The organism is Streptomyces sp. NPDC020299, from assembly GCF_044387825.1.
GTDB lineage: Bacteria > Actinomycetota > Actinomycetes > Streptomycetales > Streptomycetaceae > Streptomyces.
Window position 1 is genome coordinate 101,644 of the sequence record NZ_JBIRWL010000011.1, and the last position, 113,201, is coordinate 214,844.

At 72.4% G+C, this 113,201-nt stretch carries 103 protein-coding genes, 1 tRNA gene, 2 pseudogenes and 1 riboswitch (2 of these 107 only partly in view); of the genes and pseudogenes, 66 read left to right on the forward strand and 40 right to left on the reverse strand.

Annotated elements, in window-relative coordinates; all coding sequences use genetic code 11:
* The 4 genes from ACH45E_RS27020 to ACH45E_RS27035 all read left to right on the forward strand — a co-directional run.
* A protein-coding gene (locus ACH45E_RS27020) for an AAA family ATPase (protein WP_361446536.1) crosses the window boundary here: on the forward strand, positions 1-653 show its 3' portion. The gene continues 367 nt to the left of window position 1, outside the view; 653 of the gene's 1,020 nt are visible here — the last part of the coding sequence; its start codon lies beyond the left edge, outside the window; its stop codon occupies positions 651-653.
* Positions 646-2,847: an SAV_2336 N-terminal domain-related protein gene (locus ACH45E_RS27025; protein WP_361446538.1), complete on the forward strand. Its 2,202-nt coding sequence runs from the start codon at positions 646-648 to the stop codon at positions 2,845-2,847. The genes ACH45E_RS27020 and ACH45E_RS27025 overlap by 8 nt, the downstream gene beginning before the upstream one ends.
* Positions 2,848-3,078: 231 nt before the next feature.
* Complete coding sequence (locus ACH45E_RS27030) at positions 3,079-5,130, forward strand: phosphocholine-specific phospholipase C (RefSeq protein WP_361446540.1); 2,052 nt, start codon at positions 3,079-3,081, stop codon at positions 5,128-5,130.
* 66 nt (positions 5,131-5,196) lie between these two features.
* Positions 5,197-6,039: a phospholipid scramblase-related protein gene (locus tag ACH45E_RS27035; RefSeq protein WP_361446542.1), complete on the forward strand. Its 843-nt coding sequence runs from the start codon at positions 5,197-5,199 to the stop codon at positions 6,037-6,039.
* A 145-nt stretch (positions 6,040-6,184) separates the two neighbouring features.
* Here the strand turns inward: ACH45E_RS27035 and ACH45E_RS27040 are convergent, their stop codons facing one another.
* Both ACH45E_RS27040 and ACH45E_RS27045 read right to left on the reverse strand, forming a co-directional pair.
* Positions 6,185-7,153, reverse strand: coding sequence for a hypothetical protein (locus tag ACH45E_RS27040; RefSeq protein ID WP_361446544.1), 969 nt, complete (start codon positions 7,151-7,153; stop codon positions 6,185-6,187).
* Positions 7,150-7,992, reverse strand: coding sequence for a phosphatase PAP2 family protein (locus ACH45E_RS27045; protein ID WP_361446546.1), 843 nt, complete (start codon positions 7,990-7,992; stop codon positions 7,150-7,152). The genes ACH45E_RS27040 and ACH45E_RS27045 overlap by 4 nt, the downstream gene beginning before the upstream one ends.
* Positions 7,993-8,224: 232 nt before the next feature.
* Between ACH45E_RS27045 and ACH45E_RS27050 the strand changes: the two genes are divergently transcribed.
* On the forward strand, positions 8,225-8,839 hold the full coding sequence (locus ACH45E_RS27050) for a TetR/AcrR family transcriptional regulator C-terminal ligand-binding domain-containing protein (RefSeq protein WP_361446548.1): 615 nt from the start codon (positions 8,225-8,227) through the stop codon (positions 8,837-8,839).
* Between the two features lie 154 nt (positions 8,840-8,993).
* Here ACH45E_RS27050 and ACH45E_RS27055 read toward each other — a convergent pair whose 3' ends face one another.
* On the reverse strand, positions 8,994-10,025 hold the full coding sequence (locus ACH45E_RS27055; RefSeq protein WP_361446550.1) for a DUF2510 domain-containing protein: 1,032 nt from the start codon (positions 10,023-10,025) through the stop codon (positions 8,994-8,996).
* Between the two features lie 282 nt (positions 10,026-10,307).
* Here ACH45E_RS27055 and ACH45E_RS27060 point away from each other — a divergent pair, with 282 nt between their 5' ends.
* Positions 10,308-12,992: an AAA family ATPase gene (locus ACH45E_RS27060; protein ID WP_361446552.1), complete on the forward strand. Its 2,685-nt coding sequence runs from the start codon at positions 10,308-10,310 to the stop codon at positions 12,990-12,992.
* A 53-nt stretch (positions 12,993-13,045) separates the two neighbouring features.
* On the opposite strand, the gene pcaD is transcribed toward ACH45E_RS27060, so the two are convergent.
* Genes pcaD through ACH45E_RS27095 form a run of 7 tightly spaced genes read right to left on the reverse strand, consistent with a single transcriptional unit; the run spans position 13,046 to position 19,516 of the window.
* On the reverse strand, positions 13,046-14,197 hold the full coding sequence (gene pcaD, locus ACH45E_RS27065) for a 3-oxoadipate enol-lactonase (protein WP_361446554.1): 1,152 nt from the start codon (positions 14,195-14,197) through the stop codon (positions 13,046-13,048).
* The gene (gene pcaB, locus ACH45E_RS27070) at positions 14,194-15,525 is read right to left on the reverse strand and encodes a 3-carboxy-cis,cis-muconate cycloisomerase (RefSeq protein WP_361446556.1); all 1,332 of its coding nucleotides are present in this window, start codon (positions 15,523-15,525) and stop codon (positions 14,194-14,196) included. The genes pcaD and pcaB overlap by 4 nt, the downstream gene beginning before the upstream one ends.
* On the reverse strand, positions 15,522-16,127 hold the full coding sequence (gene pcaG, locus ACH45E_RS27075) for a protocatechuate 3,4-dioxygenase subunit alpha (protein ID WP_361446558.1): 606 nt from the start codon (positions 16,125-16,127) through the stop codon (positions 15,522-15,524). Before pcaG ends, pcaB begins: the two co-directional genes overlap by 4 nt.
* 5 nt (positions 16,128-16,132) lie before the next feature.
* On the reverse strand, positions 16,133-16,906 hold the full coding sequence (gene pcaH, locus ACH45E_RS27080) for a protocatechuate 3,4-dioxygenase subunit beta (RefSeq protein WP_361446560.1): 774 nt from the start codon (positions 16,904-16,906) through the stop codon (positions 16,133-16,135).
* Between the two features lie 8 nt (positions 16,907-16,914).
* Complete coding sequence (locus ACH45E_RS27085; RefSeq protein WP_361446562.1) at positions 16,915-18,117, reverse strand: thiolase family protein; 1,203 nt, start codon at positions 18,115-18,117, stop codon at positions 16,915-16,917.
* The gene (locus tag ACH45E_RS27090; RefSeq protein WP_361446564.1) at positions 18,114-18,761 is read right to left on the reverse strand and encodes a CoA transferase subunit B; all 648 of its coding nucleotides are present in this window, start codon (positions 18,759-18,761) and stop codon (positions 18,114-18,116) included. The genes ACH45E_RS27085 and ACH45E_RS27090 overlap by 4 nt, the downstream gene beginning before the upstream one ends.
* The gene (locus ACH45E_RS27095) at positions 18,761-19,516 is read right to left on the reverse strand and encodes a CoA transferase subunit A (protein WP_361446566.1); all 756 of its coding nucleotides are present in this window, start codon (positions 19,514-19,516) and stop codon (positions 18,761-18,763) included. The genes ACH45E_RS27090 and ACH45E_RS27095 overlap by 1 nt, the downstream gene beginning before the upstream one ends.
* Before the next feature lie 198 nt (positions 19,517-19,714).
* Here ACH45E_RS27095 and ACH45E_RS27100 point away from each other — a divergent pair, with 198 nt between their 5' ends.
* Complete coding sequence (locus ACH45E_RS27100) at positions 19,715-20,203, forward strand: MarR family transcriptional regulator (RefSeq protein ID WP_361446568.1); 489 nt, start codon at positions 19,715-19,717, stop codon at positions 20,201-20,203.
* A gap of 134 nt (positions 20,204-20,337) precedes the next feature.
* Entirely contained in the window at positions 20,338-21,528 is a 1,191-nt protein-coding gene (locus ACH45E_RS27105) for a zinc-dependent alcohol dehydrogenase (protein WP_361446570.1), read from the forward strand.
* Positions 21,529-21,565: 37 nt separating this feature from the next.
* Here ACH45E_RS27105 and ACH45E_RS27110 read toward each other — a convergent pair whose 3' ends face one another.
* Complete coding sequence (locus ACH45E_RS27110; RefSeq protein WP_361446572.1) at positions 21,566-22,630, reverse strand: ATP-dependent DNA ligase; 1,065 nt, start codon at positions 22,628-22,630, stop codon at positions 21,566-21,568.
* A gap of 92 nt (positions 22,631-22,722) precedes the next feature.
* Between ACH45E_RS27110 and ligD the strand changes: the two genes are divergently transcribed.
* Entirely contained in the window at positions 22,723-23,742 is a 1,020-nt protein-coding gene (gene ligD, locus ACH45E_RS27115; RefSeq protein ID WP_361446574.1) for a non-homologous end-joining DNA ligase, read from the forward strand.
* On the opposite strand, the gene ACH45E_RS27120 is transcribed toward ligD, so the two are convergent.
* Together ACH45E_RS27120 and ACH45E_RS27125 are read right to left on the reverse strand one after the other, a co-directional pair.
* The gene (locus ACH45E_RS27120; protein ID WP_361446576.1) at positions 23,739-25,934 is read right to left on the reverse strand and encodes a HEAT repeat domain-containing protein; all 2,196 of its coding nucleotides are present in this window, start codon (positions 25,932-25,934) and stop codon (positions 23,739-23,741) included. The genes ligD and ACH45E_RS27120 overlap by 4 nt on opposite strands.
* Positions 25,935-26,031: 97 nt before the next feature.
* On the reverse strand, positions 26,032-26,904 hold the full coding sequence (locus tag ACH45E_RS27125; RefSeq protein WP_361446578.1) for a hypothetical protein: 873 nt from the start codon (positions 26,902-26,904) through the stop codon (positions 26,032-26,034).
* A gap of 141 nt (positions 26,905-27,045) precedes the next feature.
* Between ACH45E_RS27125 and ACH45E_RS27130 the strand changes: the two genes are divergently transcribed.
* A complete protein-coding gene (locus ACH45E_RS27130) occupies positions 27,046-28,098 on the forward strand; it encodes a LacI family DNA-binding transcriptional regulator (protein ID WP_361446580.1) in 1,053 nt (350 codons plus the stop codon).
* A gap of 16 nt (positions 28,099-28,114) precedes the next feature.
* Here the strand turns inward: ACH45E_RS27130 and ACH45E_RS27135 are convergent, their stop codons facing one another.
* Positions 28,115-28,906 (reverse strand): VOC family protein, encoded by a 792-nt coding sequence (locus tag ACH45E_RS27135; RefSeq protein WP_361446582.1) that lies wholly within the window; start codon positions 28,904-28,906, stop codon positions 28,115-28,117.
* A 279-nt stretch (positions 28,907-29,185) separates the two neighbouring features.
* Here ACH45E_RS27135 and ACH45E_RS27140 point away from each other — a divergent pair, with 279 nt between their 5' ends.
* Positions 29,186-29,431 carry a WhiB family transcriptional regulator gene (locus tag ACH45E_RS27140; RefSeq protein ID WP_361446932.1) on the forward strand — a complete coding sequence of 82 codons (246 nt, stop codon included), beginning with the start codon at positions 29,186-29,188 and terminating at the stop codon, positions 29,429-29,431.
* A gap of 89 nt (positions 29,432-29,520) precedes the next feature.
* Here the strand turns inward: ACH45E_RS27140 and ACH45E_RS27145 are convergent, their stop codons facing one another.
* From ACH45E_RS27145 to ACH45E_RS27155, 3 genes are all read right to left on the reverse strand, one after another.
* Positions 29,521-30,495 (reverse strand): acyl-ACP desaturase, encoded by a 975-nt coding sequence (locus ACH45E_RS27145; protein ID WP_361446584.1) that lies wholly within the window; start codon positions 30,493-30,495, stop codon positions 29,521-29,523.
* Between the two features lie 240 nt (positions 30,496-30,735).
* A complete protein-coding gene (gene ddaH / locus ACH45E_RS27150; protein ID WP_361446586.1) occupies positions 30,736-31,512 on the reverse strand; it encodes a dimethylargininase in 777 nt (258 codons plus the stop codon).
* A 135-nt stretch (positions 31,513-31,647) separates the two neighbouring features.
* Positions 31,648-33,273 carry an ATP-binding cassette domain-containing protein gene (locus tag ACH45E_RS27155; RefSeq protein WP_361446588.1) on the reverse strand — a complete coding sequence of 542 codons (1,626 nt, stop codon included), beginning with the start codon at positions 33,271-33,273 and terminating at the stop codon, positions 31,648-31,650.
* Positions 33,274-33,594: 321 nt separating this feature from the next.
* Between ACH45E_RS27155 and ACH45E_RS27160 the strand changes: the two genes are divergently transcribed.
* Positions 33,595-34,440 (forward strand): isocitrate lyase/phosphoenolpyruvate mutase family protein, encoded by an 846-nt coding sequence (locus ACH45E_RS27160; RefSeq protein WP_361446590.1) that lies wholly within the window; start codon positions 33,595-33,597, stop codon positions 34,438-34,440.
* 30 nt (positions 34,441-34,470) lie between these two features.
* On the opposite strand, the gene ACH45E_RS27165 is transcribed toward ACH45E_RS27160, so the two are convergent.
* A complete protein-coding gene (locus ACH45E_RS27165; RefSeq protein WP_361446592.1) occupies positions 34,471-34,887 on the reverse strand; it encodes an SsgA family sporulation/cell division regulator in 417 nt (138 codons plus the stop codon).
* Positions 34,888-35,073: 186 nt separating this feature from the next.
* On the opposite strand from ACH45E_RS27165, the gene ACH45E_RS27170 reads away from it, so the two are divergent.
* Positions 35,074-36,186 (forward strand): oxidoreductase, encoded by a 1,113-nt coding sequence (locus ACH45E_RS27170; protein WP_361446594.1) that lies wholly within the window; start codon positions 35,074-35,076, stop codon positions 36,184-36,186.
* A gap of 71 nt (positions 36,187-36,257) precedes the next feature.
* The gene (locus ACH45E_RS27175; RefSeq protein WP_361446596.1) at positions 36,258-36,596 is read left to right on the forward strand and encodes a plasmid stabilization protein; all 339 of its coding nucleotides are present in this window, start codon (positions 36,258-36,260) and stop codon (positions 36,594-36,596) included.
* A gap of 10 nt (positions 36,597-36,606) precedes the next feature.
* Here ACH45E_RS27175 and ACH45E_RS27180 read toward each other — a convergent pair whose 3' ends face one another.
* A complete protein-coding gene (locus ACH45E_RS27180; protein WP_361446598.1) occupies positions 36,607-36,903 on the reverse strand; it encodes a YciI family protein in 297 nt (98 codons plus the stop codon).
* A gap of 63 nt (positions 36,904-36,966) precedes the next feature.
* Between ACH45E_RS27180 and ACH45E_RS27185 the strand changes: the two genes are divergently transcribed.
* Together ACH45E_RS27185 and mmpA are read left to right on the forward strand one after the other, a co-directional pair.
* Complete coding sequence (locus ACH45E_RS27185) at positions 36,967-37,665, forward strand: endonuclease V (RefSeq protein WP_361446600.1); 699 nt, start codon at positions 36,967-36,969, stop codon at positions 37,663-37,665.
* 106 nt (positions 37,666-37,771) lie between these two features.
* A complete protein-coding gene (gene mmpA / locus ACH45E_RS27190; protein ID WP_361446602.1) occupies positions 37,772-37,918 on the forward strand; it encodes a morphogenic membrane protein MmpA in 147 nt (48 codons plus the stop codon).
* Positions 37,919-37,922: 4 nt separating this feature from the next.
* Here the strand turns inward: mmpA and ACH45E_RS27195 are convergent, their stop codons facing one another.
* Positions 37,923-39,101 carry a saccharopine dehydrogenase NADP-binding domain-containing protein gene (locus ACH45E_RS27195; RefSeq protein WP_361446604.1) on the reverse strand — a complete coding sequence of 393 codons (1,179 nt, stop codon included), beginning with the start codon at positions 39,099-39,101 and terminating at the stop codon, positions 37,923-37,925.
* Between the two features lie 219 nt (positions 39,102-39,320).
* Here ACH45E_RS27195 and ACH45E_RS27200 point away from each other — a divergent pair, with 219 nt between their 5' ends.
* Genes ACH45E_RS27200 through ACH45E_RS27210 form a run of 3 tightly spaced genes read left to right on the forward strand, consistent with a single transcriptional unit; the run spans position 39,321 to position 43,959 of the window.
* A complete protein-coding gene (locus tag ACH45E_RS27200) occupies positions 39,321-40,478 on the forward strand; it encodes a CaiB/BaiF CoA-transferase family protein (protein ID WP_361446606.1) in 1,158 nt (385 codons plus the stop codon).
* A gap of 41 nt (positions 40,479-40,519) precedes the next feature.
* Positions 40,520-41,734 (forward strand): acetyl-CoA C-acetyltransferase, encoded by a 1,215-nt coding sequence (locus ACH45E_RS27205; protein WP_361446607.1) that lies wholly within the window; start codon positions 40,520-40,522, stop codon positions 41,732-41,734.
* A gap of 41 nt (positions 41,735-41,775) precedes the next feature.
* Positions 41,776-43,959 carry a 3-hydroxyacyl-CoA dehydrogenase NAD-binding domain-containing protein gene (locus ACH45E_RS27210; protein ID WP_361446609.1) on the forward strand — a complete coding sequence of 728 codons (2,184 nt, stop codon included), beginning with the start codon at positions 41,776-41,778 and terminating at the stop codon, positions 43,957-43,959.
* Here ACH45E_RS27210 and ACH45E_RS27215 read toward each other — a convergent pair.
* The gene (locus ACH45E_RS27215) at positions 43,945-44,679 is read right to left on the reverse strand and encodes a MerR family transcriptional regulator (protein ID WP_361446611.1); all 735 of its coding nucleotides are present in this window, start codon (positions 44,677-44,679) and stop codon (positions 43,945-43,947) included. The two genes, ACH45E_RS27210 and ACH45E_RS27215, sit on opposite strands and share 15 nt — an antisense overlap.
* A 212-nt stretch (positions 44,680-44,891) precedes the next feature.
* Between ACH45E_RS27215 and ACH45E_RS27220 the strand changes: the two genes are divergently transcribed.
* Together ACH45E_RS27220 and ACH45E_RS27225 are read left to right on the forward strand one after the other, a co-directional pair.
* Entirely contained in the window at positions 44,892-46,358 is a 1,467-nt protein-coding gene (locus ACH45E_RS27220; protein ID WP_361446612.1) for an amino acid permease, read from the forward strand.
* Between the two features lie 59 nt (positions 46,359-46,417).
* Positions 46,418-46,906 (forward strand): macro domain-containing protein, encoded by a 489-nt coding sequence (locus ACH45E_RS27225; RefSeq protein WP_361446614.1) that lies wholly within the window; start codon positions 46,418-46,420, stop codon positions 46,904-46,906.
* Positions 46,907-47,128: 222 nt separating this feature from the next.
* Here the strand turns inward: ACH45E_RS27225 and ACH45E_RS27230 are convergent, their stop codons facing one another.
* Positions 47,129-48,622: a M1 family metallopeptidase gene (locus tag ACH45E_RS27230; protein ID WP_361446616.1), complete on the reverse strand. Its 1,494-nt coding sequence runs from the start codon at positions 48,620-48,622 to the stop codon at positions 47,129-47,131.
* Positions 48,623-48,794: 172 nt separating this feature from the next.
* On the opposite strand from ACH45E_RS27230, the gene ACH45E_RS27235 reads away from it, so the two are divergent.
* The 3 genes from ACH45E_RS27235 (at position 48,795) to ACH45E_RS27245 (ending at position 53,574) form a co-directional block, all read left to right on the forward strand.
* Positions 48,795-50,750, forward strand: coding sequence for a Xaa-Pro dipeptidyl-peptidase (locus ACH45E_RS27235; RefSeq protein ID WP_361446618.1), 1,956 nt, complete (start codon positions 48,795-48,797; stop codon positions 50,748-50,750).
* A gap of 111 nt (positions 50,751-50,861) precedes the next feature.
* Positions 50,862-51,920 (forward strand): oxidoreductase, encoded by a 1,059-nt coding sequence (locus ACH45E_RS27240; RefSeq protein ID WP_361446620.1) that lies wholly within the window; start codon positions 50,862-50,864, stop codon positions 51,918-51,920.
* Positions 51,921-51,933: 13 nt separating this feature from the next.
* A complete protein-coding gene (locus tag ACH45E_RS27245; RefSeq protein WP_361446621.1) occupies positions 51,934-53,574 on the forward strand; it encodes an ABC-F family ATP-binding cassette domain-containing protein in 1,641 nt (546 codons plus the stop codon).
* 256 nt (positions 53,575-53,830) lie between these two features.
* Here the strand turns inward: ACH45E_RS27245 and ACH45E_RS27250 are convergent, their stop codons facing one another.
* From ACH45E_RS27250 to ACH45E_RS27265, 4 genes are all read right to left on the reverse strand, one after another.
* Positions 53,831-54,424 (reverse strand): DinB family protein, encoded by a 594-nt coding sequence (locus ACH45E_RS27250; RefSeq protein ID WP_361446623.1) that lies wholly within the window; start codon positions 54,422-54,424, stop codon positions 53,831-53,833.
* 89 nt (positions 54,425-54,513) lie between these two features.
* Positions 54,514-56,916 carry a Tex family protein gene (locus ACH45E_RS27255; RefSeq protein ID WP_361446625.1) on the reverse strand — a complete coding sequence of 801 codons (2,403 nt, stop codon included), beginning with the start codon at positions 56,914-56,916 and terminating at the stop codon, positions 54,514-54,516.
* A 102-nt stretch (positions 56,917-57,018) separates the two neighbouring features.
* Positions 57,019-57,150, reverse strand: coding sequence for an LPFR motif small protein (locus ACH45E_RS27260; RefSeq protein WP_361446627.1), 132 nt, complete (start codon positions 57,148-57,150; stop codon positions 57,019-57,021).
* A 95-nt stretch (positions 57,151-57,245) separates the two neighbouring features.
* Positions 57,246-58,115 carry a hypothetical protein gene (locus ACH45E_RS27265; protein ID WP_361446629.1) on the reverse strand — a complete coding sequence of 290 codons (870 nt, stop codon included), beginning with the start codon at positions 58,113-58,115 and terminating at the stop codon, positions 57,246-57,248.
* A gap of 136 nt (positions 58,116-58,251) precedes the next feature.
* Between ACH45E_RS27265 and ACH45E_RS27270 the strand changes: the two genes are divergently transcribed.
* Together ACH45E_RS27270 and ACH45E_RS27275 are read left to right on the forward strand one after the other, a co-directional pair.
* Positions 58,252-59,211, forward strand: a complete 960-nt coding sequence (locus tag ACH45E_RS27270; protein WP_361446631.1) for a GlxA family transcriptional regulator — start codon at positions 58,252-58,254, stop codon at positions 59,209-59,211.
* 33 nt (positions 59,212-59,244) lie between these two features.
* The gene (locus ACH45E_RS27275) at positions 59,245-59,880 is read left to right on the forward strand and encodes a DJ-1/PfpI family protein (protein ID WP_361446633.1); all 636 of its coding nucleotides are present in this window, start codon (positions 59,245-59,247) and stop codon (positions 59,878-59,880) included.
* On the opposite strand, the gene ACH45E_RS27280 is transcribed toward ACH45E_RS27275, so the two are convergent.
* A complete protein-coding gene (locus tag ACH45E_RS27280) occupies positions 59,867-60,622 on the reverse strand; it encodes an enoyl-CoA hydratase/isomerase family protein (RefSeq protein ID WP_361446635.1) in 756 nt (251 codons plus the stop codon). The two genes, ACH45E_RS27275 and ACH45E_RS27280, sit on opposite strands and share 14 nt — an antisense overlap.
* Positions 60,623-60,822: 200 nt before the next feature.
* Here ACH45E_RS27280 and ACH45E_RS27285 point away from each other — a divergent pair, with 200 nt between their 5' ends.
* The gene (locus ACH45E_RS27285; RefSeq protein WP_361446934.1) at positions 60,823-61,341 is read left to right on the forward strand and encodes an ATP-binding protein; all 519 of its coding nucleotides are present in this window, start codon (positions 60,823-60,825) and stop codon (positions 61,339-61,341) included.
* 6 nt (positions 61,342-61,347) lie between these two features.
* On the opposite strand, the gene idi is transcribed toward ACH45E_RS27285, so the two are convergent.
* The 3 genes from idi to galE all read right to left on the reverse strand — a co-directional run bounded on the left by idi (position 61,348) and on the right by galE (position 64,301).
* Positions 61,348-61,941: an isopentenyl-diphosphate Delta-isomerase gene (idi, locus tag ACH45E_RS27290; protein WP_361446637.1), complete on the reverse strand. Its 594-nt coding sequence runs from the start codon at positions 61,939-61,941 to the stop codon at positions 61,348-61,350.
* Between the two features lie 299 nt (positions 61,942-62,240).
* A complete protein-coding gene (locus ACH45E_RS27295; protein WP_361446639.1) occupies positions 62,241-63,182 on the reverse strand; it encodes a cation diffusion facilitator family transporter in 942 nt (313 codons plus the stop codon).
* A 129-nt stretch (positions 63,183-63,311) separates the two neighbouring features.
* Entirely contained in the window at positions 63,312-64,301 is a 990-nt protein-coding gene (gene galE, locus ACH45E_RS27300) for a UDP-glucose 4-epimerase GalE (protein WP_361446641.1), read from the reverse strand.
* A gap of 301 nt (positions 64,302-64,602) precedes the next feature.
* Between galE and ACH45E_RS27305 the strand changes: the two genes are divergently transcribed.
* From ACH45E_RS27305 to ACH45E_RS27390, 18 genes are all read left to right on the forward strand, one after another.
* Positions 64,603-66,399: a DUF5941 domain-containing protein gene (locus ACH45E_RS27305; protein WP_361446643.1), complete on the forward strand. Its 1,797-nt coding sequence runs from the start codon at positions 64,603-64,605 to the stop codon at positions 66,397-66,399.
* Positions 66,396-67,148, forward strand: coding sequence for a phosphocholine cytidylyltransferase family protein (locus ACH45E_RS27310; protein WP_361446645.1), 753 nt, complete (start codon positions 66,396-66,398; stop codon positions 67,146-67,148). The genes ACH45E_RS27305 and ACH45E_RS27310 overlap by 4 nt, the downstream gene beginning before the upstream one ends.
* Entirely contained in the window at positions 67,136-68,197 is a 1,062-nt protein-coding gene (locus tag ACH45E_RS27315) for an iron-containing alcohol dehydrogenase family protein (RefSeq protein ID WP_361446647.1), read from the forward strand. The genes ACH45E_RS27310 and ACH45E_RS27315 overlap by 13 nt, the downstream gene beginning before the upstream one ends.
* The gene (locus tag ACH45E_RS27320; protein WP_361446649.1) at positions 68,175-68,954 is read left to right on the forward strand and encodes a CDP-alcohol phosphatidyltransferase family protein; all 780 of its coding nucleotides are present in this window, start codon (positions 68,175-68,177) and stop codon (positions 68,952-68,954) included. Before ACH45E_RS27315 ends, ACH45E_RS27320 begins: the two co-directional genes overlap by 23 nt.
* Positions 68,951-69,835 carry a glycosyltransferase gene (locus tag ACH45E_RS27325; RefSeq protein ID WP_361446651.1) on the forward strand — a complete coding sequence of 295 codons (885 nt, stop codon included), beginning with the start codon at positions 68,951-68,953 and terminating at the stop codon, positions 69,833-69,835. Before ACH45E_RS27320 ends, ACH45E_RS27325 begins: the two co-directional genes overlap by 4 nt.
* A gap of 79 nt (positions 69,836-69,914) precedes the next feature.
* The gene (locus ACH45E_RS27330) at positions 69,915-70,844 is read left to right on the forward strand and encodes an ABC transporter permease (protein WP_361446653.1); all 930 of its coding nucleotides are present in this window, start codon (positions 69,915-69,917) and stop codon (positions 70,842-70,844) included.
* Entirely contained in the window at positions 70,837-71,616 is a 780-nt protein-coding gene (locus tag ACH45E_RS27335) for an ABC transporter ATP-binding protein (RefSeq protein WP_361446655.1), read from the forward strand. Before ACH45E_RS27330 ends, ACH45E_RS27335 begins: the two co-directional genes overlap by 8 nt.
* A 360-nt stretch (positions 71,617-71,976) precedes the next feature.
* On the forward strand, positions 71,977-72,873 hold the full coding sequence (hpnC, locus tag ACH45E_RS27340; protein WP_361446657.1) for a squalene synthase HpnC: 897 nt from the start codon (positions 71,977-71,979) through the stop codon (positions 72,871-72,873).
* Entirely contained in the window at positions 72,870-73,832 is a 963-nt protein-coding gene (hpnD, locus tag ACH45E_RS27345; protein ID WP_361446659.1) for a presqualene diphosphate synthase HpnD, read from the forward strand. The genes hpnC and hpnD overlap by 4 nt, the downstream gene beginning before the upstream one ends.
* A gap of 35 nt (positions 73,833-73,867) precedes the next feature.
* Positions 73,868-73,972: a DUF6380 family protein gene (locus tag ACH45E_RS27350; RefSeq protein WP_361446936.1), complete on the forward strand. Its 105-nt coding sequence runs from the start codon at positions 73,868-73,870 to the stop codon at positions 73,970-73,972.
* A complete protein-coding gene (hpnE, locus tag ACH45E_RS27355) occupies positions 73,969-75,405 on the forward strand; it encodes a hydroxysqualene dehydroxylase HpnE (protein ID WP_361446661.1) in 1,437 nt (478 codons plus the stop codon). Before ACH45E_RS27350 ends, hpnE begins: the two co-directional genes overlap by 4 nt.
* A gap of 68 nt (positions 75,406-75,473) precedes the next feature.
* On the forward strand, positions 75,474-76,538 hold the full coding sequence (locus ACH45E_RS27360; protein WP_361446938.1) for a polyprenyl synthetase family protein: 1,065 nt from the start codon (positions 75,474-75,476) through the stop codon (positions 76,536-76,538).
* A 129-nt stretch (positions 76,539-76,667) separates the two neighbouring features.
* Positions 76,668-78,737: a squalene--hopene cyclase gene (gene shc, locus ACH45E_RS27365; RefSeq protein WP_361446663.1), complete on the forward strand. Its 2,070-nt coding sequence runs from the start codon at positions 76,668-76,670 to the stop codon at positions 78,735-78,737.
* Positions 78,737-79,372 (forward strand): 1-hydroxy-2-methyl-2-butenyl 4-diphosphate reductase, encoded by a 636-nt coding sequence (locus ACH45E_RS27370; RefSeq protein WP_361446665.1) that lies wholly within the window; start codon positions 78,737-78,739, stop codon positions 79,370-79,372. Before shc ends, ACH45E_RS27370 begins: the two co-directional genes overlap by 1 nt.
* A gap of 5 nt (positions 79,373-79,377) precedes the next feature.
* Positions 79,378-80,400: an adenosyl-hopene transferase HpnH gene (hpnH, locus tag ACH45E_RS27375; RefSeq protein WP_361446667.1), complete on the forward strand. Its 1,023-nt coding sequence runs from the start codon at positions 79,378-79,380 to the stop codon at positions 80,398-80,400.
* Between the two features lie 4 nt (positions 80,401-80,404).
* Positions 80,405-81,520, forward strand: a complete 1,116-nt coding sequence (gene ispG, locus ACH45E_RS27380) for a flavodoxin-dependent (E)-4-hydroxy-3-methylbut-2-enyl-diphosphate synthase (RefSeq protein WP_361446669.1) — start codon at positions 80,405-80,407, stop codon at positions 81,518-81,520.
* A 36-nt stretch (positions 81,521-81,556) separates the two neighbouring features.
* Positions 81,557-83,476 (forward strand): 1-deoxy-D-xylulose-5-phosphate synthase, encoded by a 1,920-nt coding sequence (gene dxs / locus ACH45E_RS27385; RefSeq protein ID WP_361446671.1) that lies wholly within the window; start codon positions 81,557-81,559, stop codon positions 83,474-83,476.
* Complete coding sequence (locus tag ACH45E_RS27390; RefSeq protein ID WP_361446673.1) at positions 83,473-84,858, forward strand: aspartate aminotransferase family protein; 1,386 nt, start codon at positions 83,473-83,475, stop codon at positions 84,856-84,858. Before dxs ends, ACH45E_RS27390 begins: the two co-directional genes overlap by 4 nt.
* A gap of 5 nt (positions 84,859-84,863) precedes the next feature.
* Here ACH45E_RS27390 and ACH45E_RS27395 read toward each other — a convergent pair whose 3' ends face one another.
* Positions 84,864-85,037, reverse strand: coding sequence for a hypothetical protein (locus ACH45E_RS27395; RefSeq protein ID WP_361446674.1), 174 nt, complete (start codon positions 85,035-85,037; stop codon positions 84,864-84,866).
* 145 nt (positions 85,038-85,182) lie between these two features.
* Between ACH45E_RS27395 and ACH45E_RS27400 the strand changes: the two genes are divergently transcribed.
* Together ACH45E_RS27400 and ACH45E_RS27405 are read left to right on the forward strand one after the other, a co-directional pair.
* Complete coding sequence (locus ACH45E_RS27400) at positions 85,183-85,806, forward strand: XRE family transcriptional regulator (RefSeq protein WP_361446676.1); 624 nt, start codon at positions 85,183-85,185, stop codon at positions 85,804-85,806.
* Complete coding sequence (locus tag ACH45E_RS27405) at positions 85,803-85,925, forward strand: DUF6126 family protein (RefSeq protein WP_361446678.1); 123 nt, start codon at positions 85,803-85,805, stop codon at positions 85,923-85,925. Before ACH45E_RS27400 ends, ACH45E_RS27405 begins: the two co-directional genes overlap by 4 nt.
* Positions 85,926-85,961: 36 nt before the next feature.
* Here ACH45E_RS27405 and ACH45E_RS27410 read toward each other — a convergent pair whose 3' ends face one another.
* On the reverse strand, positions 85,962-86,759 hold the full coding sequence (locus tag ACH45E_RS27410) for a tyrosine-protein phosphatase (RefSeq protein ID WP_361446680.1): 798 nt from the start codon (positions 86,757-86,759) through the stop codon (positions 85,962-85,964).
* 170 nt (positions 86,760-86,929) lie between these two features.
* On the opposite strand from ACH45E_RS27410, the gene ACH45E_RS27415 reads away from it, so the two are divergent.
* From ACH45E_RS27415 to ACH45E_RS27425, 3 genes are all read left to right on the forward strand, one after another.
* On the forward strand, positions 86,930-89,002 hold the full coding sequence (locus ACH45E_RS27415; RefSeq protein ID WP_361446940.1) for an alpha-galactosidase: 2,073 nt from the start codon (positions 86,930-86,932) through the stop codon (positions 89,000-89,002).
* Positions 89,003-89,308: 306 nt separating this feature from the next.
* Positions 89,309-89,468: riboswitch (cyclic di-AMP (ydaO/yuaA leader) on the forward strand.
* Positions 89,469-89,472: 4 nt separating this feature from the next.
* Positions 89,473-90,396, forward strand: a complete 924-nt coding sequence (locus ACH45E_RS27420; RefSeq protein WP_361446682.1) for a LysM peptidoglycan-binding domain-containing M23 family metallopeptidase — start codon at positions 89,473-89,475, stop codon at positions 90,394-90,396.
* A gap of 200 nt (positions 90,397-90,596) precedes the next feature.
* Complete coding sequence (locus ACH45E_RS27425; protein ID WP_361446942.1) at positions 90,597-91,382, forward strand: SGNH/GDSL hydrolase family protein; 786 nt, start codon at positions 90,597-90,599, stop codon at positions 91,380-91,382.
* Between the two features lie 252 nt (positions 91,383-91,634).
* Here the strand turns inward: ACH45E_RS27425 and ACH45E_RS27430 are convergent, their stop codons facing one another.
* Together ACH45E_RS27430 and ACH45E_RS27435 are read right to left on the reverse strand one after the other, a co-directional pair.
* A complete protein-coding gene (locus tag ACH45E_RS27430; protein ID WP_361446683.1) occupies positions 91,635-92,249 on the reverse strand; it encodes a TetR/AcrR family transcriptional regulator in 615 nt (204 codons plus the stop codon).
* A 55-nt stretch (positions 92,250-92,304) separates the two neighbouring features.
* Positions 92,305-93,483, reverse strand: a complete 1,179-nt coding sequence (locus tag ACH45E_RS27435; protein WP_361446684.1) for a Glu/Leu/Phe/Val dehydrogenase dimerization domain-containing protein — start codon at positions 93,481-93,483, stop codon at positions 92,305-92,307.
* Positions 93,484-93,664: 181 nt separating this feature from the next.
* Here ACH45E_RS27435 and ACH45E_RS27440 point away from each other — a divergent pair, with 181 nt between their 5' ends.
* From ACH45E_RS27440 to ACH45E_RS27510, 15 genes are all read left to right on the forward strand, one after another.
* A complete protein-coding gene (locus ACH45E_RS27440; RefSeq protein WP_399041634.1) occupies positions 93,665-94,957 on the forward strand; it encodes an MBL fold metallo-hydrolase in 1,293 nt (430 codons plus the stop codon).
* A 278-nt stretch (positions 94,958-95,235) separates the two neighbouring features.
* Positions 95,236-97,110, forward strand: coding sequence for an ATP-binding protein (locus ACH45E_RS27445; RefSeq protein WP_361446688.1), 1,875 nt, complete (start codon positions 95,236-95,238; stop codon positions 97,108-97,110).
* Positions 97,111-97,172: 62 nt separating this feature from the next.
* Positions 97,173-97,607, forward strand: a complete 435-nt coding sequence (locus ACH45E_RS27450) for a roadblock/LC7 domain-containing protein (RefSeq protein ID WP_361446690.1) — start codon at positions 97,173-97,175, stop codon at positions 97,605-97,607.
* A 2-nt stretch (positions 97,608-97,609) separates the two neighbouring features.
* Positions 97,610-97,981 carry a DUF742 domain-containing protein gene (locus ACH45E_RS27455; RefSeq protein WP_361446692.1) on the forward strand — a complete coding sequence of 124 codons (372 nt, stop codon included), beginning with the start codon at positions 97,610-97,612 and terminating at the stop codon, positions 97,979-97,981.
* Positions 97,959-98,558 (forward strand): ATP/GTP-binding protein, encoded by a 600-nt coding sequence (locus tag ACH45E_RS27460; RefSeq protein ID WP_361446694.1) that lies wholly within the window; start codon positions 97,959-97,961, stop codon positions 98,556-98,558. The genes ACH45E_RS27455 and ACH45E_RS27460 overlap by 23 nt, the downstream gene beginning before the upstream one ends.
* A complete protein-coding gene (locus ACH45E_RS27465; protein WP_361446696.1) occupies positions 98,555-99,130 on the forward strand; it encodes a GAF domain-containing protein in 576 nt (191 codons plus the stop codon). The genes ACH45E_RS27460 and ACH45E_RS27465 overlap by 4 nt, the downstream gene beginning before the upstream one ends.
* Positions 99,131-99,330: 200 nt before the next feature.
* A complete protein-coding gene (tdh, locus tag ACH45E_RS27470) occupies positions 99,331-100,359 on the forward strand; it encodes an L-threonine 3-dehydrogenase (RefSeq protein ID WP_361446698.1) in 1,029 nt (342 codons plus the stop codon).
* A 56-nt stretch (positions 100,360-100,415) separates the two neighbouring features.
* Positions 100,416-101,609, forward strand: a complete 1,194-nt coding sequence (locus ACH45E_RS27475) for a glycine C-acetyltransferase (RefSeq protein WP_361446700.1) — start codon at positions 100,416-100,418, stop codon at positions 101,607-101,609.
* A 31-nt stretch (positions 101,610-101,640) separates the two neighbouring features.
* Positions 101,641-102,543 carry a LysR family transcriptional regulator gene (locus ACH45E_RS27480; protein WP_361446702.1) on the forward strand — a complete coding sequence of 301 codons (903 nt, stop codon included), beginning with the start codon at positions 101,641-101,643 and terminating at the stop codon, positions 102,541-102,543.
* Between the two features lie 46 nt (positions 102,544-102,589).
* Positions 102,590-103,180 (forward strand): XRE family transcriptional regulator, encoded by a 591-nt coding sequence (locus ACH45E_RS27485; protein ID WP_361446704.1) that lies wholly within the window; start codon positions 102,590-102,592, stop codon positions 103,178-103,180.
* A complete protein-coding gene (locus tag ACH45E_RS27490; RefSeq protein WP_361446706.1) occupies positions 103,177-103,704 on the forward strand; it encodes a GNAT family N-acetyltransferase in 528 nt (175 codons plus the stop codon). Before ACH45E_RS27485 ends, ACH45E_RS27490 begins: the two co-directional genes overlap by 4 nt.
* 42 nt (positions 103,705-103,746) lie before the next feature.
* Entirely contained in the window at positions 103,747-104,106 is a 360-nt protein-coding gene (locus tag ACH45E_RS27495) for an MmcQ/YjbR family DNA-binding protein (protein WP_361446708.1), read from the forward strand.
* A 97-nt stretch (positions 104,107-104,203) separates the two neighbouring features.
* Positions 104,204-104,277 (forward strand) — tRNA-Pro (locus tag ACH45E_RS27500).
* A 177-nt stretch (positions 104,278-104,454) separates the two neighbouring features.
* Positions 104,455-106,236: an ABC transporter ATP-binding protein gene (locus ACH45E_RS27505; protein ID WP_399041641.1), complete on the forward strand. Its 1,782-nt coding sequence runs from the start codon at positions 104,455-104,457 to the stop codon at positions 106,234-106,236.
* 164 nt (positions 106,237-106,400) lie between these two features.
* The gene (locus ACH45E_RS27510) at positions 106,401-107,489 is read left to right on the forward strand and encodes a hypothetical protein (protein ID WP_361446712.1); all 1,089 of its coding nucleotides are present in this window, start codon (positions 106,401-106,403) and stop codon (positions 107,487-107,489) included.
* A gap of 16 nt (positions 107,490-107,505) precedes the next feature.
* Here ACH45E_RS27510 and ACH45E_RS27515 read toward each other — a convergent pair whose 3' ends face one another.
* The 3 genes from ACH45E_RS27515 to ACH45E_RS27525 all read right to left on the reverse strand — a co-directional run bounded on the left by ACH45E_RS27515 (position 107,506) and on the right by ACH45E_RS27525 (position 109,934).
* The gene (locus ACH45E_RS27515) at positions 107,506-108,033 is read right to left on the reverse strand and encodes an NUDIX hydrolase family protein (RefSeq protein WP_361446944.1); all 528 of its coding nucleotides are present in this window, start codon (positions 108,031-108,033) and stop codon (positions 107,506-107,508) included.
* A gap of 139 nt (positions 108,034-108,172) precedes the next feature.
* The gene (locus ACH45E_RS27520) at positions 108,173-109,576 is read right to left on the reverse strand and encodes a glutamine synthetase family protein (RefSeq protein ID WP_361446714.1); all 1,404 of its coding nucleotides are present in this window, start codon (positions 109,574-109,576) and stop codon (positions 108,173-108,175) included.
* A gap of 49 nt (positions 109,577-109,625) precedes the next feature.
* Positions 109,626-109,934 carry an SAM-dependent methyltransferase gene (locus ACH45E_RS27525; RefSeq protein WP_399041689.1) on the reverse strand — a complete coding sequence of 103 codons (309 nt, stop codon included), beginning with the start codon at positions 109,932-109,934 and terminating at the stop codon, positions 109,626-109,628.
* 65 nt (positions 109,935-109,999) lie between these two features.
* Between ACH45E_RS27525 and ACH45E_RS27530 the strand changes: the two genes are divergently transcribed.
* Complete coding sequence (locus tag ACH45E_RS27530; RefSeq protein WP_361446716.1) at positions 110,000-110,863, forward strand: Cof-type HAD-IIB family hydrolase; 864 nt, start codon at positions 110,000-110,002, stop codon at positions 110,861-110,863.
* 6 nt (positions 110,864-110,869) lie between these two features.
* Here ACH45E_RS27530 and ACH45E_RS27535 read toward each other — a convergent pair.
* The 3 genes and pseudogenes from ACH45E_RS27535 to ACH45E_RS27545 all read right to left on the reverse strand — a co-directional run.
* Positions 110,870-111,432 (reverse strand): annotated as a pseudogene (locus ACH45E_RS27535) (response regulator); the annotation flags it as partial.
* Positions 111,433-111,833: 401 nt separating this feature from the next.
* A pseudogene (locus ACH45E_RS27540) lies at positions 111,834-112,641 on the reverse strand (SAM-dependent methyltransferase).
* Between the two features lie 65 nt (positions 112,642-112,706).
* Positions 112,707-113,201: the 3' portion of an endonuclease gene (locus tag ACH45E_RS27545; RefSeq protein ID WP_361446718.1), read on the reverse strand. It continues 180 nt past the right edge of the window; only the last 495 of its 675 coding nucleotides appear in the window; the start codon falls outside the window, past its right edge — the gene reads right to left on this strand; it ends in the stop codon at positions 112,707-112,709.

Below are 113,201 nucleotides of genomic sequence, written 5' to 3' on the forward strand. Positions count from 1 at the left end.
GTGGCGAGAACGGCGAGAGCGAGAACGGGGAGAGCGCGGAGGTCGTGGAGGACGACATCGCCCAGTTCCTCCAGATCGGCCCGCTGGGCACCGCTCTGCTGCCGGGCTACGACCGCCCCAGGGCACTGCTGATCGACGAGATCGACAAGAGCGATCTCGATCTGCCCAGCGACCTGCTGGACGTGCTGGAGCGAGGAGAGTACGAGATCCCCGAACTCGTCCGCCACGCACGCGAAGAGGTGGGGATCAGGCGGTGGCGCGGGGACGGCGAAGACCTCACCGAAGGCGATCTGGATCCGTACGTCGTCGTCAACGGGCGGGTCAGCTGTGACCGCTTTCCCTTCATCGTGATGACCAGCAACGGTGAACGGGAGTTCCCCGCGCCCTTCCTGCGCAGGTGCATCCGCTACGACATGCCCGACATGACGCCGGAACTGCTGCGGGACGCGGTGGAAGCCCACCTGGGGCAGGCCGTGACGCAGGAGGCCGGCGACCTCATCGACGAGTTCGTCAAGCGGGTCGCACTGGGGCAAGCCCTGGCCGTGGACCAGCTGCTGAACGCCGTCAAGCTCATCACGGACAGCAACGCACCCGTCGAGCCCCAGCGTGAGAGGCTGCTCCGCTGCCTCCTGCGCGATCTGTCCGGTGCCTGAGCAGCTCGGACGCGTCCTCGGCGCTCTCATCGACTGCCTGGACGGTGAGGTCGACGCGCTCGCCCTGGCGGACGCCCTGTGGCTGGCCGCGGCGTCACCGGCACCGGGCGACACCGTGACGCCGGCCGACAGGCCGACGGCCGCGGCGGAGGCCGGCGCGGGCGAGTCCGGCGACCCGCCCCGGGCCGAACGCCGACCCCGGCAGTCCACCGTGCCGCCCCGCCCGGTCGGCGTGCCCGCCACCCCGCGCCCCGACTGCTACCCGCTGTACGAGGAGTTCGGTGACTCCTCGGCCTCGCTGTCAGGTCCGTCCGTCTCGGTCGCCGCGGGCAGATCGCTGTCGCAGACCGTGGAACTCGGACGCTCCCTGCGCCCTTTCATGCGCCGCTATCCGCGCGGCAGGAAAACCGGTCTGGACATGCAGGCCACCATCGACTCCTACGCGCGTGGTGGCGAACTCGTCCCGGTCCTGGCCCCGTTGCCCGAGCCGTGGTTCGACGTGGTCGTCGTGGTCGACACCCACCTGACGACCGAGGTGTGGCGTGGCGCCATCGAGGAATTCGTCGCCCTGCTGGAGAACGCCGGTGCTTTCCGCAGCGTGCGCCGATGGCACCTGTCCACCGACGGGCACGACCCCTACGTGACCGACGCCCGCGGGCACTTCGTCCATGTCACCGGCGCCGTGGGGACGGAGAACCGGCGCCTCTTCCTGGTGCTGTCCGACTGCACGGCACCGGCGTGGTACGAGGCCAAGGTGTGGCAGCTGCTGCGGCAGTGGGCGATGCGCGCGCCGCTGTCCGTCGCGAACCCGCTGCCCTCCAGGCTCTGGCACCGTACGGCACTCGACCTCCCGGCCGTCCACGTCCGCAACCGTGTCCCCGGCAGCAACTCCACGCTGCGGGTGACACCTCCGCCGCACCTCAAGGGCATCGTCAAGCAGAGCGAGCTCTACCTGGCGATTCCCACCCTCAGCCTGACCGCCCACTCCCTGCAGCGCTGGGCGCGCGGTTTCGTGCGCGGCGCACCCGAGGGCTACGACGCCGTCCTGGTGGGCCCGTCCGGAAACGCGCCCTCGCCCTTCCTGGCCTACAGCCGGCCCCCGACCGAGGAGGAGCGCGCGGAATCCGCCGGGAACGCGGCCCACGCGTTCCTGCACATGGCCTCACCAGCGGCGGTACGCCTGGCGGCACTGTGCTGCTCGTTCGGCCGCCTCAGTCTCCCGCTGCTGCAGCTCATCCGCCAGGAAGTCGTCCGGGACGCCGACAACGCGGACGTGGCCGAGCTGCTCACCAGCAGCCTGCTGCACATCGACACCGACCGTGCGGGCCCGCCGTTGATCACGTTCACCGATCAGGCCCGTGAACAGCTGACCGCGGTCGTCAGCCGGCACGACGCGTGGTGGACCTATGAGGCGCTCAGCCGTTACATCGCCGAGCGGACACGGTTGCCCGCGCAGAGCCTCGACGCGGTGGCGGCACTTCCCGCGGACCGGCTGCCGGAGGACCTGCAGCCGTTCGCGCACGCCTCCCAGGAACTCCTCAAGGCACTGCGCAAGGGCTCTGCCGGCCTGCGCGCGTCCCAGGGCGGCAGCGGTACGGCGGACCTCTACGCGCAGCGGGCCCACGAGGATCCGGTACCCGGGCGGAGCACCGCCTCCGATGCCCGGTTCCAGGATGATCCGCAGGTGGAGCAGGAGCTCGGCCGGCTGCGGAGCGAACTGTGGGACGGCATCCCGTCCGACCGCTTCACGGATCGGTACCGTCAGGCCGCCGATCAGGTACTCAAAGCCTTCGTCTACTTCCTGGCGCAGTACCTCGCCGGCCAGGCGGACTGGGTCCCCTTCGCCGAACTGGACACCTTGACCGCGGAGCTGGCCCGATCCGCCTCGCTCCACGGTGTCCACGTCGACGTGGGCGCCGATCCCTCGTTCACGCTCCGGGCGCGCGTTCCGGGCATCGACGACAGCGTCGTCGTGCTCGGCGAGGTGTTCGCCCTCACCAGTCCGATTCTCCGCTCGCAGTGGCCGTCGGCCACCGCGCGGCGGGACGGGCCGGAGCTGCGGATCGCCCCCTTCACGATCCTGATCACCCTCATCGCGGATGGCCGGACCGGCCCGGAACTCCTCAGCGGGAAAAGCGTCTCCGTCACGGGCGGCCCCGGTTCCCGGGTGGTCGTCCTGCGGTTCCCCCTCTAGGGGGCGTCGCACGGGCAGGGGGACCGTGGCCGCTTCGCAGTTTGTATACGCGCACGGTATGCGATGTACGGCGGGGACTTCTTGGTGAGGTTTTGGCCTCACGTACCCGCACCCGTCACATCGTGGCCACCGGGCCCTTCCCTGACGTTCGGTGCTCTTGGAACACTCGCAGCGCGCATCATCCCGTCACGTTCCGGCATCCCGTACGCCAGGATGAGAGGTCCCTCAGCCATGCCCGAAGCCAACCGGCGTCGATTCCTCCAACTCGCGGGCGCCACAACGGCGTTCACCGCGCTGTCCAACAGCATCCAGCGCGCCGCCGCGCTGCCCGCCAACCATCGCACGGGGTCGATCGAGGACGTCGAGCACATCGTCGTCCTTATGCAGGAGAACCGTTCCTTCGACCACTACTTCGGCTCACTCAGAGGCGTCCGCGGCTTCGGCGACCCGCGTCCGATGACCCGCCCCGACGGCAAGCCGGTGTGGTATCAGTCGGACGGCACGAAGGACCTGCTGCCGTTCCACCCCGACGCCGACGACCTGGGCCTCGCGTTCATCCAGGACCTCCCGCACGGCTGGAACGACGGACACGCCGCCTTCGACCAGGGCAAGTACGACAAGTGGGTGCCTTCCAAGGGCTCCACGACCATGGCGTACCTGACGCGTGAGGACATCCCCTTCCACTACGCGCTCGCCGACTCCTTCACCATCTGCGACGCGTACCACTGTTCGTTCATCGGTTCCACCGACCCCAACCGCTATTACATGTGGACGGGTTACACCGGCAACGACGGCAAGGGCGGCGGCCCGGTCCTCGGCAACGACGAGGCCGGCTACAGCTGGACCACCTACCCCGAGCGTCTGGAGAAGGCCGGGGTGTCGTGGAAGATCTACCAGGACGTGGGCGACGGACTCGACGCGAGCGGCTCCTGGGGCTGGATCCAGGACGCCTACCGCGGCAACTACGGCGACAACTCCCTGCTCTACTTCAAGCAGTACCAGGACGCGAAGCCCGGCGACCCGCTGTACGACAAGGCCCGCACCGGCACCGACGCCCGCAAGGGCGACGGCTTCTTCGACCAGTTGAAGGCAGACGTCAAGGACGGCAAGCTGCCGCAGATCTCCTGGATCGTCGCCCCCGAGGCCTTCACCGAGCACCCCAACTGGCCCGCCAACTACGGCGCCTGGTACGTCGCCCAGGTCCTGGACGCCCTCACGGCCGACCCGAAGGTGTGGGCGAAGACGGCCCTGTTCATCACCTACGACGAGAACGACGGCTTCTTCGACCACATGATCCCGCCCTTCCCGCCGTCCTCCGCCGCGCAGGGCATTTCGACGGTCGACGCCGGGCCCGACCTGTTCAAGGGCGACAGCGGACATGCCGCCGGTCCCTACGGACTGGGGCAGCGCGTGCCGATGCTCGTCGTCTCCCCGTGGAGCAAGGGCGGTTACGTCTGCTCGGAGACGATGGACCACACTTCGGTCATCCGGTTCATGGAGCGTCGCTTCGGCGTCCACGAGCCGAACATCTCGCCCTGGCGGCGTGCCGTCTGCGGCGACCTGACCTCGGCATTCGACTTCTCCCGCACGGACACCCGGCCGGTCGCCCTGCCGGACACCGACGGCTACCGGCCCCCGGACCACGACCGCCACCCCGACTACAAGCCGACCCCGCCCGCCAACCCGGCCCTGCCCAAGCAGGAGCGCGGGCACCGGCTCACCCGGCCGCTCAAGTACGCGCCTCTCGTGGACGCTTCGGCGGACGCGGCGACCGGCAAGCTCACGCTCACCTTCGCCTCGGGTGCCCACGCGGGCGCCGCCTTTCTCGTCACTTCCGGCAACCGCACCGACGGCCCCTGGAGTTACACCACCGAGTCCGGCAAGTCGGTGTCCGACACCTGGAACTCGGCGTACTCCGGCGGCTCCCACGACCTGACCGTGCACGGCCCGAACGGCTTCCTGCGCGTCTTCAAGGGCTCCGGGAAGATCGCGGGAGCAGAGGCCACCGCCCGGCACACGGGCGACGGCGTCGAGCTCACCTTCACCAACCAGGGTTCCGGCACGGCCCGGTTGAAGGTGGCGAACGGCTACGGCGGACGGCCTCGGACGCTCACCGTACGGCCGGGGGCGCATGTCCGGCTCACCGTGGACCTCACGGCGAGCCGCCGCTGGTACGACCTCACCGTCACGTCCGACACCGACCCGGCGTTTCTGCGCCGGTTCGCCGGACATGTCGAGAATGGGTGCGCAGGTGTCAGCGACCCGGCGATCGCCGCGGAGTAAACGGACGATGAATACCGCAACGTGGGGACTGGTCAGGTACCGGTCAGCTCAGGGTAGTGTGCCCCGGTGACCACGCAATCGAACACTCCTGCAGGCTGGTACCCCGATCCGCACGGTGCGCCCCAGACGCTCCGTTACTGGGACGGCGCGCAGTGGACCGACCACACCAGCCCGGACCAGCAGGGCGCCCAGCCGGGCACCCCGCAGGCCGCCCCACACGCGGCCGTTCCGCAGCAGGCCACCGGTGACGCCCGCGTGCAGCGTCAGGTGCAGCAGCAGGCCGGAGTCGCCGGCGGCGGCCCCGGCGGCGGCACCCTGTTCACCGAGCCGGTCCTGGTGGTGAACCAGAAGGCCAAGCTGATCGAGGTGACCAACGAGTACAAGGTCATGGATCAGAACGGCCGGGAGATCGGCTCGGTCGTCCAGGTCGGCCAGAGTGTCATCAAGAAGATCATTCGCTTTGTCTCCAGCCTCGACCAGTTCATGACGCACAAGCTGGAGATCCGCGACGCCTACGGCCAGCCGCAGTTGCTGCTGACCCGGCCGGGCAAGATCTTCAAGTCGAAGGTGATCGTGCAGCGCCCGGACGGCTCGCCGGTGGGTGAGATCGTCCAGCAGAACATGATCGGCAAGATCAACTTCGCGATGAACGCCGACGGCCAGAAGGTCGGCGCCATCAAGGCGGAGAACTGGCGGGCGTGGAACTTCGCCATCGTCGACCACGCGGACAACGAGGTCGCCCGGATCACCAAGACCTGGGAAGGCCTCGCCAAGACGCTGTTCACGACCGCGGACAACTACGTTCTGCAGATCCACTACCAGCTGCCCGAGCCGCTGCTGAGCCTCGTGGTGGCGACGGCGCTGACCGTCGACACCGCGCTGAAGCAGGACTCGCGGGGGCTGGGCTGATTTTCGCCTACTGTATGCAGGCTTTGTGTACAGGCTTTGTATGCAGATTTTGTATGCAACGGCAGGCGGCGGCGGCCGGTGTACGCGGGCTTCCGCACGCACCGGCCGCCGCCTTTGCTGGCTGCCTTCGTGGCTGCATGCATGGCTACAGCGGACTGAGCCGTCCCGACTCCGACTGCCGTGGCACCAAAGCCGGTTCGAGTGACGCCGTGCCCGGCTCCAGCGCCAGCACCGCCGCCACGGGGTGTTCCGCATCGTCGTCGACGCCGGGCCCGGCCACGGGTGTCGCCCGGGTCAGCAGCAGCACGCCGCAGGCGGCCAGCCCTGCCCCGGCCAGCGCCAGCAGGACCCCGGCCGCGCCGCCCTGGAGGCCCTGGCCGAGCAGGGTGAGCCCGATCACCGCGGCCGCGACGGGGTTGGCCAGGGTCACCATCGCCAGCGGGGCGCCGAGACCGCCCCGGTAGGCCGTCTGCGACAGCAGTAGCCCGCCCGTGGCGAACGCGGCGACGAGCAGTGCCACCCCGACGACCGCGCCGACCCCGCCGATCCCGCCGCCGAGCCCGGCCCCGGCGCCGCCGGTCGCCGCCACCGTCACCGTCTGGGTGAGCGCCGACGCCACACCCGAGGCGAAGCCGGACGCCGTCGCGTGCCGCAGGCCCGGCCGTGCACCGGGCCGCGCCAGCACGCCGATCAGCGCCGCCGTCGTACCGGCGACCGCCAGCGCCTGAGTCAGGCTCAGTACCCGCTCGGGCGCCGGGCCCGAGGCGGTGACCAGCACAGCGGCCAGCCCCAGCAGCGTGAACGCGGTGCCCCGCCACTCGACCGGGCTGACCCGCCGCCCGGCGGCCCGCGCGCCCATCGGCACGGCCGCGACCAGAGTGAGCGCGCCCAGTGGCTGGACCACCGTCAGCGGACCGTACTTGAGGGCCACCACGTGCAGCAGCGCGGCGCCCGCGTTCAGTCCGACCGCCGACCACCACGCGCCGGTGCCCAGCAGTCGCAGCAGGCCGGCGCCGGAACCGCGTGAGGCGAGGCGCTCCTGGGCGACGGCGGCCGCGGCGTAGGCGACGGCCGAGACCAGGGACAGGGCGACGGCGATCAGGTCGGCGCTCATCGGCCGGCTCCGGCCAGGACGGGCGTCTCGGGGGCCACCGGCATCCGCCGGCCGCTTCCCCGGCCACTTCGCCGTGTACGTGTGGCACTTGTCCCGTCCGTACTCGCTCCGTCCGCCGTGCGGTGCGGTGGGTGGATCAGGGCGAGCGCCACGCCGAGCATGGCCGCCGCGGCGATCGCGTCGAGCCAGTAGTGGTTCGCCGTGCCCACGATCACCAGCAGGGTCACCAGCGGGTGCAGCAGCCACAGCAGGCGCAGGCGCGACCGGGTCGCCACGATCAGGCCGATGGCCACCATCAGAGCCCAGCCGAAGTGCAGCGACGGCATCGCGGCGTACTGGTTGGAGAGATGATCGGTCTGCGGTGGACCGTATGCAGAAGGTCCATACAATCGCGCGGTGTCGACCAGCCCGGTGGCGGCCAGCATGCGCGGCGGGGCCAGCGGGAACGTGAAGGGCAGCACCAGGGCGGCGGCCGTGACCGCGGCGAGGACCCGGCGGGCCCAGACGTAGTGCGCGGGCCGTCGCAGATACAGCCAGACCAGGAAGGCGGCGGTGGCCGGGAAGTGGACGGTCGCGTAGTAGGTGTTCGCCAGGCGGACCAGGGTGTCGCCGTGCAGCAGCGCGGACTGCACCGTGCCCTCGCCCGGCAGGTGCACGGCCCGTTCCAGGTCCCACACGCGGCGGGCGTTGTGCAGCGCTTGACCGGTGTGGCCGGTGGCCAGTTGCCGGCCCAGCTTGTAGACGAGGAAGAGCCCCGCTACGAGCAGGAGCTCACGGACGAGCGGCGGTCGCGCTGTCGCGTCGGCCTCCGCTTCTGCAGGCGCGGTTCGGGCATTCATTCCCCCGGCCCCTTCACTGACGGTGTGCTGGCTCATCGATACGTCACCGTACCGATACGTCAGTGTACCGATACGTTCGGGTACCGGTACACTGGCGTATCGATTGACGTAGGCCACACTGGATACGGGTTTCGGGGACCGTCGGCAGAAGCCGTACGGGAGCCGTACGAGAGCCGTGCAGGAAGTGGCCGCGTCACACGAGTGACCGCGCTACGAGTGAGGAGAAGAGCACATGACGTCGCAGGCCGCGGACGGACCGGAGGCGGTCGCCGCCTCGCGCCGCTCCAAGATCACGGCCGAGCGTGAGCGGGAGTTCTTCGACGCCGTGCTCGAGCAGATCCGTGAGTGCGGCTACGACTCGGTCACCATGGAAGGGGTCGCCGCCAGCACGCGGTGCAGCAAGTCCACGCTGTACCGGCAGTGGAAGACCAAGCCCCAGTTCGTGGCGGCGGCGCTGCGCGCCAACCGGGAGGTGCGCTTCGCCGGTATCGACAGCGGTTCGCTCGCCGAGGACCTGCGCCGGGCCGCGCGGGCCGCGGGGGACTGGTCCGGCAAGGACACCCGGCTGCTGCAGGCCCTCGGGCACGCGGTCACCCAGGACCCCGAACTGCAGCAGGCGCTGCGCGAAACGCTCGTAGACCCCGAGATCGCCGCGCTCCAGGAGATCCTCCGGCGCGGTGTCGAACGGGGCGAGGTACGGGCCGATCATCCGGCGCTGGAGTACGTGCCCGCGATGATGTTCGGCGTGCTGCGCGTGCGGCCCGTGCTGAGCGGCCAGTACGCCGACTCCGACTATCTGCTGCGGTTCGTGGAGGCCGCCGTGCTGCCCGCACTCGGGCTGACCTGAGACCCAGGCCGCCGTCCACGGGATGACTGGACGGTGACCTGCCTGCGCCGCACCGTGGGGACGGGGGCGGCGCACACCCCCGGCCGGGTGGGGTTCCTCTGGAGCGGAGGGGCGCCCCACCCGGCCGACTCATGTGCCGGGGCAGGCCGCGGGGTCAGACGTTCTGCCCGTTGCCGCCGCCCGACGACACCTTGATGCCCTTGGTGATGTCGTCGATGACCGACACCTTCTGCCCGACGTCGACGCCGAAGCGCACCACGACCATCTGCCGCGGGTTCGCGGGCGAGGGGAAGGCGAGCGACTCGACGTAACCGTCGGCGCCCTTGCTGGTGACCGCCTGCCAGCGGACCAGATAGCCCTTCTGCCCGGCCACGGTGACCGCTTTGGACGCCAGCACCTTGTGGGAGGTGATGCTGCCGTAGGTGATGCCGCCGTAGGACTGCTTGGCGTTCGCCGCGATGTCCGCCTTGGCGACCTCCTCGGCCGTGTCGCCCTTGGTGCCCAGGGCCAGCGCCGGCGCCGAGTAGGCGCCGCCCGCGGTGCAGGTCTTCGTGGTGTCGCCCGGGCACTTGTAGGAGTCGGCCGAGGTCACCTGCACGCCCGCGGTGATCGTCTCCCCGGTCCAGTTGTCCGGTACCTGCATGCTGATCCCGTTGACCGGATCGCTGATCGTGCCGCCGCCCTTGACCTTGGGGGCCTCGGACCCGCCGGGCGAGGGCGACTGACCGCCCGGCCCGCCGCCCGAGCCGCCGTTGCCCGAGCCCCCGCCCGGGCCGCCGAACGGTCCGCCCTGGCCCTCGGAGCCGCCCTGGCCACCGGGACCGCCCCGGCCGCCCTGCCCGCCGGAACTCTGCTGCGACCCGGCACGGTCGCCGCCGCCACCGCCCTTGCCGGAGAGGGCGTACACGCCGACCCCGATGCTCACGAGGACGGCGGCCGCCACCGCGACCGCTATGCCCATGCGCAGCCCGCGCCGGGGAGCGGCGGGCGGATGGGCGGGATATGCCGGATAAGCCGGATACGCCCCAGCGGCCGGTGTCTGCGCCGAGGGACCCCATACGGCGGCCGACCCGGCGGGACGGGTCTGTTCCGTCCATGCCTTGCCGTCCCACCAGCGTTCGGTGGCGGGACCGTCACTTGTCTGCCCGGGGTCCGGGTACCACCCGGGAGGAGTCACCTGCGTCATGCCCCCACCGTATGAGGCGTCGGTGAAAGACGGATGAGAGGCCCCCGTATCTGCGGGCCCCGCAAGGCGGTCCGCAAGGGCGCCGTCCCGAACCGATGTCATTTTACAGCCCGTTGACCGACCGCCGGCTCCACAGGCACTGGTCGGAGCCGGTGGGCGTCGCCCCGCCGCACCGCCGTTCACTCGTCACGGCAACAGCTGCGCCGACCGGCCTCCAACCAGCCGACAGGACGGCTACGCTCAAGGTCGGTACGTCGTTCGGGCGACTTGGGGAGGTACGGGATGACGGAGGCACGGCCCCCGGTGGCCGCCTCGGCTTCCCTGTGGGAGCGCGACGCGGAGATCGCCACCGTCACGCGGGCGCTCGACGTCCTGTGCGCGGACCGCTCGTCCGCCGGCAACCTGCTCGTGATCCGGGGCGAGGCGGGCCTCGGCAAGACGGCGCTGCTGGCCGAGATACGCCGTATCGCCGAACGCCGTGGCTGCACCGTGTGGTCCACCCGCGGCGGCGAGACGCTGAGGTCCGTCCCCTTCAACGTGGTACGGCAACTGCTCCAGCCCGCGCTGGTCTCCCTGCTGCCCGAGGAGGCCCGCGAATACCTCGGCGACTGGTACGACATCGCCGGCCCCGCCCTCGGCATAGCGGAACCCGGAGAGGGCCACGCCGACCCGCAGGGCGTGTGCGACGGACTCGTCGCCGCCGTCCGCAGGCTGGCCAAACGGTGCTGGCCCCTCGTGTTACTGATCGACGACGCGCACTGGGCCGACCAGGAGACCCTGCGCTGGCTCGCCGCGTTCGCCGAACGCCTTGACGACCTGTCCGTACTGGTCGTCGTCGCCCGCAGACCCGGCGAGGTCAGCGCCGACGGCGCCCGCCACCTCGACGCGGTGGCCGCCGCCGCGGGCGCCCCCGTCGACAACCTCAGCGCCCTCACCCCCGACGCCACCGCCGGCCTCACCCGCGCCACCCTCGGGCGGCACGCCGACGCCCCGTTCTGCCGCGAGGTGTGGGCCGTCACCGGCGGAAACCCCTACGAGACCGTCGAACTCCTCGCCAAAGTGCAGGAGAGCGAGTTCGAACCGGTCGAGACCCACGCCGGTGAACTGCGCGCCCTGAACCGCTCCGCCCGCGGCGGCGGACTCGTCGCCCGCCTGGAGGGCCTCGGCATCGACGCGATGAAGTTCGCCTGGGCGGCGGCCATCCTCGGCACCGGCATCACCGTCGACCTGGTCGCCCAGCTCGCCACCATGCGCGAGGACGACGCCCGGCGCTGCGCCGAACAACTGGTGGGCGCCCGCATCCTCACCGAACCCGACCCCACCGCCGCCCGCGTCGAGAACGACGACCTGGAGTTCGTCCACCCCCTCATCGCCACCGCCGTCTACAACTCCATACCGCCCGCGATGCGCACCGCCATGCACGGCATCGCCGCCCAGGTCGTCACCGAATCCGGCCGCGGTGCCGCCGCGGCCTCCCGGCACCTCCTCGAAGTGCACCCGGACGAGGACGAGGAACTCGTCGAGCAGCTGCGCGAGGCCGCCGGTGAACACCTCGCCGTCGGCGCGCCCGACGCGGCCCGCCGCTGCCTGGAACGCGCCCTGGTCGAACCGCCCCTGCCCGAGGTGCACGCGCACGTACTGTACGAACTGGGCTGCGCCACCCTGCTGACCGCGCCCGCGACCACCATCGACCACCTGCAGACAGCCCTGGCCTTGCCCGGCCTCGTGGGCGACAAACGCATCGACGCCATCGTCCGCCTCTCCCAGGCCCTGCTCCACAACGACCAGTTGGAGGAGGCCGTCCGCACCGTCGAGGCGGAGGCCGCCCGGCAGAAGCCGGGGCCCGCCAAACTCCGCCTGCAGGCCGTGCACTTCATGTGGGAGGGCATCCACGCCGGAGAGACGACCACACCCGGCCGCTCCGAGAACCTCGCCGAGCTCGCCCGCACCTGCACCGGCCGGGACAACTCCGAGCGTGCCCTGCTGATCCTGCGCGGCTTCGACGCCCTCACCCACGGCGAGAACGCCGAGGAGGTCGCCGAACTGTGCGACCGGGCCCTCGTCAACGGCCGACTCGCCCCCGGACTCGGCTGGACCGACACCGAGTGGGGCATCGAACTGCTGCTGATGCTGGCCAACGCCTACGTCTACACCGACCGCCTCGACCGCGCCGAAGCCCTCTACACAGAGGCCCTGCGCGCCTACGAGACCGCCGGCTGGAGCGGCGGCCACCTCGCCCTGGCCCACGCCTACCTCGGCCTGGGACATCGAAGGCGGGGCCGGCTCCGGGAGGCGGAGGCATCCCTGCGGGAATCGCTGCGCCTCGCCGAACGCGTCGGCCGCGGCCTGCCCTTGTACTGGTCGGCCACGTGCAACCTGGTCGACACGCTGCTCGCCCGCGGGCACGCCGAGGAGGCCTGGGAGATCGCCGAACAGTACGGGTTCGCGCCGCCGTACCCGTCCACCATCGTGCTGCCAGACCCGCGCTCCGTACGCGGCCGGCTGCTGCTCGCCGTCGGCCGCACGAAGGAAGGCATCAACGAACTGGAGGCCGCGGAGAAGGCGGCGGCCGCGCGCGGCCACCACAACCCGGTGATGGTCCCGTGGGCCGTCGACCTCGCCCGGGCCCTCGCCACCGAGGACCCGGCCCGTGCCGCCCGGCTCGCCGCCGACGCCCGCCGGCAGGCCGAGCGGTTCGGCACGGACACCGCCATCGGCGAGGCCCTGCGCTGCGCCGCCGCCCTGGAGACCGGCCAGCGCGCGGTCCGCCTCGCCGCCCAGGCCGTCGCCTACCTGGAGGCCTCACCCTGCCAGTACGAACACGCGGTCGCCCGCGTCGAGTACGGCATCGCCGCCCGCTCGGTCGCCGAGCTCAACCGGGGCCTGGCGCTGGCGCGGTCGTGCGGGGCGGACGGGCTGGTGGCGCGGGCGCGGGAGGTGCTGGAGACGGGGCGTGGGCTGCGGTAGATCGCATACGGGTTTTGTATGCACTTTTCGTATGCATCTTTTGCATACGATCGTCAGCCAGCGCCGTCCCCCTTCTCTGCCCCCGCCTCCTTCTCCTCCTCCGCCAGCACCCGCTGAGCCGTGGCGAACGCCGAGTTGGCCGCGGGCACCCCGCAGTACACGGCCGTCTGGAGCAGCACCGCGCCGATCTCGTCCGGCGTGAGCCCGTTGCGCCGTGCCGCCCGCACATGCATCGCGAGCTCCTCGTAGTGGCCGTGCGCGACCAGTGCCGTCAGTGTGATCATGCTGCGTTCGCGGCGGGAGAGCGTCGGGTCGGTCCAGATCTCGCCCCAGGCGTAGCGCGAGATGAAGTCCTGGAATCGTGCGGTGAACGGGCTCTGCCGAGCCTGTGCCCGGTCCACGTGGGAGTCGCCGAGCACCTCGCGCCGTACCGCCATGCCGCGCCCGGCGGTTCCGTCGAGGTGGGTGCGCAAGGCGGTCAGTACGGCGTCGGGGCACTGGGCGGGCGCCAGGTGGGAGGCGCCGGGGAGTTCGACCAGGGTGGCGTCGGGCACGGCGTCCGCGATCTCCCGTAGGTGGGCGGGCGGGGTCGCCGGATCCTGCCGGCCCGCGACGAGCAGGGTCGGTACGGCGATGCCGGTGAGCCGGTCGCGCAGGTCGAAGGCGGCCAGCGCGTCGCAGCAGGCGGCGTATCCCCCCGGGTCGGCGTCGCGGTGGTCGCTCACCAGTCGGGGCACCGTGAACCCGGGTGTGAACCAGCGGGCGTCGGCGTTGTCGGCCAGCCACTCCAGGCCTTCCCGGCGGACCCGTTCGGCCCGCTCCCGCCACGGCTGTTGGCCGCCGAAGTGGGCCGAGGAGCAGATGACGGCGAGGGACGACAGCCGTTCGGGATGGTGCACGGCGAGATGCAGGCCCACCGCGCCGCCGAGGGACACGCCGGCGTATGCGAACCGGTCGATGCCGAGGGAGTCGGCGAGCGCGAGCACGAGCCCGGCGAGGTCGGCGACGGTCGCGCCCGGTCCGATCAGGTCCGCCGCCGAACCGCCGTGCCCGGGCAGGTCCCAGCGGACCACCCGGTGAGTGACCGACAGCTCCGGGGCGAGGGCGTCCCACAAGGCGTAGGAGGTGCCGAGCGAGGGCCCGAGGAGCAGTGGGGGAGCGGAAGCTGATCCCTCGGCACGGTAGTTGAGCAGTGCACTTGTCAACGTCGCTCCAGGGCACGGTCGGTGAGGGCTCCGGCGGAGCCGGTGTAGCGGGCGGGGTCGGTGAGCTCGTCGAGGTCGACGTCCTTCAGCTCCGGTTCCTCGGAGAGCAGTTCGCGAAGATCGCGGTTCTCGGTGTGCGCCCGGCGGGCGAGCTCGGTGAGCAGCTCCTTCGCGCGGGCGCGGCCGAGGACGGGGGCCAGTTCGGCGGAGAGCCGTTCGGAGACGATCAACCCGTGGGTGAGGCCGAGGTGTTCGCGCATGGCCTCCGGGTGGACCTGTAGCCCTCCGGCCAGTTCGGCGAGGTCCTGGGCGGCGCCGCCCACCATCCGCAGCAGGTCCCGCAGCGGCTCCCATTCGGCGTGCCACGCCCCGGCCGGCCGCTCGTCCTCGGCCGCCAGCGACCCGTACAGGGTGGCCGCGAGCTGTGGTGCTCGCCGGGCGACGGCCGCGAGGAGTGTCGCCCGCACCGGGTTCGCCTTGTGGGGCATGGCCGAGGACCCGCCGCCGGTGCCCTCGGTGACCTCGCCGATCTCGGTGCGGGACAGGGTGAGCACGTCCGCCGCGATCTTGCCCAGCGCTCCCGCGGTGAAGGCCAGGCACCCGGCGAGGTCGGCGATCGGTGTGCGCAGGGTGTGCCAGGGCAGCAGGGGCTCGCACAGGCCGAGTTCCCTCGCGTAGGCGGCGGGCAGGGCGACGGGGTCCTGGGCGCCGTACGCCGCGAACGCCGCCAGCGTCCCGGCGGCACCGCCGAGCTGGACCGGCAGTGAGCCCCGTACAGCGGTCGCCCGGTCGCGGGCGTCCAGCACGAGCGACCGCCACCCGGCCGCCTTCAGCCCGAACGTCGTCGGCACGGCGTGCTGGGTCAGGGTCCGGCCCGGCATCGCGGTGTCGCGGTGTTGCGCGGCCAGCGCGGCCAGTGCCTGTTCCGCGTGGGCCAGGTCGGCGAGGACCAGGTCCAGGGTGCGCGCGGCCACCAGCATCGTCGCGGTGTCCATGATGTCCTGGCTGGTCGCGCCCCGGTGGACGTACGGCCCGTACTCCTCGCCGACCACCTTCGTCAGTTCCTCGACCAGGGGGATCACCGGGTTCCCGCCCTTGCGGGTGCGTGCCGCCAGCGTCCGTATACCGAAGTTGGCCAGGTCGGCCGCCTCGGTCAGCACGACCGAGGCCTGCTCCGGGGCGAGCCCGAGGGCGGCCTGGGCCCGGGTCAGGGCGGCCTCCGCGTCGAGCATCGCGCGCAGATACGCGTGGTCGCTGGTGGCGTTGGCCGCGGCGGCACCGGCCCACTCGGGGGCGAGCAGGCCGGTGTCGGCGTAGGGAGCTGTCACCGGAACTCCAGGAAGACCGTTTCACCTTCGCCTTGAAGGCGGATGTCGAAACGGTACGTGCCGTGCCCCGCGTCGGCGGCGATCAGCGTGCCGCGCCGCTGCGCGTCCAGCCCGGCGAGCAGCGGGTCGGCGGCGAGGGCCGCCTCGTCGCCGGGCAGGTAGATCCGGGTGAACAGGTGCATGAGCAGGCCACGGGCGAACACGCACACGCTCAGGTACGGGGCGCTGTGCCCGCGCGCGCCGGGCCGCAGCGTGCGCGCGTACCAGTGGCCGTTGGCGTCCGCCTGGACGCGTCCCCAGCCGGTGAACTCCACGCCGTTGCGGCCCAGGAAGCCGCCGCCGGCCGGGTCGCGCCGCATGGAGCCGTCGGTGGCCGGGACGCGGCCGTCCGGGTCCGCTCCCCACAGTTCCACGAACGCGTCCGGCAGGGGTTTGCCCTCGCCGTCGTACACGTACCCCTGGACGGTGAGGGTGTCCGGGTGGCCGAGCGGGGCGATGTCGCCGCCGCCAGGGAAGGGCAGCGCGTATCCGTAGAAGGGGCCGACCGTGTGCGAGGGGGTCGGCAGGACGGTCTCCGGCCGGCTGGGGTCGATCTTCGTCATGGCGGTCAGCGTCCTTCTTCGATCCAGGTGGCGTCGGGGCCGTCCAGCACGATGTCCCAGTGGTAGCCGAGGGAGAACTCCGGCACGGACAGGCTGTGGTCGTAGGTGGCGACGAGCCGCTGCCGGGCCGCGTCGTCCGTGACGGACTGGAGGATCGGGTCGTAGGGGAAGAGCGGGTCGTTCGGGAAGTACATCTGCGTCACCAGCCGCTGGGTGAACGCGGTGCCGAAGACCGAGAAGTGGATGTGGGCCGGGCGCCAGGCGCCCACGTGGTTGCGCCAGGGGTAGGGGCCCGGCTGGATGGTGGTGAAGCGGTAGAAGCCTTCGGTGTCGGTGAGGGTGCGGCCGACGCCGGTGAAGTTCGCATCGAGCGGGGCGTCGTGCTGTTCGCGCTGGTGGGCGTAGCGGCCGGCCGAGTTGGCCTGCCAGATCTCGACCAGCTGGCCGCGCACCGGGCGGCCGTCGTGGTCGAGGAGGCGGCCGGAGACGGTGATGCGTTCGCCGATCGGTTCGCCGGTGTGGTGCCGGGTGAGGTCGTTGTCGATCTCCGTGATGTCGCGTTCGCCGAAGGCGGGGGAGTGCAGCTCCACCAGCTCCGGGTCCTTGGTGACGTCGATGGTGACCGGCGGCTGCTGGGGGTGGCGCAGCACGGAGGAGCGGTACGGGGCGTAGTCGCGGCGCGGGTGGTGCTCGACGGGGGCGCCGTCGGCGACCCGCTTCTCGTACGCGGCGTGCTCGGCCGCGATCTCCTGGTCGATGTCGTGCTGGGTGAGGGGCATGGGTGTTCCTAGCGTTCGAGGACGAGGGCGAGGCCCTGGCCCACGCCGATGCAGAGGGTGGCGACGCCGGTGCCGGAGCCGCGCCGGGCGAGCTGGTGGGCGACGGTGCCGGCGAGCCGGGCGCCGGAGGCGCCGAGCGGGTGGCCGAGCGCGATCGCGCCGCCCTGCGGGTTGAGGACGGCCGGGTCGAACTCGGGCCATTCGGCGAGGCAGCCGAGGACCTGCGCGGCGAACGCCTCGTTGAGTTCCAGCACCGACAGGTCGTCGAATCCCTTGCCGGCCTTGGCGAGTGCCCGGTTCACGGCCTCGACGGGGGCGAGCCCGAAGTAGTGCGGGTCACTCGCGCTGACGCCGGTGGCGGTGACCCTCGCGAGGGGCTCGCGGCCGGTGGCCTTCAGGCCCTCCGCGTCGGTGAGGAGCAGTGCGGCCGCGCCGTCGTTGAGCGGGGAGGCATTGCCCGCGGTGACCGTGCCGCCCTCGGTACGGAAGGACGGCTTGAGCCTGGCCAGCGCGGCGAGGGAGGCGTCCGGGCGTACGCATTCGTCGGTGTCGAAGACGACCGGGTCGCCCTTGCGCCGGGGGACGGGCACGGGGGCGAGTTCGGCGTCGAAGCGGCCGTCGGCCTGGGCGCGGGCTGCCTTGTGGTGGCTGTGCAGTGCGAACTCGTCCTGCTGCTCGCGGCTGATCTTGTGCTTGTCGGCGATGAGTTCGGCCGACTCGCCGAGCGGGATCGTCCACTGGGGGTCCATCTGCGGGTTGACCATGCGCCAGCCGAGTGTGGTCGAGTACAGCTCGGCGTGCCCGGCCGGGAAGGGGCGGTCGGACTTCGGCAGCACGTACGGTGCCCGGGTCATCGACTCGACACCGCCCGCCACGGCGACGGAGGCGTCGCCGACGGCGATGGCCCGGGCCGCCTGGACGACCGCCTCCAGACCGGACGCGCACAGCCGGTTCACGGTGACGCCGGGCACGGAGGTGGGCAGCCCGGCCAGCAGGGCGGCCATGCGGGCGACGTTGCGGTTCTCCTCGCCCGCCCCGTTGGCGTTGCCGAAGTAGACGTCCTCGATCCGCGCCGGGTCCAGCTCGGGTGTGCGGGCGAGGAGTTCGCGGACGGCGTGGGCGGCCAGGTCGTCCGGGCGGACGCTCGCCAGGGCGCCGTTGTAGCGGCCGACGGGGGTGCGGACGGCGTCGACGACGTACACGTCCCTCATGACTGGACCTCCTCCGGTACGCGTACCCCGGCGGCGGTCTTCGCGGTGATCTCCTCGGTCGTCACGCCGGGCGCGCACTCCACGAGCAGCAGGCCGTCCTCGGTCACGTCGAGGACGCCGAGGTCGGTGATGATCCGGTCGACGCACGCCCGGCCCGTCAGCGGCAGCGTGCACTCCTTGAGGATCTTCGGGGAGCCGTCCTTGGCGGTGTGCGTCATGACGACCACGACCGTACGGGCGCCGTGCACGAGGTCCATGGCCCCGCCGATGCCGGTGACCAGCTTGCCCGGGACGGCCCAGTTGGCGAGGTCGCCGGCGGCGGAGACCTGCATGGCGCCGAGGACGGCGACGTCGATGTGGCCGCCGCGGATCATCGAGAAGGACAGCGCGGAGTCGAAGAAGGACGCGCCGGGCAGGACCGTGACGGTCTCCTTGCCCGCGTTGATCAGGTCCGGGTCGACGGCGTCCTCGCTGGGGTAGGGGCCGGTGCCCAGGATGCCGTTCTCCGACTCCAGGATCACCTCCACGCCCTCGGGAAGGTGGTTGGGGATCAGGGTCGGCAGGCCGATGCCGAGGTTGACGTACTGGCCGTCCCGTAGTTCGCGGGCCGCGCGGGCGGCCATCTGCTCACGTGTCCAGGCCATCAGGAACTCACCGTCCGCCGCTCGATCCGCTTGTCCGCCGCCTGCTCGGGGGTCAGGGCGATCACCCGTTGTACGAAGATTCCCGGCAGGTGCACCGCGTCCGGGTCGATCTCCCCGGGTTCCACGAGTTCCTCGACCTCGGCGACCGTCACCCGGCCCGCCATCGCCGCCAAGGGGTTGAAGTTGCGGGAGGACTTGTTGAACACCAGGTTCCCGTGCCGGTCGCCCTTCGCCGCCCGGACCAGCGCGAAGTCGGTGCGGATGCCCCGCTCCAGGACGTACTCCACGCCGTCGAACTCCCGTACCTCCTTCGGCGGGGAGGCGAGCGCGACGCCGCCGGAGCCGTCGTAGCGCCACGGCAGCCCCCCGTCGGCGACCTGCGTGCCCACTCCCGCCGGGGTGTAGAAGGCGGGGATCCCCGCGCCGCCGGCCCGCAGCCGCTCGGCCAGCGTGCCCTGCGGGATCAGCTCCACCTCCAGCTCCCCGGCCAGATACTGGCGGGCGAACTCCTTGTTCGCGCCGATGTAGGAGCCGGTCACCCGTGCGATCCGCCCGGCCGCCAGCAGCACCGCCAGCCCCGACTCCATCGCCCCGCAGTTGTTCGACACCACGCCCAGACCTGTCGTGCCCCGCTCGTACAGGGCCTGGATCAGCACGTTCGGCACACCGCTCAGCCCGAAGCCGCCCACCGCCAAAGACGCGCCGTCCGGCACATCGGCCACCGCCTCCAGGGCTGTGGCGACCACCTTGTCCATCCGTGAAGCCCCATCTCTGCGAATCTGCGGATCTGCGAATTAATCAGCGCACTGAGTATTTAAATGAGGTGTCGCACACGCTGCCACTGGAGCATCGCAGCGTCAATACCTGTGGTGGAAGGAGAAGCGGACCCAGACGAGGGGGCGGGGAGACGGGTATCGTTCAGTGCACCAACGAATACGACCTCGGGAGCGCACATGGCCGCGGTGGACCTCACCACCCACCCCGGGCACCTGGCCCGGCGGCTCCAGCAGGCCCACTACCTGCTGTGGAACACGATGGTCTCGGAGGAGATCACCTCGCCGCAGTTCGCGGTCATGAACGCGCTCGTCGCCGAACCGGGCCTCGACCAGCGCACCGTCGGGGAGCGCGTGGGCCTCGACCGGTCGACGGTCGCCGAGGTCATCAGCCGGCTCTCCCGCCGGGAACTGCTGGACAAGGTGCGCGATCCGCAGGACGGCCGCCGCTTCCTGCTGCGCCTGACCGACGACGGTCTGCGTACCCACCGCAGGCTGACCGTGCGCACGGCCCGGATGAACCAGGTCTTCCTCGCGCCGCTCTCCGCCGACGAGCAGCGGCTGTTCTTCGACCTGATCCGCAGGGTCTCGGACGCCGCCGAGGAACTGCGCAACCCGGCGGAGACCCTCGCCACACAGACCGTCACGCAGACCCTCGCACAGCCCTGAGCGCAGCCGCCGAGACCTCCGACCGGCCGGCCGGTCACGGTTCGGGCCGGCCCTCATGGGTACCCGGGCGCCGCCCCAGAAGCGAACGCGCAACGGCGACAGGCGCGCACACGCGTCGGAGGGAGCGCGACACGATGAAGGCAGTGACCTGGCAGGGCAAGCGGGACGTACGGGTGGAGGACGTGCCCGATCCCCGGATCGAGGAGCCGACCGACGCCGTCATCCGCCTGACGTCGTCCGGGCTGTGCGGCTCCGATCTGCACCTGTACGAGGTGCTCACCCCGTTCATGACCCCGGGCGACATCCTCGGCCACGAGCCGATGGGCATCGTGGAGGAGGTCGGTCCACAGGTCTCCGACCTGCGGCCGGGCGACCGGGTGGTGGTGCCGTTCCAGATCTCCTGCGGGCACTGCTTCATGTGCTCGGACGGACTCCAGACCCAGTGCGAGACCACCCAGGTCACCAGCGAGGGCATGGGTGCCGCACTGTTCGGCTACACCCGGCTGTACGGCGCGGTGCCCGGTGCGCAGGCCGAGTACCTGCGCGTCCCGCACGCCGACTACGGCCCGATCAAGGTGCCCCAGGGCCCGCCCGACGACCGGTTCGTGTACCTGTCCGATGTGTTGCCGACCGCCTGGCAGGCGGTCGAGTACGCCGGCATCCCACGCGGCGGCAGCGTCGCCGTGCTCGGCCTCGGGCCCATCGGTGACATGGCGTGCCGCATCGCCCGGGCCCGCGGCGCCGGCCGGGTGTTCGGCGTGGACCTGGTCCCGGAGCGGCTGGCCCGGGCCCGCCGACGGGGCGTGCAGACGTTCGACCTGCGCGGCTTCGACAGCGAGAAGGAACTGGTCGAGGCGATCCACGACGAGACCGAGGGGCGCGGCCCCGACGCGGTGATCGACGCGGTCGGCACCGAGGCGCACGGCAGCGCGGCCGCCCGCCTCGTCCAGCAGGCCGCCGCGGTGATGCCCCGCAAGCTGGGCGGCCCCCTCGCGGAACGCTTCAGCGTGGACCGGCTCGCCGCCCTCCACACCGCCATCGAGCTGGTGCGCCGCGGCGGCACGCTCTCCCTCATCGGCGTGTACGGCGGCATGGCGGACCCGATGCCGATGCTCACCCTGTTCGACAAGCAGATCCAGATGCGGATGGGCCAGGCCAATGTGCGCCGCTGGAGCGGCGACATCCTGCCCTACCTCACCGACGAGGACCCGCTCGGCGTCGAGGACTTCGCCACGCACCGGGTGCCGCTGTCCGAGGCGCCGCACGCGTACGAGATGTTCCAGCGCAAGCAGGAGGGCGCGATCAAGATCCTGTTCCAGCCCTGACAAACACCCCTGACAAACACCCCTGCACACACTTCGCTCACGGCCCGAGGATCTCGCCGAGGTCGTAGCGCACCGGCTCCTCCAGCTGCGCGTAGGTGCAGCTGCGCGGAGTCCGGTCGGGCCGCCAGCGGCGGAAGCGGGCCGTGTGCCGGAAGCGGGCGCCGTTCTCCATGTGGTCGTAGGCCACCTCGGCGACCCGCTCCGGCCTCAGCGGCACCCAGGACAGGTCCTTCTTGCCCGACCAGCGGCTGGGCGCCCCGGGCAGCCGGGCCGTCTCGTGGGCCGCCTCCTCGGACCAGGCGGCCCACGGATGCCCGGCCGCGTCGTCCATGCGCAGCGGTTCGAGCTCCTCGACCAGCTCGGCGCGCCTCCTCATGGGGAAGGCGGCGGACACGCCGACGTGCTGGAGCCGGCCCCGGTCGTCGTACAGGCCGAGCAGCAGCGAGCCGACCACGGGTCCGCTCTTGTGGAAGCGGTAGCCGGCCACCACGACGTCCGCGGTGCGCTCGTGCTTGACCTTGAACATCACCCGCTCGTCGGGCCGGTAGCGCAGGGTGAGCGGCTTGGCGATCACCCCGTCGAGGCCGGCCCCCTCGTACTGCTCGAACCACTGCCGCGCCACCTCGATGTCCGTCGTCGCCGGCGCCAGGTGCACCGGCGCGGTCACCCCCGACAGCGCCCGGACGAGCAGGGCCCGCCGGTCGGTCAGGGGCACGTCCAGCAGCGACTCGTCGTCCAGCGCCAGCAGGTCGAACGCCACGAAGGAGGCCGGGGTCCGCTCGGCGAGCATCCGGACCCGGGAGTCCGCCGGGTGGATCCGCTCGGTCAGGGCGTCGAAGTCGAGCCGCCCCTGACGGGCGATGACGATCTCGCCGTCCAGCACACACCGCTCGGGCACCCGCTCCCTGACGGCCGCCACCAGTTCCGGGAAGTACCTGGTGAGCGGCTTGCCCGTGCGGCTGCCGAGCTCGACGTCGTCCCCGTCGCGGAACACGATCGCCCGGAACCCGTCCCACTTCGCCTCGTACTGCATGTCCGGCGGGATGTTCGCCACCGACTTGGCGAGCATCGGCTTCACGGGCGGCATCACCGGCAGATCCATGCTCCGATTCTGCTCGCACCCGCCGTGCGCCGCCCGGCGTGCGGGTCCGGGTGCGGGGTGCGGGGTGCGTGTGGTGCGCCTACCGTGGCCGCATGGGTGCTGCGGTGGAGCTGGAGGTGGGCGGGCGGACCGTGCGGCTGTCCAGTCCGGACAAGGTGTTCTTCCCGGAGCGCGGCTTCACCAAGCTCGACCTCGCCCGGTACTACGCGGCGGTCGGCCCCGGCATCCTGCGCGCCCTGCGCGACCGCCCCACGACCCTGGAGCGTCACCCGGACGGGCTGAACGGCGAGTGGTTCTACCAGAAGCGCGCGCCCAAGGGCATGCCCGACTGGATCCCGACCGCCCACATCACCTTCCCCAGCGGCCGCAGCGCCGACGAGATGTGCCCTACCGAGCCGGCCGCCGTGGTATGGGCCGCCCAGTACGGGACGCTCACCTTCCACCCCTGGCCGGTCCGCCGCACCGACGTCGACCGCCCCGACGAACTCCGCATCGACCTCGACCCGCAGCCCGGCACCGACTACGAGGACGCCGTCCGGGCCGCCCACGAACTGCGCGCCGTCCTCGACGAGTACGGCGGCCTGCGCGGCTGGCCCAAGACCTCCGGCGGGCGCGGCCTGCACGTCTTCGTGCCCATCGAGCCGCGCTGGACCTTCACCCAGGTGCGGCGCGCGGCGATCGCCGTCGGCCGGGAGATGGAACGCCGGATGCCGGAGCACGTCACGATCAAGTGGTGGAAGGAGGAACGGGGCCGCCGAATCTTTCTGGACTACAACCAGACGGCCAGGGACCGCACCATCGCCTCCGCGTACTCCGTGCGGCCCCGCCCGCACGCCCCGGTCTCGGCGCCCCTGCGCTGGGAGGAGGTGGGTGCCGCGCACCCCCGGGACTTCGACCTCGCGACCATGCCCGGCCGGTTCGCCGAACTCGGCGACATCCACGCGGACATGGACGACCACGCCTTCTCCCTCGACGCCCTGCTCGAACTCGCCCGCCGCGACGAGCACGACCACGGCCTGGGCGATCTGCCCTACCCGCCCGAGTACCCGAAGATGCCAGGGGAGCCCAAACGGGTGCAGCCGAGCCGGGCGCGACGCGAGGAGGCTCCCTAGGGCCGGGCCTCCCGCTCGTCGCCCGGCTCACCGAACGCGTCGAGGACGCGGCGGCAGTTCTCGAGCAGGGTGACGTCGGGGAGAACGTGGTAGCGCATGTTGCCCGCACCGCCGGTGTTGTTGTGGCGGCGCGATGAGGACCGCTCCGCGCGTATCAGCGGCAGCGCGGGAGCGGCGGCCGGGCCCAGCTCGGCGAGGCACGCGGAGATCTCCGGGCGGCTGCGGGGGGCCGCCGCCCACTGGTCCAGCAGGACCGCCAGCGCCTCGTCCGCCTCGCCGGTCACCCGCCACAGCGCGACCGCCGCCCGCGCGGGCTCCGTACCGGCCGCGATCAGCTCACGCAGCCGTGGTGCCAGCGACGCGCCGGACGGGCCGAGCGCCCCGGCCAGCCGCAGCCCGGCGTCCCGCCGCAGCCACTGCCCGCACGCCAACGCGTCGCCGGCGACCGTCAGCGCCGCCTCGGCGGCCCCCGCGTCCCCGGCCCCCGCCTCCCCGGCCACCGCCCACAGCGCCTCGGCGACGTATATCCGGTCCTCGTCCGGCACCGTACTGTCCGACCACAACTCCCGTATCCGCGGGGCCGCTGCGCTGCCCCGGCGGCCGTACGCGGTGAGCGCCTCCAGCACCTCGCGGCGCGTGTGACGGTCGTCGGTGCCGCTCAGGATCTCCGCGAGCAGCGGCACCGACGCACGGTGGGCGAGCGCGCCCAGGCCCCGGACGAGACGGCTCCAGGCGTCGCCGCGCACCCGGTGGTCGAGCGCGGCGAGCCTGTCGTGCAGCACCGGACCCAGCGGGGCCGCCGCTTCGGGGCCGAGCGCCTCGATCCACCCCGCGAGGTTCTCGGGTACCTCGATGCTCTTCAGGACGGAGGTGAGCGCGGGCACGACCCGCCCGTCCCCTTGCAGGGTCAGCACCTCGAACGCCTTGCCGACCGCCGTGTCCCGCCAGGCCGTCCCGGTCTCGGGCTCCCGGTCCTCCCAGCTCTCGATGTACGCCACCAGACCCTCGGCCACGCGGTGCGCGACCGGTGCGAGATACCGGAGTTCGGCGAGGACCGACTTGTGCAGCCGCAGGTCGTCCTCGGCGAGCAGCATGGCCAGTGCCAGCACCGGCTCGTCGTCCGGGGCCCGCCACCCCGTCAGCAGCTGCCCGGCCATGCCGACGGCCTGGGCGCGCTGCACCGGGTCGGGGCTGCGCAACTGTGCGACGAGCAGCGGGAAGCGTATATCGACGCGGTCGCCCAGCTGCCGGTGCAACTCGGTGAGCAGCTCGTCGGCCTCGTCGAGGCCCAGGCTCCGGCGGTGCTCGGCATGCAGCTCACGCACGTGCGAGATCAGCGTGTTCGTACGCGGCCGCTCCGGCTGCGCCGGCGGCGGCCCCAGCTCCTTCGCGGCGCGGGCCAGACGCATCACCTCCAGCGCGATCTCCAGGGTGTCGTCCGGCAGCAGGGCCGGGGCGCAGCGCGCCAGCTGGATCAGCGCCGTCAGCCGCAGCTCGGGATCGGGCGCGCCGGACACGACGCCACGCAGGGCGTGCCCCGGCTCGGCACCGAGGACGCCGGCGTGCTCGACGGCCAGCGTGCCCAGGGCACGGACCAGGGACCGGGCGGCCGCGGGGTCGCTCTCGCCGGGCAGCCTCTCGCGCAGGGAGCCCAACACCCGCACCGGCTCCGGGTGCAGCTGCGCCAGCGCGCCGGGCACCGCGGCACGCACCTCCGGGTCCGGATCGTCCAGCAGGTCCAGGAAGCCACCGGCGCGGTCCCGCACCATGGTGTGGGCCTCGCGGTGGTGGCGTAGCCATTCCTCGTACTCGTCGGACTCGTCGGACTCGTCGGACTCGTCGTCGTACTCGTCGCCGTCCTCGGACGCGTCCGTGCCGAAGGCGTCCGCCGGGCCGGCGTCCTCCTCTTCGTCGGGCCGTCCCGCGATGCTGCGCAGCAGTCCGACGACGGCGCCCCGGTCGGCCACCGCGACTGTCGTGACCAGCTCGAACAGGAACGGTATGCAGGCCAGCGTGCTGTCGTAGACATCGCCCTGGTGGTGCACCGCGCCGTACATCCCGTCCAGCGCGATCTCGCGCCGCGCCGGGTCGTGAGACGCCAGCCCCCACAGCAGGTCGGGCACGTCCGTCGCCGAGTCTGTGTACGCATGCCCCAGCGACGCCCAGTCGACCTCGTCGATCCCCGTGAACACCCTGTCCTCCCCCTGCCCGTGGCGCGCGGTCCGCCACTGGTCACAGCATGCCGCACGCCACTGACAACGGCCCCGACGGCGGATCAGGAGGGAGCGTTCACGCCGTCAGGTCCAGGACCGTCCACTCCTGGTAAGGCTCCTCCTGGACGTAGAGGCGGGCGCCCCGGCCGACCACCCGGCGGCGCCCGAGCGCGGCACCGTCGGGGCCGGCCAGGCGGCCCTCCGCGACCACCTCGACCGCCGTGTCCGTGAGGCGGCAGTCGGCGATCCGGTCCCGTTCGTCGCCGTACCCGCCGAGGAACACCACCCGGTCGCCGTGCACCGCGAGGCCGCGCGCGCCCGCCACCGGGTTGCGGCGCACCCGGACCACCCGGTCGCCGCGGATCTCCAGGAGCGGGAAGTCGGTGTACGGACAGGCCCAGGCGGCACGCTCCGCCACGTTCAGGGCGTAGCAGTCGGCGATCTCGCCCGCGCCGGGCACCGGCCCGAACTGCCACACCGGCTCACCTGTGCTGCTCCAGCGGCGTAGCCCCGGATGGCTCAACTCGTCGTCCCCGAACACCCCTTCGTCGAAGTGGGCGACCCACAGATCGCCCCTCTCGTCGGCCAGCAGATGCTCGACGGCGTCGCCCACCGCGAACGACCACGACGGCCGGCCCAGCGCGTCGAAGACCTGCACATGGTCCTCGCGGGCACGCCTGCGCGCGTCGGCGACGACGAAGCCGCCGTCCGGCAGTGCGTCGAGCAGGGGGAAGCGCGGCCGCAGGGCGCTCAGGTGCGTCTCGTCCCGGCGGCCGTTCTCGACGGTGACGACCACGGCGTCGTACGGGTCCGCGCGCGGGAGGCGGTGCCGCTCCTCGGCGAGCAGCCAGTGGGCGCGGCCGAATGCGTCGACGGTGCTGTGCAGGACGTCCCGGTGCCGGTACGCGTGCGGGAGCCGGGCGTAGGGGGCGAGGCGGTCAGGCGTCATGGGCCCTTCTCGTCGTCATGACGGCGATCATCGGCCGGGCGGCGCCGCGCGCGCAACCGCATTTCACGGCACCGAGAGCGCTCTCACCGGGGCTCGCGGCCCGGCTATCCTGATCCGCACACCCCGGTGAGGAGCCCCGAAGTGACCGAGACAGCGCCGCGTCCCACGCTGGAGGCCGTGGCCGCGCGGGCCGGGGTGTCACGGGCCACCGTGTCACGGGTCGTCAACGGCGGCGACGGGGTCCGCGAGCCCCTCGTGCAGCGGGTGCGGCGGGCGGTCGAGGAGCTCGGCTACGTCCCCAACCAGGCGGCGCGCGCTCTGGTGACGAAACGGCACGACGCCGTCGCCGTCGTCATCGCCGAGCCGGAGACCCGGGTCTTCACCGACCCCTTCTTCGGGCTGCAACTGCGCGGCATCAGCAAGGAACTGACGGCGCACGACAACCAACTGGTGCTGCTGCTCACGGAGGGCAGGGACGACCACGCGCGCGTGGCCCGCTATCTCGCCGGCGGACATGTCGACGGTGCGCTCGTCTTCTCGCTGCACCTCGACGATCCGCTGCCCGGGCTGATCCAGGGCGCCGGTGTGCCCACGGTGTTCGGCGGGCGGCCCGGGTGGAGCGACGGCACGCGCGGTGCGGTGTACGTCGACAGCGACAACCGGGACGGCGCCCGGACTGCCGTCCGGCACCTCGTGGGGCTCGGCCGGAGGCGGATCGCCCACATCACCGGCGCCCTCGACCAGACCTCGGCGGTGGACCGGCTCGACGGCTACCGGGACGTCATGGGCGGGACCGGCACCGGCACCGACCCCGGGCTGGTCGTGGAGAGCGACTTCACCGCGGCCGGCGGCGAGCGGGCGATGCGGGAACTCCTCGGCCGCCGCCCGGACGTGGACGCCGTCTTCGCCGCCAACGACCTCGCCGCCTCCGGTGCCCTGCGGGTGCTGCGGGAGCGGGGGCTGCGGGTGCCCGAGGACGTCGCGGTGATCGGCTTCGACGACATGCTGCCGGTCGCCGAACACACCGACCCGCCGCTGACCACGGTCCGTCAGGACATCGAGGAGATGGGCCGCTTGATGGCCCGGCTGCTGCTGCGCGGCCCGGACCCCCACCACCACGGCGGTCCGGCCACGGCCGGCGAACCGACCGGTGTGGTCCTGCCGACGACACTGGTACGACGCGCCTCCGCGTAGCCGGACGGGTGGCGCCTCAGCCCTGCGGCGGCGCGCTCTGGATGACCGCGAAGCGGGCGCCGTACGGGTCGGCGAGCCTGGCCATCCGGCCGACGCCCTCCATGTCCGTGGCGGGCGAGCGGACCGTGCCGCCGAGTTCCCGCGCCCTGGCGACCACGGCGTCGGCGTCCTCGACCTCGAAGTACGGCAGCCAGTGCGGCCCGCCCTCCGCCTGAGCGGGGGCGGCGGCCAGCGGGACGATGCCGCCGAACATCGCGTCCTCGCCGGCGCCGGCGGGGTTGACGCAGGTGTACGTGCCGCCGGGGAAGGACGCGGCAGAGGTCTCCAGGCCCAGCACCTGGTGGTAGAACGCGGCGGCCGCCGCCTCGTCCGGCGTGTACAGCTCGACCCAGCACAGCGAACCCGGATCGCCCGCCAGGTCCACGCCCTTGGTCTGCCCGGGCTGCCAGATGCCGAACGGCACGCCCGCCTTGTCGGCGAGGACCGCCATGTGCCCCTGTCCCATCACGTCCGTCGGCTGGAACAGGACCGTGCCGTGCGCCTGCTCGACGGCCTTGGCGGTGGCCTGCGCGTCGGAGCTCTGGAAGTACACGGTCCAGGACGGCGGGCCCTGCTCGGGTGTGGTCTGCGTACCGCCGGCGACCGTCCTGCCGTCCAGCTGGAAGAAGCCGTAGCCTCCGGCCTCGGGCCCCGCCGACTGGAACCGCCAGCCGAAGAGAGAGCCGTAGAAGGAGACGGCGCCGTCGATGTCGGGGCTGCCGACGTCGATCCAGTTGGGGGCACCGTCGACGAAACGGGTGGTGAGCATGTTCGCCCTCCTCGGAAGGGTCCCGTTGTCTGCACTGCCGAGTCTGGCACCGCCCACTGACAATCGCTGCCGGAACACTCCCGCCAGCCGGAACCGCCCCCATGCTCACCCTGGGTGACGCCCGTTGTTCTCCCCGTCTTCAACGTCTCCGACCTGTTCCGCGCGCCGCCGTGCGCCGTCGTCCGCGCGGGGAGCATGATCGGAGCGGCCGGAGGCCCTGGCGCGCTCGTTGACCCGGCGTTGATCGAACGTTTTTCGCTGTCCGGAACGATCCTGGCCATGCACATCGAAACGATCACCCCGGCCGACACCGCCTGGCAGGCGCAGGCGCTGTGCGCACAGACCGGGGCGGACTTCTTCTTCCCGGAGCCCGGCAGTTCGGTCCGCGAGGCGAAGCGCATCTGCGGCATGTGCGAGATGCGCACCGCGTGCCTGGAGTACGCGCTCGGCAACGACGAGCGCTTCGGCGTGTGGGGCGGCCTGTCGGAGAAGGAACGACTGGCACTCAGGCGTACGTCCTCCTGACCCGCGGGTCAGGAGGACGGCGTGACGGGATGACGCCACAGACCTCGGACAAGGCGCACCGGAGCCCGGTGCGCCCGTCGGAGGGGAGGTCAGGCGCCGGCCCGGGCCGCCATCCGGGCCTTGCGGGCGGCGAGCTTCTCGTCGAACTTCAGGGCCTCGGCGTCCAGTCCGCCCATGAACAGCCCGAGCTCCTCCTGCGCCTTCAGGCCCTCGGGGCCGAGCCCGTCGATCTCCAGGATCTTCAGGAAGCGCAGCACGGGCTGGAGCACGTCGTCATGGTGGATGCGCAGGTTGTAGACCTCGCCGATGGCCATCTGCGCCGCCGCCCGCTCGAAGCCGGGGATGCCGTGGCCGGGCATGCGGAAGTCGACCACCACGTCCCGTACGGCCTGCATGGTGAGGTCGGGGGCGAGTTCGAAGGCCGCCTTGAGCAGGTTGCGGTAGAAAACCATGTGGAGGTTCTCGTCCGTCGCGATACGGGCCAGCATGCGGTCGCAGACCGGGTCGCCGGACTGGTGTCCGGTGTTGCGGTGCGAGATGCGGGTGGCGAGCTCCTGGAAGGCGACGTAGGCGATCGAGTGCAGCATCGAGTGTCGGTTGTCCGACTCGAAGCCCTCGCTCATGTGCGACATGCGGAACTGCTCCAGCTTGTCCGGGTCGACCGCGCGCGAGGCGAGCAGGTAGTCGCGCATCACGATGCCGTGCCGGCCCTCCTCCGCGGTCCAGCGGTGCACCCAGGTGCCCCAGGCGCCGTCCCGGCCGAACAGCGAGGCGATCTCGTGGTGGTAGCTGGGCAGGTTGTCCTCGGTGAGCAGGTTCACCACCAGGGCGATCCGGCCGATCTCCGTGACCTTGGACTGCTCCTTGTCCCACGCCTCGCCGTCGTCGAAGAGGCCGGGGAAGTTGCGCGCGTCGCTCCAGGGCACGTACTCGTGCGGCATCCAGTCCTTGGCCACCTGCAGATGCCGGTTCAGTTCCTTCTCGACCACTTCCTCCAGCGCGTACAGCAGCCGCGCGTCGGTCCACACGGACGGGCTGCCGAGGTGAGGAGAAGCGATCGTCATGGAAACTCCAGGGGGACGGCTGAACTGAAGGGGGAGGAAACCGACTCGGTCGGGGAGGGACCGGTGAGCGGTACCGGAACCTACGTGATCGTAGGCTACGAATCCGTAGGTTACGAAGCCGTAGGTTAAGCGCGTCGTAAAGATCGCTGATCAGGCCCCGTTGCCCGGCCGTATCGGGGTATGCCGAAGTGCCCCGGGACACGCAGGTCCTGGGGTCGCGGGGGTGACGGGATCACCCGTTCAGGCGTACAGCTCCCGCAGCCGCACCGAGAGGCAAGTCACACAGCCCTCGAGTTTCTCGAACTCGCCGATGTCCACGGTGACCACCTGGTGGCCGAGGTCGGTGAGCAGCTCGGCCGTCTTCGGCGCACTGGCCGCCATCAGCAGCTTGTGGCCGCCGAGCAGCACGACATGGGCGCCGGCCTCCTCGGGCACCGACAGGAAGCCCGGGAACAGCGAAGGCCGGTCCACGTGCGGGATGTGACCGAGCACCGTCCCGTCGGGCAGCGCGGTGACCGCCGACTTCAGGTGCAGCACCTTGTTCACCGGGACGGCGACCACGCGCGCGCCGAGCGGCTCGAAGGCGGCCCGCAGTTGCTGGACCCCGGCCGCGTTGGTGCGCCCGCCCCGGCCGACGTAGACGGTGTCGCCGACCTTGAGCACGTCGCCGCCGTCGAGCGTGCCCGGCTCCCAGATCCAGTTCACGGAGCAGCCGAGCCGGGCCACCGCCTCCTCCACCCCGGCCGTCTCCTCGCGCCGCGACTCGGCGCCGGGCCGGGTGATCAACGCCACGTTCTTGTACATCACCACGGTGTCCTCGACGAACACCGAGTCCGGGCAGTCGTCGGCCGGGTCCACCTCGACGGTCTCCCAGCCGTGCGCGCGCAGCGCCTCGACGTAGGCCTCCCACTGCTCGACGGCCAGGTCCACGTCGACCTTCTCCCGCTCGATGTGCGTCACCAGGCCTTCGGCGAGGCGCGGGCTGGGGCGGCGGACGAGGGCCTTCTTGCTGGGCACTGGGGGTCTCCGTATCGGCGGGCGGTCCGGCGCCGTTGTCTGCGGCGCCGGTTCGTCATCATGCAGGGCGGGTCCGCTAGGACAAAACCCTCGTTGTCAGGCTGTGCCCCTCCTGAGACGCTCCACGCGCGCGGGCTACGCGGGATCCGTGAGCTCCTCCTGGGTGGCTTCCCGCAGTTCCCCTCCTTCCAGCAGCAGCCAGCGTGTGATGCCGAGCGACTTCAGGAACGGAAGGTCGTGACTGGCCACGACCAGCGCGCCCTCGTACGACTCCAGGGCCGTCGTCAACTGGCGCACGCTCGCCATGTCGAGGTTGTTCGTCGGCTCGTCGAGCAGGAGCAGCTGCGGTGCGGGCTCGGCGAGCATCAGCGCCGCCAGGGCCGCCCGGAAGCGTTCGCCGCCGGAGAGCGTGTCCGCCTTCTGGTCGGCGCGGGCACCCCGGAACAGGAAGCGCGCCAGGCGGGCCCGGATCCGGTTGTTGGTGGCGCCCGGTGCGAACCGGGCCACGTTCTCCGCGACGGTCAGCCCGCCGTCCAGGACGTCCAGCCGCTGCGGCAGGAACCGCAGCGGGACGTGCGTCCGCGCCTCGCCCGTCACCGGCTCCAGCTCACCGGCGATGGTGCGCAGCAGGGTCGTCTTGCCCGCGCCGTTGCGCCCCACGAGGGCCACTCGCTCGGGGCCGCGCAGCTCGAAGCCGCCCTTGACGCGCGCCCCGTACACCGTCTCCAGGTCCCGCAGGGTGAGGACGTCGCGGCCGGGCGGCACGGCCGTGTACGGCAGGTCGACCCGGATCTCGTCGTCGTCCCGTACGGCCTCCACCGCGTCGTCCAGCCGTTCCCTGGCCTCGGCGAGCTTCTCCTCGTGCATGATGCGGTGCTTGCCCGCGGACACCTGCGCCGCGCGCTTGCGCGCCCCCATGACGATCTTCGGTTCGCGTTTGCTGTCCCACATCTTCTGCCCGTACCGCTTGCGGCGGGCCAGCTTCATCTGGGCGTCGGACAGTTCCCGCTTCTGCTTGCGCAGGTCGGCCTCGGCCACGCGGACCATGCGTTCGGCGGCCTCCTGTTCGACGGCGAGGGCATCCTCGTACGCGGAGAAGTTCCCGCCGTACCAGGTGATCTCCCCGGCGCGCAGATCGGCGATCTGGTCGACCAGGTCGAGGAGTTCCCGGTCGTGGCTGACCACGAGCAGCACGCCCGGCCAGGACGCGACGGCCGCGTACAGCCGCCTGCGGGCGTACAGGTCGAGGTTGTTGGTGGGCTCGTCCAGCAGCAGTACCTCCGGGCGGCCGAGCAGCAGCGCGGCCAGGCGCAGCAGTACCGACTCGCCGCCGGAGACCTCGCCGACGCCGCGGTCCAGGCCGAGGTGGCCGAGGCCGAGCTCGCCGAGGGTCGCCAGGGCGCGCTCCTCGACGTCCCAGTCGTCGCCGAGGGTGTCGAAGTGCTCCTCGGCCGCGTCGCCCGCCTCGATGGCGTGCAGCGCGGCCCGCTTCGCGGCGATGCCGAGCGCCTCGTCGACGCGGAGCGCGGTGTCCAGGGTGACGTTCTGCGGCAGGTAGCCGACCTCGCCCGCCGTCCGGACGGCGCCGTCCGTCGGGGTGAGTTCACCGGCGACGAGCTTCAACAGTGTGGTCTTCCCCGATCCGTTGACGCCGACGAGTCCGGTGCGGCCGGAGCCGAAGGCGACGTCGAGGCCGTCGAAGACGGGAGTGCCGTCGGGCCAGGCGAAGGACAGGGAGGTACAGGTGAGGGAAGAAGACATGCAGGCCTCGCGGTTGCTTGATGCGGTCAGGGCAACGCGTGTCGAGACACCGCGGGGCGGCAACCGTGTGGCCGGGGGAGGGGCTCAGCCCTGTACCGGAGGACGGCTCGGACGCCGAGGTCGCACGCGCGCACACCCACTTCGCGTGGGGCGCGGTGTCTCAGGACCTCAGACGAGCAACGTCCTTCTCCGATCGACGGCAACAGAAGCGATGTCCACCGTAGGAGGGCGGATGTGCGCCGTCAACGCGATTTACGGGGCCCGCGTCCATGTCGGATTCCTGCCAGCCCCCGCCCCGCCGCGGCTGGTTGAGTGATGCCCATGACGCATCAGATCTCCCTGCGCGACCGTGCCCTGGCCTTCCGCTCCCTGCACGTCCCGGGACGACCGCTGGTCCTGCCGAACGCCTGGGACGCCATGAGCGCCCGGCTCGCCGAGGACGCGGGTGCCGCCGCGGTCGCCACCACCAGCGCCGGGCTCTCCTGGGCCCTGGGGGCCGCCGACGGCGACCGGCTGGACCGGGACCGTGCGCTCCAGGCCGTCGCGCGGGTCGCCGAGACCGTGCGGGTCCCGGTCAGCGCCGACATCGAGACCGGATACGCCGACGACCCCGAGGGCGTCGCCGACACCGTCCGGGCGGTGCTCGCGGCGGGCGCGGTCGGCGTCAACATCGAGGACGCGCTGTACGAGGAGGGGCGGGCCCCGCTGCGGGAGGTCGCGGAGCAGGCCGAGAGGATCGCGGCCGCCCGGGAGGCCGCGGACGCGGAGGGGGTGCCGTTGTTCGTCAACGCCCGCATCGACACCTTCCTGCGGGGCGGCGGTGACTCCGGAGACATGGACGCCACCCTGGAGCGGGCCGCCGCCTTCCGCGCCGCGGGTGCCGACGGGATATTCGTCCCCGGGGCCGTCGAACCGGGGACGGTCAAGGCACTCGTCGAGGGCGTCGACGGGCCGCTCAACGTGCTCGTGGGCCCGGGCGCGCCGCCGGTCGCCGAGCTGGCCGCGCTCGGCGTCGCCCGGGTGAGCGCCGGTTCGGCGGTGGCACAGGCGGCGTACGCCGTGGCCCGTCGTGCCGCGCGGGAGCTGCTGGGCGCGGGGACCTGTGAGGCGCTGGCCGGGGGGCTCGACTACGGCGAGCTCAACGCGCTGCTCGCGCGGGAGCGTTAGCGGGCGTGGCGTGCCGCTCGCGCGGGAGCGTCAGCAGGCGTCGCGCATCAGCTCCGCCAGGTCGTGGTCGAGGTCGAGCTGGAGGTGCTCCCGGCCGGAGGCCACCAGGTCGTTGGTCGCCTGGAGGAAGCGGCGGATCTCGCCGGTGCGCACATGCACGACGGCGGTGCCCTCGGGGGCGTGGAACTCCAGCACGGTGCGGTCGTACCCGTACGGCCGCACCCGCACGTCGCCGTGGCCCTGCGGGGACTGCAGACCGGCCGTCAGCAGCTCACGGGCGAAGGTCCAGCAGACCTCGACGCCCTCCAGGGTGGCCGGGGCGGGGAAGGTCATGCGGACGGCGAACGGGTCGCGCCGGTCGTAGCGCAGCGTGGCGGGAATGCTCGGCATGCGTGGTGCGGCGGCGACGAGGCGGGCCTCTACGGGCTGCTCGATGACGGTGGACAACGCCTTGCTCCCTCGTGACGGCTGGACGGACTTCCGGGGTGTGAGACCGGGCACTGGAAGAGACGACGGAACGAGCCACTCCGTGCACACGTATCGCTAGTGACCTCTGTCACCGCGTTCATGCACGCGCGTACCGAACCGAGGCCGTCTGGACGGCGCCCGGCCGGTGGGCTAGCTTCGCCCGCCATGAGGCGCTCGGGGAACGCGGGACTGACGGGACGCAGGCATCGACGGCCGGCGGGGGCGGTGGCGGCGGGGGTGTGCGGGGTGGCGCTGGCCGCGCTGACCGTCGTACCGGCCCAGGCGCACCCGCCGGAGCACCGGGTGCCGCACTGGGCGCTCAAGGACAGCGGGGCGCCGCAGGCGCGCTTCCGCGGGCTCGCGGCCGTGAACCGGGACACCGCCTGGCTGGCCGGGACCGGCGGCACGGTGCTGCGCACCACCGACGGCGGGGCGAGCTGGCGGAACGTATCGCCGCCCGGCGCAGCGGACCTCCAGTTCCGGGACGTGGCGGCGTTCGACGCGCGGCGCGCGGTGGTGCTGGCCATCGGCGAGGGCGAGGCGTCCCGCGTCTACCGCACCGACGACGGCGGGGCGACCTGGACCGAGTCCTTCCGCAACACCGACCAGAAGGCGTTCTACGACTGCATGGCCTTCTTCGACCGCCGCCACGGCGTGGCGATGAGCGATCCGGTGGACGGCAGGTTCCGCATACTGTCCACCGCCGACGGCGGACGCAGCTGGCGGGTACTGCCCTCCGACGGCATGCCGGCCGCACAGGACGGCGAGGCGGGCTTCGCGGCCAGCGGCCAGTGCCTGGTCGCCTCCGGGCCGAAGGACGTCTGGCTGGCCACCGGCGGAGGGGCACGCGCGCGTGTGCTGCACTCCGCCGACCGCGGCCTGACCTGGACGGCCGCCGACACCCCGGTCCCGGCGGGCGACCCGGCCCGCGGCGTGTTCGCACTCGCCTTCCGTGACCGTACCCACGGCCTCGCGGTCGGCGGCGACTACCGCGCCGACCAGTCCTCCCCGCGGGCGGCCGCGGTCACCCGGGACGGCGGCCGCACCTGGCAGCCGGCGGCCACACCCCCGCCCGCCTACCGCTCCGGCGCCGCCTGGCTCCCGCACAGCCGCACCGCCGCCCTCGCCGTCGGCCCCACCGGCACCGATGTCACCACGGACGGCGGACGCACCTGGAAGACGCTCGACACCGGTTCCTACGACACCGTCGACTGCACCCCGGACCTGAGTTGCTGGGCGGCGGGGGAGCAGGGAAGGGTGGCCCGGCTGGAACGGTGAGCTGAGTCGCCGCGACCCGGGTACTCGTCCTCCGCCGAAAAGGCGCCCCACCGGGAAGGAAAGGAGCGATCATGCCAGCCGGTTCCAGCCCCAAGCGCGAGCGTCAGTACGAGCACATCAAGAAGAGCGCGCAGGACCGGGGCGAGAGTGAGGGACGTGCCAAGGAGATCGCCTCGCGGACGGTGAACAAGGAACGCGCCCGCTCCGGCGAGTCCAGGTCCGCCAGCCGCAGCTCGACGCAGGACAAGTCGTCCGGCGAGCGCGGCGGCCAGCGGTCGGGGAGCCGGTCCGGCCCCCAGGGCCCGACCCGCGACCAGCTGTACAACGAGGCCAAGCAGCGCGGCATCGAGGGCCGTTCGCACATGAACAAGGGCGAGCTGCAGCGCGCGCTGGACGCCAGGAAGGGATGAGCCGCGCCGCTCAGCCGAGAGTCTGCCGGTGGCGTGCCAGCTCCGGAGCCGTCTTCGTGGCGATGAACTCCGTGACGCGGTACGCGCACACACCGGCGACGGCGAACGGATCGCCCGCGACGATCTCCTCGATGCGGGCGCGGTCCCCCGCGACGGCCAGGATCACCCCGCCGTCGCGGGGGTTCTTGCGCCCCGAAGCCAGGAAGAAGCCCTTCTCGTACTGCTCCTCCAGCCACGCCACGTGGTCGGGCAGCAGGGCGTCCACGGCGTCGAGGGGCGCGGCGTAGGTCAGCTCCAGTACGAACATGATCGCGAGCGTACCCCCTGGTGCGGCGCCCACCGCGGATGGAGTCGTACGCTCGTCCGCATCATGACGACCGTACGGATCCCCGCGGGCTGGCCCGCCACCGAGGAGCAGGCCCGCGCCGTCCAGGACGAGTTGCGCGCGCGGGTGGTCCTGGACGAGCCCGGGCCGCTGACCGGCTCCGGCCGCGTGACGGGCGTCGACGTGGCCTACGACGACGAACGGGACGTCGTCGCGGCGGCGGCGGTCGTCCTCGACGCGGCCACCCTGGAGGTGGTCGCCGAGGCGACGGCGGTCGGCCGCGTCTCCTTCCCGTACGTGCCGGGCCTGCTCGCCTTCCGGGAGCTCCCCACCGTCCTGGCCGCCCTCGACGCGCTGCCCTGCCCACCCGGCCTGGTCGTCTGCGACGGCTACGGCCTCGCCCACCCGCGCCGCTTCGGCCTCGCCAGCCACCTGGGCGTGCTCACCGGCCTGCCCACGATCGGCGTCGCCAAGAACCCCTTCACCTTCAGCTACGCCGACCCGGCCCCCGCGCGCGGCAGCGGCTCCCCGCTCCTGTCGGGCACCGAGGAGGTCGGCCGAGCCCTGCGCACCCGGGACGCCGTCAAGCCGGTGTTCGTCTCCGTGGGCCACCGGGTGAACCTCGACAACGCGTGCGCGCACACGCTGGCCCTCACCCCGGCCTACCGGATCCCCGAGAGCACACGCAGGGCGGACACGCTGTGCCGGCGCGCGCTGCGGGAGGCGACCGGGGGAGGCGACTGACGAAGGCTCGCCGTCCTCGGGCTTCACGGCGTACTCAGGGCGTGCGTACGCCGTCTGAGTACGTGTACGGATGTGGCGCCCGGGGCCCGGCGGCAGGCTGGGCCCCATGACGACACACCGCTCCCCGCAGCCCTTGTCCGACCCCGGCCGGCCCGTCGAACGCGCCGTGACGGCCGCTCTGGTCCTCGCCGTGCTGGCGGGGATCGGGTGGATAGGCGGCATGCTGTACACGGTGCTTGTATGGTCCGCCTGACCGGCTAGAAGGACGCCGCCACCCGGAAGGTGATGCCCGCCCCGCTGAGCCGCCGCGTCAGCGCGTCGCCCATCGCCACCGCCGTCGTGACCTGGCCGGCCGTGGGCGGCAGGTCGTCGAAGACCAGGGACAGGGCCGCTTCGGCGAACATCTTGGCCGTCTCGTCGTAGCCCGGGTCTCCGCCCGCCACCTCCGTGAACACGCGCCGGCCGCCGCCCTCGCCGACGAACCGGACCGAGAACCAGCTCTTCGCGCGCTTCTGGGCGCTCGGCCCGTCCCCGGGCCTGAGCCGGCCGGACAGCCAGCGCCGGGCGGGCGGGAGCTGCGCGGCCGCGGCCAGCGCGCCCACGGCCGCCACCCCGCCCAGCGCGACGGGCAGCCGCTTCACGGCCGCGTAGTGCCGGTAGCGGAAGTCGGGCCCGTACCGGTCCAGGGCCTTCGCCGACCGGCGCACGATCTGCGGGTCGATGGTCGGCAGCGGCAGCGCCCAGGCGCCGACGTCCCTGGCGAACCGCGGCACACCCGTCGGCGCGGACGCCCGGCGCTCGATCAGCCGCGGCTCGTGCCGGCCGCGCTCCCGGGCGGCGGCCAGCATCTGCCGCCCGCGCGCGAACTGGTTCAGCGCCGAGGCGAAGGTGCCGCCGGAGAAGGACGCGTCGGCGCTCACGTAGCCGTCCACGGTCAGCGGCACGCCCTGAGGCAGCTGACGGACGGTGAAGAAGGCGCCCAGGTCGTGCGGCACGGAGTCGAAGCCGCAGGCGTGCACCAGCCGGGCACCCGTCTCCCGCGCGCGGGAGTCATGGCGGACGTACATCAGGTCCACGAACTCCGGCTCGCCCGTCAGGTCAAGATAGTCGGCCCCCGTGTCCGCGCACGCGGCGACCAGCGGCTCGCCGTACCGGAGGTAGGGGCCCACCGTCGAGGCCACCACGCGCGCGTGCTCGGCCAGTCGGCGCAACGCGTCCGGATCGGTCACATCGGCCTGGAGGACACCCACGTCCGCGCCCCCCGGCAGCCGCTCCCGCAGCTCGGCCAGCCGGCGCTCGCTGCGGCCGGCGATCGCCCAGCGCAGGTCCTCGGGAGCGTGCGCGGCGAGATACTCCGCGGTGAGCCCGCCGACGAAGCCGGTGGCCCCGAAGAGCACGATGTCGTAGGGACGATCCGTCCTGTTCAGCCTGCTCATGACACCCTTCGGTCGTGCACTCCGCGCCGTTGTCGGTGGCTGAGGCTAGCGTGAGGAATGCGGAGCCCGGCGGCCAGGCCCACGCCGGCCGCGCCGGGCACCGAGTCCGCAGGGTAACTTGGCTAAGCGCTTGCTTGTCCAGCCCTTGTGTCCGATGGAACGTGTTCTTAGCATCAGCAGTGTTACAGCGGTTGTGTCACAGTGACTGGGGGTGCGGAGATGACCACGGCAGGGACGGCGGGACACGGCCCGCTCACGGGTGTGCGCGTGGTCGAGCTGGCCGGCATCGGGCCCGGCCCGTTCGCGGCCATGCTCCTCGCCGACCTGGGCGCCGACGTCGTCCGGGTGGACCGGCCGGGCGGCGCCCCGCTCGGCATCGACCCCGCGTACGACGTGACCAACCGCAACAAGCGCTCCGTGCTGGTCGACCTGAAGTCCGACGGCGGGCCCGCCCGCGTCCTCGACCTGGCCGAACGGGCCGACATCCTCGTCGAGGGCTACCGCCCCGGCGTCGCCGAGCGCCTCGGCGTCGGCCCCGACGCCTGCCGCGCCCGCAACCCCGCGCTGGTCTACGGCCGGATGACCGGCTGGGGCCAGCAGGGCCCCCTCGCCGACCGCGCCGGCCACGACATCGCCTACCTCGCCCCGACCGGCGTCCTCGGCATGATCGGCGACCCGGACGGACCCCCCGCCGTCCCCGCCAACCTCCTCGGCGACTACGCGGGCGGCTCGCTCTATCTCGTCGTCGGCGTCCTCGCCGCACTGACCCACGCGCGCGCGACCGGAACCGGCCAGGTCGTCGACGCGGCCATCGTCGACGGCACCGCCCACCTCTCCGCGATGATCCACGGCATGCTGGCCGCCGGCGGCTGGCAGGACCGGCGCCGCGCCAACCTGCTGGACGGCGGCTGCCCGTACTACGGCACCTACGAGACCGCCGACGGCGGGTACATGGCCGTCGGCGCCCTGGAGCCACAGTTCTACGCCGAGTTCCTCCGGCTGCTCGGCGGCCTGGACGACCTGGCGGGTGCCCGCAAGGACTGGACACGCTGGGGCGAGCTGCGCGAGAGGATCGCCGCCCGCTTCAAGTCCCGTACCCGGGACGAATGGACGGCCCTCTTCGAGGGCACCGACGCCTGCGTGGCGCCCGCGCTGTCCCTGCGCGAGGCCCCGCACCACCCGCACCTCGCCGCCCGGGGCACCTTCACCGAGCACGGCGGCATCACCCAGCCCGCGCCCGCGCCCCGCTTCTCCGCCACTCCGACGACCGTCCGCACCGGCCCCGCCCGGCCCGGCGCCGACACGGCGGCCGTGGCCCGGGACTGGGACATACCCGCGCTCGCCCACCACGACGATCTCGCCCGGGACGGCGACTGATCCCGCCACCGACCGGCCCACCTCCCGCGAAAGGCACCCCAGTGAGCACCGAAGCGTACGTGTACGACGCGATCCGCACCCCGCGCGGCCGCGGCAAGGCGAACGGCGCCCTGCACGGCACCAAGCCCATCGACCTGGTCGTCGGTCTCATCCACGAGCTCCGCGACCGCTTCCCGGGCCTCGACCCGGCCGCGATCGACGACATCGTCCTCGGTGTCGTCGGCCCCGTCGGCGACCAGGGCTCCGACATCGCGCGGATCGCCGCGATCGCCGCCGGACTGCCGGACACGGTCGCGGGCGTGCAGGAGAACCGCTTCTGCGCCTCCGGTCTGGAGGCGGTGAACATGGCCGCCGCCAAGGTCCGTTCGGGCTTCGAGGACCTCGTGCTCGCCGGCGGCGTGGAGTCGATGTCCCGGGTGCCGATGGCCTCCGACGGAGGCGCCTGGTTCAACGACCCGATGACCAACCTCGCCGTCAACTTCGTGCCGCAGGGCATCGGCGCCGACCTCATCGCCACCATCGAGGGCTTCACCCGCCGGGACGTCGACGAATACGCGGCCCTGTCGCAGGAGCGTGCCGCCACCGCCTGGAAGGAGGGCCGCTTCGACCGCTCGGTGGTCCCGGTCAGGGACCGCAGCGGCCTGGTCGTCCTCGACCACGACGAGCACCCGCGGCCGGGCACCACCGCCGACTCCCTGGCGGGGCTCAAGCCGTCGTTCGCCGACATCGGCGAGCTGGGCGGCTTCGACGCGGTCGCGCTGCAGAAGTACCACTGGGTGGAGAAGATCGACCACGTCCACCACGCGGGCAACTCCTCCGGCATCGTCGACGGCGCCTCGCTGGTCGCGATCGGCACCAAGGAGGTCGGCGAGCGCCACGGCCTCACCCCGCGCGCGCGGATCGTCTCCGCCGCCGTCTCCGGTTCCGAACCGACCATCATGCTCACCGGACCCGCCCCCGCCACCCGCAAGGCCCTCGCCAAGGCCGGCCTCACCATCGACGACATCGACCTGGTCGAGATCAACGAGGCGTTCGCGGCGGTCGTGCTGCGCTTCGTCAAGGACATGGGCCTGTCCCTGGACAAGGTCAACGTCAACGGCGGCGCCATCGCGCTCGGCCACCCGCTCGGCGCGACCGGCGCGATGATCCTCGGCACCCTCGTGGACGAACTGGAGCGCCAGGACAAGCGGTACGGTCTCGCCACGCTGTGCGTGGGCGGTGGCATGGGCATCGCCACCATCGTCGAGCGCATCTGAACTCCCCGCGGAATCACGACACTTCAACGGAGACGACTGTCATGACCGAGAGCACCACCATCCGCTGGGAACAGGACGACACCGGTGTCGTCACCCTCGTCCTCGACGACCCCGACCAGTCCGCGAACACCATGAACCAGGCGTTCCGCGACTCCCTCGCCGCGATCACCGACCGCCTGGAGGCGGAGCGGGAGAACATCCGCGGCATCGTCTTCACCTCCGCCAAGAAGACTTTCTTCGCGGGTGGCGACCTGCGCGACCTGATCCGGGTCACCCCCGAGACCGCACAGGAACTGCTCGACGGCGGCCTCGCCATCAAGCGGAACCTGCGCCGCATCGAGACCCTCGGCAAGCCGGTCGTCGCCGCGATCAACGGCGCGGCCCTGGGCGGCGGTTACGAGATCGCCCTGGCCTGCCACCACCGCGTCGCCCTGGACGCGCCCGGCTCCAAGATCGGCTGCCCCGAGGTCACCCTCGGCCTGCTCCCCGGGGGCGGCGGCGTGGTCCGCACCGTCCGGCTGCTCGGCATCGCCGACGCCCTGCTGAAGGTCCTCCTCCAGGGCACCCAGTACACCCCGCAGCGCGCCCTGCAGAACGGCCTCATCCACGAGGTGGCCGCCACCCCCGAGGAACTCCTCGCCAAGGCCCGCGCCTTCATCGACGCCAACCCCGAGTCCCAGCAGCCCTGGGACAGGCCGGGCTACCGGATCCCCGGCGGTACGCCCGCCAACCCGAAGTTCGCGGCGAACCTCCCCGCCTTCCCCGCCACCCTGCGCAAGCAGACCAACGGTGCCCCCTACCCGGCCCCCCGCAACATCCTCGCCGCCGCCGTCGAGGGCGCTCAGGTCGACTTCGAGACCGCGCAGGTGATCGAGGCCCGCTACTTCGTCGAACTGGCCGCGGGCCAGACCTCGAAGAACATGATCCAGGCGTTCTTCTTCGACCTCCAGGCCGTCAACTCCGGCGCCAACCGCCCGAAGGGCGTCGAGCCCCGCAAGGTCCGCAGGGCGGCCGTCCTCGGCGCCGGGATGATGGGCGCGGGCATCGCCTACTCCTGCGCCCGCGCCGGCATCGACGTCGTCCTCAAGGACGTGTCCCTGGAGGCGGCCGTCAAGGGCAAGGGCTACTCCGAGAAGCTGTGCGCCAAGGCCGTCGCGAAGGGCCGTACGACCCAGGAGAAGGCGGACGCGCTGCTGGCCCGCATCACGCCGACCGCCGACGCGCAGGACCTGGCCGGCTGCGACGCGGTGATCGAGGCCGTCTTCGAGGACCCGGCGCTCAAGCACAAGGTGTTCCAGGAGATCGAGCACGTCGTCGCCCCGGACGCGCTGCTGTGCTCCAACACCTCCACCCTGCCCATCACCACGCTCGCCGAGGGCGTCGAACGCCAGGGCGACTTCATCGGCCTGCACTTCTTCTCACCCGTCGACAAGATGCCGCTGGTGGAGATCATCAAGGGCGAGCGGACCGGCGACGAGGCCGTCGCGCGCGCCTTCGACCTGGTCCGGCAGATCGGCAAGACGCCGATCGTCGTCAACGACTCGCGCGGCTTCTTCACCTCGCGGGTGATCGGCCACTTCATCAACGAGGGCGTCGCGATGGTCGGCGAGGGCATCGAGCCGGCCTCCGTGGAGCAGGCCGCCGCACAGGCCGGCTACCCGGCGAAGGTGCTGTCCCTGATGGACGAGCTGACGCTCACCCTCCCGCGGAAGATCCGGACCGAGTCGAGGCGGGCGGTGGAGGAGGCGGGCGGCACCTGGACCGCGCACCCCGCCGAGGCGGTCATCGACCGCATGGTCGACGAGTTCGGCCGCACCGGCCGCAGCGGCGGCGCGGGCTTCTACGAGTATGCCGAGGACGGCAAGCGGGCCGGGCTGTGGCCGGGCCTGCGCGAGCGCTTCACGCGCGCGGGCGCCGAGATCCCCTTCGCGGACATGCAGGAGCGCATGCTCTTCTCCGAGGCGCTGGACACCGTCCGCCTTCTGGAGGAGGGCGTCCTGACCTCGGTCGCCGACGCCAACATCGGCTCCATCCTCGGCATCGGCTTCCCCGGCTGGACCGGTGGCGTGCTCCAGTACATCAACGGCTACGAAGGCGGCCTGCCCGGATTCGTGGCCCGCGCGCGGGAGCTCGCCGCGCGCTACGGCGAGCGCTTCGACCCGCCCGCGCTGCTGGTGGAGAAAGCGGAGAAGGGGGAGCGGTTCGCCGACTCAGCGCGCTCGTGAATCCTTCGTGAGCCACTCGCCCAGCTCTTCCCTCAGCGACCGCTGGAACGTCGTCAGCAGCGCCTGCACCACCAAGGGGTGCATGTGCGCCGACAGGGACTTCACGTCCTGCGTGTCACGTTCCGCCACCTCGCCGCGGAAGAGCTGGGAGAGCTCGCGGGCCGCGGCGCGCGAGTGCTCGACGAGCACCGTGCGCGCCGCGAGGATCGCGTCCTGGGACAGCGGTACGTCGAGCAGCCGGACGCCGAGCCGCAGCAGCCCGCAGTCGACCCGAAACGTTTCCCCGTCGGCGGCCGTGACGACGCCCATCGCCGCCAGCCGGGCCACGTCCTCCTCGGTCAGCGGCCGTCCCGCGCGCCGCTGGAGCTCCCGCCGGGACACCGTCTCCTCGGTGTCCGGCGCCCAGGACGCGACCACCGCCCGGTGGATGGCCAGGTCGTGCGGGGTGAGATCCGGCGGCAGCTGCCGCAGGTACCGCTCGATCGCGGCCAGCGTCATGCCCTGCTGCTGCAGCTCCTCGATGAGGGCCAGCCGGGCCACGTGCCCGGGCCCGTAGTGGCCCACCCGGCGCGGACCGATCACCGGCGGCGGCAGCAGGCCCCTTGCGGCGTAGAAACGGACCGTGCGGACCGTGACGCCCGCGCGGGCGGCCAGTTCGTCGACGGTGAGGGTCGGCTGCCCGGCACCGTCGCCGGCGTCGGTCTCGGCATCGGTCGTCATGTGCAGCAGTATCGCTGTCCCACCAGTACTGCGAAACATGTGATGACCATGTGAGAAGGGCCGCGGTGTGATGTGGACCATCGCATGGCCGCGGCTGTCCCGGGGAAGCTGCCTGCTTGGTCTGTGCCGCGACACAAGGGTGGTGCGGGCCGAGACACGTTCGGACACCCCGGGTCACAAGATCCCGGGGGCACCAGAAAGTGGAACCACCCGTGAGCAAGGACGCCGTGCACTCGGCACAGGTCGCCGACCACCCCCGGGCGACCAGTACACCCGCGGACGCGGGCGACGCCGGCTACAGCAAGGGCCTCAAGCACCGCCACGTCAACATGATCGCCATCGGCGGCGCCATCGGCACCGGGCTCTTCCTGGGCGCCGGCGGCCGTCTGCACACCGCGGGCCCGGCGCTCGCCCTGGCCTACCTGGTCTGCGGCGTCTTCGCGTTCTTCGTCGTGCGGGCCCTGGGCGAGCTGGTGCTCTACCGGCCCTCCTCCGGCTCCTTCGTGTCGTACGCGCGCGAGTTCCTCGGCGAGAAGGGCGCCTACGTCGCCGGCTGGATGTACTTCCTGAACTGGTCGACCACCGGCATCGCCGACATCACCGCGATCGCGCTGTACACGCACTACTGGAGCCTGTTCACCCCGATTCCGCAGTGGGTGCTCGCCCTGGTCGCCCTCGCGGTGGTCCTCGCCGTGAACCTGATCTCCGTGAAGATCTTCGGCGAGATGGAGTTCTGGTTCGCGATCATCAAGGTCGCCACCCTCGTCGCCTTCATGCTGATCGGCATCTTTCTGCTGGCCACCCAGCACCACGTGGACGGTCATGCCCCCGGCATGAGCGTGATCACGGACAACGGCGGCATCCTCCCGCACGGCATGATGCCGGTCGTCCTGGTCATGCAGGGCGTGATCTTCGCCTACGCCGCCCTGGAGCTGGTGGGCGTCGCCGCGGGCGAGACCGCAGAGCCGGAGAAGATCGTCCCGCGCGCGGTGAACTCGATCATGTGGCGGGTGGGCCTGTTCTACGTCGGCTCGGTCGTCCTGCTGGCCCTGCTGCTGCCCGGCTCGGTGTACTCCGCCGACCAGAGCCCCTTCGTGACGGTCCTGTCGAAGATCGGCGTCTCCGGCGCGGGTGACGTGATGAACCTGGTCGTGCTCACCGCCGCCATGTCGTCGCTGAACTCCGGCCTGTACTCCACCGGCCGCATCCTGCGCTCCATGGCGATGGCCGGCTCGGCGCCGAAGTTCACCGCCCGCATGAACCGCAGCCAGGTCCCCTACGGCGGCATCCTGCTCACCTGCGCGGTGTGCGTGGCCGGTGTCGTCCTGAACTACCTCGTGCCGAGCCAGGCCTTCGAGATCGTGCTGAACGTCGCCTCCCTCGGCATCATCAGCACCTGGGTGATCATCATGGTCTGCCACCTGGTCTTCGTCCGGCGCGCCCGGGCGGGCGAGGTCACCCGGCCGCACTTCCGCCTGCCGTTCAGCCCGGTCACCGAGATCACCACGATCGCGTTCCTGCTGGCCTGCCTCGGCATGATGTGGAACGACCCCGAGGTCGGCCGCCGGACCCTGTTCCTCATCCCGCTGATCGCCGTACTGCTGATCGGCGGCTGGTTCGGGGTGCGCCGCCGGGTCGAGCGGACCGCCGAGCGGGAGCTGAACGGCCTCAGGAACTGAGGCAGCGGACGAAGCAGCAGGTCACGGCCATTGTCAGTGGCGGCCTCTACGGTGGCGTCATGTCGGGGATCTCGTATGTCCGGGGTGACGCCACCGTGCCGTCGGTCAAGGGCGTCAAGGTGATCGCCCATGTCTGCAACGACATCGGCGGCTGGGGGAAGGGCTTCGTGCTGGCCCTCTCGCACCGCTGGCCGGAGCCGGAGGCCGCGTACCGCGCCTGGCACCGCGACCGCGCGGTGAACGACTTCGGCCTCGGCGCGGTCCAGCTCGTCCGCGTCGAGCGGTACGTGTGGGTGGCCAACATGGTCGGCCAACGGGGCATACGCACCGGCAGCAAGGGCGCCCCGGTGCGCTACGAGGCGATAGACGCGGCGCTGGGCCGGCTCGCCGACGAGGCGGCCGGACTCGGCGCGTCCGTGCACATGCCCCGCATAGGCTGCGGGCTCGCGGGCGGGAAGTGGTCCCGGATCGAGCCGCTGATCACCGAGCGGCTGGTCGGGCGGGGGATCGCGGTGACGGTGTACGACCACGGGGAGGGGCCGGGGTGAGCAGCGGTACCGTCGCCCCGGCCGAGGCGCGCGGGCTGGGCCCCTGCCCGCCACCGCCGGGGCCGCGTGCACGCGAGCAAGCGCCAGGCCGCGGTGCCGGCGGCCCCGGCGGCGCCGACGTCGGACGCGGGCCCGCAGCAGCGGCCCGGCGGTGAGCGCCGGGGCCGAGCCCAGCCCCGGCCGGGAGCCGGGGCGAGCTCCCGGCTCCCGGCCAGGGCCGCGTCAGTGCGCGTGCACGTCGTTCGTCGCCTCGATCTTCTTCCACGACCTCGGCCGGACCGGCGCCACCGCCGGCTCGGTGAGGGACGCGGTGCGGGCCGCGGGCGCGGACGGCTTCGACGGCTGGAACAGCCAGGTGTCGAAGAGCGCGGCGAGGGGCTTGCCGGAGACCCGCTCGGCGTACTTCTGGAAGTCGGCCACCGAGGCGTTGCCGTACGCGTGCTCCTTCGGCCAGCCCTTGAGGATGGCGAAGAAGGCGTCGTCGCCGACCTCGCCCCGCAACGCCTGGACGGCGAGCGCGCCCCGGTCGTACACCGCGGTGTCGAACTGGTTGTCCGGGCCGGGGTCACCGGGCGCGACCGTCCAGAACGCGTCGTCGGCCGGGTGCGAGGCGTACACATAGTCCGCCAGCTCCTGCGTGGTGCCCTCGCCCTCGTGCTCGGACCACAGCCACTGCGCGTACCGCGCGAAGCCCTCGTTGATCCAGATGTCCTTCCAGCCCTTCAGCGACACATCGTCGCCGTACCACTGGTGGGCCAGCTCGTGCACCACCACGGAGGTGTTGGAGCCGTTGGCGAACTGCTTGGGGCTGTAGTACACCCGGGTCTGCGTCTCCAGCGCGTACCCGGTGGTGGTGTTGGGTACGTAGCCGCCCGCCGAGGAGAAGGGGTACGGGCCGAAGTAGCCGCTGAGCCAGTCCACCAGCTCCCCGGTCCGCTCCACGCTCGCCCGGGCCGCCCCGTCGTTGTCGCCGAGGTCCTTGCTGTAGGCGTTGACGACGGGGACACCGCCCTCGGAGGTACTGGTCGTGATGTCGAACTTCCCGACCGCGAGGGTGGCCAGATACGTCGCCTGCGGCTTGTTCTGCCGCCAGGTGTAGCGGGTCCAGCCGAGCTTCGAACTCGTCGACTGCAGCGTGCCGTTGGAGAGGGCCTGGGTGCCGTCCGGCACGGCCACCGACACGTCGTAGGTGGCCTTGTCCAGCGGGTGGTCGTTGCTGGGGAACCACCACCAGGCCGCCTCGGGCTCGTCCGCGGCGACGGCCCCGTCCGGGGTGCGGTGCCAGGTCGAGAACCCGTAGGCGCTCTTCGTCGACGGCACCCCGCTGTAGCGGACCACGACGGTGATCGGCGTGCCCTTCGCCAGCGGCGTCCTCGGGGTGATCTCCAGCTCGTGCTGACCGGAGGTGGCGAAGGCCGCCGCGGCCCCGTTGACCCGGACCTCGCTCACGTCCAGCAGGAAGTCCAGGTCAAAGCGGGACAGGTCCTCGGTGGTCCGCGCCAGGATCGTCGCGGTGCCCTGGAGCTCGTCCGTCGCCGGCTGGTACTGGAGCCTCAGGTCGTAGTGCGAGACGTCGTAGCCGCCGTTGCCGTAGTACGGGTAGTAGGGGTCGCCGATGCCCGGTGCGCCGGGTGCGTAGCTCGCGGCCGATGCCGGGATCGCCAGCAGGAGGGAGGCCGCCGCGAGTACGCCCGGGGCGAGGATTCTGCGGTGCACGTCAGCTCCAAGTCGTAGGGACGACAAGTCTGTTCGGAGCCTATTCAGACCCTGTGGCTCCTGGCGTGTCCACAGCACCCCCTGTCACACGATCGCCATTCGGCCGTCACGAACCCGACGGCCACTCATATGCCCCCTTCTGCACGGGAGTTGACCGGGGTACCGTCCGCGCATGCCGAAACGCACGCGCTTCACGATCTGGAGAACGTCCGCGACCGCGGCCGTCGCCGTCCTCATGGCCGCCTTCCTCACCCCGGCCGCGGCCCACGCCACCCCGGCCCCGAGGGAGAGCCGGCCGGTCTACTCCTACGCCGACGCCGTCCGCGAGTCCGTCTGGGTGGACACCGGCCTCGACGGCGACGGCGACGGGAAGAGCGACCGCGTCGCCGCCGACATCGTCCGGCCGAGCGAACCCGCCCGGCAGGGCCGCAAGATCCCCGTCATCATGGACGCCAGCCCGTACTACTCCTGCTGTGGGCGCGGCAACGAGAGCCAGAAGAAGACCTACGACGCGAGCGGCCACGTCGTGCAGATGCCGCTGTTCTACGACAACTACTTCGTGCCCCGCGGCTACGCCTTCGTCGGTGTCGACCTCGCCGGCACCAACCGCTCCGACGGCTGTATCGACATCGGCGGCCGCAGCGACATCCAGTCCGCGAAGGCCGTCGTCGACTGGCTGAACGGCCGCGCCCGCGCCTACACCAGCCGTACCGGCACCACCACCGTCAAGGCGACCTGGACCAACGGCCGCACCGGCATGATCGGCAAGAGCTGGGACGGCACCATCGCCAACGGCGTCGCCGCCACCGGCGTCAGGGGACTGAAGACCATCGTGCCGATCAGCGCCATCTCCTCCTGGTACGACTACTACTTCGCCAAGGGCGCCCCGCTGTACGACTCCGGCCCCGACGCGCTGTCCGACGCGGTGGAGAGCGACGCCGCCCACGCGAAGTGCGCCGCCGTCCAGCGCACACTCGTCGACGGAGCCCCGCGCACCGGCGACTGGACCCCTCTGTGGACCGAGCGGGACTACGTCAAGGACGCGGCCAAGGTACGGGCGAGCGTCTTCCTCGTGCACGGCATGCAGGACCTCAACGTCCGCACCAAGCACTTCGGCCAGTGGTGGGACGCCCTCGCCAAGCACGGCGTCGAGCGCAAGATCTGGCTCTCCCAGACCGGGCACGTCGACCCCTTCGACTACCGGCGCACCGACTGGGTCGAGACCCTGCACCGCTGGTTCGACCACGAACTCCTCGGCTACGCCAACGGCATCGACCACGAGCCCATGGCCGACATCGAGCGCCACCCCGACCAGTGGGTCACCTCGAAGGCCTGGCCGCCGCGCACCACGCGGGCCACCACGCTGCGCCCGGCCACCGGCCCGCGGGCGGGCGTCGGCACCCTCGGCCTGCGCAAGGGCTCCGGCACCGAGACCTTCACCGACAACCCGCGCCTCGGCGAGACCGACTGGGCCGCGAAGCTCACCCGGCCGACCTCCGAGAAGGCCGGCTTCCTCACCCGGCCGCTCACCCGTGACCTCCGCCTGTCCGGCTCCTCCAAGGTCACCGTCACCGCCACCCCGACCACCTCGACGGCCCACCTGTCCGCCGTCCTCGTCGACCTCGGCCCCGACACGATCCGGGACTACGCGGACGACGCCGAGGGCATCACCACGCTCACCGACCGCACCTGCTGGGGCGCGAGTACCGCCGGGGACAGCGCCTGCTTCAAGAAGACCCGGGCGAAGACGGCCGCCGTCGGCTACACGGTCCTCAGCCGCGGCTGGGCCGACCTCGGCAACTACGCCTCCGACCGCAAGGGCGTCCCGCTGACCCCGGGCAAGGCGTACACCATCACGCTCGACCTCGCGGCCACCGACCACGTCGTCCCCAAGGGCCACCGGCTGGCGCTGATCGTCGCGGGTACGGACAAGGACCTCATCGATCCGCCGTCCACCACCCCGACGCTCACCCTGGACCTGGCCCGTACGTCGGCCCGGGTGCCGTTCGTCGGCGGCGCCGCCGCGTTCACCCGTGCCACCTCGGGCGGCACGTCCGCCGCGCCGAAGGCCACCACACTGGACGGCGTGGAGGCGCCGCGCGCCATCCGGCACCTCCCCGCCGGCTGACGGGCGCGGGCGGCCGGGCGAGCGGGCCCGGCCGCCCCCCCCCAGGGTGTGACGGCGGCGGAACATGTCGTGCGGCGCTCGGTTCCGTCCCGCTCCGGGAATACTCTCGGCATGTCTGCCGCACACGCGACCTTCGGCCTGGCACCGGCGACGCGCGCCGGCGGTCTCCTCGCCGACGGCGGCCACCAGCTCCACCGGGACTTCCTGGACTTCGTGGTCGACGGCCGTCCGCTGCTGCTGCGGCTCCCGTCCCTCGACGCGGTCTCCCCGCTCGCCTTGGACGTGCCGCCCGCGCTCTTCACCGCGCGGGTCCGCGGCCTGCTGCTGGAGACCGGGGCGCCGCTCCCGGGCGGCCGGTTCGTCCTCTACGGCTGCCCCGAGTGCGCGGACCTGGCGTGCGGCGCGGTCACCGCCGTCATCGAACGGGACGGCGACGACTACGTCTGGCGGGACTTCGCCCGGCAGTCGGACGACGACGCGGACCCCGACTTCGACGGCTACCACGGCGTCGGGCCGTTCCGCTTCCACGGGCCCGAGTACCGGGCGGCCCTGGGCGCGCTGCTCGACGGCGACGGCCCCCCGCCCCGCCGCCGCGTCCTGCTGATCGGCGCCCGCGCCGCCCTGCTCGCCAGGCTCGCCGCCGCCCTGCGCTCCACCGGCATCGGCGCCGACATCACCCCCGGCATCGACGACGTGCCCGCCGAGGAGCTGCGCCCGTACGGCGCCGTCGCCTTCGGCCCCGCCCTCGGCGAGGACGAACGGGCCGCCGCCCGCCGGGTGTTCGAGCGGGCCGGGAACGCCGCGGTCTTCGTCGAGGGCCTCGCCCCGATCGTCCCGCTGCTCGTCGCGCAGGTCGAACAGGCCCTGGACCGGAGCCCTGTCGCACAGCGCCGTCTGACCGGTCTGGCGGCCGACTGCGGCGCAGCGGAGGTCGAGGTCGCCTCGCCCTGCCGGGTGCGCCTGACCGCGTACCGCCTCGACCGGCTCTCCCGGACCCGCGCCCACGAGGTCTTCGACGGGGTGCTTCAGACCGGGCGGCACCGCATCGCGCTGGACGCGGAGACGGTGAAGGGGCAGGCCTTCGTGGTGGCCCGGACGTCCGCGAGCGTGCTGGTGGCGGCGGTGACCCGCCGGGAAACCCGGCTGAGCGGCGGGCGGCCGGGCCGTTAGGATCGGCGTCCTGATGACTGCCACCCTCGTCGCCAAGAACCTCGCCGCCGGCCACGGCGACCGCTCGCTCTTCTCCGGCCTCGACCTCGTCGTCGCCCCCGGAGACGTGATCGGGCTCGTCGGAGCCAACGGCGCGGGCAAGTCCACGCTGCTGCGCATGCTCGCCGGACTGGCCGTGCCGGAAGAGGGCGAGCTCAGGCTCTCCCCGCCCACCGCGACCGTGGGACACCTCCCGCAGGAGCCGGAGCGCCGGCCCGGCGAGACCGTACGGGAGTTCCTGGCCCGCCGCACCGGCGTCGCCGAGGCCCAGCGGACGATGGACCAGGCCACCGAGGCACTGGTCGAGGGCGCGCCCGGCGCCGACGACGCCTACGCGGTCAGCCTGGAGCGCTGGCTTGACCTCGGCGGCGCCGACCTGGACGAAAGGGCCGAGGAGGTCGCCGACTCCCTCGGCCTGGCCGTGGACCTGGACCAGCCGATGACCTCCCTCTCCGGCGGCCAGGCGGCCCGCGCGGGTCTCGCCTCCCTGCTGCTCTCCCGCTACGACGTGTTCCTGCTCGACGAGCCCACCAACGACCTCGACCTGGACGGCCTGGAGCGCCTCGAACGCTTCGTCACCGGACTGCGCGCGGGCACCGTCGTCGTCAGCCACGACCGCGAGTTCCTCACCCGCACGGTCACCAAGGTCCTCGAACTCGACCTCGCCCAGCGGCAGATCAACCTCTACGGCGGCGGCTACGACGCCTACCTGGAGGAACGCGAGACGTCCCGCCGGCACGCCCGGGACGACTACGAGGAGTACGCCGACAAGAAGGCGGCCCTCCAGGACCGGGCGCAGACGCAGCGCTCCTGGATGGACAAGGGCGTGAAGAACGCGCGCCGCAAGGCGGGCAACGACAACGACAAGATCGGCCGCAAGTTCCGCAGCGAGGCCAGCGAGAAGCAGGCCGCGAAGGCCCGCCAGACCCAGCGCATGATCGAGCGCCTCGAGGCCGTCGAGGAGCCCCGCAAGGAGTGGGAACTGCGCATGGAGATCGCGGCGGCCCCGCGGTCCGGCTCGGTCGTGGCCTCGCTGCGGGACGCGGAGGTACGGCGCGGCGACTTCACCTTCGGGCCGGTCTCCCTGCAGATCGACTGGGCGGACCGGGTCGCGGTCACCGGTGCCAACGGCGCGGGCAAGTCCACCCTGCTCGGTGCGCTGCTCGGCCGGATCCCGCTGGACGCCGGGCACGCGGCGCTCGGTTCGGGCGTCCTGGTCGGCGAGGTCGACCAGGCCCGCGGGCTGTTCCACGGTCCGCAGGCCCTGCTGGACGCCTTCTGCGCGGCCGTCCCCGACACCGAGCCGGTCGAGGTGCGCACCCTGCTGGCCAAGTTCGGCCTGAAGTCGGACCACGTGCTGCGCCCGGCCGCGAGCCTCTCCCCGGGCGAACGCACCCGCGCCGCCCTGGCCCTGCTCCAGGGCCGCGGCGTCAACCTCCTCGTCCTGGACGAGCCGACGAACCACCTCGACCTGCCCGCCATCGAACAACTGGAGTCGGCCCTCGACTCCTACGAGGGCACGCTCCTCCTGGTCACCCACGACCGGCGGATGCTGGACGCGGTACGGGTGACCCGCCGCCTCGAGGTCGCGGCCGGCAAGGTGACCGAGCGCTAGGGCCTGTCGTCACATTCCCCGTCGTCGCCCGAAGGGCGGCCCCGCGGCGTCGTGGGGGAGCGTGCTCTGGGGGTCCCCCCGGCCGAAGGCTGGGGGAGTGCCGGGCGGAAGGCCCCGTCGACGGACCGGACGTACGTGGGCTTTCGCCCGGTGCGGCGAGTGGGGGCACCTCCCACGCCCTTGAGGCAGTGGGGGAGCGTGCCAGGCGTCGTGGGGCAGACGGGAATGTGACGACAGGCCCTAGGACGAGCAAGCGCTAGGCGTACCGAAGTCGCGCCGCCCTGGCCGCCTCCTCCACCCGGCTCCGGTGCCTCTGCCGTGTCCCGGCGTCCCCGGGAGACATGTTGAGGCCCTTCTCACGCTGGCCGGCCGTCCCGTCGATCAGCTCCCGGACGATGTCGGCGTGCCCGGCGTGCCGCTGGGTCTCGGCGACCATGTGGGTGAGGACGCGGTGGAGCGTGGTGTCGTTCCCCGGCCCCCCGGGCACCTGGCCGACCGCGTCCAGCGGCAGCGCGGCGATCGTCTCGTCCGAGTGGGCCCAGGCCCGCCGGTACAGGCCGGTGATCTCCTCCCGGGTCTCCTCGGGCCGCGCCCACAGGTCCGCGTCCGGCTCGGCGTCACCGGTGATCCACAGCGCGGGCCCGTCGCCGAAGGGCCGCCCGAAGGTCGCGCCGAAGTACAGCGCCTCGGCACCGGCGAGGTGCTTGACCAGTCCGAGCAGGTTGGTGCCGGTGGGGGTGAGAGGCCGCCGGAGGTCGTACTCGGACAGGCCGTCCAGCTTCCACAGCAGCACATCGCGGGCGTCCTGCAGATACACCTGGAGGTCGGCCTTGGGGTCGGTTGCGGGCATGGGGCCAGTCTCGCCGCCCGATGACCGGCCGGACCACCGGTTTTACGCGGGGCCGGGCGCTCCCTCGCCAAAGGCCCGGCCCCGGGTGCTCAGCGCCGCCCGTTCTTCGGATCGACCAGCCCCGCGCGCCGCAGCGCGTCGGCCATCGCGCTGTTGGCGGGCGGCGGGGCAGCCTGACGGGAGCCGCCGCCTCCTCCGCCCCCGCCGCCGCGGCCCTGGCGCTGCTGCGGTGGGCGTCCGCCGCGCTGCCGCCGCTCGCCGCCGCCCTGCTGCCGCTCCTGCGGCGCGGCCTCGTCGTCCAGGCGCAGGGTCAGCGAGATCCGCTTGCGCGGGATGTCCACGTCGAGGACCTTCACCTTGACGATGTCACCGGGCTTCACGACATCGCGCGGGTCCTTCACGAACGTCCGCGACATCGCGGAGACGTGCACCAGACCGTCCTGGTGGACGCCGACGTCCACGAACGCCCCGAAGGCCGCCACGTTCGTCACGACGCCCTCCAGGACCATCCCGGAGGACAGGTCGGAGATCTTCTCCACACCCTCCTTGAAGGTGGCCGTCTTGAAGGCGGGACGCGGGTCGCGCCCCGGCTTCTCCAGTTCCTTGAGGATGTCGGTGACCGTCGGCAGACCGAACGTCTCGTCCACGAACTCCGTCGGCTTCAGCGACCGCAGCACCGAGGTGTTGCCGATGAGCGCGGCCACCTCCTGGCCGGACGTCTTCACCATCCGCCGCACGACCGGGTACGCCTCCGGGTGCACGCTGGAGGCGTCCAGCGGGTCGCCGCCGCGGATACGGAGGAAGCCCGCGCACTGCTCGTACGCCTTCGGGCCCAGCCGGGCCACCTTCTTCAGCTCGGTCCGCGCCGTGAACGGGCCGTTCGCGTCCCGGTGCGCCACGATGTTCTCCGCGAGCCCGGAGGTGATGCCGGATACCCGGGCCAGCAGCGGGGCCGACGCCGTGTTCACGTCCACACCCACGCCGTTCACACAGTCCTCCACCACCGCGTCCAGCGAACGCGACAGCTTCACCTCGGACAGGTCGTGCTGGTACTGGCCGACGCCGATCGACTTCGGGTCGATCTTCACCAGCTCGGCCAGCGGATCCTGGAGCCGGCGCGCGATGGAGACCGCGCCGCGCAGCGACACGTCCATGTCGGGCAGCTCCTGCGAGGCGAAGGCGGAGGCCGAGTACACGGAGGCGCCCGCCTCGGACACCATCACCTTGGTGAGCTTCAGCTCCGGGTGCTTCTCGATGAGGTCCCCGGCGAGCTTGTCGGTCTCCCGGGACGCGGTGCCGTTGCCGATCGCGACCAGCTCGACCGCGTGCTCCTTCGCCAGCCGGGCCAGCTTCGCGAGGGCCTCGTCCCACTTGTTGGCCGGGACGTGCGGGTAGATCACGTCGGTGGCCACGACCTTGCCGGTCGCGTCGACCACGGCCACCTTCACGCCCGTTCGGAAGCCCGGGTCCAGGCCCAGCGTCGCGCGCGTGCCCGCAGGGGCGGCGAGCAGCAGGTCGCGCAGGTTCGCCGCGAACACGTTCACCGCCTCGTCCTCGGCGGCCGTGCGCAGCCTGAGGCGCAGGTCGATGCCGAGGTGTACGAGGATGCGGGTGCGCCAGGCCCAGCGGACCGTGTCGGTCAGCCACTTGTCGCCGGGACGTCCGCGGTCGGCGATCGCGAACTTGTGGGCGACGATCCCCTCGTACGAGGACGGGGCCGATGAGGATTCGGCCGGCTCCTCCGGCTCCAGGACGAGGTCGAGGACCTCCTCCTTCTCGCCGCGCAGCATGGCGAGGATGCGGTGCGAGGGCAGCTCGGTGAAGGGCTCGGCGAAGTCGAAGTAGTCGGCGAACTTGGCGCCCGTCTCCTCCTTGCCGTCCCGCACCTTGGCGGCCAGCCGCCCGCGCACCCACATCCGCTCGCGCAGCTCGCCGATCAGGTCGGCGTCCTCCGAGAACCGCTCGGTGAGGATCGCCCGCGCGCCGTCGAGGGCGGCCTGCGGGTCGGCGACGCCCTTGCCGGCGTCGACGAACGCGGCGGCCGCGGCGAGGGGTTCGACGCCCGGGTCGCCCAGCAGCCCTTCGGCCAGCGGTTCCAGGCCCGCCTCGCGTGCGATCTGCGCCTTGGTGCGCCGCTTGGGCTTGTACGGCAGGTAGATGTCCTCCAGGCGCGCCTTGGTCTGGGCGCCAAGGATCCGCGCCTCGAGTTCGTCCGTGAGCTTGCCCTGCTCGCGCACCGACTCCAGGATCGCCGCCCGCCGCTCCTCGAGCTCCCGCAGGTAGCGCAGCCGTTCCTCGAGCGTGCGCAGCTGCGCGTCGTCGAGCATCTCGGTCGCTTCCTTGCGGTAGCGGGCGATGAAGGGCACCGTCGAACCGCCGTCGAGCAGTTCGACCGCGGCCTTCACCTGCCGCTCCCGTACGCCGAGCTCCTCGGCGATCCTGCCTTCGATGGACCCTACGTTGATGGACCCGCTGGACCCGGGTGTCGTCACGATCCCGTACCGCCTTCTCCACTGAGGTTGCGCGGCAATTGTGGCAGGTGACACCGACAACCGGGGATCAGGGCGGCACCCGGCGGGGCGGGCGCGCCGCCGTCAGGCCCCGTGACCCCGCGCCGAGCTCGACGCGCCGCCGAACAGCCGGGCCAGGGCACGGAACGGCAGCGTCACGACGGTGGCGACGGCCCCACCGATCTGGCGCAGTACGTCTGCGATCGCACGGAACACGAACTTCCCCTTTCGTCTCCCGGCCGCTCCGGCCGGGAGAGTCCGGGTACCTCGGTGATCGCCCGGCATGCCCGCCCCCGTGCCCGTCCCGCGGCTCAGCCCTTGCCGATCAGGTCCGCGGGGAAGGCACCAGCCGCCAGCGCCGCCCCGGCGAAGCCCTTCCCGAGCTCCGTCAGCCGTGCGACGCCCTCCGCCCCCAGGTGCTCGTACGGGGCCGTGTCGAGCCGGTCCGTCTCCCGCTCGATGTCCTCGCGCAGTGCGACGCCGCGCTCGGTCAGCTCGCCCTCGCCGTCCAGCAGCCCGCGCTCCCTCAGCCGCCCTGCCGCCGCGTCCCACTCCTGGCGGCTCCAGCCGCGGGTGACGAAGATCCACTTCGGGTTCATGCCCTTGCCGGTCGCCGTGTGGGTCACCAGCGCCTCCAGGCCGTCGAGCCCGGCGGCCGTCAGCACCGCCAGGTGCCCGTCTCCCCGGTGCTCGCGCAGCAGGGTGGCCGCGTGCCAGTAGGCCAGGTGCGGTTCCTCGGGGACCGGCAGGTCGGCGTGGGCGGCGTACAGCGGCCGGCCGGCCCGGGAGCAGGCCTCGGCGGCACGCAGGGCCAGCCGCGCTGCCTGAGCCATCTCCGCCGAGGTCACGGCCTCCTCGCCGAGCAGCCGGCGCAGTGTCGCGTCGGCGGCACGCGCGCGTGCCGCCAGCACCGGGCCGGGCGCCGCGGTCTCCCAGACGGCGGGCACATGGCGCGCCACGAGCTCGTACTTGTAGTTGTAGAACGTCGCGGTCACCGTGCCGGCGCCGACCGCCCCCAGGGCGGCGGCCCGCACCGCGAAGTTCACCGCCCGGGGGTCGGTGATCCCCACGGCACCCAGCTCACGCCCCAGGTCGGGTGAGAAGTAGAGGGTGGCGTGCAGGGAGTTGAGCACGGACTGGCAGCGGCGGCCCGCGCGCGGGCCGAGGGCGACAGTAGTCATGGACCGCACGTTACCGACCGGTCGGTACCTCTGGGAGGGCGGCCGCGGTGAATGGCCCGTGGTCGGCCCGTGGATGGCAGGAAAGGTGGGAAGTTCGTCATTGCGGCCATCCGCGCGCCTTTGAAGAATCGGTGGCATGACGCAGCGATCCGTTCTCGTCCTGCTCTTCGACGGCGTCCAGAGCCTGGACGTCACCGGCCCGGTGGAGGTCTTCGCCGGGGCCGAGACGCACACGCCGGGCACCTACCGCATCCGGACGGCCTCCCTGGACGGCGCCCCCGTGCGCACCTCCTGCGGTCTGACCGTCGTACCGGACCAGGCGCTGCCGGAGGCGGCCGGGACGCACACGCTGCTCGTGCCCGGGGGACAGGGCACCCGCGAGCCCGATCCGCGGCTGACCGGCTGGCTGCGGGAGAACGGACCGCGCGCCGCCCGCCTGGTCTCCGTGTGCACCGGTGCGGTCCTGCTCGCCCGGGCGGGCCTGCTGGACGGGCGGCGCGCCACGACCCACTGGGCGTACTGCGACACCCTCGCCCGCGACCATCCGGCCGTGCGGGTCGACCCCGACCCCATCTATGTGCGCGACGGACGGGTCTCCACCTCCGCCGGCGTCACCTCGGGCATCGATCTCGCCCTCGCCCTGGTCGAGGAGGACCTGGGCCGGGAGACCGCACTTGTCATCGCCCGCCATCTGGTGGTCTTCCTGCGCAGGCCCGGAAACCAGGCCCAGTTCAGCGCCCAGCTCGCCGCGCAGACCGCACAGCGCGAACCGCTCCGCGAGGTCCAGCGGTGGATCACCGAGCACCCGGACGCGGATCTCGGCGTCGAGGCCCTGGCCGCCCGCGCCGCCCTCTCGCCCCGCCACTTCGCCCGCGCCTTCCAGGCCGAGACCGGGACGACACCCGGCCGGTACGTCGACCGGGTGCGGCTCGAACACGCCCGCCGCCTGCTGGAGGACACCGGCGACGGAGTCGAGGAGGTCTCCCGGGCCAGCGGCTACGGCACTCCCGAGGCCATGCGCCGTGCCTTCGTCAAGACCCTCGGCGTGTCCCCGGCCGAGTACCGCCGCCGCTTCCGGCCCGTGCCCGCCCGCTGAAAACATCCCTCGGAAAGCCGGAAAAGGAGACCCATGCAGATCGCCATGGTCGTCTACGACCGTTTCACCGCCCTGGACGCCGTGGGGCCGTACGAGATCCTCAGCCGCCTGCCGGACGCGCGGGTCGACTTCGTCGCCGAGCGGCCGGGCCCCGTGCGCACCGACACGGGCTTCCTCGCCGTCACCGCGGACAAGGCCCTGCACGAGGTGCCCCACCCCGACGTCATCGTGGTGGCGGGCGGCCCCGGTACCTTCGCCGAGATCGAGAACGACGCCCTGCTCGCCTGGCTGCGGGCCGCCGACGCCACCAGCACCTGGACGACCTCCGTCTGCTCGGGCTCCCTGCTGCTCGCCGCCGCGGGTCTCCTCGACGGCCGCCGCGCCACCTCCCACTGGCTCGCACTCGACTTCCTGCGGCAGTACGGCGCCGAACCGACCGGCGAGCGGGTGGTGACCGACGGCACGTACGTCACGGCCGCCGGGGTCTCCTCCGGCATCGACATGGCCCTGACCCTGCTCGGCCGGATCGCGGGCGACGAACACGCCCAGGCCGTTCAGCTGCTGACGGAGTACGACCCGCAGCCGCCCTACGACGCGGGATCGCCCGCCAAGGCGCCCGCGCACCTCGTCGAGGAGTTCCGCGCCGGCGGCCGGTTCAGCCTGACGTAGGCACACTCCAGGCGAAGCGCGGCGGCCGGCGCTCCAGGAACGCGGCGACACCCTCCGCGGTGTCGCCACTGTCGCGCATCTGCCCCGTCCAGTACCCGTCCCGGTCCGTGCGCCCGTCCGCGAACTCCTTCGCCGCGGCCTGCGTCAGCTGCGAGCGGGACACCAGGATCCGGGTGAACTCCGCGACCCGCTTGCCGAGTTCCCCCTCCGGCAGCACCTCGTCGACGAAGCCCGTGCGCAGCGCGCGGGCCGTGTCGATCAACTCGCCGGAGAACAGCAGATACTTGGCGGTGGCCGGGCCCACCAGCGACACCAGCCGACGGGTGGCGGAGGCCGGATAGACGATGCCCAGCTTCGCGGGCGTCACCCCGAACAGTGCCCCCTCCTCGGCGAACCGCAGGTCGCAGGCCGCCGCGAGCTGGGCCCCGCCGCCCACGCAGTGCCCGCGGACGGCCGCCAGCGTCGGCTTCGGGAACGCCGCGAGGGCCTCCTCGGCGCGCACGGCGAGCCCCTGCGCCTCCTCGGCCGAGCCGCGCAGGGTCGAGATGTCGGCCCCGGCGCAGAAGGTGCCGCCCTCGCCGGTGAGCACCAGCGCCCGCACGGCGGAGTCGGCGCCCAGCGCGTCCAGCAGCGGCGGCAGCGCCCGCCACATCGCGGCCGTCATGGCATTGCGCTTGGCGGGGTGATGGATGACGACGGTGGCGACCGAACCGGTCACACCGTGCAGCAGCTGGGGCTCCATGCGGCGGATGCTATCCGGCTCCGCCGGACCGCCGGTCGTGCGGCTGCCGCCGAACGCGTCAAACCCGTGCACCGATGGCCGCGCAACGATCGGAAAGCATCCGAAATCAGCTGACTTGTGTTCAGTTCCGCGGGGCGGAGCGGATCGTTATCGACACTCGACGTGTGGTGACAATCGAGCGCGAGGGTGGCGACCGGACGATGGAGAACCACGGGCGCGGGGCGGCCCCGCGCCCAGAGGGAGGCGACCGGCGCCCGCCGGAGCCACTGCCCTACGAGGGAGTCTGGCGGTTCACCGCCCCCGCCGTAGACGCCTCGGTCCCGCAGGCGCGGCACGCCGTACGGGACCTGCTCCACCGCCAGGGCGTGCCGGTCTCGGACGAGCTGTTCCACGGGCTGCTGCTGATCGTCTCCGAGCTGGTCACCAACGCGGTCAAGCACGCCGCGCTGCTGTCGCCGACGCTCGCCGTGGAGATCGCCGTCGGTGCCGAATGGGTGCGGGTGTCGGTGGAGGACAACCACCCCTACCGCCCCACCGCCCTGGAGGCCGATCACGGGCAGACCGGCGGCCGGGGCCTGCTCCTGGTCCGTGAGGTGGCCCAGGAGGCGGGCGGGGTGGTGGACGTGGAGCACACGGCGGTCGGCGGCAAGGTGATCTGGGCCGCCATGCCGCTCAAACCCCCGCTCGGACCGCCGCCCGGCCCCGCGCGGCTGCCGTGAGCCGCCTCACCAGCCCGCGGACGGACCCGTCAGCTCCCTGATCGCCGGGCGGGCCGCGTCCAGGACGGTCATGAACCAGGAGGAGAAGGTGTCGGCCGCGTGCCGCTCCTTCAGCTCGGCCGGGGTCACGAAGGCGGTCGCGCCGACCTCCTGCGCGTCCGGCGCGGGCGGGGTCTGCACCAGGCCGACGAACAGGTGGTTGTACTCCTGCTCCACCAGGCCCGAGGCGGGGTCGGGGTGGTTGTAGCGGACCGTGCCCGCCTCGGCGAGCAGCGACGGCGACACGCCGAGCTCCTCGTACGTGCGCCGGGCCGCGGCCGCGAAGGGTGCCTCACCGGGGTAGGGGTGGCCGCAGCAGGTGTTGGACCACACACCGGGGGAGTGGTACTTGCCGAGCGCCCGTTGCTGGAGCAGCAGCCGGCCCCGCTCGTCGAAGAGGAAGACGGAGAACGCGCGGTGCAGCTGTCCCGGCGGCTGGTGGGCGGAGAGCTTCTCCGCGGTGCCGATCGTCACGCCGTCCTCGTCGACCAGTTCCAGCAAAATCGCCTCTGCGGTGCCGTTCGACGAACTGTGCGTCGCGGTGGCAGGTGTGATCGGCATACCCATCCTTCGCCTCGGTCTTCGCACCTCAAGTCTGCCGTACGAATCCGGCACTCCCGTCACTTCCCGGCACGCCCCGCATGTCCGCGCGGGGCGCGGCCGGCGGTCGCCCCGGCCGGACACCGGAAGCGGGACCCGGTAGGTGAGCGTGCCCTGCGGGTCTGGCCGGGAACCGTTTCCGGGTGCCCCGAACACAAGGACGCCGGAGTACTCCGGACGGCTGCGTTCCACCGGCGGCGGCCCCGGAGCGGCCCTGCGTGGTGCCCGCCGTCAGTGGCCCGCCGTCACCGGGGGCGCCGTCAGTGGCACAGCCGCGCCTCGTGCTCCGCGTGCCCGCTCGGCTCCAGCTGGAAGGTGCAGTGCTCCACGTCGAAGTGGTCGCCCAGGCAGTGCTGGAGTTCGTGCAGCATCTTCTCGTGGCCGATGGCGCTGAGCGCGTCCGAGCGGACCACCACGTGCGCGGAGAGCACCGGCAGCCCGGAGGTGATGGTCCAGGCGTGCAGGTCGTGCACGTCCTCCACACCGTCCAGGGCCAGGATGTGCGCCCGCACCTCCGCCATGTCGACGTCCTTCGGGGCCGCCTCGAGCAGCACGTCGAGGGTCTCGCGCAGCAGCTTGACCGTACGCGGCACGATCATCACCCCGATGATCAGCGAGGCGATCGGGTCGGCGGCCTCCCAGCCGGTCGTCACGATCACCACCGCCGAGACGATCACCGCGAGCGAGCCCAGCGCGTCCGCGGCCACCTCCAGGAACGCGCCGCGCACGTTCAGGCTCTCCTTCTGGCCCCGCATCAGCAGCGTGAGCGAGATCATGTTCGCGACCAGGCCGATCACACCGAACACGATCATCAGCCCGCCCTCGGTGCCGGCCGGGGTCAGGAACCGCTGCACGGCCTCGTACAGGACGTAGCCGCCGACTCCGAGCAGCAGCAGACAGTTGGCCAGGGCGGCCAGGATCTCGGCGCGCGCGTAGCCGAAGGTGCGGTTGGTGCTCGGCGGACGGTTGGCGAAGTGGATCGCGAGCAGCGCCATGCCCAGGCCCAGCGCGTCCGTGGCCATGTGCGCCGCGTCCGCGATGAGCGCGAGGGAGTCGGCGGCCAGACCGCCGACGACCTCGACCACCATGACGGCGAGCGTGATCGACAGCGCGACGCGCAGCGTGCCGCGATAGGCCGCCGCCGCCGTCCCGGTGGGCGGCGCATGCGTGTGCGCGTGCCCGTGATCGTGCCCTGCCCCCATGCCGTCGCCCTTCCGTGTGTCCGTCCGATCTCACAGTGAACTACGGGTGGGGGGTATCGGGCAACGCGGCACTGAACACCGTTGTCATGTGCCCTGACCTGCGGAAACGAATCCCAGGTCAGGGCACCCTCAGCGCACCGGCGCGGGCACGTCGCCGTGGTGCGCCTGCCAGCCCTCCCAGGCCGACTCCACCATCGCGCGCACCCCGCGCCGGGCCCGCCAGCCCAGTGCCTGCGCGGCCCGCTCGGCCGAGGCGACCGCGCGCGGCGCGTCGCCGGGGCGCCGCCCCTCCACGAGGGGCGGTCGCCGGTCGCCGGTGACCTCACCGATGACCGAGACCAGCTCACGCACCGAGACGCCCTCGCCCCGGCCGATGTTCACCGTCAGATCGCCGGTCAGGGCCCCCTCGGACAGCCGTCGGGCCGCCGCCAGGTGGGCCTCGGCCAGATCGGCGACATGGATGTAGTCACGGACACACGTGCCGTCCGGCGTCGGATAGTCGTCGCCGAAGATCCGCGGGGCCTCGTCGCGGGTCAGCCGGTCGAACACCATCGGCACTATGTTGAACACACCGGTGTCCGCGAGCTCCGGCGCGGCCGCGCCCGCCACGTTGAAGTAGCGCAGGCAGACCGTCGCGATGCCGTGCGCCCGCCCCGCCGCCCGCACCAGCCACTCCCCGGTGAGCTTGGTCTCGCCATAGGCGTTCACCGGCGCGCACGGGGTTTCCTCGGTGATCAGGTCCACGTCCGGGTTGCCGTAGACGGCCGCCGACGAGGAGAACACGAACCGTTCGATCCCGGCCGCGGCGACCGCCTCCAGGAGCGTGGCGAGTCCGCCCACGTTCTCCCGGTAGTAGCGGGCCGGCTGCGCCACGGACTCCGCGACCTGCTTGCGCGCCGCGAGGTGGACCACGCCCGTCACCGCGTGCTCGGCGAGGACCCGCTCCAGCAGGTCCCGGTCCGTCACGCGGCCCTCGACCAGCGGCACGCCCGCCGGGAGCCGTGCGGGCACCCCGGCCGAGAGGTCGTCCAGCGCGACGACGGGCTCCCCGGCGCCGGTCATGGCCCGCGCCACATGAGCCCCGATGTATCCGGCACCGCCGGTGATCAGCCACGTCATGGTCGCCCACCCTATGCCGACCGGAACGGGCCGTCCCCAATGTCCCGGATGTGTCCCGGATGCCCGCCACCCGCGTGGTCCCGTACCGGGCACGGTTTGTGGGGCGGCCCCCGGATCACCGATGATGATCGCGGCAAAGGCCGGTGCGGACCGTGTCGACCGGCCCGTGAACGGGCGGTGAACACGGGCTTGTCGTCATCCGATAGCCTCTGCCGACATGCCGCCCGGGTGCCCAGGCAAGCGGCGCCCCATCATGCAGACGACCGGCGCTCACGCGTCGGCACCCAGGGAGTGAGTTCGGTTGTCGACCGCCATCGTGACCGGTCAGCCGGTCCCCGGATCGTCGCTCGAGAGCGATCTGCGGTCCCTCGGCTTCGATGTGCTCCACGCCACCGACGCCTCCGACACCGAGACGCTCCTCGCGGCCGTTCCCGCCCAGGAACGCGTGGCCGTCGTCGACGCCCGCTTCGTGGGCCACCCGCACGCGCTCCGTCTCGGCCTCACCGACCCCCGCTTCCCGCTCGCCGCCGTCCACGGCGCCGTCACGGCCCAGCCGGCCGGCCGGCAGGCGCTGACCCGGGCGATCGCGCGGGAGACCTCCGCGGGCGGCGGCACGGCCCTCGCCGTGGACAGCCTCGCCGACCGCCTCGCCCTCGCCCTCGACGCCGACGGCACCGACGTGCACCGGCCCGACCTCGGCAGCCTGGTCGCCGCCGTCCCCGCCGACCCGCAGGCGCTGGGCGAGGCCCGGCAGGCCGTCGCCGCCGTCGACGACGAGGCGGTACGCCTGAAGTCGGCCGTGAAGGCCCGCGACGGCTTCTTCACCACGTTCTTCATCAGCCCCTACTCGCGCTACATCGCCCGCTGGTGCGCCCGCCGCGGCCTGACCCCCAACCAGGTCACCACCGCCTCCCTGCTCACCGCACTGATAGCCGCGGGCTGCGCGGCAACCGGCACCCGCGCGGGCTTCGTCGCCGCGGGCGTGCTGCTCATCGCCTCCTTCGTGCTCGACTGCACGGACGGCCAGCTGGCCCGTTACTCGCTGCAGTACTCCACGCTCGGCGCCTGGCTGGACGCCACCTTCGACCGGGCCAAGGAGTACGCCTATTACGCGGGTCTCGCCCTCGGCGCGGCCCGGGGCGGCGACGACGTGTGGGCCCTCGCGCTCGGCGCGATGGTGCTGCAGACCTGCCGGCACGTCGTGGACTTCTCCTTCAACGAGGCCAACCACGACGCCACCGCCAACACCAGCCCCACCGCGGCCCTCTCCGACAAGCTCGACAGCGTCGGCTGGACGGTCTGGCTGCGGCGGATGATCGTGCTCCCCATCGGCGAACGCTGGGCCATGATCGCGGTCCTCACGGCGGCCACCACCCCCCGCATCACCTTCTACGTCCTGCTGGTCGGCTGCGCCTTCGCCGCGACGTACACCACGGCGGGCCGGGTGCTCCGCTCACTCACCCGGAAGGCTCGGCGCACCGACCGTGCCGCGCGGGCGCTGGCCGACCTCGCGGACAACGGCCCGCTCGCCTCACTCGTGGGACGTGCCACACGCGCCTCCCTCGGTGCCCCGCTCCTGGTGGCGCTCGCGGGCACGGCCGTCCTCGCCGTGGCCCTCTTCTCCGGGGTGACCTGGGCACCCGTCGCGGGTGCCGTCGTCTACACGGTCACCGCCGGTCAGGCGCTGTCCCGCCCCCTCAAGGGCGCCCTCGACTGGCTCGTCCCGCCCCTGTTCCGCGCCGCCGAGTACGGCACCGTCCTGGTGCTGGCGGCCCGGGCGGACATGAACGGAAGCCTTCCCGCGGCTTTCGGGCTGGTGGCCGCCGTCGCCTACCATCACTACGACACGGTGTACCGCATCCGCGGCGACGCCGGAGCGCCGCCGGCCTGGCTGGTGCGCGCCGTAGGGGGGCAGGAAGGACGGACGCTGCTGGTCACGGTGCTGGCCGCGCTGCTCACCGCCTCGCAGTTCAAGGTCGCGCTCACGGTCCTCGCCGTGGCCGTCGCCGTGGTGGTGCTCGCCGAGAGCATCCGCTTCTGGGTGGCCGCCCACAAGGGTGGCGCCCCCGCCGTACACGACGAAGGAGAACCCGCATGATCGGCCTCGTGCTGGCGGCCGGTGCCGGACGGCGCCTGCGCCCCTACACCGACAGCCTTCCCAAGGCTCTGGTGCCGGTGGGCCCCGCGGGCATAGAGGGCGAACCGACGGTCCTGGACCTGACGCTCGGCAACTTCGCCGAGATCGGTCTGACCGAGGTCGCGGTCATCGTCGGCTACCGCAAGGAGGCCGTGTACGAGCGCAAGGCGGCGCTGGAGGCCAAGTACGGCCTCAAGCTCACCCTCATCGACAACGACAAGGCCGAGGAGTGGAACAACGCCTACTCCCTGTGGTGCGGCCGTGACGCCCTCAAGGACGGCGTGATCCTCGCCAACGGCGACACCGTCCACCCGGTCTCCGTCGAGAAGACGCTGCTCGCCGCGCGGGACGAGTTCAAGCAGATCATCCTGGCCGTGGACACCGTCAAGCCCCTCGCCGACGAGGAGATGAAGGTGGTCGTGGACCCCGACATGGGCGTCCAGCGGATCACCAAGCTGATGGACCCGGCCGAGGCCACCGGCGAGTACATCGGCGTCACCCTGATCGAGGGCTCGGCCGCCGAGGAACTCGGCGAGGCGCTGAAGACCGTCTGGGAGAGGGACCCGCAGCAGTTCTACGAGCACGGCTACCAGGAGCTCATCAACGTCGGCTTCACCATCGACGCGGCGCCGATCGGCGACGTGCCGTGGGTCGAGATCGACAACCACGACGACCTCGCCCGGGGACGGGAGATCGCGTGCCAGTACTGACCCGGCTCATCCCCTCGCCGGTCGTCGTGGACATCCGCCCGGGTGCCCTCGACGACCTGGGGTGTGTGCTCGCGGACGAGCGGATCTCGCAGTCGGGCCGGCTCGCCATCGCCGTCAGCGGCGGTTCGGGCGCCCGGCTGCGGGAGCGGATCGCACCCTCGCTGCCCGGCGCCACCTGGTACGAGGTGGACGGCGGCACCATCGACGACGCGGTCCGGCTGGCGGGCGACATAAAGGCCGGCCGCTACGACGCGGTCGTCGGCCTCGGCGGCGGCAAGATCATCGACTGCGCCAAGTTCGCGGCGGCCCGCGTCGGCCTGCCGCTGGTCGCCGTCGCGACGAACCTCGCGCACGACGGCCTGTGCTCGCCCGTCGCGACCCTCGACAACGACGCCGGGCGCGGCTCGTACGGCGTGCCCAACCCGATCGCGGTCGTCATCGACCTGAACGTGATCCGTGAGGCTCCCGTCCGGTTCGTGCGCTCCGGCATCGGCGACGCCATCTCCAACATCTCCGCGGTCGCGGACTGGGAACTGTCCAACCGCGTCAACGGAGAGAAGATCGACGGCCTGGCCGCCGCCATGGCCCGGCAGGCCGGGGAGGCGGTGCTCAGGCACCCGGGCGGCGTCGGCGACGACGGCTTCCTCCAGGTGCTGGCCGAGGCACTCGTCCTCACCGGTATCGCCATGTCCGTGTCGGGCGACTCCCGCCCCTCTTCGGGCGCCTGCCACGAGATCAACCACGCCTTCGACCTGCTCTACCCGAAGCGGGCAGCCGCCCACGGCGAGCAGTGCGGCCTCGGCGCGGCCTTCGCGATGTACCTGCGCGGAGCCCACGAGGAGTCGGCCTACATGGCCGGCGTCCTGCGCCGGCACGGGCTGCCGGTGCTGCCGGAGGAGATCGGCTTCACGGTGGACGAGTTCGTCCGGGCCGTGGAGTTCGCCCCGGAGACCCGGCCCGGCCGCTACACGATCATCGAGCACCTCGACCTCAAGACCCACCAGATCAAGGACATCTACGCCGACTATGTCAAGGCCATCGGTAGCTGAACTCCGTCCGGTCGTACACCCCGCAGGGGTCAAGGACCGGCGCAGCGGTGAGCACTGGATGGGACGCCTCTACATGCGTGAGGTGTCCCTGCGGGTCGACCGCTACCTGGTGAACACCAGGGTCACGCCCAACCAGCTCACGTACCTGATGACCGTCTTCGGAGTGCTCGCGGCCCCGGCACTGCTCGTGCCGGGGATCTGGGGCGCCGTACTCGGCGTGGTGTGCGTCCAGATGTATCTGCTGCTCGACTGCGTCGACGGCGAGATCGCCCGCTGGAAGAAGCAGTACTCGCTGAACGGCGTCTACCTGGACAGGGTCGGCGCCTACCTCACCGACGCCGCGGTCCTCGCCGGCTTCGGGCTGCGCGCCGCCGACCTGTGGGGCACCGGCCGTATCGACTGGCTGTGGGCCTTCCTCGGCACGCTGGCCGCCCTCGGCGCGATCCTGATCAAGGCCGAGACCGACCTGGTCGGCGTCGCCCGGCACCAGGCCGGCAAGCCGCCGGTGCAGGAGGCCGCCGCCGAGATGCGCACCTCCGGTATGGCGCTGGCCCGCCGGGCCGCCGCCGCGTTCAAGTTCCACCGGCTGATCCTCGGCATCGAGGCGTCCCTGCTCATCCTCGTGCTGGCCGTCGTCGACCAGGCGCGCGGCGACCTGTTCTTCACCCGGCTCGGCGTCGCGGTGCTGGCCGGCATCGCGCTGCTCCAGACCGTGCTGCACCTGGTGTCCATCCTCGCCTCCAGCAGGCTGAAGTGAGCACGGCCATGCGGGTCGGCGCGGTGATCATCACCATGGGCAACCGCCCCGACGAACTGCGTGCCCTGCTCGACTCGGTCGCGGGGCAGGACGGCGACCGGGTCGAGGTGGTCGTCGTCGGCAACGGCTCGCCCGTCCCGGACGTCCCCGAGGGCGTACGGACCATCGAGCTGCCCGAGAACCTCGGCATCCCGGGCGGCCGCAACGTCGGCATAGAGGCCTTCGGGCCCGGCGGCCGCGATGTCGACATATTGCTCTTCCTGGACGACGACGGGCTGCTCGCCGGCCACGACACCGCCGAGCTGTGCCGGCAGGCCTTCACCGCCGACCCGAAGCTCGGCATCGTCAGCTTCCGCATCGCCGACCCGGACACCGGCGTCACCCAGCGCCGCCACGTGCCGCGGCTGCGGGCCTCCGACCCCCTGCGCTCCTCCCGGGTCACCACCTTCCTCGGCGGCGCCAACGCCGTCCGGACCCGGGTCTTCGCCGAAGTCGGCGGGCTCCCGGACGAATTCTTCTACGCCCACGAGGAAACCGACCTGGCATGGCGGGCCCTCGACGCGGGCTGGATGATCGACTACCGGTCCGACATGGTGCTGTACCACCCCACGACCGCGCCCTCCCGGCACGCGGTCTACCACCGCATGGTCGCCCGCAACCGGGTCTGGCTCGCCCGCCGGAACCTCCCCGCCCTCCTGGTCCCGGTCTACCTCGGGGTCTGGATGCTGCTCACCCTGCTGCGCCGCCCCTCCCGCCCGGCCCTGAAGGCCTGGTTCGGCGGATTCAAGGAGGGCTGGACCGATCCGTGCGGGCCCCGGCGGCCGATGAGGTGGCGCACCGTGTGGCGGCTCACCCGGCTGGGTCGCCCCCCGGTGATCTGACAAGCTCGACGAAGTACTCGAAAGTACTCGGCAGTACTCGAAGTAGTGGCATGCACTCGAAGACGAAGGTTTCCCACCCGTGAGTGACACAACGCACGACGGCGGCATCGCGGTGAGCGCGGCCCCGTCGCCCGACGAGGGACTGACGGCGGCACGGCTCGCCGCCACGTACGGGTTGACCGTCAGCGGCGCCCGGCCCTCGCTCGTCGAGTACGTCCGTCAGCTGTGGGGGCGGCGGCACTTCATCCTCGCCTTCTCCCAGGCGAAGCTGACCGCCCAGTACAGCCAGGCCAAGCTCGGCCAGCTCTGGCAGGTGGCCACGCCGCTGCTGAACGCGGCCGTGTACTACTTCATCTTCGGCCTGATCCTGCACGCCAGCCGGGGCATGTCCCAGGACGTGTACATCCCGTTCCTGGTCACCGGCGTGTTCGTCTTCACCTTCACCCAGAGCTCGCTCATGTCCGGTGTACGGGCGATCTCCGGGAACCTGGGACTGGTGCGCGCCCTGCACTTCCCGCGGGCCTCGCTGCCCGTCTCCTTCGCGTTGCAGCAGCTCCAGCAACTGCTGTTCTCGATGCTCGTGCTGTTCGTCGTGGCGATCGGCTTCGGCAGCTACCCGGGCCTGTCCTGGCTGCTGATCGTGCCGGTGCTGGCGCTGCAGTTCCTGTTCAACACCGGGCTCGCGCTGATCGTGGCCCGCATGGGTGCCAAGACGCCGGACCTGGCGCAGCTGATGCCGTTCATCCTGCGTACCTGGATGTACGCGTCCGGCGTCATGTTCTCGATCAACAAGATGCTCGAAGGGCGTTCCCAGGCCGTCGCCCGCGTGCTCGAGGTGAATCCGGCCGCCGTCTACATGGACCTGATGCGCTTCGCACTCATCGACGGCTACGGCGCCGGCAACCTGCCGCCGCACGTGTGGGCCATCGCCCTGTTCTGGGCCGTGGTCGTCTTCGTCGGCGGCTTCGTGTACTTCTGGAAGGCGGAGGAGAGGTACGGCCGTGGCTGACCAGCAGACCGGGGAGCGCCGCCCCACCGTCATCGCGGACGAGCTGCACATCGTCTACCGCGTCAACGGCGCCAAGACCGGCAAGGGCAGCGCCACCTCCGCCCTCAGCCGGATCCTCAAGAGGGGCGAGGAGCGGGGTGTGCGCAAGGTGCACGCCGTGCGCGGGGTCTCCTTCGTCGCCTACCGGGGCGAGGCCATCGGCCTGATCGGCTCCAACGGCTCCGGCAAGTCCACCCTGCTGCGTGCCATCGCCGGCCTGCTGCCGGCCGAGAAGGGCAAGGTCTACACCGACGGCCAGCCCTCCCTGCTCGGCGTCAACGCCGCCCTGATGAACGACCTCACCGGCGAGCGGAACATCATCCTGGGCGGTCTCGCCATGGGCATGTCGCGGGAGGAGATCAAGGAGCGCTACCAGGAGATCGTCGACTTCTCCGGCATCAACGAGAAGGGCGACTTCATCACCCTGCCGATGCGCACCTACTCCTCCGGCATGGCCGCCCGGCTGCGCTTCTCCATCGCCGCCGCCAAGGACCACGACGTCCTCATGATCGACGAGGCGCTGGCCACCGGCGACCGCAAGTTCCAGAAGCGCTCCGAGGAACGCATCCGGGAACTGCGCAAGGAAGCCGGAACCGTGTTCCTGGTGAGCCACAACAACAAGTCCATCCGCGACACCTGCAACCGCGTCCTGTGGCTGGAACGCGGCGAGTTGCGCATGGACGGCCCCACCGAAGAGGTCCTCAAGGAATACGAGAAGTTCACGGGGAAGTGACCCGATTCGGCCAGGGCCCCGCCGGAACCTTTTCGGTGGGGCCCCGCGTCTGCAAAGGAAACGTCAACTCCTGCTGGCGTCAGGAATCTTGACGCCAATCGGTGTGTTGTTGTGATGCGCAGGACACCCCGAGGGTCCTGACCGCGTTGTACAACGTAAGCTGTACCGGCCCCGGAAAGCGGCAAGTGGGGCGATAATACGCGACACCCTCCGCCAGGGCCGCCCCACGGACGGCCGGGCGGCGTGTCCGAAATAGTGAGTATTGGGTCGGCGGTGTAGAACGGGAGATGTGACGGCAATGGCTACGGAAACTCCCCAGCTCAACGCAGCACGTGCCGTCCCCGCCCCGGGCGGAGCACGGTGACGGGAACCGACACGGCGCGCGACACGGAACGCGCCACACTCGACAAGGCCGCGGGCGAGAACTTCCCCGTGGCGCCGTTCTTCCTGCCCCGCGCCTGGCGCGACGACCTCATGGCCGTCTACGGCTTCGCCCGCCTGGTCGACGACATCGGCGACGGCGACCTCGCCCCCGGCGGCGCCGACGCCCGGCTGCTCGGCGTGTCGGCCGCCGATGCCGAGGACCGCCTCGTCCTCCTCGACGCCTTCGAGGCCGACCTGCGCCGGGTCTTCGACGCCACCCCGCACCACCCCCTGCTGCGCCGCCTCCAGCCGACCGTGCGCCGCTGCTCCCTCACCCCCGAGCCGTTCCTCGGCCTGATCGCCGCCAACCGCCAGGACCAGCTCGTCACCCGCTACGAGACCTACGACGACCTGCTCGCCTACTGCGCACTGTCCGCCAACCCCGTCGGCCGTCTCGTGCTCGCCGTCACCGACGCCGCCACCCCCGAGCGGATCCGGCTGTCCGACCGGATCTGCACCGCTCTGCAGATCGTGGAACACCTCCAGGACGTCGCCGAGGACCTCGGCCGCGACCGGATCTATCTGCCCGCCGAGGACCTGAAACGCTTTCAGGTCCAGCAGGCGGATCTCGCCATGACGACCGCGGGCGCACAGGTGCGCGCACTGGTCGCGTACGAAGCGGAACGCGCCCGCGATCTCCTGAATGAAGGCGCCCCTCTGGTGGGTAGCGTCCACGGCAGGCTGAGGCTGCTGCTCGCGGGCTTCGTGGCGGGGGGAAGGGCGGCGATCCACGCGATCGCCGCCGCCGAATACGACGTACTTCCCGGCCCGCCCAAGCCCGGCAAGGCTCTGCTGCTGCGTGAGGTGGGCTCGACTCTGCGAGGAGAGGGGTGATCCGGACCGTGGAGTCCGTACCGCACGTGTCCGCACCGGTACTCGCCGCCTACCGCTACTGCGAGGCCGTCACCGGGCAGCAGGCCCGGAACTTCGCGTACGGAATCAGGCTGCTGCCCACGCCCAAGCGCCGCGCGATGTCGGCGCTGTACGCGTTCTCCCGGCGCGTCGACGACATCGGCGACGGCGAGCTGGCGGACGACGTCAAGACAGAACGCCTCCAGGACACCCGGGCGCTGCTCACCCGGATCCGCGAGGGCACGGTCGCCGAGGACGACACCGACCCGGTCGCGGTCGCCCTCGCCCACGCCGCCGAGGTCTTCCCGATCCCGCTCGGCGGCCTCGACGAACTCATCGACGGCGTCCAGATGGACGTGCGCGGCGAGACCTACGAGACCTGGGACGACCTCAAGGTCTACTGCCGCTGCGTGGCCGGCGCCATCGGCCGCCTCTCGCTCGGCGTGTTCGGTACGGAACCGGGGGCGCGCGGCGCCGAACGCGCACCCGAGTACGCCGACACGCTCGGGCTCGCCCTGCAGCTCACCAACATCCTCCGGGACGTCCGCGAGGACGCCGAGGGCGGCCGCACCTACCTGCCCGCCGACGACCTCGCCAAATTCGGCTGCTCCGCGGGCCTGGACGGGCCGACGCCACCGGAGGGCTCCGACTTCCCGGGCCTCGTGCACTTCGAAGTGCGGCGGGCCCGCGCCCTTTTCGCCGAGGGCTACCGGCTGCTGCCCATGCTCGACCGGCGCAGCGGCGCCTGCGTCGCCGCCATGGCCGGCATCTACCGCCGGCTGCTCGACCGCATCGAGCGCGAGCCTCAGGCCGTGCTGCGCGGCCGGGTCTCGCTGCCCGGGCGCGAGAAGGCGTACGTCGCCGTGCGCGGTCTGTCCGGCCTCGACACCCGGCACGTGACCCGCCACAGCTCCCGGCGGACCGTCAGGAGGCGCGCCTGATGGACCCCCTGGGCGAGGAGGACTCCACCCCCGGCATGCGGCACGCAACCCTCCGCAGCGGCGCGGCGTCCCTGACTGCGACGGTCCGCGGTGCATCGTTCCGTCAGCACCGCGGGCCCGCACGGGAGGACGCACGATGACCGACGGCACGCCGTCCGGCCGACCACCGGCCGGCCACCAGGCCACCCCGGGGCGGGCCGGGCGCACCGCCGTGGTGGTAGGCGGCGGGCTGGCCGGTGTCACCGCGGCGCTCGCGCTCGCCGACGCGGGCGTCCAGGTGACCCTGCTCGAGGGCAGGCCGAGACTGGGCGGCCTCGCCTTCTCCTTCCGGCGCGGCGAGCTGACCGTCGACAACGGACAGCACGTCTACCTGCGTTGCTGCACGGCCTACCGCTGGTTCCTCGACCGTATCGAGGGTGCGGCGCTGGCACCGCTGCAGGATCGTCTCGACGTGCCCGTGCTCGACGTCGCACGGCCCGAGGGCCGACGGCTCGGCAGACTGCGGCGCGACGCGCTGCCCGTACCCCTGCACCTGGGCCGGAGCCTCGCCACGTACCCGCACCTCTCGCTTGCCGAGCGGGCCGGGGTCGGGCGTGCCGCGCTCGCGCTCAAGGGGCTGGACCTCGCCGATCCGGCCTTGGACGCAACCGACTTCGGCAGCTGGCTGGCCGCTCACGGCCAGTCGGCGCGTGCCGTCGAGGCCCTGTGGGACCTGGTCGGGGTCGCCACTCTCAACGCGGTCGCGGGCGACGCCTCGCTGGGGCTCGCCGCGATGGTGTTCAAGACCGGTCTGCTGTCCGACCCGGGTGCGGCCGACATCGGCTGGGCCCGAGTGCCGCTGGGCGAACTGCACGACCGTCTCGCCCGCAAGGCGCTCGACTCCGCGGGCGTGCGTACCGAGGTCCGTTCACGCGTCACCTCCGTCTCTGTCAACGAGAACGGGAGCTGGAACGTTCAGGTTCCCGGCGAGACGCTCCTGACGGACGCGGTGGTGCTCGCCGTACCGCAGCGCGAGGCGCACGACCTGCTGCCGCCCGGCGCCCTCGACGCCCCCGGGCGGCTGCTCGAGATCGGCACCGCGCCCATCCTCAACGTCCACGTCGTCTACGACCGCAAGGTGCTCGGCAGGCCCTTCTTCGCCGCCCTGGGCACACCCGTGCAGTGGGTCTTCGACCGCACGGAGGCGTCCGGCCTCGGCGAGGGCCAGTACCTCGCCCTGTCCCAGTCGGCCGCGCAGGACGAGATCGACGCGCCCGTCGCCGCCCTGCGCGAACGCTATCTGCCCGAACTCCAGCGGCTGCTGCCCCGCGCGCGCGGCGCCGAGGTGAGGGACTTCTTCGTCACCAGGGAGCGCACGGCGACCTTCGCCCCCGTCCCCGGCGTCGGCCGCCTCAGGCCCGGCGCCCGCACCCAGGCCCCCGGCCTCTACCTGGCCGGAGCGTGGACCGCCACGGGGTGGCCCGCGACCATGGAGAGTGCGGTCCGCAGCGGAGTGAGCGCGGCCGACGCCGCGCTGAGCGCCCTGGGCCGTCCCCGCCCCCGCCATCTCTTCGAGCTCGAGGAGGCGGCGTGACGCCCGACCGGCACGCGGCGGGCCCCCGCACCCCCGGCACCGCGACAAGAGGAGTAACTGTGCCCACTGTGCCCCCGGCCGACAAGGCCGCTCGAGAGACCGCGGTGGATGTGGCCGCGCTCCTGGAGCGCGGCCGGACGCTGGCCACACCGGTGCTGCGGGCGGCCGTCGACCGGCTCGCGCCTCCCATGGACACCGTCGCCGCCTACCACTTCGGGTGGATCGACGCGGCGGGCAACCCGGCCGACGGCGACGGCGGCAAGGCCGTGCGCCCCGCCCTCGCCGTACTCTCCGCCGAGGTCACCGGGGCCGCGCCCGAGACCGGCGTCCCCGGTGCGGTCGCCGTCGAACTGGTCCACAACTTCTCGCTGCTGCACGACGACCTGATGGACGGCGACGAACAGCGCCGGCACCGCGACACCGTGTGGAAGGTGCACGGCCCCGCCCAGGCCATCCTCGTCGGCGACGCCCTGTTCGCCCTGGCCAACGAGGTCCTCCTGGAGCTCGGCACGGTCGAGGCGGGCCGTGCCACGCGCCGGCTGACCACCGCCACCCGGGCCCTGATCGACGGTCAGGCGCAGGACATCTCCTACGAGCACCGCGACCGCGTCAGCGTCGAGGAGTGCCTGGAGATGGAGGGCAACAAGACCGGCGCCCTGCTGGCCTGCGCCTCCTCCATCGGTGCGGTGCTCGGCGGCGCCGACGAGCGCACCGCCGACACCCTGGAGAAGTACGGCTACCACCTCGGCCTCGCCTTCCAGGCCGTCGACGACCTCCTCGGCATCTGGGGCGACCCGGAGGCCACCGGCAAGCAGACCTGGAGCGACCTGCGCCAGCGCAAGAAGTCCCTGCCGGTGGTGGCCGCGCTCGCGGCGGGCGGCAGTGCCTCCGAGCGGCTCGGCGAGATCCTCGCCGCCGACGCCAAGAGCAGCGACTTCGAGAACTTCTCCGAGGAGGAGTTCGCGGCGCGCGCCGCCCTCATCGAGAAGGCCGGGGGCCGTGAGTGGACGGCCGAGGAGGCGCGCCGTCAGCACACCATCGCCATCGGGGCCCTCGACGCCGTAGACATGCCGGACCGCGTCCGGGCCGCGTTCACGGCGCTCGCCGACTTCGTCGTCGTACGGAAGAGATGAGTCCTATCGGTCGAACAGCCCTCGCGTAGTCGCCGGCCGGTGCGGCGTGGCATTGCGTACCGCACCCGCGCACCGGCCGACGGCGGACCCACAGCAGCACGACTGGTACGACTGCACGAAGGGGAAGCCATGACAGCGACGACCGACGGAAGCACCGGGGCCACACTGCCGTCCCGGGCTGCCGCGGCCAGCGAAACCGACATCACCACTCCCGTGGCGGCCGGGGTGCACGACGCCGCCGCACGCGCCGCCCGGCGCGCCACCGACTTCCTGCTGGCCCGGCAGGACGCCGAGGGCTGGTGGAAGGGCGACCTCGAGACCAATGTGACGATGGACGCCGAGGACCTGCTGCTGCGTCAGTTCCTTGGCATCCAGGACGAGGCGACCACCGCCGCCGCCGGGCTCTTCATCCGGGGCGAGCAGCGCGAGGACGGCGCCTGGGCCACCTTCTACGGCGGCCCCGGCGATCTCTCCGCCACCGTCGAGGCCTACGTCGCGCTCCGCCTGGCCGGCGACGAACCGGACGCCCCCCACATGCGCAGGGCCTCGGCCTGGATCCGCGAGCGGGGCGGCATCGCCGCCGCCCGGGTCTTCACCCGGATCTGGCTGGCCCTGTTCGGCTGGTGGAAGTGGGAGGACCTGCCCGAACTGCCGCCGGAGCTCATCTGGTTCCCGAAGTGGTTCCCGCTCAACATCTACGACTTCGGCTGCTGGGCCCGGCAGACGATCGTGCCGCTGACCATCGTCTCCGCCAAGCGCCCGGTGCGTCCCGCGCCCTTCCCGCTCGACGAGCTGCACACCGACCCTGCGCACCCCAACCCGGCCGAGCCGCTCGCGCCGGCCGCGAGCTGGGACGGCGCGTTCCAGCGTCTGGACAAGGCGCTGCACAAGCTGCGCAAGGTCGCCCCGCGCCGGCTGCGCCGGGCCGCCATGCACTCCGCCGCCCGCTGGATCATCGAACGGCAGGAGAACGACGGCTGCTGGGGCGGCATCCAGCCGCCCGCCGTGTACTCGGTCATCGCGCTGCACCTGCTGGGCTACGACCTGAAGCACCCCGTGATGCGCGCGGGCCTTCAGTCGCTGGACCGTTTCGCCGTGTGGCGCGAGGACGGGGCCCGGATGATCGAGGCCTGCCAGTCGCCGGTCTGGGACACCTGCCTGGCCGCCATCGCCCTCGCCGACGCGGGGCTCCCCGCCGACCACCCGGCGCTCGTCAAAGCCGCCGACTGGATGCTGGGCGAGCAGGTCGTGCGGCCCGGCGACTGGTCGGTCCGGCGGCCCGGACTCCCGCCGGGCGGCTGGGCGTTCGAGTTCCACAACGACAACTACCCCGACATCGACGACACCGCCGAGGTCGCCCTCGCCCTGCGCCGGGTCAAGCACCACGACCCCGAGCGCGTGGACAACGCGATCGGGCGCGGGGTGCGCTGGAACCTCGGCATGCAGTCGAAGAACGGCGCGTGGGGCGCCTTCGACGTCGACAACACCAGCCCGTTCCCCAACCGGCTGCCGTTCTGCGACTTCGGCGAGGTCATCGACCCGCCCTCCGCCGACGTCACCGCGCACGTCGTCGAGATGCTCGCGGTCGAGGGCCTCGCCCACGATCCGCGCACCCGGCGCGGCATCCAGTGGCTGCTCGCCGAACAGGAGCCGGACGGCTCGTGGTTCGGGCGCTGGGGCGTCAACTACGTCTACGGCACCGGGTCGGTGGTGCCCGCCCTGACCGCGGCCGGCCTCCCGGGCTCGCATCCCGCGATCCGCCGGGCGGTGACCTGGCTGGAGTCGGTGCAGAACGACGACGGCGGCTGGGGCGAGGACCTGCGCTCCTACAAGTACGTCAGGCAGTGGAGCGGCCGGGGCGCCTCCACCGCCTCCCAGACCGCGTGGGCGCTGATGGCGCTGCTCGCGGCGGGGAAGCGGGACTCCAAGGCCGTCGAGCGCGGCGTCCAGTGGCTCGCGGACACCCAGCGGGAGGACGGCTCCTGGGACGAGCCGTACTTCACGGGCACCGGCTTCCCCTGGGACTTCTCCATCAACTACCACCTCTACCGGCAGGTCTTCCCGCTCACCGCGCTCGGTCGCTATCTGCACGGCGAGCCGTTCACCGTGAAGCCCGCCCGGCAGCCGGCCGAGCTGCCCGTCCCGGAGCTCGTCACGCGGTCCGCAGACAGGCCCCTCGCCGAGGCCGAGGGGAGCTGATGAGCACCCAGCCCGCCCCGCCCCCGCTGCTGATCGCCTGCGCGCTCGGCATCGAACGTCTCGCCCTGCACCGGCGGCGAGGCGCGGGCGGCACGGTGACCGTCCTGCGTACGGGCATGGGGCCCAGGGCGGCACAACGGTCCGTCACCCGGCTGCTGGCCGAACCGGGGTTCACCGGGGCCGCCGTCCTGGCCTCCGGCTTCTGCGCGGGGCTGGCTCCCGGTATGCACCCCGGCGACCTGGTCGTCGCCGAGGAGACCCGCGACCCGCGCGGGAGCGTCGGTTGCGTCGGCACCGACCTGCTCGTCAAGGAACTCGCGCGCATCCTGCCCGGGCGCACCGTCCACACCGGCCCGCTCACCGGCTCCGACCACGTCGTGCGTGGTCAGGAGCGGGCCGGTCTGCTCTCGACCGGCGCGATCGCGGTCGACATGGAGTCGGCGGCCACACTCCTGAGCGCCGTCCGCGCGGGCGAGCGCCCGGTTGCGGCCGTCCGGGTGGTCGTGGACGCTCCAGAACATGAACTCGTCCGGATCGGCACGGTGCGCGGTGGAATATCGGCTTTCCGTGTTCTTCGCTCCGTCCTTCCCGTTTTCCACGAATGGCACCGTTCTTTGCTGCTCCCCCGGAGGTGAGCCAGATGGCCATGCCGCTGCGTCAGTCCATCAAGGTCGCTACATACCTGGCCGAACAGAAACTCCGTAAGCGGGACAAGTTCCCGCTCATCGTGGAGCTGGAGCCCCTCTTCGCCTGCAACCTCAAGTGCGAGGGCTGCGGAAAGATCCAGCACCCGGCAGGGGTGCTCAAGCAGCGCATGCCGGTGGCGCAGGCCGTGGGGGCGGTGCTCGAATCCGGTGCGCCCATGGTCTCCATCGCCGGCGGCGAACCCCTGATGCACCCTCAGATCGACGAGATCGTGCGTCAGTTGGTGGCGAAGCGGAAGTACGTCTTCCTGTGCACCAACGCCATGTTGCTGCGCAAGAAGATGGACAAGTTCAAGCCCTCTCCCTACTTCGCGTTCGCGGTGCACATCGACGGGCTGCGGGAGCGGCACGACGAGTCGGTCGCGAAGGAGGGCGTGTTCGACGAGGCGGTGGCGGCCATCAAGGAGGCCAAGCGGCGCGGCTTCCGGGTGACCACCAACTCGACCTTCTTCAACACGGACACCCCGCAGACGATCATCGAGGTGCTCAACTTCCTCAACGACGACCTCGAGGTCGACGAGATGATGATCTCGCCCGCCTACGCCTACGAGAAGGCGCCCGACCAGGAGCACTTCCTGGGCGTGGAGCAGACCCGCGAGCTGTTCAAGAAGGCCTTCGCGGGCGGCAACCGGCGCCGCTGGCGGCTCAACCACTCCCCGCTGTTCCTCGACTTCCTGGAGGGCAAGGTCGACTTCCCGTGCACCGCCTGGGCGATCCCGAACTACTCGCTCTTCGGCTGGCAGCGGCCCTGCTATCTGATGAGCGACGGGTACGTGCCGACGTACCGGGAACTCATCGAGGACACCGACTGGGACAAGTACGGCCGGGGCAAGGACCCGCGCTGCGCCAACTGCATGGCGCACTGCGGCTACGAGCCCACCGCCGTGCTGGCCACCATGGGGTCGCTCAAGGAGTCCCTGCGCGCCATGCGCGAGACGGTCTCCGGGAACCGGGAGTGACGTCATGACCGCCGTCCCCTTGGGCGTTCCCGAGGTACCGGTCCGGCCGGTGGCGCCGCGGCGTGTGTCGCGGCGGATCCAGGTCGGGCCGGTGGCGGTCGGGGGCGGGGCCCCGGTGTCGGTGCAGTCGATGACGACGACCCGTACGTCCGACATCGGTGCCACCCTGCAGCAGATCGCGGAACTGACCGCGTCCGGCTGTCAGATCGTGCGGGTCGCCTGCCCGACGCAGGACGACGCGGACGCGCTGGCGACGATCGCACGCAAGTCGCAGATCCCGGTCATCGCCGACATCCACTTCCAGCCGAAGTACGTGTTCGCCGCGATCGAGGCGGGCTGTGCGGCGGTGCGGGTGAACCCCGGCAACATCAAGCAGTTCGACGACAAGGTCAGGGAGATCGCGAAGGCGGCCAAGGACCACGGCACGCCGATCCGCATCGGCGTCAACGCCGGTTCGCTGGACCGTCGCCTGCTCCAGAAGTACGGCAGGGCGACCCCCGAGGCGCTGGTCGAGTCCGCGCTGTGGGAGGCGTCCCTCTTCGAGGAGCACGACTTCCGGGACATCAAGATCTCCGTCAAGCACAACGACCCGGTCGTCATGATCGAGGCCTACCGGCAGCTCGCCGCGGAGTGCGACTACCCCCTCCACCTGGGCGTCACGGAGGCCGGTCCGGCCTTCCAGGGCACCATCAAGTCGGCCGTCGCCTTCGGGGCGCTGCTCAGCGGGGGGATCGGCGACACGATCCGGGTGTCGCTGAGCGCGCCGCCCGTGGAGGAGGTCAAGGTCGGCATCCAGATCCTTCAGTCGCTGGGCCTCAGGCAGCGCCGGCTGGAGATCGTCTCCTGCCCGTCCTGCGGCCGCGCTCAGGTCGACGTCTACAAGCTCGCCGACGAGGTCACGGCCGGCCTGGAGGGCATGGAGGTCCCGCTGCGCGTCGCCGTCATGGGCTGCGTCGTCAACGGCCCCGGCGAGGCCCGCGAGGCCGACCTCGGCGTCGCCTCCGGCAACGGCAAGGGCCAGATCTTCGTCAAGGGCGAGGTCGTCAAGACCGTCCCCGAGTCCAGGATCGTGGAGACCCTGATCGAGGAGGCCCTGAAGCTCGCCGAGCAGATGAAGTGAGTCCGAAGCCAGCACGGACCTGGAGGGGGCCCGATCGTGACGATTCTGGAGACCATCCGGCAACCACGCGACCTGAAAGCGCTGTCCGAGGCGGAACTCGGTGAACTGTCCGAAGAGATACGCGAGTTCCTGGTGCACGCGGTGGCCCGCACCGGCGGGCACCTCGGACCCAACCTGGGCGTGGTGGAACTCACCGTCGCGCTCCACCGGGTCTTCGAGTCGCCGGTCGACCGCATCCTCTGGGACACCGGCCACCAGAGCTATGTGCACAAGCTGCTGACCGGCCGTCAGGACTTCTCCAAGCTGCGCGGCAAGGGCGGCCTGTCCGGCTATCCCTCGCGCGAGGAGTCCGAGCACGACGTCATCGAGAACAGCCATGCCTCCACCGCGCTGGGCTGGGCCGACGGGCTCGCCAAGGCCCGTCAGGTGCAGGGCGGGACGGGGCACGTCGTCGCGGTCATCGGCGACGGCGCGCTGACCGGCGGCATGGCCTGGGAGGCGCTGAACAACATCGCGGCCGCCAGGGACCGGCCGCTGATCATCGTCGTCAACGACAACGAGCGCTCCTACGCGCCCACCATCGGCGGTCTCGCCAACCACCTCGCCACCCTGCGCACCACCGACGGCTACGAGAAGGTCCTGGCCTGGGGCAAGGACGTCCTGCTGCGCACTCCGGTGGTCGGCGGCACGATCTACGAGTCCCTGCACGGCGCGAAGAAGGGCTTCAAGGACGCCTTCGCCCCGCAGGGCATGTTCGAGGACCTGGGCCTGAAGTACGTCGGCCCCATCGACGGCCACGACATCCTGGCCGTCGAGTCGGCGCTGCGCCGCGCGAAACGCTTCCACGGGCCCGTCCTCGTCCACTGCCTCACGGAGAAGGGCCGCGGCTACGAACCCGCCCTCGCCCACGAGGAGGACCACTTCCACACCGTCGGCGTCATGGACCCGCTGACCTGCGCCCCGCTCGTCCCGGCCGGCGGCCCGTCGTGGACCTCGGTGTTCGGCGACGAGATCGTGCGGATCGGCGAGGAGCGGGAGGACGTCGTGGCGATCACGGCGGCCATGCTCCACCCGGTGGGCCTCGGCAGGTTCGCCGAACGCTTCCCGGACCGGGTGTGGGACGTGGGCATCGCCGAGCAGCACGCGGCCGTGTCGGCGGCCGGCCTGGCCACCGGAGGCCTGCACCCGGTCGTCGCCGTGTACGCCACCTTCCTCAACCGTGCCTTCGACCAGCTGCTGATGGACGTGGCGCTGCACCGTTGCGGGGTCACCTTCGTCCTGGACCGGGCCGGTGTCACCGGCGCCGACGGGCCCTCCCACAACGGCATGTGGGACATGTCGGTGCTCCAGGTCGTCCCCGGCCTCAGAATCGCCGCGCCGCGCGACGCCGAACAGCTGCGCGCCCAGCTGCGCGAGGCCGTCGCCGTCGACGACGCGCCCACCCTGGTCCGCTTCCCCAAGGAGGCCGTCGGCCCCGAGATCCCGGCCGTCGGCCACGTCGGCGGCATGGACGTGCTGCACCGCGCCGAACACCCCGAGGTGCTCCTCGTCGCCGTCGGCGTGATGGCGCCGGTGTGCCTCCAGGCGGCCGAGCTGCTCGAGGCCCGGGGCCTCGGCTGCACGGTGGTCGACCCCCGCTGGGTCAAGCCCGTCGACCCGGCGCTGCCCGGGCTCGCCGCCGGGCACCGGCTGGTGGCCGTCGTGGAGGACAACAGCCGCGCGGCCGGTGTCGGCTCCGCCGTGGCGCTGGCCCTCGGCGACGCCGACGTGGACGTACCCGTACGGCGCTTCGGGATCCCCGAGCAGTTCCTCGCGCACGCCAAGCGCGGCGAGGTGCTGGCCGACATCGGGCTGACGCCGGTCGAGGTGGCCGGACGGATCGGCGCGAGCCTGGCCGTCGGGGAAGCCGCCGGCCCGGGCCCCCGGAGAGCGAAGAATCAGGAGAACGCTGAATGACCACGGAGTTCGACCTCGGCGCACTCCTGGCCGAGCGCGGAGCCGAGCGCTACGAGCTGCACGCCAGGTACCTCAACCACCAGCTGCCGCGCATGCTGCACACCATCGGCTTCGACAAGGTCTACGAGCGGGCCGAGGGCGCCTACTTCTGGGACACGGACGGCGACGACTACCTCGACATGCTCGCCGGGTTCGGGGTGATGGGCCTCGGCCGTCACCACCCCGTCGTCCGCAAGGCGCTGCACGACGTCCTCGACGCCTCCCTCGCCGACCTCACCCGCTTCGACTGCCAGCCGCTGCCCGGGCTGCTGGCCGAGAAGCTCCTCGCCCACAGCCCGCACCTGGACCGGGTGTTCTTCGGCAACAGCGGCACCGAGGCGGTGGAGACCGCCCTGAAGTTCGCCCGGTACGCCACCGGCAGACCCAGGGTCCTGTACTGCGACCACGCCTTCCACGGCCTGACCACCGGCTCCCTGTCGGTCAACGGCGAGAACGGCTTCCGGGACGGCTTCGCCCCGCTGCTGCCCGACACGGCCGTACCGCTGGGCGATCTGGACGCCCTTGCCCGGGAGCTGAAGAAGGGCGACGTCGCCGCCCTGATCGTCGAGCCGATCCAGGGCAAGGGCGTCCACGAGGCCCCGCCCGGCTATCTGCGCGCCGCCCAGGAACTGCTGCACCGGCACAAGGCCCTGCTCATCGCCGACGAGGTGCAGACCGGCCTCGGCCGCACCGGCGACTTCTACGCCTACCAGCACGAGGACGGCGTCGAGCCGGACCTGGTGTGCGTGGCCAAGGCCCTGTCCGGCGGATACGTCCCGGTCGGTGCGACCCTCGGCAAGGAGTGGATCTTCAAGAAGGTCTACTCGTCCATGGACCGGGTGCTGGTCCACTCGGCGAGCTTCGGCTCCAACGCGCAGGCCATGGCGGCCGGCCTCGCCGTGCTGTCGGTCATGGAGAACGAGCAGATCGTCGCGAACGCCCGCGCGACCGGAGAGCGGCTGAAGTCCCGGCTCGCCGCACTGACCGGCACGTACGAGCTGCTCGCCGACGTCCGCGGCCGGGGCCTGATGATCGGCATCGAGTTCGGCAGGCCCAGCTCGCTGAAACTGCGCAGCCGCTGGACCATGCTCCAGGCCGCCCGCAAGGGCCTGTTCGCGCAGATGGTGGTCGTCCCGCTGCTCCAGCGGCACCGCATCCTCACCCAGGTCTCCGGCGACCACCTGGAGGTGATCAAGCTGATCCCGCCGCTGGTCATCGGCGAGCGGGAGGTGGACCGGTTCGTCGACGCCTTCACCGCCGTGATGGACGACGCGCACAGCGGCGGCGGCCTGATGTGGGACTTCGGCAAGACACTGATCAAGCAGGCGGTGGCCAACCGCTGACGGCCCTAGCCGGGCAGCACCACGAAGAGGAGGAAGAGATCGGCGAGCCCGGTCGCTCCGAGGACCAGGCCGACGGCGGATGTCCACAGGCGGCCGACACCGCGCCCCGGGTAGTACAGGCCCATGGCGCCGAAGGTGACGGAGAGTCCACCGGCGAGGAGCGACCAGGGCAGTAGCATGAACGTGAGCGTGGGCCACACGCTCGTCGCGGCCACGAGCCCCAGTTGGAGCGCGAGGGGGCCGAGAGCAAGTCCGCGGGCGGCCCGTTTTTGCCTCCGGGGCAAAGAAATTGCCCCACAGGTAAAATCGAGGCTCAATGGAGGCATGAACGCCTCAGAAGCCGCGCCGCCGGCAGGCCAGGGCGACGACCTGCCCGCCGTGGCGCCGCAGCTCCGCGCCCTGCGCCGGCGCGCCGGCCTCACCCTGGAGGCCGCGGCCCGCGCCGCCGGCCTCTCGCCCGCCCACCTCTCCCGGCTGGAGACCGGCGGGCGCCAGCCCTCGCTGCCCATGCTGCTCGCGCTGGCCCGTATCTACAGTACGACCGTCTCGGAGCTGCTCGGCGAGACGGTCGCCGAACGGGACGCCATCGTGCGCGCCGCCGACATGGAGCCGACCCGGGCGGGCGGCTGGACGTACTTCCAGGCCGGATCCCCCGGGCGGGGCATGCAGGCACTGCGCGTCCGGGTGCCGTACGGCACCCAGGGCGACATCGTGCGGGTCCACCCCGGCGAGGAGTGGCTCTACGTCCTGGGGGGCCGCCTCAGACTGCGCCTCGGCGACAGCGCGCACCTGCTCGCGCCCGGCGACAGCGCGCACTTCGACTCGCTCACCCCGCACCGCCTCGCCGCCGAGGACCACGACGGCGTGGAGCTGCTGTTCGTCCACACCCTGCTGCAGAGCCCCACGGCCACCCTGTGCCTGGGCCCCCTGACTGGAGAGCTGCCATGAGCGACTACGAGGAGAAGTTCCCCCGCTCCCTGTGGATCCGGCTGATCATCTACATCGCCGTCGGCCACCTCTTCGCCGCGTTCCTCTACCTGCTGTTCGCGGTGGGCGCCAAGGGCTGACCGCAGCCGGCCGCCGTCACCCGTCGTCAGTCGCCGTCAGTCGAGGAGGCGTTCGCGCAGCCGCTCCCGGGTCCCAGGGGTGAGCCTCAGGCCCTGTTCCAGATAGGTGTCGACCCCGCCCCACGTCTCCTCGATGCTCGTGAAGGCCGCAGCCAGATACTCGGCCCGCGCGTCGAAGAGCGGGCTGAGCAGCTCCATCACCTCGGGGGTGTACGCGGTGTCCGGGCTGCCGTTTCGGCGCACCCGGTAACGCCGGTGCTTGGCATTGGACTCGAGGTAGTCGGCGACGATCGCCTCGCGCTCCACACCCACCGCGAGAAGGGTCACGGCCACGGAGATGCCCGCGCGGTCCTTGCCCGCCGCGCAGTGCATCAGCGCGGGGACGCTGTCCTCGGCGAGGGCGTGCAGCACCTGGGAGTGCTCGGCCGTGCGCTCCTTCACGATCCGGCGGTACGAGGTGATCATCCGGTTCGCCGCCTTGCCGTCCGCGAGGATGACGCGCAGCTGGTCGAGGTCGCCGTCGCGGACCATCTTCCAGAACTCGGCGCCGTCCGCCGGGTCGCTCAGCGGCAGGTTCACATTGCGCACGCCGGGCAGCTCGACGTCCGGGCCCTCGAGCTTCTTGTCGGCCGCGTTGCGGAAGTCGAAGACCGTGTGCAGGCCCAGTGTGGAGAGGAACACCGCGTCCTGATCGGTGGCGTGCGCGAGATGACCGCTGCGGAACAGCACCCCGGAGCGCACCCGCCGTCCGTCCGTCGTGGGCATGCCGCCCACGTCCCGGAAATTGCGTACTCCGGACAGCTCCGGCTCGGTCGACGGGACCTGCTGCGTCACGTGGGCTCCTCGCGGTCGCTCCCGTCGTCGCGGCTCGCCGGCGGGCACGCTGTCGACGATACGACATCGGTTTTCCCAGGCAATGAGTTGTCCACAGGCGTTGCCTCGGGGCCGCGGGCGCTTGATGATGTTGGGGCGTGAGCGGATCTGTTGGCACCTGTGAGGGTTCGATGGTGGATATCGCCGAAAACGGTCGTACGTGGCTCCTGACGGGGCCCACCAGCGCTTACGCGCTGCATCTCACGGAGGCGCACGAGCTGCTCCACCTCCACTGGGGCCCGCGCGTCGCGCTCGCCGACGCCGAGGCCCTCGCCGTCCGTCCGCTGCCCGGCTACTGGCCCTTCGAGTCCCCGCTCGACGGCCGCGAGGAGTACCCGGTGGAGGGCGGTCCCCGCTTCGTCCGGCCCGCCCTGTCCGTGCGCACCGAGGAGCGGCGCGGCACCGAGTGGACCTTCGAGGCGTACGACACCGAGGGCGACGAGCTGCGGCTGCGCTTCAGGGACGGCGGTCTTGCCGTCACGCTCCACTACCGGATGCGCGGGGACGTCGTCGAGCGCTGGGTGACGGTCGGCAACGGCGGCGACGCGCGCGTGGAGCTGCTGCGCGCCGACGCCGCCACCTGGACCCTGCCCGACCGGGACGGCTGGCGGCTGTCCCAGCTGCACGGCCGCTGGGCCGCCGAGTCCCGGCTGACCAGCGCTCCGCTCACGTACGGCGACAAGGTCATCGGCAGCCGCCGCGGTCACACCGGTCACCAGCACCTGCCCTGGGTCGCCCTCGACACCGGCGCCGGCGAGGAGCACGGGGAGGTCTACGGCTGCGCCCTCGGCTGGTCGGGGTCCTGGCGGATCGCGGTCGCCCAACTCCCCGACGCGCGCGTGCAGATCACCGGCGGCGCCGGCTACGACGACTCGGGCCTGCTGACCCTGGCGCCGGGGGAGTCGTACACCACGCCCGTCTTCGCGGGCCTGTGGAGCGACGGCGGCTTCGGCGGTGCCAGCCGTGCCTGGCACGCCTATCAGCGGGCGTACGTCATCCCGGACGCCGACCGCGACCGGCCCGTGCTGTTCAACTCCTGGGAGGCGACGAACTTCGACATCTCCGAGGAGCAGCAGGCGACCCTCGCCCGGCGGGCGGCGGCGATCGGTGTCGAGCTGTTCGTGGTCGACGACGGCTGGTTCGGTGCCCGCACCAGCGACCGCGCCGGTCTCGGCGACTGGACGCCCAACCCCGACCGCTTCCCGAACGGCCTCAAGCCTCTCGCGGACCAGGTGCACGCCCTCGGCATGCAGTTCGGCATCTGGGTCGAGCCCGAGATGGTCAACCCGGACAGCGAGCTGTACCGCGCCCACCCGGACTGGGCGCAGTTCCAGCCGGGACGGAAGCGGACGGAGTTCCGCAACCAGCTCGTCCTCAACCTCGCCCGCGAGGAGGTCCGGCAGTACCTCTGGGAGCAGCTCGACGGGCTCCTGTCCAGCGCCCCGGTCGACTATGTGAAGTGGGACTTCAACCGCTGCTTCACCGACGCCGGCTGGCCCGCCGAGCCGTACCCGCAGCGCCTGTGGGTGGACCACGTCCGGGGCTTCTACGGGCTCCTCGACCGGCTGCGGGCGGCCCACCCGGGCGTCGCCTTCGAGTCCTGCTCGGGTGGTGGCGGCCGGATCGACCTCGGCGTCATGAGCCGTACGGACCAGGTGTGGACCTCCGACAACACCGACCCGCTGGACCGGCTGGCCATCCAGCACGGCTTCAGCCAGATCCATCCCGCGCGGGTCATGGCCGCCTGGGTCACCGACAGCCCGAACACCCAGCTCAACGACCGGGTCAGCTCCCTGAAGTTCCGCTTCGTGAGTGCCATGGCCGGGGTTCTCGGCGTCGGTGGCGACCTCTCGGAGTGGACGGAGGGGGAACTCGCCGAGGCCCGGGAGTGGGTGGAGCTCTACAAAAAGATCCGCCCGGTCGTGCAGCGCGGCGACCTCCATCGGCTGCGGCCGCCGGAGGGCGGGCTGAGCGCGGTGCAGTACGTCCTCGGGGGCGAGACGGTCGTCCTCGCCTGGCTCCAGGCGCAGCGGTACGGCGAGCCGGTCCCCGCGCTGCGGCTGCGCGGCCTCGACCCCACGGCGTCGTACGAATGCCGCGAAACGGGTGAAATCCACCGGGGTGCCGTTCTGCTGCACCACGGGCTGCGTACGGGTTTGCGCGGCGACTTCGATGCGGCGGTCATCCGGCTGCGACGCATCTGAGTAATCTGCCCGAATTGGGTCCTTCGTTATAACTAACCGTGAAATAGGGGGTAATGGGGGTCGAGTGGTGAGGAGGGTCATATTCGTGACCGTCCGTTGTGCGTCATGTTCACGTAATCCGCATAAGTTTCCTGGGATTTGAAGGGGTGAAGGAGAAGGGAATTCACGGAGGGTGACCGGGAATTCCCGTAACGGATCAAGCGAAACACGGACAGAGGGAACCATCTGCTTGTCCCTTCGTGTCCCGCTCGCTTACGTTCGCCACCAATCCGGACGGAACGCCGAATCCTGCCGCCGCCCGGAGCCCGGACACACTCACCCGTGCACGGCAGGAGCGGGGGACCCACCAGGTACGACTGCCTGTCCCGGTCTCCGGGACGGCTAGGGGTGAAGCCGTGCTCCGCGCGCGGCCGGGCAGCTCCAGCCCGAACCCGACAGCTCACCTCGCAGGCGCCGGAGAGGAATTCGCCATGCCCGCGAAGGGTAAGCACCGCCGTCCCAAGAACCGGCGTTTCACCCGCTCCATCGCCGTCGCCGGAACCGGCGGCGCCGCGCTGGCGCTGCCCCTCATGGGGGCCGGCGGCGCCCATGCGGCCACCGCGGCCACCGCGAAGGACTCCGTTTCCGAAAAGGCCGTCCAGGCCGTGCCGGTGGCCGAGCGGAAGGCCTCCGCAGCGCATGCGGGCGCGCACACCTACACGGTCCGGTCGGGCGACTGGCTCGCGAAGATAGCCGACGAGCACGACGTCCGCGGCGGCTGGCACCGGCTCTACGCGGACAACCGCGAGGCCGTCGGCAGCGATCCCTCGCTGATCCACCCCGGTCTGAAGCTGACCCTCGGGAAGCAGGCCGCCGGTACCGGCACGAGCACCAAGTCCTCCGCTTCCAGGAAGACTTCGTCCTCCGCGCACACGACCACGCCCTCGGCCTCGCGGTCGGCCACGCGGACCCGGCCGGCGCCCGCCGCGGCGCCGAACGCCGCCACCGGCTTCACCCTCCCGGTGTCGGGCGGCACCATCGGCACCGGCTACCACGTGCCGGGCGGCATGTGGTCCAGCGGCTACCACACGGGCGTCGACTTCGTCGTCCCGACCGGCACCTCCGTCAAGGCCGTGGGCGCGGGCACGGTCGTCTCCGCCGGCTGGGGCGGCGCCTACGGCAACCAGGTCGTGATCAGGCTCGCCGACGGCTACTACGCGCAGTACGGCCACCTCTCCTCGATCTCCGTCTCGGCCGGGCAGACCGTGGCCGCGGGCCGGCAGATAGGCCTCTCCGGCGCGACCGGCAACGTGACCGGCCCGCACCTGCACTTCGAGATCCGCACCACGCCGGACTACGGCTCGGACGTGGACCCGGTCGGCTACCTCCGCTCGCACGGCGTCGCCGTCGCCTGACGGTCCCTGGACCACCGAAGGCCGGACCCCTGATCCCCGGGTCCGGTCTTCGGTGTGCGCGGGCGTATTCCCGCCCGGCGCCCTTCGGTGCCGTGGCTTATCTCACCGTCCGTCAACCCCGTATTACGGTCGCGTAGGTCACATCGGAAGGTGAATCATGGGCCGATGTGGCAGACGATTCGAAGAGTGACAACAGAGCAGTGATCGGGTCGTACGTGGCGGTGGGGGACAGCTTCACCGAGGGCGTGGGCGACCCCGGCCCCGACGGGGCGTTCGTCGGCTGGGCCGACCGGTTCGCGGTCCTCCTCGCGGACCGGCGGCCCGAGGGCGACTTCAGGTACGCGAACCTCGCGGTGCGCGGCAAGCTGCTGGACCAGATCGTGGCGGACCAGCTCCCGCGCGCCGTCGAACTCGCCCCGGACCTGGTGTCCTTCTGCGCGGGCGGCAACGACATCATCCGCCCCGGCACCGACCCCGACGAGGTGGCCGAGCGCTTCGAGCTGGCGGTGGCACAGCTCACCTCCGTCGCGGGCACGGTCATGGTGACGACCGGCTTCGACACGCGTGGCGTGCCCGTGCTCAAGCATCTGCGCGGCAAGATCGCCACGTACAACGGTCATGTGCGGGCCATCGCCGACCGGTACGGCTGTCCCGTCCTCGACCTGTGGTCCCTGAGGACGGTCCAGGACCGGCGAGCCTGGGACCACGACCGGCTCCACCTCTCGTCCGAGGGGCACACGCGCGTGGCCCTGCGGGCCGGCCAGCTGCTCGGCCTGGAGGTCCCCGCCGACCCGGAGCAGCCCTGGCCGCCGCTCCCGTCCCGGGGCCCGCTCGACATCCGCCGCGACGACGTCCACTGGGCCCGCGAGTACCTGGTCCCGTGGATCGGCCGCCGGCTGCGCGGCGAGTCCTCCGGCGACCACGTGACCGCCAAGGGCGCCCTGTCCCCGGACGACATCAGGACCCGGATCGCCTCGGTGGCCTGACCGGGCCCCTCCGGGGGGCCGGCGGTGGCTGTCCGGAGGCGGTACGGCGCCGGGCCGCGGTGCCGTACCGGCCCCGGGCGGTCGCGGCACGGGCTCGCACGGTCCCCTGCGGGAGCCTTGCCCTGCCGCGGTCGGGTACGCCTGCGTCGGGGCGCAGCCCGTGCCGAGGAGTGCCGGCTCTGCACGCGCGGCCGAGCGCTCCGCGTAGGCCGTGGCATCCGGCGGCGCGGCCTCTGCCGTCCGCGCGGAGCGTCAGCGTTCCGTCAGATCGTCCCGGTCCAGGCCCAGTTCGCGGGCCAGGGACTCGTCCACCCACTCCTGGGCGCGGGAGCGGGGCACCGCGCCGGGGTAGGACGTCAGCTGGACGGCGAGGCCGTCGAGGAGGGCCGTCAGGCGCAGGGCCGTGGCGGTGGGGTCCGGGCAGTCGAATTCGCCCGCCTCGACGCCCTCGGCGATGACCTCGGTGATCGCCGCCTTCCACTGCCGGTCCAGATCGCGGGTGACCTCCCGCAGGGCCGGCTCGCGCAGCGCCACCGCCCAGCCCTCGATCCACAGCCGCCAGCCCTTGGCCTGGCCGGTGGGCGCGTACCAGCGCACGGCAGCCCGCAGCCGGCGCAGCGCGGACGTACGACGGCCCAGCAGCCCCCGCAGATGCGCGAGGTCGCCCTCCGCCGCGTGTGTGAAGGCGGCGGCGACCAGCTTCTCCTTCGTCGAGAAGTGGTACAGGACCAGCGCGTTGCTCACCCCGAGCACCGAGGCCACGTCGGCGATCCGCACCGCCGCCACGCCCCGCAACTCGATCTGCCCGACGGCGGCCCGCAGCAGTTCCTCCCGCCGCTCCGTCACGCTCAACCGCACTCTCGCCACGCCGTCACCCTAATCGGTCACACGCACCCCGCGGCGACGCAGTCCGGCCGTCCGGTCAGCGGTACCAGCCGAAGCGCTCCGCGATCACCGGCAGCCGGTCGGCCACCAGGGCGTGCGCGGCGGCCCGGGGAGTCGTGCCGTCGGCCTCCGCGCGCGCGAGCATCAGGTCGACCAGGGCCCGCATCGAGCGCCGGACGTACACGAACGCCTCCCCGGCGTCCGGGCCGACGTCCCCGAAGAGGGTCCACCACCACCAGGCGTTCGTACCGGAGTTGACCACCACGTCGGGCAGCACGGTCACGCCGCGCGCGGACAGCAGGTCCTCCGCCTCCGGCAGCACCGGCATGTTGGCCGCCTCGACGATCCAGCGGGCGGTGATCCGCTCCTGGCCGGCGGTGTCGATCGCGTACGACACCGCCGCCGGCACCAGCACCTCCGCCTCGGCGGACAGCCAGGCCCCGCCGGGCAGTTCGCGGTCACCGGGGCGCAGTACCGCGCGGTCCACGGTGCCGAACGCGTCCCGCGCGGCGAGCAGCGCCTCGACGTCCAGACCCGCGGGGTTGGCGATCGTGCCCTTGATGTCGGCGACGGCCACGATCCGCAGACCCGCGCGCGCGAGGAACCGCGCCGTCGCCCCGCCCATGGTCCCCAGCCCCTGCACCGCCACCCGCGTGCCCGCACGGGGTACCCCGGCCCGGTCCAGGGCCGCGAGCACCGACTCGGCCACCCCGCAGCCGCCGACGAGTTCGTCCAGGCCGATGCCGTCCACCTCGACGGCGAAGGCCTCCGCGAGCCGCTGCCGGGCCGCCGCCTCGTCGTCGAGCAACGGGTACACGGCCTGCACGCACGACACCAGCCCCGCCTCGGCCACCGCCCGGTCGACCAGGTCCTGGGAGAGGCCGAGGTCCTCGCCGGTGGTCCAGCAGCTCTCGACGTACGGCCGCATCGCGCGCAGGTAGCGCACCAGCAGCCCGTACGCCCCGGGGTCCCGCGGATCGCAGTCGATGCCGCCCTTGGCCCCGCCCAGGGGCACGTACCGGCTCCCGGGGTCGTAGTGCAGGGCCTCTTTCATGGTCATGCCGCGCGCGAGCCCGGTCACCTCCCCGAGGGTGCAGCCGGGCCGCATCCGCAGGCCCCCGCTGGCCACGCCCCGCACCAGCCGGTCGACGACCAGGAACCCCTGGCGTCCGGTGACGTGGTCCGTCCAGACCAGCGACATCAGGGGGGTCGTCATGCGGGGCTCCAGGAAACGGCGGCCGCCGGACCGTCTACTGAACGGCCGGTCAGTACAGTGAGGTGTGTCCGACAGTAGCGGGGCTCCGGCCGGCGGGGCAAGGAACAAACGGACCCCATCCCCGGTTCTCGGAGCGGGGCGACCATAATGGATGGCCTCGCCGACTCCACCTGGAGGTACCGTGACCGGATTGGGTTCCCTGAGCTCCGGGCTGCGCGCGCTGCGGCCCGAGGCCTTCGGCGTGGAGCCCGGCGGTGAGCGCCTGGCCCGCATCCGCAGATCCCCCCACTTCAAGGACGGTGTCTTCCAGAACCCCGGAGGCACCGCCCGCACCCGGCCCTCCGGTTCCACCCTGGACCTGGCGAAGGTCTTCCTCGACAGGGACACCCGCCCCCGGCGCTCCCCGAACGGCACCGTCCCGGTGCACCCCACCACGCTCGCCGACCTCGCCCGCCCGCCCGCCACCGGGCTGCGGCTGACCTGGATGGGCCACTCGAGCGTGCTCGCGGAGATCGACGGGCAGCGGGTGCTGTTCGACCCCGTCTGGGGCGAGCGCTGCTCCCCCTTCCCGTTCGCCGGACCCAAGCGGCTGCACCCGGTGCCGCTGCCGCTGGCCGCGCTCGGCCCGGTCGACGTGGTGGTCATCAGCCACGACCACTACGACCACCTGGACATGCCCACCATCAAGGCGCTGGCCGGGACGGACACGCTCTTCGCCGTGCCGCTCGGCGTCGGAGCCCACCTCGAACAGTGGGGTGTGTCCGAGAGCCGGCTGCGCGAGCTGGACTGGCACGAGGCGACCAAGGTCGCCGGTCTCACCCTGACCGCCACCCCGGCCCGCCACTTCTGCGGACGCGGGCTGCGCAACACCCAGCACACCCTCTGGGCCTCCTGGACCGTCGCCGGCGACGAGCACCGGATCTACCACAGCGGCGACACCGGCTACTTCGACGGCTTCAAGGACATCGGCGCCGACCACGGCCCGTTCGACGCCACGATGATCCAGATCGGCGCCTACAGCGAGTTCTGGCCCGACATCCACATGACGCCCGAGGAGGGCATCCGCGCCCACCTCGACCTCCAGGGCGGTCAGGCCGCCTCCGGTGTGATGCTGCCGATCCACTGGGCCACCTTCAACCTGGCGCCCCACCCCTGGGCGGAGCCCGGCGAGGGCACCGTCGCCGCCGCCCGCGCGGCCGGCGCCCGCGTCGCCCTGCCCCGCCCCGGCGAACCCTTCGAACCCACCGCCGAGACCGTCCCGTCCGACCCGTGGTGGCGCGGCGTGGCCCTCGCCCCGGCGGGCGGCTGGCCGGAGGCCGTCACCGAGGCGACCGTGCAGGCCGCGGCCGGCTCGGCGGCCAAGGCCCAGACGCAGGCCCGGACCCAGGCCCAGACGCAGGCCGACACGGCCGGTGACGCCCTCCGCGGCGCGGCCGAGGACGAAGGGGACCCGGAGACCGTTCCGGCGGGCTGAGCGCGATCGCTCGACGAGGGCCGGGGAGTCATGCACTCCCCGGCCCTCGCGGTGTGTGCGCGACCGCATTCGACCAGGTGAGACCGGTAATTTACGGATCTGTTCGGTGTACTTGGCCGGGTTATCGGTCTGTCGTACGACGCCTCATACCAGAGCGGGACGTGCCCTGGGGGACTTTGTCAACTGCCCACCGCACATGATGCCGAGGCGACTACGGTGAGTGTCCGTCGGACGACGCAGGGCCGATTCGTGCCCGCCGGACCAGTACGAGGACACCCATGTCTCACCTCCGCGCACCGGCCGCGCGCGCCGACCGCCGTGAGGGCGGCCGGCACGGGCGACCGGTCGCCCGCCCCGTTCCCGAACTGCCCGAGACCCATATACGGCCACAGCTCCTGCGTCTCGCGGTGCTGCCGCCCGTCGCGGTCGCGCTCAGCGCCAGCGCGGCCGTCCTGGTCACCGTCCGCTCCGGCGGAGTCCGCCCTGGTCTCACCCTGTGGGCCGTGCTCGCCGGATCGGTCTCGGTGACCGTCGCCGGCATCCTCATCGCCGCCGTCGCCGCCGACCGGACCGCCCGCGCGGTGAGCGACCGGGTCGGCGCCCTGCGCCGCAGCGCCGCCCGTGGCGAGGCCGACCTGCGCGCCCTGGTCGAGGCCCTGCGCAAGGGCGAGAACCCGGCCCCGCGGGGGCCGCGCGGCGGGCCCCCGCAGGACGCCGACGACCTCGAGCTGCTCGCCGCCGACCTCGCCCGCGCCCACGACGGCGCGGTCGCCGCCGTCGTCCAGGCGGCCCAGCTCTCCAGCCAGGCGGGCAGCGAACAGAAACTCGAGGTCTTCGTCAACCTCGCCCGGCGGCTGCAGTCCCTGGTGCACCGGGAGATCTCCATCCTCGACGAGCTGGAGAACGAGATCGAGGACCCCGATCTGCTCAAGGGCCTCTTCCACGTCGACCACCTCGCCACCCGCATCCGGCGGCACGCCGAGAACCTCGCCGTGCTCGGCGGTGCCGTCTCCCGGCGGCAGTGGAGCAACCCGGTCTCCATGACCGAGGTGCTGCGCTCCGCCATCGCCGAGGTCGAGCAGTACTCCCGGGTCCGGCTGGTCCCGCCCATCGACGGCCGGCTGCGCGGGCACGCCGTCGCCGACGTCATCCACCTGCTGGCCGAACTCGTCGAGAACGCCACGCTGTTCTCCGCCCCGCACACCCAGGTGCTGCTCCGCGCCAGCCTCGTCACCTCCGGGCTCGCCGTCGAGGTCGAGGACCGCGGGCTCGGCATGCCGGTCGACGAACAGGCCAGGATGAACGCCCTGCTCGCCGACCCCGACCAGGTCAACGTCGCCAGCCTGCTGGCGGACGGGCGCATCGGCCTCTTCGTGGTCTCGCAGCTCGCCCGGCGGCACGGCATCACCGTCCGGCTGCAGTCGAACATCTACGGCGGTGTGCAGGCCGTCCTCGTCGTCCCGCAGGGCCTCCTGGGCACGGAGCCGGACGACGCGCCGGACGCCGGCCACGCGGACACGGGACAGATCCCGGTGCTCCCGGCTCCGCCGACCGCGCCGGTTCCGCAGGCCCGGCACCAGCCGCCCCGGGCCCCGCAAACCCCGCAGATCCCGCACGCCCGCGGCGACGACACCGTGAACGGGAGCGGGCCGGCCACCGGCGACGGGCCGGGCCGGCACGCGCAGCGCGGGCCCGGCCGGGCGGGAGCCCCGGCGGACGCGGGCCCGCCGCCGCCCCTGCCGGTACGCGGCACCCACGAGCCGCGGGCCACCCCCGCGGAGGCCACCCCCGGCATCCGGCCCGGCGAGCGGCGCACGGTCGCGGAGAACACGGCCGCACCCCTGACTCCGCGCGGCGGCAGCACGGTGCGCGGCACCATGGGCAAGCCACCCCAACTGCCCCGGCGCCGCGCCCAGGAGCACATCGTGCCCCAGCTGCGGGGCGGCCCGGCACCACGCCAGGACAGCGACACCCCCGTGGGCCACGACCCCGGCCTGATGGCCGCCTTCCAGCGGGGGATCGGCCTGGCCGAGTCCCAGCAGCACCTGGAGCGGGCCGACGCCCTCTCGGGAGAGCCGACCGCGACGGGCCACACGGGCTCGGCCCTCCTCGATCTCACCTTCCGGCCCGACGGGAGCGCACCGGCCGGATGACCACCCCCGCCCCCACCCCCAGCGCTCCCGCAGACCTTCGTACCCCAAGGAGTCGATCCACCATGGCGAGCGATGCGCCGACCGCCCAGGTTTCCGACCTCGACTGGCTGATGAGCGGCCTCGTCCAGCGTGTACCGCACACCACCAGCGCGGTGCTCCTGTCCTGCGACGGGCTCGTGAAGTCCGTCCACGGCCTCGACCCCGACAGCGCCGACCACATGGCCGCCCTCGCCTCCGGCCTGTACTCGCTCGGCCGCAGCGCGGGCGTCCGGTTCGGCGACGGCGGAGACGTCCGGCAGGTCGTCGTCGAACTCGACTCGGCCCTGCTGTTCGTCACCACCGCCGGCTCCGGCACCTGCCTGGCCGTACTGGCCGGCCGCGAGGCCGACGCGGCCGTGCTCGGCTACGAGATGGCCATGCTGGTCAAGAGCGTCCGCCCCTACCTGGTGACCGCGCCCCGCCAGCATGCCGTCGATCCCACGGCGACGAGGCCTTGAGGGTGGCCGCGGCCGGCGACGGGCCCTGGCTCGACGACGCGGCCGGACGGCTGGTGCGCCCCTTCACGGTCAGCAACGGCCGCACCCGGCCCACCATCGCGCTCGACCTGATGTCGCAGGTGATGGCCACCGGAGTCACCCCCCTCGGCTACCTCGGCCCCGAGCACACCCAGGCGCTCGAACTGTGCCGGGCGCCCGTCCCGGTCGCCGAGGCAGCCGCCCATCTGGGGCTCCCGGTGGCGGTCACCAAGGTGCTGCTCTCCGACCTCGTCGACTGCGGGGCGCTCACCACCAAGCCCCCCGCCTTCCACCACAACCCCACTGACCGGTCCCTTCTGGAGGCAGTGCTCGATGGACTACGACGACAGCTCTGACCCGTTCCCCACCGCGCTGAAGATCCTGGTGGCCGGTGGGTTCGGAGTGGGCAAGACGACCTTCGTGGGCGCGGTGAGCGAGATCGCCCCGCTCAGCACGGAGGAACTGCTCACCACGGTCAGCGCCGCCACCGACAGCCTCGACGGCATCGAGAACAAGGTCGAGACCACGGTGGCGATGGACTTCGGCCGCATCACCCTCGACCCGCAGCACGTGCTGTACCTGTTCGGCACGCCAGGGCAGGAGCGGTTCTGGTTCATGTGGGACGAGCTGTCCGAAGGCGCGCTGGGGGCCGTCATCCTGGCCGACACCCGCCGGCTGGAGGAATGCTTCGCGGCGGTCGACTTCTTCGAGGAACGCGGCCTCGGCTTCGTCGTCGCCGTCAACGAGTTCGACGGGTCCTACCGCTACGACCCCGCGGAGGTGCGCGCCGCCATCGACCTCGACCCCCGGATCCCGGTCGTCCGCTGCGACGCCCGTATCTCCTCCTCCGGAGTCCAGACGCTGCTCACCCTCGTACGCCACCTCATCGCCCACTCCCCGGCGCACGTGCCGAGCCACGGAGCCCGGTCATGAGCTACGACCCGCCGCGCCCGGCCCGGGGTCTGCTGCTCACGCCCGAGGACAAGGAGGCCCCCGCCCGCACCCGGCGGCTGAACCTGCTCGGCCTGGGGGAGCGCCCCGAGCCCGCCCTCGACGCCTTCGCGGACCACCTCGCCGAACTCGCCGGCGCGCCGTACGCCATGGTCAACTTCATCGGCGCCGAACAGCAGTTCTTCGCGGGCCTGCGCACGCCGGTCACCGGGCCGTTCGCGAAGGCCGACGGCACCCGGCCCGAGGTCGGCCGCCGGCTGCCGCGCGACCACGGGTTCTGCCCCCATGTGGTGGTACGCCACAAGGCGCTGGTCCTGGAGGACGTCCGCGACTACCCGCGGTTCGCGTGCAACCCGGTCGTCGACGAGTACGGCATCCACTCCTACCTGGGCGCCCCGCTCATCGACAGCACGGGGATGGTGCTCGGCACCGTCTGCGTCGCCGATGTCGCACCCCGGCCCTGGGGGAAGGCGGGCCTGGAGACCATCAAGGCCCGGGCCGCGGAACTGGCCGTACGCATCGAGCGGCGCGCGGACGACGGGTTCCCGCTGTGACGGCCGTCGCCGCGAAGCCGCTGAACGCGAAGCCCCCGAAGTGGACCTTGTGAAGCGGAACTGTGGCACCGCTTAAGAAAACCTCGATGGACCACAGCCGCCCCGTGAGGCAGATTGCTAGGCGAATCCACTCCTCTCCCCGGACCCGGGTGCCTTCGGCATGCCCGCGGACCGGGAACACACCCACAGGAGCCGTAGCGTTGAAGGCGCTGGTCAAGGAGAAGGCGGAGCCCGGGCTGTGGCTCGCGGACGTGCCCGAGCCCGCAGTCGGACCCGGGGACGTACTGATCAAGGTCCAGCGGACCGGTATCTGCGGCACCGACCTGCACATCCGGTCCTGGGACGGCTGGGCGCGGCAGGCGATCCGGACCCCGCTGGTGGTCGGGCACGAGTTCGTCGGCCAGGTCGTGGAGACCGGCCGGGACGTCACCGACGTACGGATCGGCGACCGGGTCAGCGGCGAGGGCCACCTGGTGTGCGGCAAGTGCCGCAACTGCCTGGCCGGGCGCCGCCATCTGTGCCGGGCCACCGTCGGCCTCGGCGTCGGCCGCGACGGCGCGTTCGCCGAGTACGTCGTCCTGCCCGCCGCCAACGTGTGGGTGCACCGCGTCCCCGTCGACCTCGATGTCGCCGCGATCTTCGACCCGTTCGGCAACGCCGTGCACACCGCGCTGTCCTTCCCGCTGGTCGGCGAGGACGTCCTGATCACCGGCGCCGGCCCGATCGGCCTGATGGCCGCCGCCGTGGCCCGGCACGCGGGCGCCCGGAACGTGGTGGTCACCGACGTCAGCGAGGAACGGCTCGACCTCGCCCGCAAGACCGGCGCGACCCTCGCCCTGAACGTCTCCGGCACCGACATCGCCGACGGCCAGCGGCAACTGGGCCTGCGCGAGGGCTTCGACATCGGCCTGGAGATGTCCGGCCGGCCCGAGGCCCTGCGGGACATGATCGCCAACATGACGCACGGCGGCCGGATCGCCATGCTCGGCCTGCCGGCCGAGGAGTTCCCGGTCGACTGGGCCCGGATCGTCACCAAGATGATCACCATCAAGGGCATCTACGGCCGGGAGATGTTCGAGACCTGGTACGCGATGTCGGTGCTGCTGGAAGGCGGCCTCGACCTCGCGCCCGTGATCACCGGCCGGTACGACTACCGGGACCACGAGGCGGCCTTCGCCGACGCGGCGAGCGGCCGAGGCGGGAAAGTCATCCTCGACTGGACTGCGTAACCCCCTTCGGTAACCGCGTAACCCCCTTCCGCGCGAGCACCCTCAGGAGCTTTCCCATGTTCGACTCCGTGCGCGACGACCTGCGCGCCACCCTCGACGAGATCCGCGCCGCCGGCCTGCACAAGCCGGAGCGCGTGATCGGCAGCCCGCAGTCCGCGACCGTCGCCGTCACCGCGGGCGGCCGGCCCGGCGAGGTCCTCAACTTCTGCGCCAACAACTACCTCGGCCTCGCCGACCACCCCGAGGTCGTCGCCGCCGCGCACGCGGCCCTGGACCGCTGGGGCTACGGCATGGCGTCCGTGCGCTTCATCTGCGGCACCCAGGAGGTGCACAAGGAGCTGGAGGCGCGGCTGTCCGCCTTCCTCGGCCAGGAGGACACGATCCTGTACTCCTCCTGCTTCGACGCCAACGGCGGTGTCTTCGAGACCCTCCTCGGCGAGCAGGACGCGGTGATCTCCGACGCCCTCAACCACGCCTCCATCATCGACGGCATCCGCCTGTCCAAGGCCCGCCGCCTCCGCTACGCCAACCGCGACCTCGCCGACCTGGAGGCGAAGCTCAAGGAGGCCGCCGACGCCCGGCGCCGCCTGATCGTCACCGACGGCGTGTTCTCCATGGACGGCTATGTGGCGCCGCTGGCGGAGATCTGCGACCTCGCCGACCGCTACGACGCGATGGTCATGGTCGACGACTCCCACGCGGTCGGCTTCGTCGGCCCCACCGGCCGCGGCACGCCCGAACTGCACGGCGTCATGGACCGCGTCGACATCATCACCGGCACCCTCGGCAAGGCGCTCGGCGGCGCCTCCGGCGGTTACGTCGCCGCCCGCGCCGAGATCGTCGCCCTGCTGCGACAGCGCTCCCGCCCGTACCTCTTCTCCAACACCCTCGCGCCCGTGATCGCGGCGGCCTCGCTGAAGGTGCTCGACCTGCTGGAGTCGGCCGACGACCTGCGGGTCCGGCTGAACGAGAACACCGCGCTGTTCCGCCGCCGGATGACCGAGGAGGGCTTCGACGTCCTCCCCGGCGACCACGCCATCGCGCCCGTCATGATCGGCGACGCGGCCGAGGCGGGCCGCATGGCCGAGCTGCTCCTCGAACGGGGCGTGTACGTCATCGGCTTCTCCTACCCGGTCGTACCGCAGGGCCAGGCCCGCATCCGCGTCCAGCTCTCCGCAGCCCACTCCACCGAGGACGTCGACCGCGCGGTCGACGCGTTCGTCGCGGCCCGTGCGGAGCTCGCGGCCTGACCAGCGCGGACACCTTGCGATACTTGACCGCATGATCGAGGCGCGGCGGCTCCACATCCTCCGTGCGGTGGCCGACCACCGTACGGTCACGGCGGCTGCCGCCGCGCTCTACCTCACGCCCTCCGCCGTCTCCCAGCAGCTCGCCGCCCTGGAGCAGGAGACCGGCCACCGGCTGGTCGAGCGCGGCGCGAAGGGCGTACGGCTGACCCCGGCCGGCGAGATCCTGCTCGGCCACACCAACGCGGTCCTCGCCCAGCTGGAGCGGGCCGAGGCGGAACTCGCCGCGTACGGGTCGGGCGAGGCCGGCACCGTCACGGTGGCCGCCTTCGCGACCGGCATCGCCGAGGTCGTGGCGCCGGCCGTGGCCCGCCTCGCCTCCTCGGCGCCCGGCATCCGCATCCGCGTCCAGGACGCGGAGGGCGACGCCAGCCTGCCCATGGTCCTCGACCGGCAGGTGGACGTGGCGGTCGCCGTCGAGTACCGCGGGGCACCGCCCGCCGACGACCCCCGGCTGACCCATGTCCCGCTGTACGCCGAGCCCTTCGACGCCGTCGTCCCGGTCACCCACCGGCTGGCCGAGACCGCCGAGGTGCCCCTCGCGGAGCTGGCCAAGGACCCGTGGATCGGCCCCTACCCGGGCAACCCGTGCCATGACGTGGTGGTCCTGGCCTGCGAGAACGCCGGATTCCAGCCCCGTCTGGAACACTCCTCCGACGACTTCCGCGCGGTCGTCGCCCTGGCCGCGGCCGATGTCGGGGTGGCCCTCGTCCCGCGCTCGGCCCTGCGCGGCATGGACCTGACGGGGGTGGTCGTCCGCCCCGTCGACGGCGTGGCCCCCACCCGCCGCGTCTTCGCCGCCGTACGGCGGGGAGCCGAGGACCACCCGCTGATCCGCCCGGTCCTGGACGCGCTGGGCGACGCGGCGCGGACGTGAGGGTTCCGTAACCCGTCCGTCTCATATCCGGGATAGCGTCCCGGATATGAGAGATGACTTTGAGGAAGCGGACCCAGGCGACGACCGCATCGACGACCGCATCGGCGCCCGGCTCGCCGAACTCCGGTCCCAGCACGGCTGGTCCCTGGGGGAGCTGGCCGAACGCAGCGGCGTGAGCCGGTCCACCCTGTCGCGGGCGGAGCGGGCGGAGACCAGCCCCACGGCCGCGCTCCTCAACCGGCTCTGCCACGTCTACGGGCGGACCATGTCCCAGCTCCTCAGCGAGGTCGAGACGGCACCCGCCCCCCTGGTGCGCTCCGCCGAGCAGCAGGTGTGGGAGGACCGCGCCTCCGGCTTCGTACGCCGGTCCGTGTCCCCCTCGCACGCCGGGCTGCGCGGCGAACTGGTCGAGGGCCGGCTCACGCCGGGCGCCGACATCGCCTACGACCGTCCGCCCGTCCCCGGACTGGAACAGCACCTGTGGCTCCTGGAAGGCGCACTCGACGTGACCGTGGGGGAGGCGGACCACCACGTCGAGGCGGGCGACTGCCTGCGGATGCGGGTCTTCGGGCCGACCCGCTTCCGCAGCACCGGTCCCGGCGAGGCGCGTTACCTGCTGGCGGTGGTGCGGCCATGAGAGTCCTGCGCTTCACCGACGCCCAGCTGCGCGAGGGCATGGCCGGCCTGGCGGACCTGCTCGCCGACACCGTCGCCGGCGGCGCCTCGGTCGGCTTCCTCGCGCCGCTCGACCGCGTGGAGGCCACCGCCTGGTGGGCGGGACGGGCGGCCGCGGTGGCCGCCGGGCAGCTCGCCGTATGGGTGGCGCGGGACGCGGGCCGGACGGTCGGCACCGTCAGCCTGGCCTTCCCCGGCAAGCCCAACAGCCGCCACCGCGCCGAACTCGTCAAGCTGATGGTCCACCGGGACGCCCGCGGCCAGGGCCTCGGCCGCAGGCTGCTGGCCACCGCGGAGCAGGCGGCCGGCGCGGCCGGGATCACCCTGCTGCACCTGGACACCGAGACCGGCAGCCTGGCCGAGCACCTGTACCGCTCCGCCGGCTGGACCCGGGCCGGCGTCATCCCCGACTACGCGGCGAGCCCCGCCGGAGTGCTGCGCCCGACGACCCTCTACTACAAGCACCTCCAGGCCGCGGCCCGGTGAACGCCGGGGTGGCTGTCAGTGGGACGGGTTAGCGTGCGGGTCATGCCGGACGCCGAAGACGCACGCCGTATCGCCCTGTCCCTGCCGGACACCACGGAGAAGACCGCCTGGAGCATGCCCACGTTCCGGGTGGCCGGGAAGATGTTCGCCACGCTGCCCGAGGACGAGACCTCCCTCGCCGTACGCTGCCCCAAGGAGGAGCGCGACGAACTGGTCCTGGCCGAGCCGGAGAAGTTCTGGATCGCCGGCCACGAGGCCCAGTTCGCCTGGGTCCGGGCCCGGCTCGCCGCCCTGGAGGACGAGGGCGAACTGCGCGACATCCTCGCCGACTCCTGGCGCCAGGCGGCCCCGCCCCGCCTGCTGGAGGCCCATCCGGAGCTGGGGCGGCCGCACGGGGAGTGACGCGGCCCGCACCGGAAAAGGAGTGCGCGACCACCGACCCGAGTGCGGTATGGTTTCCGTGCGCGTTCGACCAGGGAAACCCCAGGTCAACGAGCATCGGGACGTGGCGCAGCTTGGTAGCGCACTTGACTGGGGGTCAAGGGGTCGCAGGTTCAAATCCTGTCGTCCCGACTGTTGAAGTCGTAGCCGGAGGCCGTTTCCTCAGCGATGAGGAGATGGCCTTCAGTCGTTTCCGGGCCGCATGCGGCATTTGGGTGAAAATGCTTGGACCGCGCGGTCGGCGCTGCGGGACACTGCCGCGGCATGGGACCGCGCGCATTACACCGAACGCCGCCGGGCAGGGGCTCCGTGCTCCTCGCCCTTCGCTACTACGGACGGGAGCTGCGCCGCCTTCGCCGGCTGACGCTCCCCGGGATGCTGCTGCCGGCGCTGGGCAACACCGGCATCAACTATCTCGCCCCGCTGGTCGTCGCCAAGCTCGTCGGCCGTATCGCCGACGGCCCCGGTGCCACCGTCGGCGCGACGCTGCCCTACGTTCTCGCCTTCGCCGGCGTGCTGCTCCTCGCCGAGGCCCTGTGGCGGGTCGGCCTGCACTGTCTGAACCGCCTGGACGCCCTCGGCATCGAGCACCTGTACATCGTCGGCATGGACGAGCTGTTCGCCAAGGACGCCGCGTTCTTCCACGACAACTTCGCCGGATCGCTGACCAAGCGGGTGCTGAGCTTCGCCTCCCGCTTCGAGGAGTTCGTCGACACGCTGACGTTCAACATCGTGGGCAGGCTCGTGCCGCTGACCTTCGGATCCGTGGTGCTGTGGCACTACGAACCGTGGCTCGTCGTCGGGCTGCTGGTGATGATCGCGCTCACGGCGCTGAGCGTGGCGCCGCTCGTCCGGCGCCGCCAGGCCCTGGTGAACCTGCGGGAGGAGGCGATCGCCCGGGTGTCGGGCCATGTCGCCGACAGCCTGATGAACATGGACACGGTCCGGGCGTTCGCCGCCGAGGACCGTGAGGCCGCCGAGCACCGCTCGCGGGTAGCCCAGTCGCGGCGGCTGACGCTGAGGTCGTGGGACTACGGCAACCTGCGCATCGACACGCTGGTCGCGCCGATGTCCGTGCTGACCAACGCGCTGGGTCTGCTGCTCGCGGTCGCGCTCGCCGGGGACGGGCACGGGGTGGAGGCGGTCGTGGTCACCTTCACGTACTACACCAACGCGACGCGGATCATGTTCGAGTTCAACCAGATCTACCGCCGTCTGGAGAGCTCGATGACGGAGGCCGCGCAGTTCACCGAACTGCTGCTGACACCGCCGACCGTGCTCGACCCGCCGGTGCCGCAGCCGCTGCTGCCCGAGGCCGCCGATGTCCGCTTCGAACAGGTGACCTTCGCCCACGCGGGTGCCGAGCCGCTCTTCGAGTGCCTCGACCTCGCCGTGCCCCACGGAGCGAAGGTCGGCCTCGTCGGCCGGTCCGGCGGCGGCAAGACCACGCTCACCCGGCTGCTGCTGCGGATGACGGACATCGACGCCGGCCGGATCCTGATCGGCGGCCAGGACATCAGCAGGCTGCGCCAGGCCGACCTGCGCGGCCTGATCTCCTATGTGCCGCAGGACCCGGCGATGTTCCACCGCACCCTGCGCGACAACATCGCGTTCGCCCGGCCGGACGCCACCGACGCCGAGATCCGCCGCGCGGCCGAGGCCGCACACGTCACGGAGTTCGCCGACGCGCTGCCGGACGGCTTCGCCACCATGGTGGGCGAACGCGGGATCAAGCTGTCCGGCGGCCAGCGCCAGCGGGTCGCGCTCGCCCGGGCGATCCTGCGCGACGCGCCGATCCTGCTGCTCGACGAGGCGACCAGCGCCCTGGACTCCGAGAGCGAGATCCTCGTCCAGGAGGCGCTGTGGCGGCTCATGGAGGGGCGGACGGCACTCGTGGTGGCACACCGGCTCAGCACGGTCGCCGGCATGGACCGCCTGGTCGTCCTCGACCGCGGGCGGATCGTCGAGCAGGGCACCCACCAGGAACTGCTCGCCTCGGACGGCACCTACGCCCGGCTGTGGCAGCACCAGTCGGGCGGCTTCCTCGACGACAGCCCCGCCCGGGCCGACCTCGGCGCCCTACCAGACTGACCGGCCGCGCGGGCCCGGACGACCGAATCGGCGCCGGGCACGCCGGCCCGGGGCCATGCTGCTCCCAGCGACGAGAGCGGGGGCACGTGCAGGCATTCCTGGCGGGGGCCGTACTACTGGTGTGTGTGAGCACGCCGCTGATAGCGGGGTCGCAGCGGCCTCGGATGAGGGCGAAGCGGATGGTGCCCGAGTTCTCGCTGGGAGCGCCGTTCGCGCTGGGACTCGGCTCATGGGCCATGTGGCTGCTGGTCTACCCGGTGGTGCACATCGACTTCACCGGCAAGCGGAACACCTGGATCTTCGTGACACTGCTCGCGCTCGGCGTGCTGCTCGCCCGGCCGCTGGCCGGCATGGCGGCGCCGGAGCGGCTCAAGGGCAAGCGGCTGCTGATGGCGGCACGCGCGGTGGTCCTCTACTGCGTGGTGGCGGCCGTCCTGGCGCCGCTGGACGCGCAGGTCGACAAGTATCCCACCACCGGGATGACCGTGGTGTACGCGACGGCCGCGACGGTACTGGGCCTGATGCGGACCGTGGACTACGGCTACTTCCCGCTGGTCCTGCTGTGGACGGCACTGCGGAGGGCGTTCCTGGCCGCCGTGACCGGCTACTGGATCCACCACACCGGCGGCACCCTCGTCCCCGACCCGGACCACGCCACCGGCGGGACGCTGCTGCTCGCCGTCCTGTGGTGGTCGCTGCCCACGCTGTCCGCCGGCTGCGCGCTGGTCGCGGCCGTCCGGCTGGTCCGCTGGCTGAAGACCGGTCCACCGGCCAGTCCGGCGCCGCCGTGTGTCACCTCACCCTGGCCGCCGGCGGTGGGCTACGTCTGGACGGCCGAGCTCACCCACGACGACGACACCCACAAGGAGCGCCCGGTGGTGGTGCTGGAACACACCCCGGAGTTCGTCCGCGTGCTCTGTGTCACCAGCAGCGACAAGTCCGGCCGGTCGCGCGGCTATCTGAAGCTGCGGGCGTCCGAGTGGGACGGAGCGCTGACCAAGGACGGCTGGCTCGACCTGGAGATCGCGCACATCCCGTACTGCGACTTCCTGTGGAAGCGCGGAGGGTGCCCGGACCGGGTGTGGGACGTGCTGTGCACGACGGCCGACGTCCGGGAGCGCCCCGCGAAGGCGGGGCCGGCCCCGGGGTTCGCCTTCCGGCACCGCCTGTGGTCGGCGATGAACAGACACGCCGGCCCCGACTCGCGCACCGTCCACACCGGGTCCGGTGACAAGCCGCGGGCCAAGGTGTGACGCGGGGGCGCCGCCTTCAGGACACGTGACCCACGTGCGCGAGGGCCTGCTTGAGCAGCACGCCGTGCCCGCCCGGCATCTCGCTCTGCAGGGCCTGCGACGCGGCCTCCTGCGGGCTGAACCACACCAGGTCCAGCGCGTCCTGCCGGGGCCGGCAGTCACCGGCCACCGGGACGATGTAGGCGAGGGACACCGCGTGCTGACGCGGGTCGTGGTACGGCGTGATGCCCGCGGTGGGGAAGTACTCGGCGACCGTGAACGGCTGCAGGGAGGCCGGCACGCGGGGCAGCGCCACCGGGCCGAGGTCCTTCTCCAGGTGGCGCAGCAGGGCGTCGCGTACCCGCTCGTGGTGCAGGACACGGCCGGATACCAGGGTCCGGCTGACCGTTCCGTCCGGCCCTATGCGCAGCAGCAGCCCGATGCTGGTGACTTCGCCGCTGTCGTCGACGCGCACCGGCACGGCCTCGACGTACAGGATCGGCATGCGGGCGCGTGCCATCTCCAGCTCGTCGGAAGACAGCCAGCCGGGCGTGGTTTCGGTCATGTCAGACATTGCTTGATCATACTTTCCGGGCATCGGAAACGGCGTGTCATCGGTCACAGGGGCTCGGGCGACGGCGGTTCGGCCAGGGGCAGCGCGGCGAGGGCCTCCTCGACCGGTCCGGACGCGAGGCCGCCCACGGTCAGTACGTCCAGCGGTAGGCCGCCGCGACCCGGGCGTCGTCCAGCCCGTCCACCGCCGCGGCCTCCCCGAGGCGTACGGCGGTCACCGCGTCGGCCAGCACCTCGCCCAGCGCGGCCCGCAGCACCCCGTCCGCGCGGAACTCGGCGACGGCCTCCGGCAGCGAGGTGGGCAGCCGGCGCACGCCCCGCGCCGCCGCCTCCCCGGCGTCGAACCGGGCCGGGTCACCGGTGGTCTCCTCGGGCAGGGCCGCCCCCGACGTGATGCCGTCGAGCCCGGCGGCGATGACGCAGCCGAACGCGAGATAGGGGTTGGCGGCCAGGTCCACCGGTTTGACCTCCAGGTTCGCCGCCTGCCCCTGGTGACCGGTCGTGCCGGTGACGACCCGCACCGCGGCCTCGCGCCGCTCACGGCCCCAGGCGGTGAACACCCCCGCCCACCGGGACGGTTTGAGACGGAGGTAGCTGGCCGGGCTGGGCGCGGTCACGGCCGTCAGGGCGGGCAGGTGCGCGAGGATCCCGGCCGCGAAGGACTCGGCCCGGTCCGTCATGCCGTACGGCCCGGGCCCTCCGGCGTGCAGGTTGCGGCCTTCGCGCCAGCCCGACAGGTGCAGATGGCCGCCGTTGCCGACGCCCTCGGCGGACACGGCAGGGGCGAAGGAGACCCGCAGGCCGTGCCGGCGCGCCACTGCCCGGACGGTCTGCCGTACCAGCACGCTCCGGTCGGCCGCGGCCACCGGGTCCAGCGCGCCCACCGACAGCTCGAACTGCCCGGCCGCGTACTCGGGGTGGAACTGGTCGACGTCGATGCCCTGCGCCGCGCAGGCCGCGAGCAGATCGGCGCCGTAGTCGCTCAGCTCCGCCTGCCGGACGGCACCGTACGCCGGCCCGGACACCGCCGGCACGAACTCCCCGTCGGGTGCCGGGCCGAGGCCGAGCGCCCACTCGACCTCGACGGCCGCGCGGAAGGTGATGCCGTGCCGTTCGGCGGCGTCCGTGACGATCCGGCGCAGGAACGTGCGGGAGCACCCCGGATGCCGCTCGCCCTCCTGCGTGATCCGGTCGACCGGGGCCCAGGCCCAGCCGGGCTGCCCGGCCAGCACCACCAGCTGGTCGAGGTCCGGGTACAGGCGCAGATCGCCGTCCGGGGAGCCGAGGACGTCGGTGGTGACGATGGAGTCGTCGGCCAGGAAGGTGTCGAACACCGGGGACATCCCCACGCCCCAGGCCGCCGCCCGGGGCAGCCGCGCCGCCGGGACCGTCTTCACCCGGCCGATGCCCGCGGTGTCGACATAGGCCAGCACGACACCGTGCACGCCCCGTCCGGTCAGTTCGGCGGCCAGCGCGCCGGCCCGCTGGACGTCGCCGGGACGCCCGCCGGGCACCGGGTCGGCAAGGGTGGTCATCCGCGCTCCTCCTCGACGGGCGAGGCCGTACCTGGTCGGGGTCAGGGTTTCACGGCCACCCCGCCGAACCGCGGTACCACGGCGGTCCGGCCGTGCCCGCGGCTCCACCGGGGGCAGGGCAACCGGTCGCGGGCGGTGACCGGCGGCGTGGCGTGCTCGTCGTGTTCTCCACCGTGGGCACCCCGGTGCCGATGTCCGGGAAGTGCCGCACTCCGCGGTCCCCGGCCAGGAACCGCACCGCCCGCCCCGGGAACTCCCGGTCCGCGCGTGCCACGTCCCGGATCACCGGCGGCATCCCGGCGACCTGCTCGCCGACCCGCTGGTCGACCGCGTGGTCGTCGCGGCCGCCGATCCCGATTCCGGGCCCGTCCGCCCCGTGGGGAACACTGGACTCCGTACGCCCACCCCGACCGGAAGCAGGACATGCCCGCCACGCCCGCGTCCCTCCTCACCACCCCCGGCCTCCCGGCCGGCTCCGCCGACATCCGGCTCGTCGTCACCGACATGGACGGCACGCTCCTCGACGACGACAAGCGGATCCCGGAGGGACTGTGGCCGATGCTGGCCGAACTGCGCCGGCGCGGTGTGCTGTTCAGCCCGGCGAGCGGCCGCCAGTACGCCACGCTGGCCCGGCAGTTCGCCGAGGTCGCCGACGGCATGGCGTTCATCGCGGAGAACGGCACCTACGTCGTCCGCGACGGCGTGGAGCTCAGCTCGGACCCGCTCGACGGCCCCGTCGTGGCCTCACTCGCACGGACCGTGCGGGACCTGGTGGCCGACGGCGTGGACGTGGGCGCCGTGATCTGCGGCAAGCGGTCCGCCTACGTCGAGCGGACCGACGAGGCCTTCCTCGCCGAGGTCCGCAAGTACTACGTGGAGCACCGGATCGTCGAGGACGTCACCGCCGTCGACGACGAGGTGATCAAGGTGGCCCTGTTCGACTTCGGCCCGGCCGAGCGGACCACCGCGCCCGCGCTGAAGGACTTCACCGCCACGCACCAGGTCGTCGTCTCCGGCGAGCACTGGGTCGACGTCATGAACCCCACCGCCAACAAGGGCACGGCCCTGCGCGGCCTCCAGCGCGAACTGGGCATCACGCCCGCGCAGACCATGGTGTTCGGCGACTACCTCAACGACCTGGAGATGCTGGACGCCGCCGACTGGTCCTTCGCCATGGCGGGCGCCCACCCGGAGGTCGTCCGCCGGGCCCGCCATCTCGCCCCGTCCAACAATGACAACGGGGTGCTGCATACCATCGCCCGAGTGCTCGGGATCACAGGCGCCTGAGGCCCGTCAGGCGTGCCCGTTCCGCCAGGCCCAGGCGGCGATCTCGACCCGGTTCCGGCAGCTTCAGCTGGACGCTGGACAGATGCGTCTTGCCCGTGGACAGCGAGACGTACAGCTCGGCGTTGGTACGGCCGACGGCCACCAGCCGCACCACGTCCAGCTCGCGGTCGGTGAGCGGCTCGGCGGGCGACTCGGCGGGCGGGTCCCCGGCCGCTTTCGGGGCCGGCCCGGGCCGCGCGGTGAGGTGCTTGAGCAGGCGGACCGTCACCGAGGGCGAGACCAGCGGCGGCGCGGACCGCCTCCGCGAGGAGGGTCGGCCCGGCGTCCTCGAGCAGGAACCCGCAGGCGCCGCCGCGCAGCGCGCCGTACACGTACTCGTCGAGGTCGAAGGTGGCCACGACCACCCGCAGCGGATCGGCCACCTCGGGCCCGGCCAGCAGCCGGGTCGCCTCCAGCCCGTCCAGCCTCGGCATCCGAATGTCCAGCAGGCACACGTCCGGCCGCAGCCGGCGGGCCGGCGCCACCGCCTCCTCGCCGTCGGCGGCCTCGGCGACGACCGTGATGTCCGGGGTCGGCGATCACATGGGTGCCGACGGCCCCGACGGCGAGGGCACCGCCGACGATCCCGATGAGGAACCTGCTGTGCACGGTGTACTCCTGAAGCGACGGATGAGCTGCGGGTCCACCCTCGCCCGCCGCGGCGGCCGCCTGCCTCGGCGTACGGCCATGATCCGGGCCGGGGCCCTCGGCCGTTCGGCCGATCCGGCCCGGCCCGGCCGCGTCTACCGTGATCGGCATGAAGTCCATTTCCCCCCGGGGCTGCCTGCGGGCTTCGCCGTCGGCGTGCTGCTCGCGGCCTGTGTCCTCGACGTCCTCCAGAGCGGCATCGAGGGCCACAGCGTCTGGCCGGTCACGGTCGTGCTGTCGGCGGACTTCCCGATGGGCCGGGCAGAGGGCCTGCCCGGCCGGTTCAGCCGGCTGTCTTGTGCCCCACCCCGCCGTACAGCGACACCGGCGGCTCCCCGTCCGGTGCGGTGTCGGGGCGCCAGTCGGAGACGGCGACGACGCCGGGGGTCCGTCAGTTCGAGTCCGGTGAAGAAACCGGCGACTTCGGCCTGTGAGCGGGCGACGAGAGTCACTCCGCCCGCTCCGTAGGCCGCGATGCCCCGCCGGACGTTCTCCGGTTCGAAGCCGGCCGTCATCGCCGACAGGACCAGGCAACTGCCCGGGGCCAGGGCGCCGAGCAGGGTGGCCACCATGGCGTGGGCACCGTCCTCGTCCGCGACGAAGTGCAGCAGGGCGATCAGGGACAGGGCGACCGGCCGGCCGAAGTCGATGACACGCGAGGCCAGTTCGAGGATCCTGCCGGGGTCGCGGGCGTCGGCCTGGAGGTATTCGGTGACCCCCTCGGGGGTACCGCGCAGCAGGGCTCCCGCGTGGGCCGGCACGATCGGGTCGTTGTCGACGTAGACGACACGGGCGTCCGCCGCCACGGACTGGGCGACCTGATGGAGGTTGGGCTCGGTGGGGATGCCGGTGCCCAAGTCGAGGAACTGGCGGATCCCCGCCTCCTCGGCCAGCAGCCGGGTGGCCCGCCGCATGAACGCGCGGTTGGCCCGGGCGGCCCGCGGGGCCCCGGCGTCGATCGCCGTGATCTGCCGCCCGAGCCGCTCGTCGACCGGGTAGTTGTCCTTGCCGCCGAGGAACCAGTCGTACACCCGGGCCGGATGCGGCCGGGTCGTGTCGATCTCGGTCAGGGCCGGCTCGGTCCCGGTCACGCGGCGCTCCTCAGCTCGACGGCCCCCGCCGTTCCCGGCGGGGGCCGTCGAGCAGTCTGGCACGGTCACGCGGCGCGGCGGAGACTGTCTTCGGTCACCTGTTTGTCCAGGGCCGCGCGCACCAACGCGGCGGCGAGCACGGCCGGTTCGGTGTCACCGGCGAGATCGAGCAGCCGGCCGGGGTCCTTCGGCAGGCCCAGCCGCTCCGCGCCCGACAGCGCCTTGCCGTCCAGGTACGGCGCCACCTCGGGCCACACCCGCTGCACCTCGCGCAGAAAGATGTCGGCGCTCGCCGGACCCAGCCCCGGCACCTCCCGCAGCAGCCGCCGGAGCGCGTCCACATCGCCGTCCGCCTCCGCGCGCAGCCGCCGCAGATCGCCGCCCCACCGCTCGGCCAGCAGCTCGGCGCCGTCGCCGAGCTGGGTGGCGGCGCGCTCGTCGTAGCGCCGGTAGCCGCCCCGGCCGAGCGCGTCCACCCGGTCCTGCCGGCCGGCCTCGGCCGTGCGGCGCGCCGTGTCGAGGCCCGACTCGTGCAGGGCGCGGGCGGTGGCCACCGCGAC

Coding starts and splice junctions, on each gene's coding strand:
- ACH45E_RS27030 (WP_361446540.1), top strand. CDS start 3,079: ATGCCCGAAGCCAACCGGCGTCGATTCCTCCAACTCGCGGGCGCCACA.
- ACH45E_RS27040 (WP_361446544.1), bottom strand. CDS start 7,153: ATGAGCGCCGACCTGATCGCCGTCGCCCTGTCCCTGGTCTCGGCCGTC.
- ACH45E_RS27045 (WP_361446546.1), bottom strand. CDS start 7,992: ATGAATGCCCGAACCGCGCCTGCAGAAGCGGAGGCCGACGCGACAGCG.
- ACH45E_RS27050 (WP_361446548.1), top strand. CDS start 8,225: ATGACGTCGCAGGCCGCGGACGGACCGGAGGCGGTCGCCGCCTCGCGC.
- ACH45E_RS27055 (WP_361446550.1), bottom strand. CDS start 10,025: ATGACGCAGGTGACTCCTCCCGGGTGGTACCCGGACCCCGGGCAGACA.
- ACH45E_RS27060 (WP_361446552.1), top strand. CDS start 10,308: ATGACGGAGGCACGGCCCCCGGTGGCCGCCTCGGCTTCCCTGTGGGAG.
- pcaG (WP_361446558.1), bottom strand. CDS start 16,127: ATGACGAAGATCGACCCCAGCCGGCCGGAGACCGTCCTGCCGACCCCC.
- pcaH (WP_361446560.1), bottom strand. CDS start 16,906: ATGCCCCTCACCCAGCACGACATCGACCAGGAGATCGCGGCCGAGCAC.
- ACH45E_RS27085 (WP_361446562.1), bottom strand. CDS start 18,117: ATGAGGGACGTGTACGTCGTCGACGCCGTCCGCACCCCCGTCGGCCGC.
- ACH45E_RS27090 (WP_361446564.1), bottom strand. CDS start 18,761: ATGGCCTGGACACGTGAGCAGATGGCCGCCCGCGCGGCCCGCGAACTA.
- ACH45E_RS27095 (WP_361446566.1), bottom strand. CDS start 19,516: ATGGACAAGGTGGTCGCCACAGCCCTGGAGGCGGTGGCCGATGTGCCG.
- ACH45E_RS27100 (WP_361446568.1), top strand. CDS start 19,715: ATGGCCGCGGTGGACCTCACCACCCACCCCGGGCACCTGGCCCGGCGG.
- ACH45E_RS27105 (WP_361446570.1), top strand. CDS start 20,338: ATGAAGGCAGTGACCTGGCAGGGCAAGCGGGACGTACGGGTGGAGGAC.
- ACH45E_RS27110 (WP_361446572.1), bottom strand. CDS start 22,630: ATGGATCTGCCGGTGATGCCGCCCGTGAAGCCGATGCTCGCCAAGTCG.
- ligD (WP_361446574.1), top strand. CDS start 22,723: ATGGGTGCTGCGGTGGAGCTGGAGGTGGGCGGGCGGACCGTGCGGCTG.
- ACH45E_RS27125 (WP_361446578.1), bottom strand. CDS start 26,904: ATGACGCCTGACCGCCTCGCCCCCTACGCCCGGCTCCCGCACGCGTAC.
- ACH45E_RS27135 (WP_361446582.1), bottom strand. CDS start 28,906: ATGCTCACCACCCGTTTCGTCGACGGTGCCCCCAACTGGATCGACGTC.
- ACH45E_RS27140 (WP_361446932.1), top strand. CDS start 29,186: ATGCACATCGAAACGATCACCCCGGCCGACACCGCCTGGCAGGCGCAG.
- ACH45E_RS27145 (WP_361446584.1), bottom strand. CDS start 30,495: ATGACGATCGCTTCTCCTCACCTCGGCAGCCCGTCCGTGTGGACCGAC.
- ACH45E_RS27155 (WP_361446588.1), bottom strand. CDS start 33,273: ATGTCTTCTTCCCTCACCTGTACCTCCCTGTCCTTCGCCTGGCCCGAC.
- ACH45E_RS27160 (WP_361446590.1), top strand. CDS start 33,595: ATGACGCATCAGATCTCCCTGCGCGACCGTGCCCTGGCCTTCCGCTCC.
- ACH45E_RS27170 (WP_361446594.1), top strand. CDS start 35,074: ATGAGGCGCTCGGGGAACGCGGGACTGACGGGACGCAGGCATCGACGG.
- ACH45E_RS27175 (WP_361446596.1), top strand. CDS start 36,258: ATGCCAGCCGGTTCCAGCCCCAAGCGCGAGCGTCAGTACGAGCACATC.
- ACH45E_RS27180 (WP_361446598.1), bottom strand. CDS start 36,903: ATGTTCGTACTGGAGCTGACCTACGCCGCGCCCCTCGACGCCGTGGAC.
- ACH45E_RS27185 (WP_361446600.1), top strand. CDS start 36,967: ATGACGACCGTACGGATCCCCGCGGGCTGGCCCGCCACCGAGGAGCAG.
- mmpA (WP_361446602.1), top strand. CDS start 37,772: ATGACGACACACCGCTCCCCGCAGCCCTTGTCCGACCCCGGCCGGCCC.
- ACH45E_RS27195 (WP_361446604.1), bottom strand. CDS start 39,101: ATGAGCAGGCTGAACAGGACGGATCGTCCCTACGACATCGTGCTCTTC.
- ACH45E_RS27200 (WP_361446606.1), top strand. CDS start 39,321: ATGACCACGGCAGGGACGGCGGGACACGGCCCGCTCACGGGTGTGCGC.
- ACH45E_RS27210 (WP_361446609.1), top strand. CDS start 41,776: ATGACCGAGAGCACCACCATCCGCTGGGAACAGGACGACACCGGTGTC.
- ACH45E_RS27215 (WP_361446611.1), bottom strand. CDS start 44,679: ATGACGACCGATGCCGAGACCGACGCCGGCGACGGTGCCGGGCAGCCG.
- ACH45E_RS27225 (WP_361446614.1), top strand. CDS start 46,418: ATGTCGGGGATCTCGTATGTCCGGGGTGACGCCACCGTGCCGTCGGTC.
- ACH45E_RS27235 (WP_361446618.1), top strand. CDS start 48,795: ATGCCGAAACGCACGCGCTTCACGATCTGGAGAACGTCCGCGACCGCG.
- ACH45E_RS27240 (WP_361446620.1), top strand. CDS start 50,862: ATGTCTGCCGCACACGCGACCTTCGGCCTGGCACCGGCGACGCGCGCC.
- ACH45E_RS27245 (WP_361446621.1), top strand. CDS start 51,934: ATGACTGCCACCCTCGTCGCCAAGAACCTCGCCGCCGGCCACGGCGAC.
- ACH45E_RS27250 (WP_361446623.1), bottom strand. CDS start 54,424: ATGCCCGCAACCGACCCCAAGGCCGACCTCCAGGTGTATCTGCAGGAC.
- ACH45E_RS27265 (WP_361446629.1), bottom strand. CDS start 58,115: ATGACTACTGTCGCCCTCGGCCCGCGCGCGGGCCGCCGCTGCCAGTCC.
- ACH45E_RS27270 (WP_361446631.1), top strand. CDS start 58,252: ATGACGCAGCGATCCGTTCTCGTCCTGCTCTTCGACGGCGTCCAGAGC.
- ACH45E_RS27275 (WP_361446633.1), top strand. CDS start 59,245: ATGCAGATCGCCATGGTCGTCTACGACCGTTTCACCGCCCTGGACGCC.
- ACH45E_RS27280 (WP_361446635.1), bottom strand. CDS start 60,622: ATGGAGCCCCAGCTGCTGCACGGTGTGACCGGTTCGGTCGCCACCGTC.
- ACH45E_RS27285 (WP_361446934.1), top strand. CDS start 60,823: ATGGAGAACCACGGGCGCGGGGCGGCCCCGCGCCCAGAGGGAGGCGAC.
- idi (WP_361446637.1), bottom strand. CDS start 61,941: ATGCCGATCACACCTGCCACCGCGACGCACAGTTCGTCGAACGGCACC.
- ACH45E_RS27295 (WP_361446639.1), bottom strand. CDS start 63,182: ATGGGGGCAGGGCACGATCACGGGCACGCGCACACGCATGCGCCGCCC.
- galE (WP_361446641.1), bottom strand. CDS start 64,301: ATGACGTGGCTGATCACCGGCGGTGCCGGATACATCGGGGCTCATGTG.
- ACH45E_RS27310 (WP_361446645.1), top strand. CDS start 66,396: ATGATCGGCCTCGTGCTGGCGGCCGGTGCCGGACGGCGCCTGCGCCCC.
- ACH45E_RS27320 (WP_361446649.1), top strand. CDS start 68,175: ATGTCAAGGCCATCGGTAGCTGAACTCCGTCCGGTCGTACACCCCGCA.
- ACH45E_RS27350 (WP_361446936.1), top strand. CDS start 73,868: ATGCGGCACGCAACCCTCCGCAGCGGCGCGGCGTCCCTGACTGCGACG.
- hpnE (WP_361446661.1), top strand. CDS start 73,969: ATGACCGACGGCACGCCGTCCGGCCGACCACCGGCCGGCCACCAGGCC.
- shc (WP_361446663.1), top strand. CDS start 76,668: ATGACAGCGACGACCGACGGAAGCACCGGGGCCACACTGCCGTCCCGG.
- ACH45E_RS27370 (WP_361446665.1), top strand. CDS start 78,737: ATGAGCACCCAGCCCGCCCCGCCCCCGCTGCTGATCGCCTGCGCGCTC.
- hpnH (WP_361446667.1), top strand. CDS start 79,378: ATGGCCATGCCGCTGCGTCAGTCCATCAAGGTCGCTACATACCTGGCC.
- ispG (WP_361446669.1), top strand. CDS start 80,405: ATGACCGCCGTCCCCTTGGGCGTTCCCGAGGTACCGGTCCGGCCGGTG.
- ACH45E_RS27390 (WP_361446673.1), top strand. CDS start 83,473: ATGACCACGGAGTTCGACCTCGGCGCACTCCTGGCCGAGCGCGGAGCC.
- ACH45E_RS27395 (WP_361446674.1), bottom strand. CDS start 85,037: ATGCTACTGCCCTGGTCGCTCCTCGCCGGTGGACTCTCCGTCACCTTC.
- ACH45E_RS27400 (WP_361446676.1), top strand. CDS start 85,183: ATGAACGCCTCAGAAGCCGCGCCGCCGGCAGGCCAGGGCGACGACCTG.
- ACH45E_RS27405 (WP_361446678.1), top strand. CDS start 85,803: ATGAGCGACTACGAGGAGAAGTTCCCCCGCTCCCTGTGGATCCGGCTG.
- ACH45E_RS27415 (WP_361446940.1), top strand. CDS start 86,930: ATGGTGGATATCGCCGAAAACGGTCGTACGTGGCTCCTGACGGGGCCC.
- ACH45E_RS27420 (WP_361446682.1), top strand. CDS start 89,473: ATGCCCGCGAAGGGTAAGCACCGCCGTCCCAAGAACCGGCGTTTCACC.
- ACH45E_RS27435 (WP_361446684.1), bottom strand. CDS start 93,483: ATGACGACCCCCCTGATGTCGCTGGTCTGGACGGACCACGTCACCGGA.
- ACH45E_RS27445 (WP_361446688.1), top strand. CDS start 95,236: ATGTCTCACCTCCGCGCACCGGCCGCGCGCGCCGACCGCCGTGAGGGC.
- ACH45E_RS27450 (WP_361446690.1), top strand. CDS start 97,173: ATGGCGAGCGATGCGCCGACCGCCCAGGTTTCCGACCTCGACTGGCTG.
- ACH45E_RS27460 (WP_361446694.1), top strand. CDS start 97,959: ATGGACTACGACGACAGCTCTGACCCGTTCCCCACCGCGCTGAAGATC.
- ACH45E_RS27465 (WP_361446696.1), top strand. CDS start 98,555: ATGAGCTACGACCCGCCGCGCCCGGCCCGGGGTCTGCTGCTCACGCCC.
- ACH45E_RS27475 (WP_361446700.1), top strand. CDS start 100,416: ATGTTCGACTCCGTGCGCGACGACCTGCGCGCCACCCTCGACGAGATC.
- ACH45E_RS27480 (WP_361446702.1), top strand. CDS start 101,641: ATGATCGAGGCGCGGCGGCTCCACATCCTCCGTGCGGTGGCCGACCAC.
- ACH45E_RS27485 (WP_361446704.1), top strand. CDS start 102,590: ATGAGAGATGACTTTGAGGAAGCGGACCCAGGCGACGACCGCATCGAC.
- ACH45E_RS27490 (WP_361446706.1), top strand. CDS start 103,177: ATGAGAGTCCTGCGCTTCACCGACGCCCAGCTGCGCGAGGGCATGGCC.
- ACH45E_RS27495 (WP_361446708.1), top strand. CDS start 103,747: ATGCCGGACGCCGAAGACGCACGCCGTATCGCCCTGTCCCTGCCGGAC.
- ACH45E_RS27510 (WP_361446712.1), top strand. CDS start 106,401: ATGAGGGCGAAGCGGATGGTGCCCGAGTTCTCGCTGGGAGCGCCGTTC.
- ACH45E_RS27515 (WP_361446944.1), bottom strand. CDS start 108,033: ATGACCGAAACCACGCCCGGCTGGCTGTCTTCCGACGAGCTGGAGATG.
- ACH45E_RS27520 (WP_361446714.1), bottom strand. CDS start 109,576: ATGACCACCCTTGCCGACCCGGTGCCCGGCGGGCGTCCCGGCGACGTC.
- ACH45E_RS27530 (WP_361446716.1), top strand. CDS start 110,000: ATGCCCGCCACGCCCGCGTCCCTCCTCACCACCCCCGGCCTCCCGGCC.